The organism is Frankia sp. AvcI1, from assembly GCF_001420875.1.
Classification (GTDB): Bacteria; Actinomycetota; Actinomycetes; order Frankiales; family Frankiaceae; genus Frankia; species Frankia alni.
In genome coordinates, this window is record NZ_LJFZ01000026.1 from 1 (window position 1) to 113,462 (window position 113,462).

The 113,462-nt window shown below is 72.8% G+C and carries 78 protein-coding genes and 95 pseudogenes; 77 read left to right on the top strand and 96 right to left on the bottom strand.

The genetic code is table 11. The annotated features are described in order from the left end of the window. Positions 1-185, bottom strand: a pseudogene (locus tag UK94_RS22945) (IS256 family transposase); the annotation flags it as partial. Positions 186-339: 154 nt separating this feature from the next. On the opposite strand from UK94_RS22945, the gene UK94_RS22950 reads away from it, so the two are divergent. The 5 genes and pseudogenes from UK94_RS22950 to UK94_RS22970 all read left to right on the top strand — a co-directional run bounded on the left by UK94_RS22950 (position 340) and on the right by UK94_RS22970 (position 4,038). Then, complete coding sequence (locus UK94_RS22950) at positions 340-807, top strand: hypothetical protein (RefSeq protein WP_235489362.1); 468 nt, start codon at positions 340-342, stop codon at positions 805-807. A gap of 74 nt (positions 808-881) precedes the next feature. Beyond that, complete coding sequence (locus UK94_RS22955) at positions 882-1,688, top strand: ABC transporter permease (protein ID WP_235489435.1); 807 nt, start codon at positions 882-884, stop codon at positions 1,686-1,688. 579 nt (positions 1,689-2,267) lie between these two features. Further along, a partial coding sequence (locus UK94_RS22965) for an undecaprenyl-diphosphate phosphatase (protein ID WP_235489364.1) occupies positions 2,268-3,170 on the top strand: 903 nt, incomplete at its 3' end. Between the two features lies 1 nt (position 3,171). After that, a pseudogene (locus UK94_RS62705) lies at positions 3,172-3,299 on the top strand (undecaprenyl-diphosphatase); the annotation flags it as partial. Positions 3,300-3,369: 70 nt separating this feature from the next. Beyond that, positions 3,370-4,038: a DedA family protein gene (locus UK94_RS22970; RefSeq protein ID WP_011604816.1), complete on the top strand. Its 669-nt coding sequence runs from the start codon at positions 3,370-3,372 to the stop codon at positions 4,036-4,038. Between the two features lie 84 nt (positions 4,039-4,122). On the opposite strand, the gene UK94_RS22975 is transcribed toward UK94_RS22970, so the two are convergent. After that, entirely contained in the window at positions 4,123-4,509 is a 387-nt protein-coding gene (locus tag UK94_RS22975) for a DUF4158 domain-containing protein (RefSeq protein ID WP_063845326.1), read from the bottom strand. Positions 4,510-4,692: 183 nt separating this feature from the next. On the opposite strand from UK94_RS22975, the gene UK94_RS22980 reads away from it, so the two are divergent. The 5 genes from UK94_RS22980 to UK94_RS23005 all read left to right on the top strand — a co-directional run bounded on the left by UK94_RS22980 (position 4,693) and on the right by UK94_RS23005 (position 8,955). Then, a complete protein-coding gene (locus UK94_RS22980; RefSeq protein ID WP_231861023.1) occupies positions 4,693-5,142 on the top strand; it encodes a hypothetical protein in 450 nt (149 codons plus the stop codon). Further along, positions 5,139-5,846 (top strand): uridine kinase, encoded by a 708-nt coding sequence (locus UK94_RS22985; protein ID WP_011604813.1) that lies wholly within the window; start codon positions 5,139-5,141, stop codon positions 5,844-5,846. The genes UK94_RS22980 and UK94_RS22985 overlap by 4 nt, the downstream gene beginning before the upstream one ends. 279 nt (positions 5,847-6,125) lie before the next feature. Next, a partial coding sequence (locus tag UK94_RS62710; RefSeq protein WP_235489366.1) for a hypothetical protein occupies positions 6,126-6,377 on the top strand: 252 nt, incomplete at its 3' end. A gap of 1,517 nt (positions 6,378-7,894) precedes the next feature. Next, positions 7,895-8,353: a PadR family transcriptional regulator gene (locus tag UK94_RS23000; RefSeq protein WP_011604809.1), complete on the top strand. Its 459-nt coding sequence runs from the start codon at positions 7,895-7,897 to the stop codon at positions 8,351-8,353. Between the two features lie 2 nt (positions 8,354-8,355). Then, positions 8,356-8,955, top strand: a complete 600-nt coding sequence (locus UK94_RS23005; protein WP_011604808.1) for a hypothetical protein — start codon at positions 8,356-8,358, stop codon at positions 8,953-8,955. A gap of 470 nt (positions 8,956-9,425) precedes the next feature. Here UK94_RS23005 and UK94_RS23015 read toward each other — a convergent pair whose 3' ends face one another. After that, on the bottom strand, positions 9,426-10,262 hold the full coding sequence (locus UK94_RS23015) for an SDR family oxidoreductase (protein WP_157734400.1): 837 nt from the start codon (positions 10,260-10,262) through the stop codon (positions 9,426-9,428). A gap of 179 nt (positions 10,263-10,441) precedes the next feature. On the opposite strand from UK94_RS23015, the gene UK94_RS62715 reads away from it, so the two are divergent. The 4 genes and pseudogenes from UK94_RS62715 to UK94_RS62730 form a co-directional block, all read left to right on the top strand. After that, positions 10,442-10,853: amidase family protein (locus UK94_RS62715; RefSeq protein WP_268761569.1), on the top strand; the 412-nt coding region annotated here is incomplete at its 3' end. A 1-nt stretch (position 10,854) separates the two neighbouring features. Beyond that, positions 10,855-10,916 (top strand): annotated as a pseudogene (locus tag UK94_RS62720) (amidase family protein); the annotation flags it as partial. Between the two features lies 1 nt (position 10,917). Further along, positions 10,918-11,619: pseudogene (locus UK94_RS62725) on the top strand (amidase family protein); the annotation flags it as partial. Position 11,620: 1 nt separating this feature from the next. Then, positions 11,621-11,893, top strand: a pseudogene (locus tag UK94_RS62730) (amidase family protein); the annotation flags it as partial. Positions 11,894-11,995: 102 nt separating this feature from the next. Here the strand turns inward: UK94_RS62730 and UK94_RS62735 are convergent. Continuing rightward, positions 11,996-12,253 (bottom strand): annotated as a pseudogene (locus UK94_RS62735) (nuclease); the annotation flags it as partial. A gap of 788 nt (positions 12,254-13,041) precedes the next feature. Beyond that, positions 13,042-13,575, bottom strand: a 534-nt coding sequence (locus UK94_RS23030; RefSeq protein WP_235489370.1) for an MOSC domain-containing protein, incomplete at its 5' end; no start/stop codon positions are given. 398 nt (positions 13,576-13,973) lie between these two features. Between UK94_RS23030 and UK94_RS62740 the strand changes: the two genes are divergently transcribed. Both UK94_RS62740 and UK94_RS62745 read left to right on the top strand, forming a co-directional pair. Then, positions 13,974-14,226 (top strand): pyridoxamine 5'-phosphate oxidase family protein (locus tag UK94_RS62740; protein WP_235489438.1); only part of this gene is annotated, 253 nt, incomplete at its 3' end. Between the two features lies 1 nt (position 14,227). Further along, positions 14,228-14,411 (top strand): annotated as a pseudogene (locus UK94_RS62745) (pyridoxamine 5'-phosphate oxidase); the annotation flags it as partial. A gap of 23 nt (positions 14,412-14,434) precedes the next feature. Here UK94_RS62745 and UK94_RS62750 read toward each other — a convergent pair. The 4 pseudogenes from UK94_RS62750 to UK94_RS62765 all read right to left on the bottom strand — a co-directional run. Continuing rightward, positions 14,435-14,986 (bottom strand): annotated as a pseudogene (locus tag UK94_RS62750) (epoxide hydrolase); the annotation flags it as partial. Positions 14,987-15,060: 74 nt separating this feature from the next. Further along, positions 15,061-15,220: pseudogene (locus UK94_RS62755) on the bottom strand (epoxide hydrolase); the annotation flags it as partial. Position 15,221: 1 nt separating this feature from the next. After that, a pseudogene (locus UK94_RS62760) lies at positions 15,222-15,476 on the bottom strand (epoxide hydrolase N-terminal domain-containing protein); the annotation flags it as partial. Between the two features lies 1 nt (position 15,477). Beyond that, a pseudogene (locus UK94_RS62765) lies at positions 15,478-15,670 on the bottom strand (epoxide hydrolase N-terminal domain-containing protein); the annotation flags it as partial. A gap of 145 nt (positions 15,671-15,815) precedes the next feature. Here UK94_RS62765 and UK94_RS74770 point away from each other — a divergent pair. The 4 genes and pseudogenes from UK94_RS74770 to UK94_RS76380 form a co-directional block, all read left to right on the top strand. Next, positions 15,816-15,865 (top strand): annotated as a pseudogene (locus UK94_RS74770) (PadR family transcriptional regulator); the annotation flags it as partial. A gap of 1 nt (position 15,866) precedes the next feature. Then, positions 15,867-16,328, top strand: a pseudogene (locus tag UK94_RS23045) (PadR family transcriptional regulator); the annotation flags it as partial. Then, a partial coding sequence (locus UK94_RS23050; protein WP_235489373.1) for an ABC transporter ATP-binding protein occupies positions 16,325-17,036 on the top strand: 712 nt, incomplete at its 3' end. The pseudogene UK94_RS23045 and the gene UK94_RS23050, both read left to right, overlap by 4 nt. 703 nt (positions 17,037-17,739) lie before the next feature. Continuing rightward, positions 17,740-19,359 (top strand): FtsX-like permease family protein, encoded by a 1,620-nt coding sequence (locus UK94_RS76380; RefSeq protein WP_313949578.1) that lies wholly within the window; start codon positions 17,740-17,742, stop codon positions 19,357-19,359. Between the two features lie 239 nt (positions 19,360-19,598). On the opposite strand, the gene UK94_RS34035 is transcribed toward UK94_RS76380, so the two are convergent. Next, positions 19,599-19,994, bottom strand: coding sequence for a hypothetical protein (locus UK94_RS34035; protein WP_157734401.1), 396 nt, complete (start codon positions 19,992-19,994; stop codon positions 19,599-19,601). 1,813 nt (positions 19,995-21,807) lie between these two features. Between UK94_RS34035 and UK94_RS62770 the strand changes: the two genes are divergently transcribed. From UK94_RS62770 to UK94_RS23075, 3 genes and pseudogenes are all read left to right on the top strand, one after another. Further along, positions 21,808-22,188, top strand: a 381-nt coding sequence (locus UK94_RS62770; protein WP_268761576.1) for a TetR family transcriptional regulator, incomplete at its 3' end; no start/stop codon positions are given. 574 nt (positions 22,189-22,762) lie between these two features. Beyond that, positions 22,763-22,988, top strand: a 226-nt coding sequence (locus UK94_RS62775) for a beta-ketoacyl synthase N-terminal-like domain-containing protein (RefSeq protein ID WP_268761570.1), incomplete at its 3' end; no start/stop codon positions are given. Between the two features lies 1 nt (position 22,989). After that, positions 22,990-23,974: pseudogene (locus tag UK94_RS23075) on the top strand (beta-ketoacyl-[acyl-carrier-protein] synthase family protein); the annotation flags it as partial. A 283-nt stretch (positions 23,975-24,257) separates the two neighbouring features. Here UK94_RS23075 and UK94_RS23080 read toward each other — a convergent pair. The 5 genes and pseudogenes from UK94_RS23080 to UK94_RS62790 all read right to left on the bottom strand — a co-directional run. Beyond that, the gene (locus tag UK94_RS23080; RefSeq protein WP_011604789.1) at positions 24,258-24,767 is read right to left on the bottom strand and encodes a GNAT family N-acetyltransferase; all 510 of its coding nucleotides are present in this window, start codon (positions 24,765-24,767) and stop codon (positions 24,258-24,260) included. A gap of 165 nt (positions 24,768-24,932) precedes the next feature. Then, positions 24,933-25,233, bottom strand: a pseudogene (locus UK94_RS62780) (LysR family transcriptional regulator); the annotation flags it as partial. A gap of 1 nt (position 25,234) precedes the next feature. Then, positions 25,235-25,664 (bottom strand): annotated as a pseudogene (locus UK94_RS62785) (LysR family transcriptional regulator); the annotation flags it as partial. A 1-nt stretch (position 25,665) separates the two neighbouring features. Continuing rightward, positions 25,666-25,713: pseudogene (locus tag UK94_RS74775) on the bottom strand (hypothetical protein); the annotation flags it as partial. A 675-nt stretch (positions 25,714-26,388) separates the two neighbouring features. Continuing rightward, the coding region (locus UK94_RS62790; RefSeq protein WP_235489375.1) for a hypothetical protein at positions 26,389-26,580 on the bottom strand (192 nt) is incomplete at its 5' end. Positions 26,581-26,789: 209 nt separating this feature from the next. On the opposite strand from UK94_RS62790, the gene UK94_RS23100 reads away from it, so the two are divergent. From UK94_RS23100 to UK94_RS62815, 6 genes and pseudogenes are all read left to right on the top strand, one after another. Beyond that, entirely contained in the window at positions 26,790-27,437 is a 648-nt protein-coding gene (locus UK94_RS23100; protein WP_083866808.1) for an alpha/beta hydrolase, read from the top strand. 2,622 nt (positions 27,438-30,059) lie between these two features. Next, positions 30,060-30,151: pseudogene (locus UK94_RS62795) on the top strand (short-chain dehydrogenase/reductase); the annotation flags it as partial. Between the two features lies 1 nt (position 30,152). Further along, on the top strand, positions 30,153-30,335 hold a 183-nt coding region (locus UK94_RS62800), incomplete at its 3' end, for an SDR family NAD(P)-dependent oxidoreductase (protein WP_235489377.1). A gap of 1 nt (position 30,336) precedes the next feature. Continuing rightward, positions 30,337-30,680 (top strand): annotated as a pseudogene (locus UK94_RS62805) (SDR family NAD(P)-dependent oxidoreductase); the annotation flags it as partial. Position 30,681: 1 nt separating this feature from the next. Beyond that, positions 30,682-30,771, top strand: a pseudogene (locus UK94_RS62810) (short-chain dehydrogenase/reductase); the annotation flags it as partial. A 1-nt stretch (position 30,772) separates the two neighbouring features. Beyond that, positions 30,773-30,905 (top strand): annotated as a pseudogene (locus UK94_RS62815) (hypothetical protein); the annotation flags it as partial. Between the two features lie 611 nt (positions 30,906-31,516). On the opposite strand, the pseudogene UK94_RS62820 reads toward UK94_RS62815, so the two are convergent. From UK94_RS62820 to UK94_RS62840, 5 genes and pseudogenes are all read right to left on the bottom strand, one after another. Then, a pseudogene (locus UK94_RS62820) lies at positions 31,517-31,644 on the bottom strand (class I SAM-dependent methyltransferase); the annotation flags it as partial. 1 nt (position 31,645) lies between these two features. Beyond that, positions 31,646-31,845, bottom strand: a pseudogene (locus UK94_RS62825) (class I SAM-dependent methyltransferase); the annotation flags it as partial. A 70-nt stretch (positions 31,846-31,915) separates the two neighbouring features. Continuing rightward, complete coding sequence (locus tag UK94_RS62830) at positions 31,916-32,218, bottom strand: hypothetical protein (protein ID WP_256789547.1); 303 nt, start codon at positions 32,216-32,218, stop codon at positions 31,916-31,918. A 62-nt stretch (positions 32,219-32,280) separates the two neighbouring features. Next, positions 32,281-32,484: pseudogene (locus UK94_RS62835) on the bottom strand (transcriptional regulator); the annotation flags it as partial. A gap of 102 nt (positions 32,485-32,586) precedes the next feature. Continuing rightward, positions 32,587-32,883: pseudogene (locus tag UK94_RS62840) on the bottom strand (helix-turn-helix transcriptional regulator); the annotation flags it as partial. A gap of 102 nt (positions 32,884-32,985) precedes the next feature. On the opposite strand from UK94_RS62840, the gene UK94_RS62845 reads away from it, so the two are divergent. From UK94_RS62845 to UK94_RS62865, 6 genes and pseudogenes are all read left to right on the top strand, one after another. Beyond that, positions 32,986-33,411, top strand: a 426-nt coding sequence (locus UK94_RS62845; protein ID WP_235489381.1) for an SDR family NAD(P)-dependent oxidoreductase, incomplete at its 3' end; no start/stop codon positions are given. A gap of 10 nt (positions 33,412-33,421) precedes the next feature. Beyond that, on the top strand, positions 33,422-33,622 hold a 201-nt coding region (locus tag UK94_RS62850; protein ID WP_235489446.1), incomplete at both ends, for an SDR family NAD(P)-dependent oxidoreductase. 134 nt (positions 33,623-33,756) lie between these two features. Continuing rightward, positions 33,757-33,996: a hypothetical protein gene (locus UK94_RS23135; protein ID WP_235489383.1), complete on the top strand. Its 240-nt coding sequence runs from the start codon at positions 33,757-33,759 to the stop codon at positions 33,994-33,996. A 383-nt stretch (positions 33,997-34,379) separates the two neighbouring features. Then, on the top strand, positions 34,380-34,653 hold a 274-nt coding region (locus tag UK94_RS62855; protein WP_235489449.1), incomplete at its 3' end, for a class I SAM-dependent methyltransferase. A 1-nt stretch (position 34,654) separates the two neighbouring features. Next, positions 34,655-34,865: pseudogene (locus tag UK94_RS62860) on the top strand (methyltransferase domain-containing protein); the annotation flags it as partial. 1 nt (position 34,866) lies between these two features. Further along, positions 34,867-35,231: pseudogene (locus UK94_RS62865) on the top strand (SAM-dependent methyltransferase); the annotation flags it as partial. A 291-nt stretch (positions 35,232-35,522) separates the two neighbouring features. On the opposite strand, the gene UK94_RS23150 reads toward UK94_RS62865, so the two are convergent. Further along, the gene (locus UK94_RS23150) at positions 35,523-35,951 is read right to left on the bottom strand and encodes a hypothetical protein (protein WP_235489386.1); all 429 of its coding nucleotides are present in this window, start codon (positions 35,949-35,951) and stop codon (positions 35,523-35,525) included. Between the two features lie 224 nt (positions 35,952-36,175). After that, on the bottom strand, positions 36,176-36,934 hold the full coding sequence (locus UK94_RS23155; protein WP_308203116.1) for a DUF692 family protein: 759 nt from the start codon (positions 36,932-36,934) through the stop codon (positions 36,176-36,178). On the opposite strand from UK94_RS23155, the pseudogene UK94_RS62870 reads away from it, so the two are divergent. The 3 genes and pseudogenes from UK94_RS62870 to UK94_RS23170 form a co-directional block, all read left to right on the top strand. Further along, positions 36,899-37,097, top strand: a pseudogene (locus UK94_RS62870) (RNA polymerase subunit sigma); the annotation flags it as partial. The gene UK94_RS23155 and the pseudogene UK94_RS62870 sit on opposite strands and share 36 nt — an antisense overlap. Before the next feature lies 1 nt (position 37,098). Then, positions 37,099-37,482: pseudogene (locus UK94_RS23160) on the top strand (sigma-70 family RNA polymerase sigma factor); the annotation flags it as partial. Positions 37,483-38,535: 1,053 nt separating this feature from the next. Then, positions 38,536-39,237: a hypothetical protein gene (locus UK94_RS23170; RefSeq protein WP_055751492.1), complete on the top strand. Its 702-nt coding sequence runs from the start codon at positions 38,536-38,538 to the stop codon at positions 39,235-39,237. Positions 39,238-39,812: 575 nt separating this feature from the next. Here the strand turns inward: UK94_RS23170 and UK94_RS74780 are convergent. The 12 genes and pseudogenes from UK94_RS74780 to UK94_RS23210 all read right to left on the bottom strand — a co-directional run. Further along, positions 39,813-39,910, bottom strand: a pseudogene (locus UK94_RS74780) (hypothetical protein); the annotation flags it as partial. 1 nt (position 39,911) lies between these two features. Continuing rightward, positions 39,912-39,960: pseudogene (locus UK94_RS62875) on the bottom strand (hypothetical protein); the annotation flags it as partial. A gap of 1 nt (position 39,961) precedes the next feature. Then, positions 39,962-40,934: pseudogene (locus tag UK94_RS23180) on the bottom strand (cation diffusion facilitator family transporter); the annotation flags it as partial. Between the two features lie 98 nt (positions 40,935-41,032). Continuing rightward, positions 41,033-41,314 (bottom strand): annotated as a pseudogene (locus UK94_RS23185) (metalloregulator ArsR/SmtB family transcription factor); the annotation flags it as partial. Between the two features lie 244 nt (positions 41,315-41,558). Continuing rightward, on the bottom strand, positions 41,559-42,422 hold an 864-nt coding region (locus UK94_RS23190), incomplete at its 5' end, for a ribose-phosphate pyrophosphokinase (RefSeq protein WP_235489389.1). 1 nt (position 42,423) lies between these two features. Beyond that, positions 42,424-42,500, bottom strand: a pseudogene (locus UK94_RS62885) (hypothetical protein); the annotation flags it as partial. Positions 42,501-42,715: 215 nt separating this feature from the next. Next, positions 42,716-42,846: pseudogene (locus UK94_RS74785) on the bottom strand (ABC transporter permease); the annotation flags it as partial. 1 nt (position 42,847) lies between these two features. Further along, a pseudogene (locus UK94_RS62890) lies at positions 42,848-43,436 on the bottom strand (ABC transporter permease); the annotation flags it as partial. 1 nt (position 43,437) lies between these two features. Then, positions 43,438-44,071 (bottom strand): annotated as a pseudogene (locus tag UK94_RS62895) (hypothetical protein); the annotation flags it as partial. Continuing rightward, on the bottom strand, positions 43,998-44,516 hold a 519-nt coding region (locus UK94_RS62900), incomplete at its 5' end, for a DUF4162 domain-containing protein (RefSeq protein WP_235489391.1). The gene UK94_RS62900 and the pseudogene UK94_RS62895, both read right to left, overlap by 74 nt. Position 44,517: 1 nt before the next feature. Further along, a pseudogene (locus UK94_RS62905) lies at positions 44,518-44,980 on the bottom strand (ATP-binding cassette domain-containing protein); the annotation flags it as partial. 812 nt (positions 44,981-45,792) lie between these two features. Next, positions 45,793-46,362 (bottom strand): TetR/AcrR family transcriptional regulator, encoded by a 570-nt coding sequence (locus UK94_RS23210; protein WP_011604760.1) that lies wholly within the window; start codon positions 46,360-46,362, stop codon positions 45,793-45,795. Between the two features lie 208 nt (positions 46,363-46,570). Between UK94_RS23210 and UK94_RS62910 the strand changes: the two are divergent. Further along, positions 46,571-46,653 (top strand): annotated as a pseudogene (locus UK94_RS62910) (NmrA family transcriptional regulator); the annotation flags it as partial. Between the two features lie 10 nt (positions 46,654-46,663). Next, on the top strand, positions 46,664-47,455 hold a 792-nt coding region (locus UK94_RS23215; RefSeq protein ID WP_235489393.1), incomplete at its 5' end, for an NmrA family NAD(P)-binding protein. 403 nt (positions 47,456-47,858) lie between these two features. On the opposite strand, the pseudogene UK94_RS23220 reads toward UK94_RS23215, so the two are convergent. Both UK94_RS23220 and UK94_RS23225 read right to left on the bottom strand, forming a co-directional pair. Beyond that, a pseudogene (locus tag UK94_RS23220) lies at positions 47,859-48,776 on the bottom strand (class I SAM-dependent methyltransferase); the annotation flags it as partial. A gap of 129 nt (positions 48,777-48,905) precedes the next feature. Next, the gene (locus tag UK94_RS23225) at positions 48,906-49,091 is read right to left on the bottom strand and encodes a hypothetical protein (RefSeq protein WP_055751499.1); all 186 of its coding nucleotides are present in this window, start codon (positions 49,089-49,091) and stop codon (positions 48,906-48,908) included. Between the two features lie 200 nt (positions 49,092-49,291). Here UK94_RS23225 and UK94_RS62915 point away from each other — a divergent pair. From UK94_RS62915 to UK94_RS62930, 4 pseudogenes are all read left to right on the top strand, one after another. Continuing rightward, a pseudogene (locus tag UK94_RS62915) lies at positions 49,292-49,492 on the top strand (hypothetical protein); the annotation flags it as partial. A 22-nt stretch (positions 49,493-49,514) separates the two neighbouring features. After that, positions 49,515-50,072 (top strand): annotated as a pseudogene (locus tag UK94_RS62920) (MFS transporter); the annotation flags it as partial. 1 nt (position 50,073) lies between these two features. Continuing rightward, a pseudogene (locus UK94_RS62925) lies at positions 50,074-50,351 on the top strand (MFS transporter); the annotation flags it as partial. A gap of 1 nt (position 50,352) precedes the next feature. Beyond that, positions 50,353-50,905: pseudogene (locus tag UK94_RS62930) on the top strand (MFS transporter); the annotation flags it as partial. A 241-nt stretch (positions 50,906-51,146) separates the two neighbouring features. Here the strand turns inward: UK94_RS62930 and UK94_RS76385 are convergent. Beyond that, a pseudogene (locus UK94_RS76385) lies at positions 51,147-52,136 on the bottom strand (WS/DGAT domain-containing protein); the annotation flags it as partial. A 1,037-nt stretch (positions 52,137-53,173) separates the two neighbouring features. Here UK94_RS76385 and UK94_RS62940 point away from each other — a divergent pair. Both UK94_RS62940 and UK94_RS23245 read left to right on the top strand, forming a co-directional pair. Further along, positions 53,174-53,538 (top strand): annotated as a pseudogene (locus tag UK94_RS62940) (MarR family transcriptional regulator); the annotation flags it as partial. Positions 53,539-53,660: 122 nt separating this feature from the next. Next, complete coding sequence (locus UK94_RS23245) at positions 53,661-54,482, top strand: SDR family NAD(P)-dependent oxidoreductase (RefSeq protein WP_055751503.1); 822 nt, start codon at positions 53,661-53,663, stop codon at positions 54,480-54,482. 226 nt (positions 54,483-54,708) lie between these two features. Here the strand turns inward: UK94_RS23245 and UK94_RS74790 are convergent. Continuing rightward, a pseudogene (locus UK94_RS74790) lies at positions 54,709-54,957 on the bottom strand (helix-turn-helix domain-containing protein); the annotation flags it as partial. Positions 54,958-55,058: 101 nt separating this feature from the next. Here UK94_RS74790 and UK94_RS23255 point away from each other — a divergent pair. The 3 genes and pseudogenes from UK94_RS23255 to UK94_RS62950 form a co-directional block, all read left to right on the top strand. After that, positions 55,059-56,471 (top strand): DHA2 family efflux MFS transporter permease subunit, encoded by a 1,413-nt coding sequence (locus tag UK94_RS23255; RefSeq protein ID WP_055751505.1) that lies wholly within the window; start codon positions 55,059-55,061, stop codon positions 56,469-56,471. Between the two features lie 99 nt (positions 56,472-56,570). After that, on the top strand, positions 56,571-57,866 hold a 1,296-nt coding region (lpdA, locus tag UK94_RS23260), incomplete at its 3' end, for a dihydrolipoyl dehydrogenase (RefSeq protein ID WP_268761578.1). 1 nt (position 57,867) lies between these two features. Continuing rightward, a pseudogene (locus UK94_RS62950) lies at positions 57,868-57,953 on the top strand (hypothetical protein); the annotation flags it as partial. Between the two features lie 13 nt (positions 57,954-57,966). Here the strand turns inward: UK94_RS62950 and UK94_RS34050 are convergent. The 3 genes and pseudogenes from UK94_RS34050 to UK94_RS74800 all read right to left on the bottom strand — a co-directional run. Next, positions 57,967-58,173: a hypothetical protein gene (locus UK94_RS34050; RefSeq protein ID WP_041939367.1), complete on the bottom strand. Its 207-nt coding sequence runs from the start codon at positions 58,171-58,173 to the stop codon at positions 57,967-57,969. Between the two features lie 225 nt (positions 58,174-58,398). Continuing rightward, positions 58,399-58,538 (bottom strand): annotated as a pseudogene (locus UK94_RS74795) (DNA-binding protein); the annotation flags it as partial. A gap of 1 nt (position 58,539) precedes the next feature. Beyond that, positions 58,540-58,977 (bottom strand): annotated as a pseudogene (locus tag UK94_RS74800) (OB-fold domain-containing protein); the annotation flags it as partial. Between the two features lie 982 nt (positions 58,978-59,959). On the opposite strand from UK94_RS74800, the gene UK94_RS23275 reads away from it, so the two are divergent. Further along, the gene (locus tag UK94_RS23275; protein WP_095212939.1) at positions 59,960-60,838 is read left to right on the top strand and encodes an NAD(P)-dependent oxidoreductase; all 879 of its coding nucleotides are present in this window, start codon (positions 59,960-59,962) and stop codon (positions 60,836-60,838) included. Between the two features lie 145 nt (positions 60,839-60,983). On the opposite strand, the gene UK94_RS23280 is transcribed toward UK94_RS23275, so the two are convergent. Next, positions 60,984-61,550 carry a shikimate kinase gene (locus tag UK94_RS23280; protein WP_011604741.1) on the bottom strand — a complete coding sequence of 189 codons (567 nt, stop codon included), beginning with the start codon at positions 61,548-61,550 and terminating at the stop codon, positions 60,984-60,986. Between the two features lie 344 nt (positions 61,551-61,894). Here UK94_RS23280 and UK94_RS23285 point away from each other — a divergent pair, with 344 nt between their 5' ends. Continuing rightward, positions 61,895-62,254, top strand: coding sequence for a hypothetical protein (locus tag UK94_RS23285; protein ID WP_055751509.1), 360 nt, complete (start codon positions 61,895-61,897; stop codon positions 62,252-62,254). A 375-nt stretch (positions 62,255-62,629) separates the two neighbouring features. Here UK94_RS23285 and UK94_RS23295 read toward each other — a convergent pair whose 3' ends face one another. From UK94_RS23295 to UK94_RS62965, 3 genes and pseudogenes are all read right to left on the bottom strand, one after another. Further along, on the bottom strand, positions 62,630-63,718 hold the full coding sequence (locus tag UK94_RS23295; protein ID WP_235489396.1) for a LysR family transcriptional regulator: 1,089 nt from the start codon (positions 63,716-63,718) through the stop codon (positions 62,630-62,632). Between the two features lie 557 nt (positions 63,719-64,275). Continuing rightward, positions 64,276-64,851, bottom strand: a 576-nt coding sequence (locus UK94_RS62960; protein ID WP_235489398.1) for a CoA transferase, incomplete at its 5' end; no start/stop codon positions are given. Position 64,852: 1 nt separating this feature from the next. After that, positions 64,853-65,439 (bottom strand): annotated as a pseudogene (locus UK94_RS62965) (CoA transferase); the annotation flags it as partial. A gap of 410 nt (positions 65,440-65,849) precedes the next feature. On the opposite strand from UK94_RS62965, the gene UK94_RS23310 reads away from it, so the two are divergent. After that, positions 65,850-66,251: a PPOX class F420-dependent oxidoreductase gene (locus UK94_RS23310; RefSeq protein ID WP_055751510.1), complete on the top strand. Its 402-nt coding sequence runs from the start codon at positions 65,850-65,852 to the stop codon at positions 66,249-66,251. A 21-nt stretch (positions 66,252-66,272) separates the two neighbouring features. Here the strand turns inward: UK94_RS23310 and UK94_RS23315 are convergent, their stop codons facing one another. The 4 genes from UK94_RS23315 to UK94_RS23330 all read right to left on the bottom strand — a co-directional run. After that, positions 66,273-66,521, bottom strand: coding sequence for a hypothetical protein (locus tag UK94_RS23315; RefSeq protein WP_011604734.1), 249 nt, complete (start codon positions 66,519-66,521; stop codon positions 66,273-66,275). A 163-nt stretch (positions 66,522-66,684) separates the two neighbouring features. Further along, positions 66,685-67,350, bottom strand: a complete 666-nt coding sequence (locus UK94_RS23320) for a hypothetical protein (RefSeq protein ID WP_011604733.1) — start codon at positions 67,348-67,350, stop codon at positions 66,685-66,687. Positions 67,351-67,575: 225 nt separating this feature from the next. Then, positions 67,576-68,397: MFS transporter (locus tag UK94_RS62970; RefSeq protein ID WP_235489400.1), on the bottom strand; the 822-nt coding region annotated here is incomplete at its 5' end. Between the two features lie 903 nt (positions 68,398-69,300). After that, positions 69,301-69,693, bottom strand: a 393-nt coding sequence (locus UK94_RS23330; RefSeq protein ID WP_235489402.1) for a MarR family transcriptional regulator, incomplete at its 5' end; no start/stop codon positions are given. A gap of 268 nt (positions 69,694-69,961) precedes the next feature. Between UK94_RS23330 and UK94_RS23335 the strand changes: the two genes are divergently transcribed. The 5 genes and pseudogenes from UK94_RS23335 to UK94_RS62985 form a co-directional block, all read left to right on the top strand. Continuing rightward, positions 69,962-71,812 (top strand): GGDEF domain-containing protein, encoded by a 1,851-nt coding sequence (locus UK94_RS23335; RefSeq protein WP_055751511.1) that lies wholly within the window; start codon positions 69,962-69,964, stop codon positions 71,810-71,812. Between the two features lie 108 nt (positions 71,813-71,920). Further along, the gene (locus tag UK94_RS23340; protein WP_011604729.1) at positions 71,921-72,781 is read left to right on the top strand and encodes a class II glutamine amidotransferase; all 861 of its coding nucleotides are present in this window, start codon (positions 71,921-71,923) and stop codon (positions 72,779-72,781) included. 178 nt (positions 72,782-72,959) lie between these two features. Then, positions 72,960-73,753: CoA transferase (locus UK94_RS62975; RefSeq protein ID WP_235489405.1), on the top strand; the 794-nt coding region annotated here is incomplete at its 3' end. Between the two features lies 1 nt (position 73,754). Further along, a pseudogene (locus tag UK94_RS62980) lies at positions 73,755-74,907 on the top strand (CoA transferase); the annotation flags it as partial. 1 nt (position 74,908) lies between these two features. Then, positions 74,909-75,512, top strand: a pseudogene (locus UK94_RS62985) (CoA transferase); the annotation flags it as partial. Between the two features lie 87 nt (positions 75,513-75,599). Here UK94_RS62985 and UK94_RS74805 read toward each other — a convergent pair. From UK94_RS74805 to UK94_RS74810, 3 pseudogenes are all read right to left on the bottom strand, one after another. Then, a pseudogene (locus tag UK94_RS74805) lies at positions 75,600-75,853 on the bottom strand (inositol phosphorylceramide synthase); the annotation flags it as partial. A gap of 1 nt (position 75,854) precedes the next feature. Continuing rightward, positions 75,855-76,079: pseudogene (locus UK94_RS62990) on the bottom strand (phosphatase PAP2 family protein); the annotation flags it as partial. Between the two features lies 1 nt (position 76,080). Then, positions 76,081-76,544, bottom strand: a pseudogene (locus UK94_RS74810) (phosphatase PAP2 family protein); the annotation flags it as partial. Between the two features lie 313 nt (positions 76,545-76,857). Here UK94_RS74810 and UK94_RS23355 point away from each other — a divergent pair. Beyond that, positions 76,858-77,613, top strand: coding sequence for an alpha/beta fold hydrolase (locus UK94_RS23355; protein ID WP_055751513.1), 756 nt, complete (start codon positions 76,858-76,860; stop codon positions 77,611-77,613). A gap of 22 nt (positions 77,614-77,635) precedes the next feature. Here the strand turns inward: UK94_RS23355 and UK94_RS23360 are convergent, their stop codons facing one another. From UK94_RS23360 to UK94_RS23390, 11 genes and pseudogenes are all read right to left on the bottom strand, one after another. Beyond that, a complete protein-coding gene (locus UK94_RS23360; protein WP_011604725.1) occupies positions 77,636-78,346 on the bottom strand; it encodes an HAD family phosphatase in 711 nt (236 codons plus the stop codon). A gap of 113 nt (positions 78,347-78,459) precedes the next feature. Continuing rightward, positions 78,460-79,014: pseudogene (locus UK94_RS63000) on the bottom strand (lipase); the annotation flags it as partial. Positions 79,015-80,316: 1,302 nt separating this feature from the next. Further along, a pseudogene (locus tag UK94_RS63005) lies at positions 80,317-80,431 on the bottom strand (branched-chain amino acid ABC transporter substrate-binding protein); the annotation flags it as partial. A 1-nt stretch (position 80,432) separates the two neighbouring features. After that, positions 80,433-80,481, bottom strand: a pseudogene (locus UK94_RS63010) (hypothetical protein); the annotation flags it as partial. Position 80,482: 1 nt separating this feature from the next. Next, positions 80,483-80,936, bottom strand: a pseudogene (locus UK94_RS63015) (ABC transporter substrate-binding protein); the annotation flags it as partial. Between the two features lies 1 nt (position 80,937). Then, a pseudogene (locus UK94_RS76390) lies at positions 80,938-81,687 on the bottom strand (ABC transporter substrate-binding protein); the annotation flags it as partial. A 474-nt stretch (positions 81,688-82,161) separates the two neighbouring features. Next, the coding region (locus tag UK94_RS74815) for a hypothetical protein (protein WP_268761579.1) at positions 82,162-82,231 on the bottom strand (70 nt) is incomplete at its 5' end. Between the two features lies 1 nt (position 82,232). Beyond that, positions 82,233-82,789, bottom strand: a pseudogene (locus UK94_RS63025) (alpha-hydroxy-acid oxidizing protein); the annotation flags it as partial. 1 nt (position 82,790) lies between these two features. Then, positions 82,791-82,931, bottom strand: a pseudogene (locus UK94_RS63030) (alpha-hydroxy-acid oxidizing enzyme); the annotation flags it as partial. Between the two features lies 1 nt (position 82,932). After that, positions 82,933-83,340, bottom strand: a pseudogene (locus UK94_RS63035) (alpha-hydroxy-acid oxidizing protein); the annotation flags it as partial. 1,294 nt (positions 83,341-84,634) lie between these two features. Then, positions 84,635-85,462, bottom strand: a complete 828-nt coding sequence (locus tag UK94_RS23390; protein ID WP_055751518.1) for a hypothetical protein — start codon at positions 85,460-85,462, stop codon at positions 84,635-84,637. Between the two features lie 149 nt (positions 85,463-85,611). On the opposite strand from UK94_RS23390, the gene UK94_RS23395 reads away from it, so the two are divergent. Further along, on the top strand, positions 85,612-86,175 hold the full coding sequence (locus UK94_RS23395; protein WP_011604715.1) for a YceI family protein: 564 nt from the start codon (positions 85,612-85,614) through the stop codon (positions 86,173-86,175). A gap of 175 nt (positions 86,176-86,350) precedes the next feature. Here the strand turns inward: UK94_RS23395 and UK94_RS23400 are convergent. The 8 genes and pseudogenes from UK94_RS23400 to UK94_RS34065 all read right to left on the bottom strand — a co-directional run. Continuing rightward, positions 86,351-86,674 (bottom strand): annotated as a pseudogene (locus UK94_RS23400) (helix-turn-helix domain-containing protein); the annotation flags it as partial. Positions 86,675-86,727: 53 nt separating this feature from the next. Then, the coding region (gene mftC, locus UK94_RS23405) for a mycofactocin radical SAM maturase (RefSeq protein WP_235489407.1) at positions 86,728-87,898 on the bottom strand (1,171 nt) is incomplete at its 5' end. A gap of 1 nt (position 87,899) precedes the next feature. Then, positions 87,900-88,002, bottom strand: a pseudogene (locus UK94_RS63040) (hypothetical protein); the annotation flags it as partial. Continuing rightward, positions 87,999-88,316 carry a mycofactocin biosynthesis chaperone MftB gene (gene mftB / locus UK94_RS23410; protein WP_011604712.1) on the bottom strand — a complete coding sequence of 106 codons (318 nt, stop codon included), beginning with the start codon at positions 88,314-88,316 and terminating at the stop codon, positions 87,999-88,001. The pseudogene UK94_RS63040 and the gene mftB, both read right to left, overlap by 4 nt. Positions 88,317-88,324: 8 nt before the next feature. Beyond that, entirely contained in the window at positions 88,325-88,435 is a 111-nt protein-coding gene (gene mftA / locus UK94_RS23415; protein WP_041940585.1) for a mycofactocin precursor MftA, read from the bottom strand. A 146-nt stretch (positions 88,436-88,581) separates the two neighbouring features. Beyond that, positions 88,582-89,419 (bottom strand): LLM class flavin-dependent oxidoreductase (locus UK94_RS34060; protein WP_235489409.1); only part of this gene is annotated, 838 nt, incomplete at its 5' end. Positions 89,420-89,458: 39 nt separating this feature from the next. After that, positions 89,459-89,580, bottom strand: a pseudogene (locus UK94_RS63050) (LLM class flavin-dependent oxidoreductase); the annotation flags it as partial. A 2-nt stretch (positions 89,581-89,582) separates the two neighbouring features. Further along, positions 89,583-89,962, bottom strand: a pseudogene (locus UK94_RS34065) (ATP-binding cassette domain-containing protein); the annotation flags it as partial. 305 nt (positions 89,963-90,267) lie between these two features. On the opposite strand from UK94_RS34065, the gene UK94_RS23430 reads away from it, so the two are divergent. Next, entirely contained in the window at positions 90,268-90,948 is a 681-nt protein-coding gene (locus UK94_RS23430; RefSeq protein WP_055751522.1) for a TetR/AcrR family transcriptional regulator, read from the top strand. A 49-nt stretch (positions 90,949-90,997) separates the two neighbouring features. Here UK94_RS23430 and UK94_RS74820 read toward each other — a convergent pair. The 7 genes and pseudogenes from UK94_RS74820 to UK94_RS23445 all read right to left on the bottom strand — a co-directional run. Continuing rightward, positions 90,998-91,061, bottom strand: a 64-nt coding sequence (locus tag UK94_RS74820) for a hypothetical protein (protein ID WP_268761580.1), incomplete at its 5' end; no start/stop codon positions are given. A gap of 1 nt (position 91,062) precedes the next feature. Further along, positions 91,063-91,604 (bottom strand): annotated as a pseudogene (locus UK94_RS63055) (3-keto-5-aminohexanoate cleavage protein); the annotation flags it as partial. Between the two features lies 1 nt (position 91,605). Continuing rightward, a pseudogene (locus tag UK94_RS63060) lies at positions 91,606-91,738 on the bottom strand (hypothetical protein); the annotation flags it as partial. A 1-nt stretch (position 91,739) separates the two neighbouring features. Beyond that, positions 91,740-91,897, bottom strand: a pseudogene (locus UK94_RS63065) (hypothetical protein); the annotation flags it as partial. A gap of 97 nt (positions 91,898-91,994) precedes the next feature. Then, on the bottom strand, positions 91,995-92,306 hold a 312-nt coding region (locus UK94_RS63070; RefSeq protein ID WP_235489411.1), incomplete at its 5' end, for an undecaprenyl diphosphate synthase family protein. Between the two features lies 1 nt (position 92,307). Next, positions 92,308-92,771: pseudogene (locus tag UK94_RS63075) on the bottom strand (undecaprenyl diphosphate synthase family protein); the annotation flags it as partial. Between the two features lie 374 nt (positions 92,772-93,145). Continuing rightward, positions 93,146-93,656 (bottom strand): annotated as a pseudogene (locus tag UK94_RS23445) (helix-turn-helix domain-containing protein); the annotation flags it as partial. 191 nt (positions 93,657-93,847) lie between these two features. Here UK94_RS23445 and UK94_RS63080 point away from each other — a divergent pair. After that, positions 93,848-94,193 (top strand): helix-turn-helix domain-containing protein (locus UK94_RS63080; protein WP_235489412.1); only part of this gene is annotated, 346 nt, incomplete at its 3' end. Between the two features lie 395 nt (positions 94,194-94,588). Here the strand turns inward: UK94_RS63080 and UK94_RS63085 are convergent. The 10 genes and pseudogenes from UK94_RS63085 to UK94_RS63135 form a co-directional block, all read right to left on the bottom strand. Then, on the bottom strand, positions 94,589-95,076 hold a 488-nt coding region (locus tag UK94_RS63085; RefSeq protein ID WP_268761575.1), incomplete at its 5' end, for an acyl-CoA dehydrogenase family protein. 1 nt (position 95,077) lies between these two features. Then, positions 95,078-95,409 (bottom strand): annotated as a pseudogene (locus UK94_RS63090) (acyl-CoA dehydrogenase family protein); the annotation flags it as partial. Between the two features lie 38 nt (positions 95,410-95,447). Next, positions 95,448-95,556: pseudogene (locus tag UK94_RS74825) on the bottom strand (hypothetical protein); the annotation flags it as partial. A gap of 1 nt (position 95,557) precedes the next feature. Then, positions 95,558-95,695: pseudogene (locus UK94_RS63100) on the bottom strand (acyl-CoA dehydrogenase); the annotation flags it as partial. A gap of 1 nt (position 95,696) precedes the next feature. Beyond that, positions 95,697-95,917, bottom strand: a pseudogene (locus UK94_RS63105) (acyl-CoA dehydrogenase); the annotation flags it as partial. Between the two features lie 73 nt (positions 95,918-95,990). Beyond that, positions 95,991-96,295 (bottom strand): SDR family oxidoreductase (locus UK94_RS63110; protein WP_235489416.1); only part of this gene is annotated, 305 nt, incomplete at its 5' end. Between the two features lies 1 nt (position 96,296). Further along, positions 96,297-96,403: pseudogene (locus UK94_RS63115) on the bottom strand (short-chain dehydrogenase); the annotation flags it as partial. Between the two features lies 1 nt (position 96,404). Then, positions 96,405-96,752 (bottom strand): annotated as a pseudogene (locus UK94_RS63120) (SDR family NAD(P)-dependent oxidoreductase); the annotation flags it as partial. 281 nt (positions 96,753-97,033) lie between these two features. Then, positions 97,034-97,406: pseudogene (locus tag UK94_RS63130) on the bottom strand (phosphotransferase family protein); the annotation flags it as partial. Position 97,407: 1 nt separating this feature from the next. Then, positions 97,408-97,939, bottom strand: a pseudogene (locus UK94_RS63135) (phosphotransferase); the annotation flags it as partial. Positions 97,940-97,995: 56 nt separating this feature from the next. Between UK94_RS63135 and UK94_RS63145 the strand changes: the two are divergent. Beyond that, positions 97,996-98,088 (top strand): annotated as a pseudogene (locus UK94_RS63145) (TetR/AcrR family transcriptional regulator); the annotation flags it as partial. A gap of 1 nt (position 98,089) precedes the next feature. After that, a pseudogene (locus UK94_RS63150) lies at positions 98,090-98,290 on the top strand (TetR/AcrR family transcriptional regulator); the annotation flags it as partial. A 336-nt stretch (positions 98,291-98,626) separates the two neighbouring features. Here UK94_RS63150 and UK94_RS23475 read toward each other — a convergent pair. Next, the gene (locus UK94_RS23475; RefSeq protein WP_055751530.1) at positions 98,627-100,075 is read right to left on the bottom strand and encodes a TetR family transcriptional regulator; all 1,449 of its coding nucleotides are present in this window, start codon (positions 100,073-100,075) and stop codon (positions 98,627-98,629) included. 506 nt (positions 100,076-100,581) lie between these two features. On the opposite strand from UK94_RS23475, the gene UK94_RS23480 reads away from it, so the two are divergent. From UK94_RS23480 to UK94_RS63170, 5 genes and pseudogenes are all read left to right on the top strand, one after another. After that, positions 100,582-101,454 (top strand): Gfo/Idh/MocA family oxidoreductase (locus UK94_RS23480; protein ID WP_235489419.1); only part of this gene is annotated, 873 nt, incomplete at its 3' end. Positions 101,455-101,499: 45 nt separating this feature from the next. Continuing rightward, a pseudogene (locus UK94_RS63165) lies at positions 101,500-101,664 on the top strand (gfo/Idh/MocA family oxidoreductase); the annotation flags it as partial. Between the two features lie 88 nt (positions 101,665-101,752). Further along, positions 101,753-102,049: a hypothetical protein gene (locus UK94_RS23485; RefSeq protein WP_011604696.1), complete on the top strand. Its 297-nt coding sequence runs from the start codon at positions 101,753-101,755 to the stop codon at positions 102,047-102,049. A gap of 359 nt (positions 102,050-102,408) precedes the next feature. After that, positions 102,409-103,184, top strand: a 776-nt coding sequence (locus UK94_RS23490; RefSeq protein ID WP_313949577.1) for an ABC transporter substrate-binding protein, incomplete at its 3' end; no start/stop codon positions are given. A 1-nt stretch (position 103,185) separates the two neighbouring features. Then, positions 103,186-103,518 (top strand): annotated as a pseudogene (locus UK94_RS63170) (ABC transporter substrate-binding protein); the annotation flags it as partial. Positions 103,519-103,543: 25 nt separating this feature from the next. Here the strand turns inward: UK94_RS63170 and UK94_RS23495 are convergent. From UK94_RS23495 to UK94_RS76395, 6 genes and pseudogenes are all read right to left on the bottom strand, one after another. Further along, positions 103,544-105,010: a fatty acid--CoA ligase family protein gene (locus tag UK94_RS23495; RefSeq protein WP_011604694.1), complete on the bottom strand. Its 1,467-nt coding sequence runs from the start codon at positions 105,008-105,010 to the stop codon at positions 103,544-103,546. Continuing rightward, a partial coding sequence (locus UK94_RS63175; RefSeq protein ID WP_235489465.1) for an aldehyde dehydrogenase family protein occupies positions 105,003-105,159 on the bottom strand: 157 nt, incomplete at its 5' end. The genes UK94_RS63175 and UK94_RS23495, both read right to left, overlap by 8 nt. Position 105,160: 1 nt before the next feature. Further along, positions 105,161-105,225 (bottom strand): annotated as a pseudogene (locus tag UK94_RS63180) (hypothetical protein); the annotation flags it as partial. Position 105,226: 1 nt separating this feature from the next. Then, a pseudogene (locus tag UK94_RS23500) lies at positions 105,227-106,463 on the bottom strand (aldehyde dehydrogenase family protein); the annotation flags it as partial. A 128-nt stretch (positions 106,464-106,591) separates the two neighbouring features. Then, a partial coding sequence (locus tag UK94_RS63185) for an SDR family oxidoreductase (RefSeq protein ID WP_235489421.1) occupies positions 106,592-106,965 on the bottom strand: 374 nt, incomplete at its 5' end. 1 nt (position 106,966) lies between these two features. After that, positions 106,967-107,686 (bottom strand): annotated as a pseudogene (locus UK94_RS76395) (SDR family NAD(P)-dependent oxidoreductase); the annotation flags it as partial. Between the two features lie 23 nt (positions 107,687-107,709). Here UK94_RS76395 and UK94_RS63195 point away from each other — a divergent pair. From UK94_RS63195 to UK94_RS63220, 9 genes and pseudogenes are all read left to right on the top strand, one after another. Further along, a partial coding sequence (locus tag UK94_RS63195) for a TetR/AcrR family transcriptional regulator (RefSeq protein WP_235489424.1) occupies positions 107,710-108,382 on the top strand: 673 nt, incomplete at its 3' end. A 128-nt stretch (positions 108,383-108,510) separates the two neighbouring features. Then, positions 108,511-108,994, top strand: a 484-nt coding sequence (locus UK94_RS63200; RefSeq protein WP_235489466.1) for a TetR/AcrR family transcriptional regulator, incomplete at its 3' end; no start/stop codon positions are given. A gap of 665 nt (positions 108,995-109,659) precedes the next feature. Continuing rightward, the coding region (locus tag UK94_RS23515) for an AzlC family ABC transporter permease (RefSeq protein WP_235489429.1) at positions 109,660-110,193 on the top strand (534 nt) is incomplete at its 3' end. A 170-nt stretch (positions 110,194-110,363) separates the two neighbouring features. After that, a pseudogene (locus tag UK94_RS74830) lies at positions 110,364-110,424 on the top strand (AzlD domain-containing protein); the annotation flags it as partial. Between the two features lies 1 nt (position 110,425). Then, positions 110,426-110,617 (top strand): annotated as a pseudogene (locus UK94_RS63205) (AzlD domain-containing protein); the annotation flags it as partial. Between the two features lies 1 nt (position 110,618). Further along, positions 110,619-110,687: pseudogene (locus UK94_RS74835) on the top strand (AzlD domain-containing protein); the annotation flags it as partial. Positions 110,688-110,973: 286 nt separating this feature from the next. Next, a pseudogene (locus tag UK94_RS63210) lies at positions 110,974-111,085 on the top strand (dihydrofolate reductase); the annotation flags it as partial. Position 111,086: 1 nt separating this feature from the next. Beyond that, positions 111,087-111,308 (top strand): annotated as a pseudogene (locus tag UK94_RS63215) (dihydrofolate reductase); the annotation flags it as partial. A 1-nt stretch (position 111,309) separates the two neighbouring features. Further along, positions 111,310-111,540, top strand: a pseudogene (locus UK94_RS63220) (dihydrofolate reductase family protein); the annotation flags it as partial. 323 nt (positions 111,541-111,863) lie between these two features. Here UK94_RS63220 and UK94_RS23530 read toward each other — a convergent pair. Further along, positions 111,864-112,484 (bottom strand): annotated as a pseudogene (locus UK94_RS23530) (glycosyltransferase); the annotation flags it as partial. Positions 112,485-113,462: the final 978 nt, after the last annotated feature.

The window sequence follows — 113,462 nt, forward strand, 5'->3', positions numbered from 1 at the left end:
ACCTGCAAGGCCCGCTCGAGGACAGCTTTCGTCATCTGGTTCAACAGGCCATCGACACCGTCGATCGGTGTTCCGGTCGCTTTCGCGTCCTTCAACAACGTGTCGATCGCCTCCGGCGCGAAAGCCTCGGTGATCCTCTTCGCTGCCGCTTCGTCTTTTGTCCGAAGCGTCGTGCTCTGTGTCATTCGGTGTACCTTTCCGACCTACCCGATCAAGGTAGATCGATCCTGGTCCACCTCTGGCTTACACAGTCGTCATGACACGCCCCTGCTGCGCGACCCACGGCTGCTCGTTCTCGACGAGCCGGCCAACGGCCTGGACCCCGCCGGCATCCGGGACATGCGTGCCCTGGTCACAAGGCTCGCCGCCGGGGGGCTGACCGTGCTGCTGAGCAGCCACAACATGGACGAGGTCGAGGAGATCTGCGACAACGTCACCATCATGCGCACCGGCCGGGTGGTCTACCACGGCTCGATCGACCAGTTGCGCGCCCAGGCCCCGGACCCGTCCCACCGGCTGGTGACCAGCGACGACGCCCAGGCACTGCGCCTGGCCGCCGACCATCCGGCCGTGGCCGTGGCCGTCTCCGGCCACCCGGACGGCGGCCTGGCACTGCGCGCCCAGCCGGCCGACGCCGACGCCTACGTCCTCGCGCTCGGCCAGGCCGGCGTGGCGGTCCGGGCCCTGCACCTGGAGATCGCGCCGCTGGAGTCGCTGTTCTTCATGCTCACCGAAACCGACCCGACGGCCGGACGTGACGTGCCCGCCCAAACCCCGCCGGATGCCCTCGCCGGAGTGACCTCGTGACCACCCCAGCCACCACCGCGACAGCCCCGGTGCCNCCCGCGGCAGTCCACCCCCGGCCGGTCGGCCGGGGCCGGGTGATCACCGCCTTCCGGTGGGAGATCATCAAACTCGCCGCCCAGGCCCGCACCCGGGCCACCCTCGCCGTCTGCCTGCTCGCCCCCTTCGTGTTCGTGGTACTCCTCGACCGCCAGGACCGCCTGCCGAAGGACACCCTCTACGGCCGGTGGGTGCACGCCAGCGGCTTCGCGACGCCGCTGCTCATCCTCGGCTTCGCCGCCCAATGGGTGTTCCCGCTGCTCACCAGCCTCGTCGCCGGCGACATCTTCGCCAGCGAGGACCAGCACGGCACCTGGAAGACGATCCTCACCCGTTCCCACAGCCGCACCCAGATCTTCTGGGCCAAGTCCCTGGCCGCGGCCACCTTCGCCACCGCCGTCCTCACCGTCCTCGCACTGAGCTGCCTGACCGCCGGCGTGCTCCTCGTCGGACACCAGCCACTGGAAAGCCTGTCCGGCACCCTGCTGCCCCCGGGCCGCACCGCCGGGCTGGTCCTCGCCGCCTGGGCCACCGCCCTGCCACCCCTGCTCGGCTTCACCGCCCTCGGGATCATGCTGTCGGTGCTCACCCGCAGCAGCCCCGCCGGAATCGTCGGACCGATCATCCTCGGCCTGCTCATGCAGCTCTACGCCTTCCTCAACGGCGCCGACACCATCCGCCACCTGCTGCTCGTCACCCCCTTCGACGCCTGGCACGGCCTGTTCGCCGCGCACCCGTACTACGGACCGCTGCGCGACGGCACGTTCGTCAGCGTCGGCTACCTCGTCATCTGTCTGGCCGTCGCCTACACGGCGCTGCGCCGCCGCGACATCACCGGAGGCTGACCCGCATGCGCCTGCACCGCCTCGCCTCCGGCCGACTGCTCCGCGCGGCCGTCGCCGCCAGCGCCGCCACCGCGCTGACCGCCGCCCTCGCCGGCTGCGCCACCGACGTCACCCGACCGCGCGTCGAAGGCTCCCTCGGCCCCGTCTTCGCCAACCTCTACGTCCAACANCAGACCCTGCTCGGCCACCCCGGGCTCACCCCGACCGCCATCGCCGCCAGACCCACCTGCCACCGCAGCACCCCCGGATCCCACGACAAAGGCGCCGGCAGCGACTGGATCTNCCAGGTCGGCTGGACCGACGGCACCGGCAAGACCCAGAGCGGCAAGTTCGAACTCCAGGTCCGTTCCAACGGCTGCTACCAGGCCGGCGGCCCCAGCAAGATCGTCGGACCAATCATGATCCGGAGCGTCGCCGGCAAACAGGNCATCAACCCGGTGTTCGAGTTCGACGGCTGCTTCGACACCACCTGAACCCCACCCGAGACGGGAATCCCGCGCGGAACGGCNCCCGTCCGAGCGTGCTTGTGACAACCGAGTGGCCGGCGGGCGAGCCACTTCGACGAGCGGAGACACGGTCGTGCATGAACTGACGTACCTGCAAGCGGGCGTCATCGGACTCCTCCAAGGAATCACCGAACTGTTCCCGGTCTCCAGCCTGGGCCACTCGGTGCTGATACCGGCGCTGATCGGCGGTTCCTGGCAGCACCTGGTGACCGAAAACGCCTCCGGCAACAGCGAGGGCTCGCCCTACCTGACGTTCGTCGTCGGGCTGCACGTTGCCACCGCCGTCGCCCTGCTGGTTTTTTTCCGGTCCGACTGGGCCCGCGTCATCCGGGCCTTCCTCACCACGCTGCGCACACGGCGCATCGAGACCTCGGCGCAACGGCTCGCCTGGCTGATCGTGGCCGCGACCGTCCCCGTCGGAATAATCGGCCTGGCGTTGGAACACACCTTCCGCACCCTGTTCGCCAAACCGCTGGCCGCCGCACTGTTCCTGACCGCCAACGGAATGATCCTGCTCGCCGGAGAACGGCTGCGCCGCCGCAGCGAACAACGCGCCGGCACACACCAGGCCAGCGCCAGGGCCGAGCCGGCAACCATCCCGCTCACCGTTCCCGCCCCAGCCACCGTCCCCACGCAGACCACCAGCGCGCCGGGCGGCCGGGCGACAGCCCGCCACACGACCGCACCCCGCGGTGGCCTCGTGGTGTCCGAGCACCGCAGCCTCGACACGCTCGCCTACCGGGAAGCCGGCGTGATCGGCCTGTTCCAGACCCTGGCGCTGCTCGCCGGCATCTCCCGCTCCGGCATCACCATGGTCGCCGGCCTGCTACGTGGCCTCGACCACGAAGACGCCGCCCGCTTCTCCTTCCTGCTCGCCACCCCCGTCATCCTCGCCGCCGGCCTGCTCAAGCTCCCCGCCCTGGCCGGCCCCGCCGGCGACGGCATCCGCGGCCAGGTCATCCTCGGCGCGCTGATCNCCGGCATCGCCGCCTACCTGTCCATCCGCTTCCTGGTCCGCTACTTCGAGACCCGCACCCTGACCCCCTTCGCGATCTACTGCCTGCTGACGGGCGCGCTGTGCACCGTACGTTTCGCCATCGCCTAGCTCATGCCGACCGCAGAGCCGGGGCCCGGTTCCAGCGGTCGGTTTCCCTCACCCCATCGGTCCGGTCTCGATGAACACGCCTACGGCGGCCGGTGGTGGGGTGCTGCACCACCTGCTCGTCCTGCACGGACCGACGGCCTATGCCCTGGTCGGGGTTCTCGCGTTCGCCGAGGCCGCGGTCTTCGTCGGGTTCGTGCTGCCCGGCGAGACCGCCGTCATCCTGGGAGGGGTCCTGGCGAGCCAGCAGGCGGTCAGCCTGACCGGCATGGCCGCCGTCGTGGTCGTCGCCGCGATCAGCGGCGACTCCGTGGGCTACGAGATCGGCCGGCACTTCGGCGAACGGCTCCTGAACCTCCCACTCCTACGCGACCGCCGCCCAGACCTCGACCGGGCTCTCGCCTACCTGCGGGCCCACGGCGGGCGAGCGGTGTTCCTCGGACGGTTCACCGCGTTCCTGCGCGCGGTCACGCCGGGACTGGCGGGCCTGTCCCACCTGCCCTACCGGCGATTCCTCGCCTTCAACGCCGCCGGCGGCCTGCTCTGGGGTGTCGGGTTCACCCTGCTCGGCTACGCCGCCGGCGCCTCCTACGCCAGCATCGAGAAGGCCGCCGGATGGGCCTCCACCGGCCTCCTCGTCCTCATCCTCGCCGTCGCGGTCGGCCTGCACCTCCACCGCCGACACCGCCACGTCACCAACCCCGACCCGCCCATCCCCCCCACACCCCCGCCGGACCGGTAAGCGGCCCGGCCACGCACCACCTTCCTTCCCTCGCCGCCATCCAGACATTCACCGCCTTCCGTACAGCCGGGACAGCAATTGCAGTCACTCGGGTTCCTCGCCAGAGTGCATCGAGCTGGTGGGATGCCGGACCGGGGCCGCTGTCGTGTCGGCGGGGCGCCGGGTGCGGTGCGGGCCGTGCGGTCTGCTCGCGGAGGGCGGCGAGCTCGGGCAGGAGGGATCGGCCACGCCGAGCTGCTCGGCCATGAAGTCCAGCACCGCGGTCGGGACGTCGAGCGGGTCTTCCAGGAACATCCCCACCCAGCGGACCGTGACGAGGTGGAGACTGAACCCGAGCTTCATGTGCTCGCCACGGTGACGCTCGACCAGCGCCCGATCCTCGTCATCGACGAAGAACACACGCTCCAGGTCAGCCCGCGAGGGCGCTCCCGCGTACCGGCCGTACGCCGCCGCCTCGTCATCCGTTGTCACGCTTGTCGGTCCCCCGTCGTCGCCGTAGCAAGTCACTCACTGTCCGACATCGTGATCTCAGCCTGGTTGCGTCGCCCACCGTGGCCGTCCCTGCGACACCCGCGACCCGGTCGCTCCCTACACTGGATGGGCTAGAACGCCGTGCCCGACCTGCCTGCCCTGCCTGCCGCGAGGGAGCTGCCGATGGCCACCGGAGTACTGATCGCCGAGAGCCTGCGCGTGGGAACGGTCCTGGACGACCTGCCGCTGCTCGTGCGGAAGATCCAACGATCGGCGTCGGGAAACGCCACCGCCGACCAGCCGCCCGTCTGGACGCTGATCTCCTTCGACGTCGCGGACGCTCAGGCCGAGGCTCTGTCCGCGCGGCTGAGCGAGGTTCTGGACGAGTCCGGGTGGTACGTGGACCTGCACACCGCCGAGGAGAGCCTCATCGCGTTCCCCGGTCGCGTCTTCCGCTACCCGCGCGGTGACCCCGCAGGGCCGCACCGAAGCCGAGGAGCACGGCCGCGCCCTGGGCATACCCGACTCCCAACTCGACTGGCCGACCTGACTGCGATGCGTGTGGGCTCGCACGGCGACAGCGACGGCGAGCGCGCAGTCCCGCCGATCCGTCACCACGGTCGAACGTCGTGATCACCGCGCCCGGTCCGCCGCCGCTGCGCGGCCACGTCGTGAGCCGCCTGGCCGACCTGCTGGTGACCTCGGCCCCCGACCGGGTACTACGCGTCGCGATCGACGGACCGGACGCCGCGGGCAAGACGACGTTGGCCGACGAACTCGCCGACGCGGTCACCCGCCGGGGCCGACCCGTCGTGCGCGCCGGTGTCGACGGCTTCCACCAGCCCACCCACGTGCGTCGGCGACGAGGATCGATGTCGGCCGAGGGATACTTCCTCGACGCGTTCGACTACCCCGCCCTGCGGCGCCTGCTGCTCGACCCGCTCGGGCCGACCGGTGACCGTCGCTACCGCGACGCCTGCTTCGACCACCGCGGCGACACCCCACTGGACCGGCCGGTCCAGCGGGCGGCCGACGACGCCGTGCTGGTCGTCGACGGTGTGTTCCTCCTGCGCGCGCAACTGCGCGACTGCTGGGATCTCGGCCTGTTCCTCCAGATCAGCCCGGCCGAGTCGCTGCGCCGCGCGCTGCGACGCGACGTCACGCTGTTCGGCTCGGACGCCGCCGTCCGGACGCGTTACGCGGCGCGCTACCTGCCGGCGCAGGAGCTCTACCACGCCCAGGCCGCACCCCGGGACCACGCCGACGTACTGATCGACAACGAGCGCCCGGACCACCCCGTCGTGCTGCGCTGGCCTGTTGCGCGCCGGCCCGCCTGAACCGCGCCGGGGCGCGCGCGGAACGCATCGCCCCGTGCTTCTCCGATCCACATTGTTCGCCCCGTTCCGCGCGAGAGTCCGCGGGAAATGTACCGGTTCCTACGCCGGTTTCCCTGTTTCCGTGTTTGCGCTGCGTGCACAGGACGGATAACACGCAGACGAGTGCCTGGGAACGCCGCCGTCGAGCCGACGACGTCTACCATTCGGGGCCGTCGCGCCGGGCGGTCGTGCGCGGGTTCGAAGGGGCCGACAATGTCCGTGACACGTGGGCGTGCACCGATGGTGATCGCCGCTGCCGTGGCGGGTGTCTGCGGCCTGCTCTCGGCCCCGGCTGCGCTGGCCGCGACCACCGCGGCCACACCGGCGACCGCGGCGACCCGGCCGCCGGTGCAGGTCACCGACCTCGGCCTGCCCGCCGGGGCCTTCCTGCGCTCCAACGCCACCGTCGTCAACGACCAGGGCGTCGTGGCCGGCGGCGGGCCCGACCCGGCCTATGGCTACCACGGATTCATCTGGCGCCAGGGGACGGTGNAGGCCATCGGCGGCACGGCGAACGCCATCAACGGCTCCGGGACCGTCACGGGCACCATCGTGCAGCATTACGACACCACCGCGCACCGGGACGGAACGGGCCTGCCCTACCTGGGGGGCCGGCCCGAGCTGGGGGGATATCGCAGCGGCGCCGACGACATCAACGCCGCGGGAACCATCGTCGGATTCAGCACCGTGAACGACGGTGTGCGCGGCGGAGGAGCCGTCTGGTTCGGCAATTCCGCGGTGAACGTCGGGACACTCGGCGGCACGCAGAGCTCCGCCGCCGGGATCAACGATCGCAACCAGGTGGTCGGGTCGAGCACCCTCGCCAACGGGGACACCCACGCGTTTCTCTGGAGCAGGGGCCGGCTGACCGATCTCGGCACGCTGGGCGGCCGTAACAGCCACGCCGTCGACATCAACAACGCCGGCCAGGTGATCGGCACCAGCGACACCGCCGGCGGCGCCTCACACGCGTTCCTGTGGGACCACGGGCGGCTGATCGACCTCGGCACGGCCCGCCGCGACACGACCAGCACGGCCATCGCGATCAACGACCGCGGTGAGGTCCTCGTGAGCAGCAGCGACGGCACCGCCACCCACGGCTTCCTCTGGCGCGGCGGACGACGCGGGGACCTGGGTGGCCTGGGCGGCCNTGACACCGTGCCGGCGGCGTTGAACAGCCGCGGTGAGGTCGCCGGCAAGGCCACGCTGCCCGACGGGCGCACTCACGCGTTCCGCTGGTCCGAGGGCTCGATCCTCGACCTCAGCGGCGCGGACGTGGCCGAGAGCGAGGCCTACGACCTCAACACCACCGGGCTCGTCGTGGGCGGCGCCGACGTGCCCGACAGCACCCACCACCACGCGATCATCTGGCGGATCGGCCGGCCCTGAGCGCCCCGACCGCNGGGCTTCCTCTGCCCTGGGCCCTCAGCGTCTCCCACCCGCCCCGGCGGACGGGAACCGGTTTCCCCTGCTCCTGCCCTGCGGCGACCACGCCGCGTCGCGTGCCTGCGACCATGACCCTGTGACGACCCCGGACATGTCTGATCCCGCCACGAGGAAGGCCACGGCAGCGGCGTGGCGCGCCATCGCGAGCCGATCACGGCGCGAGGCCGTTCAGCTCGCGGGACGNGGCCGGCGTCACCCGGACCAGACGGTCGCCGAGGCCGCCGACGGATGGGCACGGATGATCCTTCGCCCGGTCTGGTGGAACCGCGTTCCCGCCTGGACGCTCACCGCGTTCGGGCTGGTGCTCGCCGCGGGCGCCGTCCTGCTGTCCGATCCGGTCCTGGCGGTCGGCGCCTTCGTCGTCCTCGCCTGCGGCTGCCTTGGATGGCTCACGCACCGCGCCGCCTCGCGCATCCTCGCCGCCTCGGCGGACACCGCCGCGTAGGGCTGCGTCCGGGCATGCGGGTGGTGGGTCGGCCCGGCACGTCCAGGTCGCCGCAGCGCGGTGCCTGTTCGCGGCGCCACTACTAGACAATGCAAGGTACCCGGCTTAGTCTGGACGCATGGCGCCGACGCATGATCCTCAGCTGCTCAAGGGCGTCCTGTCGCTGCTGCTGCTGCGGCTGCTCGCCGAGCGGGAGTCCTACGGCTACGAGGTCGTCCAGCGGCTGCGCGAGCTCGGGCTGACCGACATCGGCGAGGGCAGCGTCTATCCGGCGCTGGCCCGCCTGGAACGTGAGGGTCGGCTCCACGGGCGGCTGGTCGCCTCCCGCTCCGGGCCGGCCCGCAAGTACTACCGGCCGACTCCGGCCGGATCCCAGGCGTTGGCGCAGGGCACCGCAAGCTGGTTGTCGCTGGCCGCGGTGGTCCACCCCGTGCTGGTCCGCAGCCTCCCCGATCCGCCCAGCGCCACCCCGCCCGAGTCGCCGGCCACCCCACCGACCGCCATCCCGCCCGAGGCCGCCCCGCCCACCGGCACCCCGCCCACCGGCGCCTCGCCCACCGTTACGGAGGACACCTGACGATGGCCACCTCGCCGAGCACCCTCGACCGGCTGCGGATCGAACGCACCGTGTGGACGATGAACACCCGGCTGCAGGACCTGCCGCGCCGCTCCCGGACCGCCCTGCGCCGGGAGCTGCGCGCCGACCTGCATGCCGCGGCCGCGGACGTCGGCGCCCGCCAGGCCGTGCGCCAGCTCGGGGACCTGCGTGTCCTCGCCGCCGGCTACCTCGCCGCCGAGTACGGCGAGCTGGCGCGCCGCCCGTCCTGGACTGCGGCCGCCGTCACGATCTTCGTCGTCGAGGGCGTCATGATGCTGGTCGACTATGTCGCCAGGACCGCCTTCGACGCCGGGATCACCGCGACGCCCGACGCCACCGGCACCTTCCGCTGGGCGGGGGTCCCCTACCTGACCAGCGACGCCACCTTCACCTACCAGCACGGATCCCACACCTCGGTCGGTGGGGCGTGGACGCCGCTGGTCTACGTGCTCATGCTCGGCGGGGCCTTCGTCGCCGGGCGCATGTGGCGGCTGCTGTTCGCCCGCCAGCGCCCCGGCACGCCCCTGTCCGTCGAGGCCCCACCCGCCGTCCACGGGGACGGAAACGGCGGCCGGGTCTGACGTCCGAACCCCTATACGCGGCTCGAGTTCGTTCCCCGCGGGCAGGGGGCTGGCGGCGCGCCGGGCGGTCCGCGCAGAATCAGTGCAGACGCGAAAGCAAACCCAGGACCAGGGCGTCGAACGGGCGTTCGACACGATGGGGGTGCGTGTGCTGTNCTGGTGGCTGTGGAGCAGGACGTACGGTGGCGCATCGACGTCGCCTGGGACGGCGAGCATCGCTACATCGCCGACGAGCTCGGCTGGCGGCTGACCGACGATCCGCACGAGGCGCGCACCTGGCCGACCCGGCCGCAGGCCGTGCGCGAGGCGACCGCGTTCGCACGGGCTCGCGCCTGGCGCATCGAATACGGCGGCGCCGCCATCGCACCGGTGCCGGCGATCTGGGGGCCGGACACGACGCAGGGGGAACCGCCCGCGCGGTCCTCCCCGTCGTAACTGTCGCACTCCAGGGGTCGAGGTCGTGGGAAACGTCAGTCCGAGCGGCGGAAACCGCCCTCGGTGTTGATGGTCTGCCCGGTGATCCAGGCGGCGTCGTCGGTCGCGAGCCAGGCGACGAGGCGGGCGGGGTCGTCCGGGGTGCCCCAGCGTTGCCGGGGGAATCGGCGGCGGACGGCGGCGTAGAGCTCGGGTGCGGCGTAGCCGGTGTCCACGGGCCCCGGATTGACCGCGTTGACGGTGATGGCCTGGTCGGCGAGATGGTCCGCGAGGGTGCGCGTGATGGACGCGAGGGCCCCCTTGCTGGCTGCGTAGGCGACCTCGTCGCGCATCGGTCCGAGGTCCTGCCCCGAGGTCATGACGATGATCCGTCCGCCTCGCCGGCCGTCGTGCTGCGCGGCGAAGGCCTGCGCCAGCAGAATGGTCGAGCGGGTGTTGACGGCCCAGTGGGCGTCGAGCATGGCGGCGTCCAGGGTGCCCAGCGGACCGTCACCGCCGCTGCGAGCGTGGTTGCACACGAGGATGTCGAGGTGCCCGACGGCGTCGCGGGCACTGTTGACCACCTGTTCGGGTGCTTCGGCAACGGCGAGGTCGAGCTCCAGGTGGTGGACGGCCGCCTGGCCGTCGCCGCGGGCGGCGGCCACACCGTCGATGACCGCCTGGGGCCCGCCGGGATCGGCCCCCCAGGGCTGGTCCCGGTCGTGCGGCGTGTAGTGGTGCAGGAACAGTGTCGCGCCCAGGGCGGCGAGGCGTCGGGCGGTGGCGTATCCGATGCCCGCACGTCGGCTGACGCCGGTGACCAGCGCCGCCCTGCCGCGCAGCGGCAGCGCTTCGTGGCGGGGCTGGACCGGGTCGGGTTCGACGAGAGACATGATCGTCATTCTCGGTGCCGGGATGGTTACGCGCCACGGATCGGCGCGCGGGTGGCGCGGCGTCGCCTACTTCCCTCGGGATGGGAAGAAACTCCGTCACAACCGGGGGGAATTTGCCTGACCCTGTTGCGCGCCTCGGCATTTCCTGACCTATTTCAGGGGCCGATAGCGTCAGAATCATGGAATGGAGTTTTCAGTCGGCCGAAAGGCTCGCGGCCGCACTGCGTGCCGGTGACGTGACTTCGGCGGAGCTGACCGACGAGGCGATCGCCCGTATCGAACGGGACGACAAGGTGATCAACGCGATCTGCGTGCCGGACTTCGACCGCGCGCGGGACGCCGCGCGCGGCGCCGACCAGGCGCGCGCCCGCGGCGAGGACCGGCCGCTGCTCGGCATCCCGGTGACGGTCAAGGAGTCCTACAACATCGCCGGACTGCCCACGACCTGGGGCATGCCGCAGCACGCGAACTACCTGCCGGCCCAGGACGCGGTACAGGTGTCGCGGCTCAAGGCCGCGGGCGCGGTGGTGCTCGGCAAGACCAACGTCCCGGTGGGGCTGCAGGACATCCAGAGCTTCAACGAGATCTACGNCACCACCAACAACCCGTGGGATCACGGTCGCACGCCGGGCGGCTCCTCCGGTGGGTCGGCGGNGGCCCTGGCGTGCGGGTTCGGCGCGCTGTCCATCGGCTCCGACCTCGCCGGCTCGCTGCGTACCCCCGCCCATTTCTGCGGCGTCTACGCACACAAGCCGACACTCGGGCTGGCGGCAACCCGCGGCATGGTCGCGCCTGGCGCGCCGGCACTGCCGACCGACCTCGACCTCGCCGTCGTCGGTCCGATGGCGCGCACCGCCCGCGACCTCGCCCTCCTGCTCGACGTCATGGCCGGACCGGACCCGCTGACGGGCGGCGTGGCGCACACCGTGGCGCTGCCGCCCGCGCGCCACGAGCGCCTCGCCGACTTCCGGGTCCTGGTCCTCGACGAGCACCCGCTGCTGGCGACCGGGTCCGCCGTGCGGGCGGGCGTGCACCGGGTGGCCGACGCGCTCGTCGACGCAGGAGCCCGCGTCGAACGGCACACGGCGCTGCTGCCCGATCTGACCGACGCCGCGACGCTCTACACGCAGTTGCTGTTCTCGGGTTCCGTCGCGCGTTTTCCCGTCGAGGCGTACGAGCAGCTGCGGACCCGCGCCGCCGGGCTGAGCGCGGACGACCGCAGTCTCGACGCGACGCGGCTGCGCGCCATGGTGTTCAGCCACCGCGACTGGATCGAGGCGAACAACCGTCGCGAGCTCCACCGCCACGGCTGGCGGCAGCTGTTCGCCGAGTTCGACGCCGTGGTGTGTCCGATCACNCCGACTCCCGCGTTCGGCCACGACCACAACCCCGATCCCCTGGAACGCCGGATCGACGTCGACGGCGTCGAGTACCCGTACTTCGACCAGCTCGTCCTGGCCGGCCTGGCCACCATGGCGGGCCTGCCGGCCACCGCGATACCCGCGGGTCGGTCCCCCGTGGGCCTGCCGGTGGGAGTGCAGCTCATCGGCCCGATGTTCGAGGACCGCACCCCGCTGCGGCTGGCCGAACTGCTCGAGCAGAGGATCGGCGGCTTCCAGGCACCGACGTAGGGCGTACGTCGGGCGTACCGGCGGGAACACCCGCCACGGCCCCCTTCCGGTGGGTGTCCGGTCCCCGCCCCACCTCCGCCGTCCGCGACGTCACGGCAGCGGTCAGGCCTCGAGGAAGACGATGTCCTCCGGGGGGACGGTCAGGGTGACCTTCTCCTGCCCGCTGGCGGGATCGGTGCGCACCCGGACCAGGGTGTCCAGGGCGGTGGCGTGACCCGCCGGAACGGTGAACAGCCGGTCGTCGCCGGCAGCGAGGAAATCCGCGAAACCGGCCAGATCCACCCCGCCGGTCTCATCCAGGGTCAGGTACTCCGCCAGCCGGCGGAACAGCTTCGGCAGGATGACCAGATCATCGGTGAGNTGCGCGCGGGAGGTGACGGTGAACCCGGACGTGGTGGCGTCGAGTTTCCAGAGGCCGCTCGCCGCGGCGCGCACCGCGGTGGTGGTCGCGGCGAGATCGGCGCGCAGGTCGACGTACAGCTTCGAATAGAACGTCGGATACACCCAGCCGGCGGCCAGCAGCCGGTGGTTGACCGACCGGTGCAGCCCGTCGACGTCGAGGAACACCGCCGCGCCGTCGGTCTGCCCCGCCGGCGGCGCGCCGGCGAAGGCCATCGCCACGGCGCGGCCGTACTTGTCGGCGAACCGGGTCAGGATGTACCCGTCGGTCTGGGTGGGGGTGGCGGCGGTGACGGTGCCGCGGGCGTCGCGGGTGACCTCGGTGAACCCCAGTTCGTGCAGCAGGGCGTCGCCGGCGCCGCGACCGAACTCGGCACGCTGATGCCATTCCCGGCCGTGCGGCGGGGNGTAGTGCGTCTCCAGCGCGTCGATGGCNTCCAGGCGAAGCTGCACCCCACCCGCCCGGTTGGCCTTCACCGTGATGCCCGCCCGGCGGAACGCCTGNGAGTTGTGCGGGTAGAAGCGGACCGAGTCGCCGTCCGGGGAGGCGCCCACCACCCGGAAGGTTCCGGTGATCAAAGTCAGAGGCATGGACCACACATTCCCCTGCGGCCCAGGCGGAATGCGGATCGTCACCGTGAATGTCCGATGANCCCTTGCCGCCGTGCGCGATTGTTCGCCGTCACGGGCGTCACCGCCGCAGCCGTCACGCTTGGCGCTGGCGGGGCGGGGCTGACCGACGTCGGGCGTCAGGAACGGCGGCGGCGCGGCGGAGCCGTGCGCTCGCGGGCCCAGTCGTACCAGGACGCCGGCAGGTCGGGGGCGCCCAGCACCGCCGTGGCCAGCGCCGCATCGTGCCCATGGTAGGCGCGGGCGAGCGCGCTGACCCCGACCGCCGTCGGCGCACCCGGCGTGACGTCGATGGCGTCGCCGGCGCCCAGCTCTCCCTCGGTGAGCACCCGCAGGTAGATCCCCGGCCGCCCGGCGGCGGCGAACCGCCGCGGCAGGCTGCGATCGGCGAAGCGGATCCCGAGTTTGAAGCACGGGATGCGCGGCTGGGCGACCTGCAGCCGCGCCGACCCGATCGACCACACCTCGCCGACGACGACCCCGGCCGCGTCCAGCCCGGCGATGGTCAGGTTCTCCCCGAACGCCCCCACCGGCACGTCGCGGCCCAACTCCCCCGCCCACCAGGCGAGATCCTCCAGGGTGTAGGCGTAGACGGCCTTGTCCGGACCACCGTGGTTGACCAGGTCGGCCTGCCGGTCGCCGTCGAGATTGTGNCGGCGCACCGCGATCCGCCCGGCCACCGGCTCCTTCCAGATCGCCGTCATCACCTCGCCGCCGTCGCCGCCGGTGCCGCGGGGGACGGCGCGGGGTAGACCCACGTTGACCGACACCACCCGTGGGCCTCGCACCCCACCGATCGGGCCGTGCGCACCACTCATCCCAGCCTCCCGACCCCGCCCCCCGCGGAACTTTCCACCAGGGCGTTTCTACGTCGCCGCAGGCACCGGCACATCCCGCCCGCCGTCGCCACCCGCACCCCGCACCCCGCGACCTGCAAGCGACACCGGTCACCCCGGGCAGAGCTATACGGTGGAAATCGTTACCACAAGGACGGACAGTGACGAGGCCGCACGGTCGGATCCGGGCCATCGCGACGAAGGGCGAACAAGCCGTGACCAGCTTCGAGGACGCCGCCGCCCTCAGCCGCGCCGAGAGCGGCCTCGCCGTCATCTCGACGCTGCGCGACGACGGCGGCATCCAGGCATCCGTCGTCAACATCGCCTTCATGCGCCATCCGCTGACCGACATCGAGGTCGTCGCGTTCGTGACGTACGGCGCGGTCAAGCTCGCCCACCTGCGGGCCCGCCCGCAGGCCAGCGCCACCGTGCGCTCGGGGTGGCGGTGGGCCACCGTCGAGGGCGTCGNCGAGATCATCGGCCCGGACGACCCCCGCCCGGGGGTCGACGCGGTGCGGCTGCGGCTGCTGCTGCGCGAGGTCTTCCTCGCCGCCGGCGGCACCCACGACGACTGGCACACCTACGACCGGGTGATGGCCGAACAGCGCCGCACCGCGGTGTTCCTCACCCCCACCCGCATCTACGGCCCCTGACCCGCACGAGCCCACAGGGTCGGTCAGGGCCTGCGGTTGTGGAAGGTGCGGCGCAGGTCGCCGATCCAGGCGTCGGGGTTCTCCCAGGGGATGAAGTGGCCGCCGTGGTCGTGGGCGTTGACGTTGACGTGGTTGAACCAGGCGGCCTGCGGGCCGGTGGTGAACGCCTGGACGCGCTCGTCGGCGGTGTGGATGCCCGGCGGGTTCTCGTAGGTGACGAAGGTGAGGCCGACCGGGGCCTGCACGACGGGGGTGCGGTCGTGGGCGGGGGTCCAGGGGTAGCGGTTGGCGTTGGCGTAGTACCGCATCGACGTGGCGATGGAGTTGTTCACCCAGTAGATCGTGGCGTGGGTGAGCAGGTCGTCCCTGGTGAAGACGGACTCGACGTCGCCGCCGTTGTCGCTCCAGGCGTTCCAGCGTTCCAGCAGCCAGGCGAGCAGTCCGGCGGGTGAGTCGGCGAGGCCGTGGGCCAGGGTGGCGCCGTCGAGCATGTGCACCGCGAGGTGGGACGCCGAGCGTCGGTCCATCTCGATGATCCGGGCGCGGACGTCGGCGGGCTGGTCGTCGGTGAGGGGNCGGTTGCGGGCGAGGTCCCAGGCGCGGGGGCCGGTGAAGAAGTCCAGTGGCAGCCCGGAGCCGATGTGGATGNCGTACAGGTGGTCGGCGTACTTGTGGCCGAGCTGGCTTGCGACGATCCCGCCGATGTCGCAGCCCCCGGCGGCGTACTTCTCGTAGCCCAGGGTCTCGGTCATCAGGGTGTGCCAGAGGTCGGCGACCTTCCAGAAGTTGACGTCGGGAAAGCCGGTGAGNGGGCCGGGGAAACCGAAGCCGGGCAGGGACGGCACGATCACGTCGAACGCGTCGGCGGGGTCGGCGCCGAACGCGGCCGGGTCGGCGAGCGGGTCGATCACCTTCGACCAGTGCCAGAACGTCCACGGCCAGCCGTGGGTGAGGATCAACGGAATCGGGCGGGGGCCGCGGCCGGCCCTGCGCAGGAAGTGCACCGGGACACCGGTAACGCTGACCTGGTAGTGCTCGTAGGCGTTGATGGCGGTTTCGGCCTTGNGCCAGTCGTAGCCGTCGCGCCAGTAGGCGACCAGCTCACGCAGATAGCTGGCCGGGACGCCGTAGGACCAGTCCTCGTTCCCCTCGTCCACCGGCGCACGGGTCAGTGTGAGACGGACGCGCAGGTCGTCGAGGACCTCGTCGGACACCTGAACCGGGGCGGGCTCCAGGGGGAAGGCGTGCGGGGATGCCATGGCGTGATTGTCCTACCGGGCAGCGGGAAGCGGTGCCGTCGGCACGTCGGAGGGCCCGGTGGCGAGCCGGTGGACGTCGATCGGGTCGGTCCTCTATTGACCCCGGGTATACACCCGATGTAGACACGGGGGTGTGACGGTCCCCATGGCCCTGCTGGGCCTGCTCGAGCGAGAGCCGAGCCACGGCTATGACCTNAAACGCGACTACGACGCCTACTTCGGCCGGGGCAAGCCGCTGCCGTTCGGCCAGGTCTACGCCACCCTCGGCCGGCTGGCCCGCGACGGCAAGGTCCTCGTCGGCGAGGCCGAACCCGGCGCCGGGCCCGACCGCAAGCGCTACGTCATCACCGAGCAGGGCGTCAGCGAGGTCGAGGCGTGGCTGCACGAACCGGTCGAACCCGAACCGCACCTGCAGACGGTGCTGTTCGTCAAGGTCGTGCTGGCCCTGATGTCGGGACGCTCCGCCGCGGGCTACCTGGACCGCCAACGCGCCGCCCACCTGCAGCGAATGCGCGAGCTGACCGCGCGCAAACGCACCGGCGGCCTCGTCGACGCGCTGCTGGCCGACCACGGCCTGTTCCACCTGGAGGCGGACCTGCGCTGGATCGAGCTGACCACCGCCCGCCTAGACGCGCTCGCCGCGGTAGTACGCCCATGACCGCTGCGAACGCTGGAACCGCTGCGAACGCTGGAACCGCCGGTCGGGGGCGGTCCGAGGCGGCCGGCCCGCTGCTCGAGGCGCGGGAGGTGACGTTGGCGTTCGGGCCGACGCCGGCGCTGCGCGGCGCGAGTGTCACCGTGTGCGCCGGGGAGATCCTGGCCGTCATGGGGCCCAGCGGCTCGGGCAAGTCGACGCTGCTGCACTGCCTGGCCGGCATCCTGACCCCCGACAGCGGCGCGATCCTGTTCGACGGGCGGCGGGTGGACACGATGCGCGAGAACGCCCGCAGCGCGCTGCGCCGCGACCGCTTCGGGTTCGTGTTCCAGTTCGGCCAGCTCGTCGGCGAGCTCAGCGCCGAGGAGAACGTCGCGCTGCCCCTGCTGCTGCGCGCCATCCCCCGCGCCGAGGCGCTGGCCCGCGCCCGGAGCTGGTTCACCCGGCTCGACCTCGACGACACCCGGACCCGACGCTGCGGTGAGCTCTCCGGCGGGCAGGCGCAACGCGTCGCCCTGGCCCGCGCCCTGGTCGCCCGCCCCGAGATCCTGTTCGCCGACGAGCCGACGGGCGCGCTGGACTCGCTGACCGGCGAGCACGTCATGGACCTGCTGGTCGCCGCCGCCCGCGAGCAGGGCACGACCGTCGTCCTCGTCACCCACGAGCCGCGGGTGGCCGCCTACGCCGACCGCGAGATCATCGTCCGCGACGNCAGGGTCACCTCGTCGACGCCCGCGCCGGTGGCGTCGTGATCCGGCTCGGTCTGCGCCTGGCCCTGCGCGGCGGCCGGGAGACGGCCGGGCGCCTCGTGCTCATCGCCGCCGCCGTCGCCCTCGGCGTCGCCCTGCTGCTGGCCACCCTCGCCGGGATCAACGCCGTCAACGCCCAGAACGCCCGCTACTCCTGGCTCGCCACCGGCACCCCCAGCGCCACCGGCACCGGCACCGGCACCGCGGCGAACGCGGCGACACCGTCGGCCGGCCGTGCGGCGGATCCGCTGTGGTGGCTGCTCAGCGTCGACGCATTCCACGGCCGGCAGATCGGCCGGATCGACCTCGCCCCCACCGGTCCGCACGCACCGCTGCCCCCGGGCCTGTCCCGCCTNCCCGGCCCGGGCCAGTTCTACGCCTCCCCGGCGCTGGCCACCCTGCTGCGCACCACCCCGCCCGCGCAACTCGCCGCCCGCTACCCGGGACGGCAGGTCGGCACCCTCGGCCCCGCGGCGCTGCCGGCCCCGGACTCGCTGATCATCGTCGTCGGTCGCCGCGCCGACCAGCTCGCGCGGACACCACAGGCCGCCCGGGTCACCGCGATCGCCACCACCCCGCCCAGTGCCTGCAGCGGGCAGTGCCTCGACGTCGGCATCAACGCCCGCGGCATCGACCTCGTCCTGTCCGTCGTCACCGCCGCCCTGCTGTTCCCGGTGCTGATCTTCATCGGGACCGCGACCCGGCTGTCCGCGGCCCGCCGCGAGCAGCGCTTCGCCGCCCTGCGCCTGATCGGCGCGACCCCGCGGCAGATCGCGGTGATCGCCGCGGTCGAGTCGAGTGTCGCGGCCGTCGGCGGCGTCGCCGCCGGATTCGCACTGTTCGTCCTGCTGCGCCCGGCGCTGGCACCGATCCCCTTCACCGGGGAACCGTTCTTCCCCGGCGACCTGTCGCTGAACCTGCCCGACGTCGTGCTGGTCGCGCTCGGCGTGCCGATCGCCGCCGCGGCGGCGGCCCGCCTGGCACTGCGCCGGGTGACCCGCTCCCCGCTCGGCGTCACCCGGCAGACGACCGCCCGCCCGCCACGCGCATGGCGGATCCTGCCGCTGCTGGCGGGCCTGGGGGAACTGGCCTGGTTCGTCCACGCCGGCCAGCCCGCCGGCACCGCCGGGCAGGTCCGGGCCTACCTGTCCGGGATCCTGCTGACCATGATCGGGCTGATCGTCGTCGGGCCGTGGCTGACCCTCGCCGGGGCCCGCCTGGTGGCCCGGCGCACCCGGCGACCCGCCGCGCTCATCGCCGGGCGCCGCCTGGCCGACAACCCGCAGGCAGGCTTCCGCGCCGTCGCCGGTCTCGCCCTGGCCCTGTTCGTCACCAGCGTCGCCGTCGGAATCATCACCACGATCAACGCCTACGGCACCACCGGCACGCGCGACCACGCCGCCGCGCGTGGCCCGGCGCAACGCCACACCCTCATCGACCGCTTCACCACCTACACCCCCGCAGGACCGCAGGACATCGCCTCGATCCCGGCCTCCCTGCTGGGCGATCTGCGCCGGGTCCCCGGCGTGCGCGGCGTGACCGTGATCCATCGGCCTCCCGGCGCGGGGCGCGTCGACCCGCTGATCGGCGTCGTCTCCTGCGCCGAGCTGTCCGGCACCCCGGCGCTCGGCCGCTGCGCGGCCGGATCGGACCCGGCCACCACCGCCACCCTCAGCACCGACTTCGAGGCCAGGTTCGGCGACCACGCCGGGACGGTCGGGCCGGCGGCCCTGTCCCCCGACGGTCTGCGCCACCTTCCGGTCCAGTCCCTCGCCGTGGACACCGACGGGCCGGCGGCGGTCGAGCGGGCCCGCACCGTGCTCGACCTCGCCTACCTCTCCTACCCGTCGGTCACCATCGCCGAGGACCTCGACCGCGGCCTGCGGCTGACCACCGCCTACCGGCAGCTGGCGAACGTCGTGATCCTCACCAGCCTGCCGATCGCCGGGTGCAGCCTCGCCGTCAGCGTGGTGGCCGGGCTCAACGACCGCCGACGGCCCTTCAGCCTGCTGCGGCTCGCCGGCGCGCCCCTGGGGATGCTGCGCCGCGTCATCGTGTTGGAAAGCGCGCTGCCGCTGCTGGTCCTCACCGTCGTGTCGATCGCCACCGGATTCCTCGCCGCGGGCCTGTTCCTGCGTTCCCAGCTGCACGAGACACTTCAGCCACCCGGGGGCGAGTACTACCTCATCGTCGCCGCCGGCCTGCTCGCCGCGCTCGCGGTCCTCGCCTCGACCCTCCCGCTGCTGCGCCGCATCACCGGACCCGCCGCCGCCCGCAGCGACTGACCGGCCACGCAAGCGGCCGGACCTGCAAGCGTCTGACCGGCCACGCACCCGCCGCTTCGCCGCGCTCCGACACGGTAGATCGTCTGCCTCTGCGGCTGGCTGTTGCCGGTCGCGGGTGTCAGGCGTCGTGAGCGGGTCAGCGCTGAGGCGCCAGGGCTGTGACCCGCGAGGAACCGTCGCGGGTCACAGCCTTCCGATGCGTTTCNCAGTGACACCTCAATGAGATTCGCTTTCCAGGGTCAGCCGAAATTCTTCGGCAGCGGGAGAGGTCGCAAGGGAAGTAGTGGATTGTCTATCGTTCCATATCCGGACGAGATTGACCTCCCGGCTACAACGCTGTACGCGTTTACCACCTCCAGGGACTTTCCCACCCGAGGCCAAGGGAGTTTCGTGACCCTCGACACCGCGGTCTGGATACTGTCTAGCGCGACATGAATCAGGTCGGCGTAATCGTCGGCGTGCTCGGGGTGAGAGATAAGTCCCAGATCCACACACGGAATGACTTCAGCGCCTTCCTGAATCGCAAGATCGATACCGGAAGTCGAGATCAGCGAAATTCCATGCGGCAGGTTCTCGGACAAATTGTCGATAAGAAATTCCGTGGCCGTTCTGGCTAGATCGAGAGAGTTGGTCACATCACACACCCATTTTGCACCGAATGATAGACACTGCCACTATCCGATGTCAGGGTAACAGATATCGACATCCGCCGACCAGGAAAAGCGAGCTTCGCAGGTAGGGAGCCGTGCGGGAAGTAGGGATAGTGTGCATTCTTCCCATCCAACACCCTCTTCCCCCCGTACACCGAGATTTTATAGAAACCCGGTTCGCGCGAGACCGGGGTCATGGCTCCGGTCCAAACAAAGGTTCCCTGGGCCGTCTCGCCGAGACGAATGACTCCCGAGTCTCCGGGGAACGACGGGTTATTCTTGCAGCTTGGCGTGGAAACGGGAACGATGGCGGATGCTGTGCCAGCGGACCCGACAAGAGTCGCGGCTAGCGTCAGAAAAAGCGCCGCCAAGGATACTGCAAGCCTTTTCACACGCACAGACCTTTCTACTGGGAAGGTGTTGGCTACCCCTAGCCAAGAGGTCCATGGCGGAACAGGTCAATCCATGTGGCACAAACCCTCGTCAATTTCGTACCGCGGGGGTTTCGGGCGGTTGTGTAGTTGAAAGTGGAACGATCGCCTGATGGGCGAGAAAATCTCACCNTCCGCTCAAGGCTTTGAGATCGACTAGGTCGTCGGCCTGGNCGCCCACCGAACCCAGGGGGCCCGATTCAGGCCGAACTCGTCACCGAGTGTGTCTAACCCGCCCCCTNCCCCTGTTCAGGGGAGGAGCCGCGAAACTGCGGCTTCACCCGCCTCGCNCAGACAACCGAATGACGCCGAATATCATGCAGTCCGCTGACGTTCAACAGAACACAAGGCGTTATGTATACCTAACGGTAGATATCGAGCCGGCAAGTGAATATATAATCACTCGGTGTGACGAAGTGGCGGCGCGCGAAGGGACAACATTCCTCAACCCCAGGCACCACGAGAGAGCGCCTACCTTCTCCCCGCAAGCAGGATCAGCCCGATGGGGATCTACTCAGGCTCTACGCGGCCTCGCGAGCACTGCGGCGGTCGGCAACCCAGTGCCGGACCTGCCCCGGGTGCGGATGCGGACGCCGGCGGCCGGACGGCACCTGCCCGGCTGCCCNCACGAACTGGTTCACACGTCGCCCTCATCGTCATCCGGCGCATCGGGGTCGCGCAGCTCGCGGATCNCTCCCTGCGCGAGGTCCGGCAGGACGAAGCTGTAGGTGCCATACATTCCGAGGTGCCGGTTGACGAACGGCGACAGCCTGGCCATGTCCTCCTCGCGCACCGGGTAGGCCTCGGCTTTGGGATGTCGGTAAGGAACGTGGCACCAGGTGCAAACGGCGACGATCTCGCTGGCCTGCGGTGACGCGGCAGCTCATCGCGTTCCTCACCCTCGGCGGCCGTAACCGGGCGGACTACGGACGCGCCCAGCGCCTGCTCATCGATCTCGTTCGAGCTTCGAGCCCACTCAGCTCGTGCGCTCCAAGAGGCGGTCGGTCCAGATGTTCGCGAGGCTCTCCTCGTGGTCGAGGCTCAGGCCCGGCGCCATCGTCTGGGGGGCGCGGGCCAGCGGGGAGGCGATGATGTGGTCGAACCATGCCCTGAGCTGCGAGAGCGGTCCCCGGTTGTACTGGGGCATCCCGATCACCAGGGAGGTCGCGTCGGNGGCTTCCACGCTGGTGTCGATGCGCACAGTCCTCNTATCGCTCCCCTCCTATGCGGGGAACTTCCCCCACATAGGAGGCTACCGCGAAGTGGGGAAGATCGTCCGTTTAGGTTAGGATGAACGCATGACGACTGGCAGCNGCAGCCCGAGCAAGCCGCTGNGGGCCGACGCGGAACGCAACCGGTCCGCCATCCTGGCTGCCGCGGCGCGGCTGCTGGCCAAGAACGGCTTGTCGGTGTCACTGGACGACGTGGCCGCAGCGGCCGGAGTCGGAAGCGCGACTCTCTACCGGCGCTTCAGCAGCAGAGACGAGCTCGCGTCGGACGTCCTCGGGCAACAGATGGCCGAGTACGTCGCCCGGACCGAAGCAGAACTGGCCCGGTCCCAGGACGACCCGTGGGGGGCCCTGACGTCGTACACCCACTTCGTGGTGGAACGCCAGATCGCCGATCGCGCCTTCGCCGAGGTCCTCTCCTCGCCCGGGCTGGGCACCGCCGCGTTTCGAGAAGACCTCGATCGGACCTACCGAGACTTGCAGGCCATCGTTCAGAACGCACTGGACGCCAAGGTTGTGNGACCGGACATGCACTGCAGCGACCTGCTCATGCTCTTCCGCTCGGTCAACGGCCTCATCGCAGCTGACGCCGAAACGGCTACAGAGGCGTGGCCACGGCTCGTGGCCACCTTCCTCGCGGCCTGGAGGAGCGACGGTCCTCCGCTGCCGCCGGTGTCCGCGGTTTGGGAGCGGACAGAGGCCTGACCCGGATCTTTCCTCAACGTCATCCATATCGACACCACCGACACCTCACCCAGGGCCGAACTCGCCGTCGCCCTGTTCGCCCACATGGAGCGGGTCTTCGCGCGTGAACGGGCCGCGCACGCCCGCGCCGTCCTACGCGGACCAGCGCTCACCCGCCCCGGGACACAGCGTGCACGACACGGACCGGCAGCACCAACCGCCGCGAAGGACCCCGCCGACGCCGGTGCTCACCGGCGTCATTGTCGGAAAGCCACAACGACAGGCCTCCGACCTCGGCAGCGTCAGTGCTGGGCGCGGCGCGGCGCGGCTGCGAAGGTGAACCCGACAACGGAGCGAGACCTTGACACGGCCGTCCCGCTCCACCACGCGGCGAAAGGGAGACAGGGCGGTGCACGAGAAGATCGTGGTCACGGGGATCGGCGCGATGACCCCGCTCGGAGGTGACCTCGACGCCACGTGGAGCGGGCTGCTTGCGGGCCGCTCCGGCGTCACTGTCCTCGAGGACGACTGGGCGGCGGACCTGCCCGTCCGCCTCGCCGCCCGGCTTCCCGTCGACCCGGGGGCGTCACTGCCCCGCAAGGAAAGCCGCCGCCTCGACCGCTGCGAGCAGATGGNGATCGTCACCGCCCGCGAGGCGTGGGCGCAGGCCGGCCGGCCCGACGTCGACCCGCAGCGCCTCGCCGTCGTCATCGGCACGGGCTACGGCGGGGTGGCCTCCACCCTCAGCCAGCACCGCATCGTCGAGGCCGGCAACGCCCGCAAGATGTCCCCCCACGCGATCATCATGCTGATGGCCAACGGGCCGGCCGCCTGGGTCAGCATCGACCTCGGCGCCCGCGCCGGCGCCCGCACCCCGGTCAGCGCCTGCGCCTCAGGCGCCGAGGCGATCGCCGTCGGCATGGAGATGATCCAGCACGACCTCGCCGACGTCGTCGTCGCCGGCGGCGTCGAGGCCGCCGTCGACAACCTGCCGTTGGCCGCGTTCGCGCAGATGAGGGCGCTGTCGACCCGCCACGACGATCCCGCGGCCGCCTCCCGCCCCTTCGACGCCGACCGCGACGGCTTCGTCCTCGGTGAGGGCGCCGGCATCGTCGTCCTCGAACGGGCCTCCTTCGCCGCCGCCCGCGGCGCCCGGGTGCACGCCGTCGCCGCCGGCGCCGCGGTCAACTCCGACGCCCTCGACATCGTCACCGCCGACCCCGCCGGACAGTCCCGCGCCATCAGCACCGCCCTGGCCCGCGCGGGCGTCGTGCCCACCGACATCGGCCTCGTGCACGCCCACGCCACCTCCACCCCGGTCGGCGACCCGCTGGAGGCCGAGGCGATCGCCGAGACCATCGGCACCCACCCGGCGGTCACCGCGACGAAGTCGATGACCGGTCACACCCTCGGCGCCGCCGGCGCCATCGGGGCGATCGCGGCGATCTGCGCCCTGCGCGACGGCGCGATCCCCCCCGTGCGCAACCTCGACCGCCTCGATCCGGCGATCAAACTCGACGTGGTCACCGGCACCGCCCGCCACGACACCGTCCACGCCGCCGTCGCCAACGCGTTCGGCTTCGGCGGCCACAACGCCACCCTCGTCTTCACCGCCGCCTGACCCGCACCGCCGTCCGACCCGCACTGCCGCGTGACCCGCACTGCCGCGTGACCCAGCACCGCCGAACGACCATCGGGGCCGGCCGCGCCACGACGCCGCCCCCGCCCCCGCCGTCCGTCCCACCGGTCACGGTGCCGACGGGTCCGTTGCGGCGTGCCGTGCGCCTTCCCTGCCCCCGATCCCGCGCACCGCACGCCGCGACCCGCCGCACAGCTCCAGGGCGTTGCGCGAACGCGGCCCGCGCCGGCCGCCGAGCCTTGCTTCGGCCGCCGTGACGGGACCGCTATGACGCGACCGAGCGCACCATCTGCACGATGGCCACTGCATCGGCCGTCCGGGATACCCGTCCGCTCGGAACGAAGCCGACCCGACGGTAGAGGCGCAGCGCCCGGTCGTTGTCAGCCCCGGTCCACAGCTGCAGCCGAGTGAACCCGTGACTGCCGGCCTGGTCCACGAGATAGCCGATCAGCAGCTCTCCGACTCGTCGCCCCCAGTGCTCGGGGTGGACGAAGACCATCGAGATATGGCACAGCCCGGTCAGTCTCGGCCCCCGCCCGTCCTGATCGCGGCCCGGCTCGGCCAGCAGCATGCCGAGAACCTTCGTGTCGGCGCCGGCGATGACCAGAAGTGCATCGGGGGCGGTGAGTTTCGCCCGCACCCTGATGATCCGCTGAGCGTCGGGAGGTCGTCCACGGGCACCATTGGCCCGGCGCCAGACGTCCAGCGCAGCGGGAAAATCGTCGGCGCGGGCGAGACGCACCACCACCGGGGCCGGTTCCAGCACAGGTTCCATGGGCTCAGGATCACCGCTCCCCCGGATGGAATTGCGCGCCAGCTTTACCCACTACCGAGTTCACCGTCAGACCGCAGCCTCGGGGCTCGTTCTGGATCAGACAGCGCCGGCCGCCTCACCGCCCGGGACTGGCTGCGCTGGCGGCTCGCACGAGGGCTGCGAGGNCCGGCGACGTGCTGTGGGCGGGCCAGGCGAGCAGCAGGGTGACGGGCTGGGCGTCTGTCACCGGCACACAGGCGAGATCGTGGCGTAGTGGTGTGGTCACGAACCGCGGGACCATGGCAACCGTCTGGCCTAGCGCGACGAGTTGCAGCAGTTCGGTGAGGCTGCGCGCCTCGGGGCCGGTGGTCGGCCCACGCTGCCCGTGGACGTTCTCGTCGCGGAGATCGGCCGTGCGCAGGCTCGCTCGGGCGGCGAGTGGGTGCGAGGCGGGGAGCACGGCCATCAGAGGTTCGGTCAGCAGCGGNTCGGTGTCGAGCCCGCTGAGGTCCTCGGCCGGGCTGTACAGCAGGGCGGCGTCGGCGAGTCCGTCGCGCAGCAGCCGGACGCGGTCGGTATGGAAGATCACCCGCACCGGCAGTGAGCACGGCTCGCGGTCGCAGGCGGTGAGGATCGCCGACAGCAGGCCCGCGTCCCCGCCTGCCTTCATCGCCAGGATCAGGTGCGGGTCACCGGCGTCCGCCCGCCGGGTACGCCGGACCGCGGCATCCACCGCGTCCAGAGCGTGGCGCGCCTCGCGGGCCAGCACCTGCCCGGCCGAGGTCAGCGTCACCGCCCGGCTGTTGCGCTCGAACAGGACGACACCCAGGCGGCGCTCCAGCTTCTGGATTGACTTCGACAGCGCCGGCTGGGCGATGCCAAGCCGGGCGGCGGCCCGGCTGAAATGCAGCTCGTCGGNCACCGCCAGGAAGTGCACCAGTTCGCGGGTCTCCAGCGGTCGATCCATGCCGGCAGATTATCGATCGTGACTCGGCGGGTCTTGGACGCGCACCGCCAACGATGGTGACGTGAAGGCCATCGCACGTCCTTTCCGTCCGCAGTGAGAAAGGTGCGCATTCGACATGGAACCGATCGAGATGGAACCGACCGAGCCGACGGCGGGCCTACGTGAAGTCCTGGAGCTTTATCGCGGCGCGGCAATCAGGCAGGCCGCCGATGACATGCGGGGCCTCTACGCGGCCGACGCGATCCATGAGTTTCCGTTCACCCCGCCCGGCGTGCCGTCCCGGCTCACGGGCCGGGACGAGATCGTGGGCTGGATAGCCACGGGCTGGCGCACTCTCCCGCTGCGGTACGAGCGGTACCGCACCATCGCCAGCCACGACACCGGNGACCCTCAGACGATCATCGTNGAGCAGGAGGCCCTCGGGAGGAACACGTCCAGCGGTCGGGCGTTCGCGCTGCCCAACATCGTCGTCCTCACCGTCCGCGATGGGCAGATCGCCCACCTGCGCGACTACGTCGACGTCCTGGCTGCGGCGGACGCCGCCGGGCGCGCCGCCACCGCCCTGGGCTGACGGCTGGGGCGGGTGTGGACGTCGACGGTCGGGTTCGTCTGGCGCCACGACTCGGTCCTGGACCCCGACGGCGTCGGATCGCGGCGCGGTGCCGCTGGGTGCGGTCACGGTCGTCGGCGAAGGTCGCGCGCGGGACTGTCCCTGGCACGGTTGAGGGCGGCTGTCTCCTGGCGGGTGATCTCGATGGAGGCTTCCAGGTGCCGGGTGAGGAAACGCAGCTCCTGGGTGGAGTAGGTGGCGTGGAGCCGGTCGAAGGCGGCCCCGATGCTGAGATAGACATTCTCGCGAGCGGCCAGNCCGGCGAGGTCCACTGTGACAACGACCTTGCGNCCGTCCCGCGGGTCTGCCTGCCTGCGGGCAAGCCGGTGGTCCTCGAGGCGGTTGATGACGCCGGTGACGNCTCCCGAGGTCACGGCCAGCCGCGCCATCAGGGAGCCCGCGGTCTGCGGCCCGTCGTGCAGCAGGATGCTCAGCGCCTTCATATCGGTTACCCCGAGGCCCCCACCTGATCGACCGTCGCGGGCGCGGCGCGAGCGGACCCTACCCTGACGCGGTCACGACCGCCGTGGACGTCGGCGACCTCCTCGCCGTGCTCGACGCGACCGGCGCCCGCCGGATCCTGGGCGTCAGCTCCGGCGCGATCATCGCCGCGAGGGCTGCCCTGGCCCGCCCTGAGATCATCGAACGCCTGGCCCTGTTCGAGCCGCCCCTCTCCCTCGACGGCTCGATGCGCCTGGACCTCGCCCCGCGGATGGACGCCGCGGTCGCCGCGGGTGACCTCGCGACCGCGATGGGGCTCGGCATGAAGATCTCGCAGATGGGCCCGCCGTGGATGTTCGGCCCGCCGGTCCCGATCCTCGCGGCGTTCTCCCGCCGCATGCTCACCTCCGCACAGAGACGTGCGCAGGCCGAAGCACTCCCGGTGGACTTCGCCATCGTTCGCGAAAACGCCGACCGCATCGCGGACTTCGCCGCGATCACCACACCCGTACTGCTCATCAACGGCACCGCCACCCGGCCGTTCCTACGCACGGCCGCGACCGGCCTCGCCTCGATCATCCCCGGTGCGACGCACGTCGAGGGGTCCGAGGAAGAACCGCGCAGGATTGAACGGTTAGGGCGGCTCGGTCGTCGGCGGCCGCAGGGTCGATGATCTGTGTGTGCCGGTGGAGTTCCTCCGCTGACCTCACGGCCGTCAGNCGCCGCGACCCACGTCCCAGCGGCAAGCGGCAGCTCGGGTCAGGTTGGCGCGCCCACAGTTACGTTCGTTTTCGTTTCAGAAGTCGCGTTTCGCCCTGTTACCCGCCGTGGACGTTTTCGTACCATCCGTGGGAGGCTCGTGCCCGGGGTGGGTTCCGGTGCGGCCGCGGAGGTTCAGGGGGTGTTGGGTTGGGCTGGCTCCGGCGGCCCGTCTGGCGCGACGACAGCCAGACCGACGAGTCCCTCGTGATGGACGGCCCGGCGGGGCGCGAGGGNGAACCGCTCGTTTTCCTGCGGGTGATGCTGGCCCTCGGCTGGGTGCTCGGGACGGCCGCAATGATGTACGGCGCGCTGGTCTTGGACACCTGGGCCGCACCCGGCGAACCGACGGTCCGAACTCTGGGGTCCGGAATCGCTCGGATCCTGCAATGGGCCGCCGGCCTGGCGGCCGGCGCGCCCTTGGCCGCGCTGCTGCTGGCCTGGTGGGGCCAGGACCGGCAGGCCGCGCGACGGTGGACGGTGGCGTTGGCCGTCGGGCTGCTGACGGCCGGCCTGATCCTCGCCTACCGGCAGACCTATCTGCACCGACTGCACCAGTGCGTGGCGGAGACCCGGGCAGCCGGGGGACAGGCAAGCGACACATCCTGCGTCGAGAATGCCGACGTGGCCTGCCGGCACCAAGAAACGATCTTCTCCCCGCGGTGCCCGTTCGCGCGGCCGTAGAGGGGTCCGAGGGAGAACCGCGCAGGATTGAACGGTTAGGGCGGCTCGGTCGTCGGCGGCCGCAGGGTCGATGTTCTGTGTGTGCCGGTGGAGTTCCTCGCAGATGAGCAGGTTGCGGCGTACGGGCGGTTCGATGGTGAGCCTGTGCGGGCTGAGCTGGAGCGGTTCTTCTTCTTGGATGACGCCGACCGGGAGCTCGTGGGCCGGCACCGGGGCGAGCACTCGCGGCTGGGGTTCGCCGTTCAGCTCGGGACGGTGNGTTTCCTGGGGACGTTCCTGAGCGATCCGCTGGAGGTGCCGTGGGTGGTGGTGGACTACCTCGCGGGCCAGCTGGACGTTGCGGACTCGTCGGTGGTGAAGCGGTACACCGAGCGGCTGCCGACGCAGCATGAGCATGCCCGGGAGATCCGGTCGGTCTACGGCTACCGAGACTTCACCGACCCGCAGGCAGCCGCGGAGCTGCAGGCGTTCCTGGCGANCCGGGCGTGGACGCAGGCAGAGGGCCCGGTGGCNCTGTTCGGCCAGGCCACCGCGTGGCTGCGCCGTAGCCGGGTGCTCTTGCCGGGAGTGAGTGTTCTGGCTCGTCTGGTGGTCTCCGTGCGCAGCGAGGCCACCGACCGGGTGCACCAGGAGCTCGCCGTCGCGGCTGAGCAGGCCGACCGGCAGCTGGCCGGACGGCTGCGGAATCTCCTCGAGGTGGCGCCGGGTGCCCGGGTGAGCGAGCTGGAGCGGCTGCGGCGGGGGCCGACGCGGACGTCGGGCCCGGGCTTGGAGCGGGCGTTGGCCCGGGCCGCCGAGGTCATCGTGGTGGGCGCCGGCGAGGTGGACGTGTCGGGAGTGCCGGCGAACCGGCTGGCGATGCTGGCCCGCTACGGCCTGGCGGCCAAGGCGCCGCTGCTGCGTGAGCTCGCCGAGCCGCGGCGTACCGCGACCCTGCTGGCGACGGTGCGCGGTCTGGAAGCGGCGGCGGTCGACGACGCCCTGGATCTGTTCGACGTGCTGATGGCGACCCGGCTGCTCAACCCGGCGCGCCGCGCCGCGCAGCAGGAACGGCTCGCCGTCCTGCCGAAGCTGGAGAAGGCGTCGGTCACCCTCGCCGGCGCGGCATCCGCGCTGCTGGGCCTGCTGGCCGGCACGGACGGCGAGGCGCTCGACGTCGCCGCAGCCTGGGCGGTCGTGGAGCAGGTCGCGCCGCGGGAACGGGTGCTGGAGGCCGCCGCGCTGGTCGAGGAGCTGGTGCCCGACGACGCCAGCCTGGAGACGGTGATGCGCGCCGAGCTGGCCCGCCGCTATGGCACGGTCCGCCCTTTCCTCCCCCTGCTCGCCGAGGCGCTGCCGCTGGCAGCGACCGGAGACGGCCAGCCGGTCCTGGACGCGGTCCGCCGACTGCCGAATCTGGTCGGCCGACGTCGGATCCGCCGTGGATAGTCGGGTCCTTCGGTGATGTCGAAGGCGTCGATGTCGAAGGCGTCGAGAATGCCGGATGACCAACCCCGTGACCGAGCCCGCGGACAACCCCATCGGCGCGCTTGCGGTCGACCCGCAGGCGACGGCGCAGCGGCTCGCCACGCTGCCGTCGGTCGCGGGTGTGCAGGTCGCCGGCATTGTCGACGGTGCGCTGAGCGTCGGCGCGGCGGGAGTGTCCGACGTGGAGACCGGGGAACCGGTGCACGCCGGCACCCGTTTCCGGATCGGCTCGATCACCAAGCTGGTCACGGCCGACCTTCTGGTGCGCTGCTCTCACATAANTCGTGGCTATCACGACAGGTCTTGGACACGACCTGGAATCCCGGCGAAGGATGGGGCGTCGGCGGGGNGATCCCGAATGGAAGTCGACAGAGGAGTCGAAGAGATGACTGAGAACGGCAAGGTCTGGCTGGTTACTGGCGCGAGCAGCGGTTTCGGGCGGGCGATCGCTGAGGCGGCGGTCACCGCCGGCGACACNGTGATCGGCACGGCCCGACGAACCGAGGCGCTGGCCGACCTGCTTGCCGCGTACCCCGACAGGGTGGAGGCGATCAGTCTGGACGTCACCGACGGCGGCCGGATCGACGCGGTGACCGCCGACGTTCTGGCCCGCTACGGCCGAGTGGACGTGCTGGTGAACAACGCCGGGCGCACGCAGGTCNGGGCGTTCGAGGAGACCACAGACCGGGAGCTTCGCGACCTGTTCGAGCTACACGTGTTCGGTCCGGCGCGGCTGACCCGGGCGCTCCTGCCGCAGATGCGGGAGCGGGGCAGCGGTTCGGTCGTGAACATCAGCAGTTTCGGTGGACAGCTGTCTTTCGCCGGGTTCTCCGCGTACAGCGCGACCAAGGCGGCGCTGGAGCAACTGTCGGAGGGCCTGGCCGACGAGGTGGCGCCGTTCGGTATCAAGGTGCTGATCGTGGAGCCCGGCGCTTTCCGCACCAACCTGTTCGGCCAGGGCGCGGCCTACTTCTCTGAGGAGCACCCGGCATACGCGGAGAAAGTCNGTGCCACCCGCAAGCTGGTACAGGATGGCGACGGCACCCAGCCGGGGGACCCGGCCAAGGCCGCAAGGGCGATCCGGCTGGCCTTGGATGNCGAGAACACCCCGCTGCGACTCGCTCTCGGCGGTGACGCGGTGGACTTCCTCGTTGGGCACCTGGACTCGGTACGAGCTGAGCTCGCCGCCTGGGAGACGGTCTCCCGGGGGACGGACTTCGACACGCCGTGACAGTCCCGTGCAGCGCAAGNCAGAAGATCCCGCAATCCGTGCCATTCGGGCAGGTCGGCCCGCCGTCCTGAGAGCCCGTCTCCCCGCCACCGTCCAGGAGCACTCCTCCAAAGACCATGGTGATCAGTCGTNCCGCCGCAGCCTCGCCTGGTTCCTGGCAAGGCGCCGTGATCTGGGCGCACGGAGACACCCACGACGATCATGACCGCGGCACGCCCAACCGCATGCGTTGGCGCATGCGCGTCCTGCGCCGGGCCGACAAGGTGGTCTCTCTGCGGCGGCGGCCGAGCCCGATCTGTCAGCCGGCCGGGGTGATCGGCTTCTGCCAGATCAGGAGGTAACGCCAGAACAGCAGTCGTCGCACGCGCACGCCAGGCAGCACGGCGGCGGCCTGGCGGGCGGCCTCTCGGGTGGTCAGNGGCGGATTCATGACCACGGGCATGCTTGCGTGCGCGGGGTCCTTCGCGAAGGAGCTCCCCCGTCCCAGCAGCCTGTTCGCGAAGAACACCACGCCCAGCAGGCGGTGTCCGAGCGCCGCGACGATCTCGANGGGCAGTTCGTGGCGCAGGTCCCTCCGGGGCAGGACNACGGCGGCAAGGACCCCACCGGGNCGCAGGGCGGCCGCGAGCACCCCGAGCGCCTCCGGCAACGGCATGTGGTGCAGCGCGCTGATCGAGAAGATCGCGTCGTAGTCCTTGCCTGGCAGCGGGTCGGCCAGCACATCGGCGAGCACGCAGTGNACGTTGCGCGGGGTGCCTCGCCTCGCCTGCTCGATCATCTCGGCGGAGCGGTCGACGGCGTCGACCTGCTCACTGCGCTGGGCGAGCCGGGCCGCGAACGCCCCGGCGCCACAGCCGACATCCAGCACCCGTCGGCCTGGCTGCGGCAGTTGGCGCAGCAGCAGCCGGTGGTAGTAGGCGTTGTGACTCCAGTCGAACACGGCCGTACGCTATCCAGCTGTACGTAGGCGCGGGCGCTGACCCCACCCGTTCCCGGCCCGGCATCGGCGTTCACGCGCCTCCCGAGCGGCCGTCGCCCATCGTTGCGCTCCCGCGCGGCTGTTCCCTGTCCTCTGCAGGAGCCAGGGTCCGGGTGCCGAGGACGGCGAGCAGGGCGAGACGTTCGGCGTCGGGCGAGCCGGGCTCGGCCGTGTGGACCAGGATGCGCAGGTCACTGCCCGCGACGCTGAGCACGTCGCAGTCCAGCGTCACGGCGCCCACCCGCGGATGATCGACGGTCTTGCGCCCCGCCTCGGCCCGGCCCACCGCAGCGGAATCCCACAGCTGCGCGAACCGGTCACTGCGCGCGCGCAGCTGGCGACCAGGCGACGCAGCCGCTGGTCCGCCGGATACCGGCGCGCCGCCGCCCGCAACGNGCAGACCTGCGAGACCTCGAGGTCGTCCTGGGACTGCGGGCTGTGGCGCACGCGGCTGGGCGCGCCGAGGAAGGTGCGCCACACCGCGTTGCGCTCGCTGCCGCGGCGCTGCCCCATCAACCCCGTGTACAGCGGGTTGGCCAGCAGCAGCGTCCACGCCGCGTCGCTGACCGCCACCGGCGTCCCGGACAGCCGGTCCAGCATCCGCTGCACCCCCGGGGTGATGTAGGCGGGCACCGAGCCCCGCCCCGGGGGCACGAGCCCGGCGAGGCGGAACAGATGCTCACGCTCGGCCGCGGACACGCNCAACGCCCGCCCCAACGCCTCGACGACCTGGTCCGACGGATTGGTCGCCCGGCCCTGCTCAAGCCGGCTGACATAGTCGACCGAGATCCCGGCCAGCAGGGCGAGCTCCTCGCGGCGCAGCCCGGGCGCGCGCCGATGGCCGCCGACGGGCAGCCCGGCCGCCTGCGGGGAGACCCGGTCGCGCCAGCGCCGCACCGTGCGCCCGAACTCGCTGCGCCCGAGCTGTGGGCGCTCGGCCTGCCGGTGCTGGGCCTGCCGGTGCTGGAACTCCGGATGCTGGGACTCCGGACGCGCCATGACGCCACTGTGCACCGCACCCCGGTGGATCGTCCTGGTACCGNCAGTCCCAGGACGATCGGACGCCTGGCTGACCGCCGCGCCGGCCCGCACCCTGAGGGCATGACCACCACCCTGATCACCGGAGCGAACAAGGGTCTCGGCTTCGAGACCGCCCGTCGCCTGCTCGCCGCGGGCCACACCGTCTACCTGGCAAGCCGGGACGCCGAACGGGGACGCCTCGCCGCCGAGCGGCTGGGCGCGCGGATGGTCCAGCTCGACGTCACCGACGACGCCTCCGTGCAGGCCGCGGCGAGCGTCGTCGTCGCAGACGGAGGGCTCGACGTGCTGGTCAACAACGCCGGCATCGCGCCGAGCGGGGACCCCGGCGCCGCGGACGTCACCGCCGAGGTGATGCGCGCGGCGTTCGAGACGAACGTCGTCGGCGCGGTGCGCGTCACCCACGCGTTTCTGCCCCTGCTGGCCCGGTCCGCCGCCCCGGTCGTGGTCAACGTCAGCAGCGGCCTGGCCTCGCTGACCGCGGTCACCNCCCCGGGCNCCCCCAGGTACGCCTACCCGGGCGTCGCCTACCCCGCCTCGAAGGCCGCCCTCAACATGATCACCGTGCAGTACGCGAAGGCGTTCCCAACCATGCGGATCAACGCCGTGGAACCCGGCTTCACCAGGACCGACCTCAACGCCAACACCGGCACCCAGACCGTCGAACAGGGCGCCGAGATCATCGTCCGCCTGGCGCTGGNCGGCACCGACGGCCCCACCGGCGCCTACGTCGACGCCGACGGCCCCCTGCCCTGGTGAGCCCCGAGCCGCCTGCGTGTTCCCATGGAGAGGCTTCCTCGACCCCAGAATGTAGAGCTCCTCGAGGAGACCGGAGTGCACGCCGCGCTGCTGCCCACACCTGCCATGGTCGTCGTGCGGGCCTATCACCACGACTGGCCAGCCACGCTCGGCCTGTCCTACGTGACGATCGTCGACGGCTCGACACCTTTGCGCGGTGAGCCGGGGCAACCCGTCCGATGGCAGGCGCTGGCCGAGGAGTGGACCAGCTATGTCGCCGACGACCCGGCCCGGATCCGACGGTACGCAGAACGGCTGGGCCGGCAGATCGAGTAGCCGCCGAGACCGCCGCGTCGACGAGCCCGGCTCCGGGAGACCGGTGCCGTCGACGAGGAGTGCCCGGCGGATGACTACGTCGAGTTCGGGATCGGAGAGTCCGGATTCGGATCCAGGGTCGGGGTCGGGGTCGGGGTCGCGACATTGCGGAGGGCGGCGTCGGCGAGCCGTCCCGGTGCGAAGACCGCCGCCGCCACGCGCAGCTGCGGGGTCAGCGCATCTCTGATGCCTTCCTGCACTCCGCTCAGCGGACCGNCAGCGTCGCAGCCGGCGACCAACGATCCCGGTCCACGATGACGGCCGCCGAAACCTTCCCCTCGCTCCCCGAACTCCTGTTCAGCCAGGGTCGGGGGGCCACTTGGCGCTCTGGCAGAGTGGGCGCCATGGTCACCGAGCTCCGCGTCGACGCGTCGAACGCCACCCAGCTCGCCAGCTGGGACGGCAGCGGAGGCGCTTTCTGGGTCGCCCACGCCGACCGCTTCGATGAGGGGGTCGCGGCCTACCGTGATCGGTTTCTGGCCGCGGCCGCGATCGACGAGACGGCAGCCGTGCTCGATGTCGGGTGCGGCAGTGGACGGACGACCCTGGACGCCGCCCGCCGCGCCACCGCCGGATCAGTCCTGGGTGTGGACCTGTCCGCACAGATGCTCGAGCTGGNCCGTCGACGCGCCGAACGCGAGCACGTCACGAACGTGACCTTCGAGCAGGCCGACGCACAGATCCACCCCTTTCCCGCCGAAGCCTTCGACGTTGCCGTCAGCCGGCACGGGGTGATGTTCTTTGGCGATCCCGTCGCCGCCTTCACCAACCTCGCGCGCGCCCTGCGCCCCGCCGGGCGCATCGTCCTGCTGACCTGGCAGCCCTTCGAGNGCAACGAGTGGCTCCAGGCCTTCTTCACCTGCCTGGCCGCCGGCCGGGATATACCCGTCCCACCGTCGGACGCGCCGAGCCCGTTCGCCTTCAGCGACCCCGACCGGATCCGGTCGCTGCTGAACACTGCCGGGTTCTGCGACGTCCGGGTGGAGGGCCTCACCGAGCCCATGTACTTCGGTCCCGATCCCGACGACGCCTTCCGGTTCGTCTCCGCCCAGCACTCCGGACTGGTACGCGACCTCGACCCCGACATCAAGAGCCGCGCGCTCGACGAACTGCGAACCAACCTGGCCGAGCACCACACCGCACGAGGCGTCCTGTACGACTCGGCAGCCTGGCTCATCCAGGCCCACCGAGACTGAGCGTGACCGCTGGCCGNGACTGCTACGTACACCTGACAGCGTCCAGTTTGNCAGCGTCCAGCNCTAGCCGCAGACTGGCCAACTATCGCGGCTTTTGGCCATCTACTGGCCAACGTCACAGCGAGTGGTCATCCGTTCGCGATCCCTACACACCTGTCGGGCAACTCAACGGGTATCCCGTCCACCATCCTGACGGACTACCGCCCGCCAACGGCTGTACGAATCCTGCTCGCCCCCAGACACCGAAGTCCGACTGTCGGGTTGCGCGCGGACCTGCTGGCCACCACCGCCTCAGCGTGGGGCACCCAGGATGAGGGTGCCCAGGCCGGGTGCGCGCACCGCGAGCAGCGTGCCCCCGGCCGCACGGTCGACCAGCACCGCCAGGCGGCGCCGCACGCAGCGGGCCCGGAGCACCTCGACCCGGGCGCCCTCGGACAGCTCGTCGCGGTTCGCCTGCCCGAAGGCGACACCGTCGGCGTAGGCGCCGGCGGGGGGCCGCCCGGCGGCCCAGGCCTGGAACCGGACGCCGAACTCGGGTTCGGCCGCGAGCGTCGGCCACCGGCGTGCGACCCCGGCCCGGCGCTTGTCGACCAGCGCCCGCCGGGTCGCCTCCATTGCCCCCGGGTCGAAACCCGCCGGATCGGCACCGCCGGCGACCAGCGCCGCGACCAGCGCGCTCTGCCCCACCGCCAGCCGTGCCCGCGCCGCGTCAGGATCCACCGGCGCCGTCCCCACCGCCGCCTCCGTCGGACCCGCCACCATCGGACCCGCCACCGAAGCCGAAGTCGCCCCCTCCGGACCCTCCGCTCTCGCCGTAGCCCCAGCTCCCCCCGTCATGCCACCGGCCGACGGAGCTGCCGCCGACGCGCCTCACCACGAAGTCGAGCAACCCTCTCAGCGCAGCAGTGCGCCGACGACCACCACCAGAACCACCAGCACGATCTTCACTGCGGTTGCCATGGCAGCTGCCTCTCTGCGTGCGCCGCGGCGGGCTGGACACGGTCGCACTCGGCGTGGAACTCGGCGGCCGGCGGATAGCGGCCGTCACGTTCGAGAAGGTAGGCGGCCCGCCCCGGCGGACATCGCCGGACAGCGTCCGCCAGCAACTCCAGCTGCGGCGCCCCGACCGGGTGCAGATGGGTGTCGTGGTAGCGGCCCTCGTGCATCGACCCGCCGGCGACGTGCAGGTAGGCGACCCGCTCCCAGGGCAGCCGGTCGAAGGCGGCGACCGGGTCGAGGCCGTGGTTGACCGCGTCGCCGTGGAGGTTCGCGACGTCGACGAGCAGCAGCGCGCCCGTCCGCTCGGCCAGCTCGGCCAGAAAATCGGCGGGGGCCAGCTCGCCGTCCGGCCAGCGCAGCAACGCGGCCGGGTTCTCCAGCGCCAGCGGGACCGGCAGCTGCGCACAGGCGATCCTGACGTTGGCCACCAGCACGTCGAGCGCGTCGCGGGTATTGCGCCGGCGGTAGCGTGCCGCCCTGTCCGACCAATCCGCCGCGCCGGCAGCTGCGAACCCCCTCAGGACCCACCGACGCCGGGCCGTCCGCCGAGTTGCCCGGCGGGCCCGGCGCCCGGCAGGTCGTGATCCCGGCGCGTCCACCGGACGCGCGGGGGCCGGGGGCGGGGCAGCCCTGGCAGGAGCCGCAGGCGGCCGGAAGGCGGGCAGGGCATGGGAACCAAGGACGGCCGGGCGCGGGCGTTGCACGCCGTGCGCGGCGGGCAGGACGTCCCCAGGGGCGTTCCCCCGGCACCGACACTCGAGGCGCTGCTCATCGGGGTCGCGCGAGGCGACCGGGACGGGTTCGCGGCCCTCTACGACCGGCTCGCCCCCCTGGTGTTCGGCCTGGCCCGCCGGGTCCTGCGCGATCNCGCCCAGGCCGAGGAGGTCGCGCAGGAGGTCTTCGTCGCGGTGTGGCGTGACGCCTGCCGATTCGACCCGGACCGGGGCAGCGTCACCGGCTGGGTATCGACAATGACCCACCGCCGCGCCGTCGACCGGGTCCGATCCGTCGAGGCCGAGAAGGCCCGCGAGCACCGGGCGGCCGGAATGTACGCCGCCCGCGCCCACGACCAGGTCGCCGAGCAGGTGGAACTGCACCTCGAACACGAGCGGGTCCGCGGGTGCCTCGACAGCCTCACGCCCCGCCAGCGGGAGTCGATCACCCTCGCCTACTACTCGGGTTTCACCTACCGTGAGGTCGCCGAGCTGCTCACCGTGCCGGTCGGGACGGTCAAGACCCGCATGCGCGACGGNCTCAGCCGGCTGTCGGACTGCCTGGGGATGGACTCATGAACACCGCCGACGCGCACACTCTGACCGCCGCCTACGCCCTCGACGCCCTCGATGCCGCCGACCGGTCGGCCGCCGAGGAGCACATTGCCGCCTGCCCGGCGTGCGCCGCCGAGGCGGACCGGCTCTCCCGCGCCGCGGCGAACCTCGCCCAACTGACGGCCGAGGCACCGCCGCCGGCCCTGCGCGACGCCGTCCTCGACGCGATCTCGGTGACCCGCCAACGCCCCCCCGCCGTGCCGCCGGCGCCACCCCCCGCGGCGCCACCCCCCGCGGATCCGCCGACGACCCGCCATCCCACCCAGCTCTCGACCCGGCGTGCGGGCCACCACGGCGACCGCGCATCCCGCGCATCCCGCCCGTCCCCTGCGGCCCGCGCGATCGCCGCGGTGGCTGCGGCCGCGGTCGTCGCCTGCGGTGTGCTCGGGGGCGTCGCCCTCGACGAGCGCCACCAGCTCAGCGCCGCCCGAGCCCAGACCGAGCAGGCCCGGAGGCTGGCCGCCGCCGCCCTCGTCGCCACCGACGCCGCGTCCCTGCACGGCGGGGGGACNCTGCGCACCGCAAGCGTCGGACACATCGCCGTGGTGTCCGCCCGGGGACTGCCCACGCTGCCCGCCGGCCGGACCTACCAGCTCTGGTTGATCTCGGCGGCGGGACCCCGCTCGGCCGGCTTCGTGGACGGCCGGGCGGGTGCGGGGATCTGGCAGCTCGACGACGTCCGCGGTGCCCGGTCCCTCGCGCTCACCGTCGAACCATCCGGCGGCTCACCCGTGCCGACGACACCGCCCGTCGGCACGACGCCGTTGCCCAGCTGACCGTCCCGGCCCCGGCTCATGCGCCACCCGCCACCGCGACCGCGACCGCGATGCCGGCCAGGAAACTGCAATGCCGGCCAGGAAACTACGACGCCGGCCGAAAACTGCGACGCCGGCTCGGAAAACCGAGGTGGGGACCAATCCGCGGGGCGCAACGGTCCGAACTCCTGGTGTCAGCTCACCACGACCTCGGGAGATCTCATGCGCCGTCCTCGCCTCGCCGCCGCCACCGCCAGCGCGTTCCTCGCCGGCCCGCTCCTGCTCGGCCTCGCCGCCTGCGGCGACAGCGGCGACAGCAACGGCGGCAGTGGTGGCAGCGCCGCAGCCGCAGCCCCGGCAGCCCCGGCAACCCCGGCGGCCAGCGCGTCGCCCGCCCCGCAGGCCGCGATTGCCGCACTCACCGGCAGCGACACCGCCGTCGCGGTGGACCCGGCCGTCCTGACCGCACTGAAGTCGCTCGGTGTCGCGGTCGCCCCGACCGGCACCGGAAAACTCACCCAGCAGTACGGGCCGACCCTCGACTTCCCGATCACCGGCGGCGCAGTGAAGATCTTCGACCGGACGCAGGTCACCCCATACGTCCAGGGACACATCGAGCATCAGGGCAGCGGATTGCGGTTCTCCGCCGGGACGAAGACCCTGACCGTGCAGAACTTCACCGTCGACCCGGGCACCTCCATGCTCAACGCCGAGGTTGTCGAGATGGGTAACGCCAAGGTCCCGCTGTTCTACCTCGACGGCACCAACCTGAAGATCAGCAAGGACAGCGCGGGCCGCGCCAAGCTCGACGGAACCCAGGTGCAGCTGACCGACACCGCCGCGGGCGCCCTGAACAAGACCTTCGGCGTCACCGCCTTCACCGACCGCATGCCCATCGGCATCGCGCACATCACCGCCGACTGAGCCGACTGGCTACGTAATAGTGTCAGGGCAGGGAATGGTGCGCAGGCGATCCTCGCATCCTTCGATGCGGACTGCGGCGGGTGTGGTCTGCATGCTGCTGGTGGCGGCGTGCGCCGGTGGTGAGGGATGGGCCGAACATTCCGCGCCTGCCGCCAGCAGTTCCCGCACCTGTGGCCAGGCGATACCGGTGGGGTTCCGAACGCCACCCTCGACGCGATCGGCGTCTGCTACATGGAGCTCCCGAGGCCGGCCTGCACGGGGCCGTCGCCTTCATCGTGCGCAAGGGAAGTGAAGATCACCAGGGAGGATGCCGTCGGCGTCGATGGCGGCCGCCGCGGCCTGCACGGAGGCGTCGTCGGTGACGTCGAGCTGGACCGGCCGCGAGTGAGTGCCGGGCTGTTCGTGGTCGGTGAAGCGGGCCTGCGCACCGGAGACGTGGACGTAGGCGTCGAGGAACCCGGTCCAGGCATGCACCTCGAACAGCAGCTCGGGCAGGTCGATCCGCGGGCGTGGCCGGTAACGGCAGCCGATCAGTCGCGGCCGGCCCCGGACATCCTCGGCTCGCCGGCCGCCGNGCGGTCACGGGCGATGCCGCACGGGTCGTCGTGCGGGGGGGTGCACGGCTCGCACTCGGACTCGATCGTCACGTGGGTGATGGCGTACCGCTCCGCGANCATCGCCTTGATCCCGTCGGACACCGCCCGCGCCTGCGCCAGGCTGGGANGACCATCCTGCACGCCGTCGAGATGGCCGAGTTCCAGGTGCACCGAGGCGGCGAAGACCCGGTCGGACAGGCTCCACACATGCAGGTCGTGCACGTCGAGGACATGGGTGTCGCGCAGGATGTCCGCGCGCACCGCTGCGACGTCCAGGCTCTCCGGCGTCGCCTCCAGCAGCACCCGCGACGCGCTGACCAGCAGCTTCATCCCCTGCCCGGCGATCAACACGGCGATCAGCAGGGAGACCAGCGGGTCCAGCCAGTTCCAGCCGCCGACCAGCCAGATCACCAGACCGGACGCGGCGACCGCCACCGACACCGCCGCGTCTCCGGCCAGGTGCAGCACGGCGGCGCGGGTGTTCAGATCGGCGTCGCGTTCGTGGACGGCCAGGGCGCTGGCCGCGTTGACGACCGCCGCGACGAGCGCGACGGCGACGACCACCGGGCCGTCAACCGAGCCGTGCGCGCCGAGGCGGCGCAGCGACTCGACGGCCAGCAGCGCCGTCACCACCAGCACCGCCGCGGCGTTCGCCTGCGCGGCGAGCACCGGCCAGCGCACCCCGCCGAACGTGCGCCGCGCCGACGGCGGACGCTGCGACAACGTCAGCGCCACCAGCGCGAGGACCACCCCGGCGGTGTCGGTCAGGTTGTGCCCGGCGTCGGCGAGCAGGCCGACGGACCCCGCGGCGAACCCGGCCACCGCCTGCCCGACGACGATCGCCAGGTTCAGCCCGGCCGCCAGCCACAACCGGCGCCGCTGCCGCGCGCTCCCCCGCCCCGCCGCCACCCCGTGACTGTGCCCGTGACCATGGGCGTGCACGTGGCCGTTCCCAGGCGGGTGGCCGAGAGGGTGATCGTGGCCGGGGTCGTGCGCAGACCGAGCCCCGTGCGCCTGGCTGGCGTCGTGGGCATGGTCCGTGTCGTGACCGACGTGACCGACGTGCGGCTCGTGGTCGTGGCCGTGGTCGGGCGTGGTCATGACTCACCCACCCCCGCCAGGGAGGACCCGGCCGGTGCCACCGCAGCCCCTGCGACGACGGCGTCGCCGGCGGGGTGCACGTGCTCGGTGTCGACGGNGAGGACGACGTCGAGCAGGTCACCGAGCGCGTGGCGGAGCTTGTCGTCGGCGAGTTCGTAACGCTGGCGGCGACCCTCCGGGGTCGCGACGACCAGCCCGCAGCCACGCAGGCAGGCGAGATGGTTGGACAGGTTGGTGCGGCCCACGCCGAGGATCTCCGCCAGCTCCGACGGGTACGCCCCGCCGGCCCGCAGCACCAGCAGCAGCCGCGCCCGCGTCGGATCGGACAGCGCGTGACCGAACCGGGCGAGCACCTCAGCCTGCGACGCGACCTTGACCATGCTTCAACGGTACAGCGGACGCTGACATCAGCCAATCCTGACCTGTTCCCCGCCGCGCCGCGGGCCACAGGTCCCGCCCGTTACCGCCGTCCTACCCTTCCGCCCCGGCCCGGTCCCCTGCCCCAGCCCGGCCCGGCCCCCTGCCCGGCCCTGGTCCCTCCCCTGCCCGGCCTGGCCCGCTGCTTATCCAGAGGCCTCCGTGTCCGTTTCGTCCCTCTGGATAAGCAGGGGGTGCCGAGAGGGGTCAGGCGTCGAACAGGGCGCTGACGGACTCGCCGTTGTGGATGCGGCGGATCGCCTCGGCCAGCGGCGGGGCGACCGTGAGTACTTCTAGCTTCGGCACCCGGTCGTCCAGCGGGATCGGCACCGTGTTCGTGCAGACGATCTCCACGACGTCCGGCTGGTCGGAGATCCGCTTGAGCGCCCCGGCGGAGAACAGCCCGTGCGTGCACGCCACCCGCACCGAGCGCACGTCGAGTTCCCGCAGCCGTTCGAGCAGCTCCAGCACCGTGCTGCCCTTGGCGATCTCGTCGTCGAGGACGATGACGTCCCGGCCGGCCACATCCCCGATGACGGTCGAGATGCTCACCCGGTCGTCGGCGAAACGCTGCTTGGCCCCGGCCGCGACCCGTACCCCGAGCATCCGCGCGAACGCCGCCGCCTCCTTGGCGTTACCCAGGTCCGGCGACACCACCGTCGTGTTCGACAGGTCGTGGCGGCGGAAGTGCTTGGCGAGCTCCCGCAGCGCGTGCAGATGGTCCACCGGCACGCTGAAGAAGCCGTGCACCTGCGGGGAGTGCAGCGTCATCGCCAGCACCCGGCTCGCCCCGGCGGCCACGAGCAGGTCCGCGACGAGCCGCCCGCCGATCGAGATCCGCGGCGCGTCCTTCTTGTCGGAACGCGCGTAGGCGTAGTGCGGCAGGACCACCGTCGTGCGCGCCGCCGACGCCCCGCGCGCCGCGTCCAGCATCAGCAGCAGCTCGACGAGGTTCTCCTGGACCGGGGTGACCAGCGGCTGGATGAGGAACACGTCGCGCTCCCGGCAGTTCGCCGGCAGCTGCACCTCCAGGCAGTCGTTCGCGAACCGCTGGACCCGCACCCGGTGCAGNGGCACGTCGAGGTGCGCGCAGATCTCCTCGGCGAGGATGGGATGGGCACTGCCGCTGAAGACGGCGATGTCTCGCACGAACCGCTCCCTGTTCTCTTTTCCCTGACCGGCCGGCGACGGCGCCCGGCCGGCCGGCGTCGGTCGTCGCTGGCCTGGGCGCCGCCGCGATGGCCGACGCCCGGTCGATCGCTCCGGATGCTACCGACCGCGGCGCGCCGACGGCGGCCTCGGACGCCGGGCTCACGCCGGGCGCGAGCTCAGGCCGGGCACGGGACTCACGCCGGGCGCCGAGCTCAGGCCGCGCGCAGGGCATCGCGCAGCGCCACCCGCGTCCCCGACCGCTTCACCGCGTTGCCGTACACCCGACCGGCCAGCCAGACCAGCACCGCGATCCACGCCAGGCTCAACGCCAACGCGACCAGCANCTGCCAGACCGCCACACTGCCGATCCCGATCACCATCGGCATCAGGATCGGCGCGAACAGCGGGACGATCGCCAGGGTCAGGATCAACCCGCTGTCGGGCGACGACGGCAGCACCGAGATGCCCAGCACGTACGGGATGAGGATCATGGCGATCATCGGGGCGGTCACCCCGCCGGCGTCCTCCTGACGCGACACCAGCGCCCCGGCGGCGGCGAACATCAGCGCGTACATCGCGAACCCGACGAGGTACCACAGCAGCGCCAGCGCCACCGATCCCACGGCGACCCCCGCCGGGATGTCGAGTCCCCCGGTGGCCAGCCCCAGCCCCACCCCGACCGCGCCGATCAGCGCGAGCTGGCCGAGGGCCACCACGCCGATCCCCAGCACCTTGCCCGCCATGAGCTGCCACGGGCGCAGGACGGCCAGCAGCAGCTCCACCACCCGGCTCGTCTTCTCCTCGATCACGCTCTGCGCCACCACCGGGCCGAAGATCAGCAACGAGACGTAGATCAGCCCACCGGCGAGCAGCCCGAGCACCAGCCGCGCGCCGTCCCGCTCGGGCCGCGGGCGCAGCGCGGTGACGGCGACCNCCGCCGTCGCGACCGCCCGGCCCACTGTCGCCGGATCCCCGCCGAGGGCGGAGATCTGCCCCTCCAACGCCGCCTGCCGGGCCGCGACGGTCAGCACGGACGTCAGCGAGTCGCCGAGCTCGGAGTCCACCACCACCCGGTAGCCACCGCCCGTCCCCGCGCCGCCATCCGTCCCCGCGCCGCCATCCGTCCCTGCAGCGCCATCTGTCCCTACAGCGCCGCCCGCCGTCGGCGGCGCCACCAGCACGAGGGCGTCGACGTCTCCGTCGAGCACCGCCTGCCGCCCGGCCGCGGCGTCGGCGTAGGTGCGCACCGCGACGTCGACGTCGAGCGAACGCGCCGCCGCCACGATCGCCGCCGCCTGCGTGCCGTCCGCCGCCGTCACCGCCACCCGCCGCGGGGACGAACCACCCACGGAGCTGGTCACCAGCACGCTCGCGGCGATCGCGACGACGAACAGCGCCGTGGTGATCTGGAACGCCCGCGAGCGCACCCGCGTGCGGACCTCCCGGCCGGCGACCAGGCGCAGCACCCGCCACGCCGCCAGCTCACCGTCCGCCTCAGCCATCGCCATCGCCGACCCCATCGCCAACACCAACACCAACGCCGGTGTCGGCGCCAAGGTCGGCGCCATCGCCAACACCAACGCCGGTGTCGGCGCCAAGGTCGGCGCCGACACCGGCGCCGACCACGTCACGGAACAGCTCCGCCAGCGACGGCCGACGGGGATGGAACTCGCGCACCGGACCGCTCGCCAGCGCCGCACGCAGCACCGCCTGGTCGTCGGCGCCCGGCGCGAGCTCGAGCACCGTGCGAGACCCGTCCCGCCCACGCACCCGCACCCCGGCCAGCCCGTCCGCCCAGCCCGTCGGCGCGTCCGGGGCGTCCACGACGAGCCGCCCGCCGCCGGTGGCCCGCAGCTCGTCGACCGGTCCGCAGGCGACCATCCGGCCCGCCCGCACGATCCCGACCCGATCGCACAGCCGCTCGACGAGGTCGAGCTGATGGCTGGAGAACACCACCGGCACCGCGGCGGCGCGCCGCTCCCGCAGCACCTCGCTCATCACGTCGACCGCGACNGGGTCCAACCCGGAGAACGGCTCGTCGAGCACCAGGGCCACCGGATCGTGCACGAGCGCCGCGGCGAGCTGGACCCGCTGCTGGTTGCCGAGACTGAGCTTCTGCACCTCGTCGTCGCGCCGCGCGGCCACCCCGAGCCGCTCGGTCCACTGCGTCACCGCCCGGCGCGCGGCCGCCGGCCCCAGGCCGTGGAGCTGGGCGAGGTAGTGCAACTGCTCGGCGACCTTCATCTTCGGATAGAGCCCGCGCTCCTCGGGCATGTAGCCGATCCGCCGACGGGTACGCAGGGTCAGCGGCGCACCGTCGTAGCGGACCTGACCCGCGTCGGCCGTGACCACCCCGAGGATGATCCGCATCGCGGTCGTCTTGCCGGCACCGTTGCTGCCGACGAACCCGAACAGCTCACCGGCCCGCACCTCGAACGACATCGCGTTCAGCGCCACCACGTCGCCGTAGCGCTTGGNCACGCCGTCNACCTCCAACGCTCCGCCGNCCATCCCACCCCCCTCCCGCGATCCCGCGCCTGGACCTCCACCGGGGACCACTCGGACGATCATCCTCCCAGCAGTCTGGTCGGCATGTCCGCCCGCACCCCCGATCCGTTGCCGGAGGGGTCTGCTGGTTGGTGGTCAGGTGCTTCTGGTGGTGGGTGTTGTTCATGATCAATTTTGGTCGACCGACTTCGTCAACGCCGTTGATTATCTTGTTCGACGCTGATCCGCACNCAAGGACCACCGGGACAGTCCCTACCGGTACCCCGCGCCGAAGGGTCAGCTAGTCGATTGCGGTGTTTCTGCGGCACGATTCTGGTGCCGGTGGGTGGCGATAACCAGCAGCAGGAAGCCGGCGAGCCACAGGATGNCGCCGGCCGTGGTGCAGGTGCGAGTGGCGGCGGAGAAGCCGGCCAGGCGCGGAATCGTGTACAGGGGCACGGCGCTGTAGTACAGCAGCATGACCCAGCCGCGCGTGCGAATCGGCGCCAACCATGTACGCAGGCGGCGAGGCACATGGTTGGTGGCCANGGCCAGTCCCGCGGGCAGCAGGGTGAGGGAGAACGTCGCCAGGCCGATCCACTGCCACACCATGCCGCGAGGACTCCTCTGCTGGGACGCCGTGCTCGTACGGTGGTCCGGGATGCGAGCCACAGCGACGATTGTCCCCGACTGCGGCCCTGGCGACCTATTTTCAGGCCTGGGCACCGCGGCCGTCCGCCGACGATTCGGTGCAACCATCTGATGTTCTGCTGGCCACTCCCCCGGCCGGTGCCGTGCGCCGTCAGCTCGGCGGGGCGAGCAGTCCCGCCAGGGTGAGGTCGACGAGTCGGCCGGCCTGCTCGGCGGACATCTGCTCGGCGATCCAGGCGGCGGCGTTCATCAGGGCGAAGATGTCGGCGCCCGTCGCCTCGCGGCGCAGCACGCCGGCCTCGCGTGCCCGCGCGATGAGCCGGTCACCGATGCCGGTCATCTCGACGCACGCCTGGTGCAGCTCGGAGGCCTCGTCGTCGACGCCCTCGGCGAGCACGGCGGCGAGCCCCTGGTAGGCCGCGGCATGCGCGATGACGGCGTGCACCCACGCGGTGAGCGCCGCGGCGGCACCGGGCTGGTCGAGCAGGTCCGCCCCGCGCGCGAACAGGGCGTCGTTGCGGTGGCGCAGCAGCGCGCCGAGCAGTGCGCGCCGGTTGGGGAAGTGCGCGTAGAGCGTGCCGATCGCCACGCCGGCGCGGCGGGCGACGCCCTCCAGCGAGGCGTTCGTGCCCTGGGCGCGGAACACCGCGTCGGCCTCGGCCAGCAGCCGCTCGCGGTTGCGCCGTGCGTCGGCGCGCGGCCGCCGCCCGGACTCGGTCATCCGCCCTCCCCGACCATCCACCTCGAACGACCATCCACCTCGAACGAGCGTCGGACCTCGAACGAGCGTCGGACCTCGAACAAAACATCCACCTCGAGCGACCATCCGATCTCGGTGGGCCAGCCGCCCCGACGGAACTTGAGGCCGCCTCAGAATATTATTCATGAGGCAGCCTCAGATTAACGGACGAGACCTTCGGGAGACACGGATGATCCTGGTAACCGGTGCGACCGGCTCCATCGGACGACCCCTCGTGCACCAGCTTCGGCAGGACGGGGCGGCGGTGCGGGCNCTGGTCCGNGACGAGGCGAAGGGTCGCGCGCTGGGTTGCGAGTTCCTCGTCGGCGACTTCGACGACCCGGCGTCGATCGTCGCCGCTCTGGCCGGGGTCGACCGCCTGTTCCTCAACGGCGCGGGGGCGCAGCCGGCCGGCGGGGAGCAGCCGATGGTCCGCCAGCAGAAGTCGATCATCGATGCGGCGGTCGCCGCCGGCGTCGAACGGGTGGTGAAGGTGTCGGTCTGGCAGGCCCGCGAGGGCGAACGGCTCGCCGGGGGCGCCCACTGGCAGATCGAGCAGCACCTCAAGGCGTCGGGGCTGGGCTGGTCGATCCTGCAGCCCAACGGCTTCATGCAGAACTTCATCACCGGGCAGGGCTCCTTCACCGCCGACGGGAACCTCGTCGGCGCCTACGGCGACGCCGCGGTCTCCTACATCGACTGCGCGGACATCGCCGCCTGCGCCGCCGCGCTGCTGACCGGCCGAGCCGGCGACGGCGAGACCTTCCTGCTCTCCGGGCCCGAGGCCCTGACCTATGCGCAGATCGCCGAGAAACTCTCCGTCGCGCTGGGCCGGACCGTGCGCTACGTGAACCTGACCGTCGACGAACTGATCGCCGCGCTGACCGCCCAGGGGCTGCCACCCCAGTTCGCCGAGGACGTCGCCGTCCTCACCCAGGGGCTGGCCGGCGGCATCGCCGCGCCGACGACCACGGCGGTGCGCGACCTCACCGGCCACTCCCCCCGCACCTTCGACGAGTTCCTGGCCGCCCACCACGGGGCGCTGACCGCCCTCGCCTCAGCGTCGCGCCGCTGACCGGCCTCGCCGGTGCTCCGTCTGGCTGACCCGCAGAATCCCGGCCAGACAGGGGCCAGATCATGCCGAGGGCTCGGTACGGTCTTCGGGCCCAGAAGCGTCTCGAAGCCTCGGCACGATTCCGTTGCCGGCCGATGACAGAGGGTACGGTCGACGGGTGGGCTCGGCGATGGGCCNCCAGAGTGCCCGCGAGGGTCGTCAACGGTGTTGATTATCTTGGTTGGCGACCTGGCCGCGACCGCAATGNGGCCCGCGGGAATCCCATTCTGTGACTCCTGGACCGATCAGCCGGGGCGGCCCGCGGAGCTCATGCGGGGGGCGGGACGCGGTCGGCCACGAGGATGCGGCCGTTGCGCAGCGAGCGGCGGTGCTGGATCGGGGTGCCGAGGTCCTGGGCGAGGGNGAGCAGGGAGTCGTCCCGGGTGACCACGAAGCCGCGGACGCCGACGGCGCGGCGCAGCGCCGCCGGTGTCCACACCGAGCGGTTCGGCTCGCGGGTCATCGGATTCGCCTGCCTGGACAGGGCGCTGAGCAGGCGCGCCGCCCCTCGGCCGAGCGGCGCCGAGGGTGCCGGGGTGTGGTAGTGCACGATCAGCCGGCTGCCCGCGGCGGAGCGGTCGCCGACGATCCGCAGGGTGCGGGCGACCTCGCCGCGGGTGAGGTAGGGGACGACGCCCTCCCAGATCCAGATCGTCGGGACCGACCGGCGGTGGCCCGCGGCGGCCAGCGCCGCGGCGAGGTCGTCCCGGCTGAAGTCCACGGGCACGAAAAACGGCGGCGTCCCCGCCGGCGCCAGCTCCCCGGCCCGCTCGCGTTTGTCGCGCTGCGACGCCGGATGGTCGACCTCGAACACCGGCGTGGCGGCGAGCTCCGCCATCCGCCACGCCCGCCCGTCCAGCCCCGCCCCCAGGATCACGACCTGCGCCGCGCCAGCGGGCACCGGGTCGGCCGCGCCGACCACGCCGAGGTCCACGCCGGGGGCCGCATCAGAGGCGGGTAACGCCTGGCGCACGGCGTCGTCGATCGCGACGGTGCGCGGCGCCATCACCTCGCCACAGGCGCGCACCATCTCGAAGGTCAGCCGCGGCCCCCAGCCCGCCGGCGTGGCCCCGGACCGCACCTCCTCGACGATGCCCCGCTCGGCGGCGAGCAGGAACGCCATCGCCGTCGGATCGTCGAACCGGCCGGGGGCGAGCCGCTCGTGGGCGACGGCCCGTCCCTGGCAGACCATCACCGCCGTGCGGCTGGCGCCGCCCGTGCCGCCCATCGGCCGATGGCCTCTCCCCCGCGGCCGTCCCGCGGCAGAGCCCCGTGCCCTCATCGCGCACCTCCCTCGCCCTCCCCCGCCGTCCGCGGCCCACCCCGCCGGGCGGCCCGCGCATCGACGACGCGGGAGTTCCGGCCCTCATCGTCGCAGCTTGCACGACCCGCCGGCCCGGTCAGGGTCCCTTCACACCACCTCGGGCGGCCCGTCCCGCTCACCGCCCGCCGCGGGCCCGCGGCCGTCGGGCTGCAGATGGCGGCGGTGGTCTCCGCCGGCCAGCACGAAGATTCCACTGGCCACGGCGAGGACGATGGCGACGATCCGCCCGGCGGTGTCGTCGAAGATCCCACCGATGGCATCGAAGATCTGCACGACCGCGGTGCTTCTCGACGGCGATGATCACTAGACGGCGGTGCCTTCCCGACCGCGGTGCCTGGTCGGCGCAGCGTGGGATATCGGCGGCGGAAGCGGGCAGAGAGCCGAAGGCCAACGTCATCCGCGGGGCCGGCAGGGGCGGTCGGAACCGGCGGCGGCGGACGGCGCGCACGCAACCGCGACGGTGTGGAGGTGGCATGCCCGGCAAGGACAGCGGCGGGTTGGGGACGATCCGCACGGCGATTCCGGCCCGACTCGACCGTCTTCCCTGGGCCCGGTTCCACTGGATGATCGTCATCGGGCTGGGAACGGTGTGGATCCTCGACGGGCTCGAGGTGACGATGGTGGGCGCGGTGGGTTCGCGGCTCACCGAATCGGGCAGCGGAATCTCGCTGTCCNCCTCCGACATCGGCACCGCGNCCGCGATCTACGTGCTCGGCAGCTGCCTGGGCGCCTTGTTCTTCGGTCAGCTCACCGACCGTTTCGGCCGGAAGAAGCTGTTCCTGCTGACCCTGGGCGTCTACATCGTGGCGACGACGGCGACGGCGTTCTCGTGGGCGCCGTGGTTCTTCTTCCTGACCCGGTTCCTCACCGGCGCCGGAATCGGCGGTGAATACGCGGCCATCAACTCGGCGGTCGACGAGCTGATCCCGGCGCGGGTGCGGGGACGGGTCGACCTGCTCATCAACGGCTCCTACTGGCTGGGTTCCGCGGCGGGCTCGGCGCTGACCGTGTTCTTCCTGTCCGAGCGCCTCTTCCCGACCGACATCGGCTGGCGGCTCAGCTTCGGCCTCGGCGCGGTGCTCGGACTGGTCATCCTCGTCGTGCGCCGGCACGTGCCGGAAAGCCCGCGCTGGCTGTTCATCCACGGCCACGCCGACGACGCCGAACGGATCGTCGGCGACATCGAACACACCGTCGAGGCCGAGACGGGCACCCGGCTCGCCAGCCCGGACAGGCAGATCACCGTCCGCCAGCNCACGGTCATCCCGCTGCGGACGATCGCCTCGACGGCGTTTCGCACCTATCCCCGCCGCGCGGTACTGGGACTGGCGCTGTTCGTCGGCCAGGCCTTTCTCTACAACGCGTTCACCTTCGACCTGGGCACGATGCTGACGACGTTCTACGGGGTGAGCTCGTCGGCGGTGCCGGTGTTCCTCGTCGTCTACGCCCTGGGCAACTGCGCCGGCCCGCTGCTGCTCGGCCGGCTGTTCGACACCGTCGGACGCAAACCGATGATCGCGGCGACCTATCTGGNCGCGGCCGCGCTGGCGGTGCTGCTCGCCGTGCTGTTCGCCGGCGGCGCGCTGACCGCGTGGACGTTCCTGCTGCTGGTGGCGGTCACGTTCTTCTTCGCCTCGGCGGGGGCGAGTTCGGCGTACCTGACGGTCAGCGAGATCTTCCCGATGGAGACCCGGGCGCTGGCGATCGCGTTCTTCTACGCCGTGGGCACCGCCGTCGGCGGCATCACCGGCCCGCTGCTGTTCGGTCACCTCATCGACACCGGCCGCACCGGGCCGGTGATGGTCGGTTTCCTCGTCGGCGCGGCGGTGATGGCGGTCGGCGGTGTCGCCGAGCTGCTGTTCGGCGTGGACGCGGCCGGCCGTTCCCTGGAGGACATCGCCGCTCCGCTCACCGCCGCCCCCGACGCCGCCGACGCCGACGTCGACGCCGCGGCCGGTGAGAAGGGTGAGAAGGGTGAGAACGGCGGCGAGCCGTACCCCGACGAGCCGACCCGTGCCGGCGGCGCGGACCGGTCCGGGCTGCCGGGCGCGGCCCTGGCACCTCCCGGGAGGGCCGGGTCCGCGTAGCGGCCCGGGCGCGTCGGCCGCCGTCGGCCGTCGCGCCGCCCTCGCTTCCAGGGGCGGGCATGTGCCGACACGCCGCGCACGCCCGCCCCAGGAAGCGCCCGCATCCCGGCGGCGGGGATGCGGGCCACACACACCAGACCTACCGGGCCCGCGGCCCCGCGTCGCGCTGAACCGGCACCCGCACGCCGCCGGGCGGCGTCGATCGGCCAAGCTCGGTGAGCTCCGCCAGCCACAACTGGGNGAGACGCTCGTGGTTCGGCACACTGTCGCTGGCCGCGAACGTGATCCCGATGCGGTCCCCAAGACCGAACAGCGCCACCGACAGGTGCTGGCGTCCGACGAGCAGCGGCCCCGTGCCGATCAGGTCGGTGACCGTGCGTCCGGCGACGGCCAGCGGCCCGCGGATCGTGCGGGCGTTGGTCGCCACCATGGCCAGCTCCCGGGTGCGACCCCCGAAGCTCGCCGCATACGACAGCATGCGGGGGGTGGCCCGCGCCGCCACGGCGGGGAAGTGGTGATGCTCCACCACGCCCATCCCGCCCTCCTTGAGTCGACGGGTCACCTTGGCGATACGGGCCAGCCGCCGGGCCGGCTCCGGTTCTCCGCACGGCAGCGCGATCCGCACTCCCGAGGTGTAGTTCGACAGCACGTTCTGGTCGGCGGCGATGCGGATGCTGACGGGCATCAGCGCGTGGACGGGCCGGGAGTCCTCCCGCCACTCCGGCAGCGACCACGATCGCACCGCCCCGGCGAGGGCGGCCAGGTAAACGTCGTTGACCGAGGCGTCGTGCCGGCGGGCGACGTCCCGCATCGGCCCGAGCTCGGTGGTGATCCAGGTGTGGCGCGCCGGACCCACCGGCTGACCGCCCCAGGCGTCCAGGACGCGCGTCGGCGACAGGCAGCTCAGACCCCGGCTGACGAAACGCAGGTAGTCGCCGGCCTGCGGACGGGGAATCGACGCGGGCAGTCCCAGGTCGGGCTCGTCCTCGCCACCGAACAGCAGGTGCAGCGACCGGTAGAGGGCCGCGCCGTCCTGGGCGATGTGGCTGGTCCGGTAGACGACCACGGCGCCCGCGGTCCCCCGCTCGCACAGCAGATAGAGCATCCACGGCTGGGCGCTGGTGTCGACGGGACGCCTGGCGATCGCGTCGATGGCGGCACGGATGCGCCGGTCACCGATCGCGTCGCCGCCGAGCAGGCCGGCGACCTCCGCGGCACTCGGCAGCTCCATGGCGACGACGCNCTCGTCGACCTTCATCTCCGGGTCGCTGACCCAGTGGGTCTCGTGCACCGTGGAGCGGCGGTCGGCCGGGCGGACCGTGACCGTCTCCAACCGGTCGGTCAGCATCCGCGCCCGTGGTGCCCGCAGCCGTTCGGCGACGTGGGCCCGNAGGTCCGTCAGCTCCACCGGCCCGTCGAGGAACAGCACCGCGCCGACATCCTGGTATTCACCGGGATTGAGCCGGTGGAAGGCGAGATAGGCGCGGTCCCCCGCGGTCAGCGGGTGGGCGAACGCCCGGTTGTAGCCGGTCTTCGAGACCGTGTCGAGGAGGGTCATCAGGCGCGCCCCCAGCCCGTCACCGGGCATTGGGTGCAGGCCTTGACAACGCGATCAACAATGTTAGCAGATCGACGCACGGATGCGTCGTGGATACCTGTACCCATGTACCTGTTTATCCGCGGNCCGATCAGCCCATCCAGCCTTGTGTCGTACGTCTCCACACGGATGGGCAGGATGGGCGAGAACGATCCCGCCGGAGGGCACGACCAGCACGATAAATGCAGGTGGGCGCGGGTGCGGAACGGTACCGACACCGGGCCGGGACATCAACACGAATGGGCTACGGTGCTACCGCGACCGGGGTTACACGAATTCCCTCGATAGACGCGTGCCCATTCCTGGCCGGTGCGATCGGGGGATACCCGGACCCTTGCGAGGTGGCCGTCGTGAAGATGCGTCGCGATGGTGCGTGGCCATGGTGCGTCGTGCGGATGCGCCGTGAGAGGCGCCGTGAGAGGCGCCGTGCGGATGCACAGTGAGAGGCGCCGTGCGGATGCGCCGTGAGAAGGCGAGGTGGGACGAGCCACCCTCGCGGTGCCGGTAGCGTGGCGGGATGGACGCAGCCCCGGCGACCCCCTCCGGGCACGACGAGGCCGGCGACTCGCCGTTGGCCCGCCTCGAGGTGGCGCTGTCGGCCCTGGTGCGCTGGAGCGAGAGCAGGCACATCCGGCTGCAGGTGACGCGGCGGTCCGGCTGCGAGCTGTCCNCCAGCGAGCTGCGGCTGCTGGAGCACTTCGACGCCGCCGGGCCCATGCGGGTCTCGGACATCGCCTCGTGCCTGCACATCGACATCTCCACCGTCTCGCTCCAGCTGCGCGCGCTGCGCCGCGACCACCTGGTGGAGCGGCTCGCCGACGCGCAGGACCGCCGGGTGGCCGTGATCATCATCACCGCGAAGGGGCGCGAGGTGGTGCGCCGAGTACGACTGGCCCGCCGCGACCTGCTCGGCGAGGTCTTCGCCCAGACCGGGACGGTCGACCTCGACCAGGCGGCGCGGGTCCTGCTGCAGGTCCAGACCCACATGCGCCAGGGCGTGATCGACGGTCCCGGCGGCGGGTCGTCCCCGGCCTGACCTGCGCGTCGTCCACGGTTGCGCGGTCCGATGACCGGCACGGTTGCACGACGTCGGGCCGGGATGCTTTTATTCATCAAAATTGCTGGGAAGGCGATGGGCGCAGCCGGAGAGGGGACGCGATGAGGACGATGGTGATCACCGGCGGAACCGACGGCATCGGTCGGGCCCTGGCGGACGTCCATCTCCACCGTGGCCACGCCGTGCTCGTCGTGGGCCAGAGCGCCGAGAAGGGTCAGCGGTTCCTCGACGCCGCACGCGAGCTCGGCGCCGGCGACCGGGCCCACTTCGTGCGGGCGGATCTGAGTCTGATCAGCGAGAACACCCGGCTGCTCGAGGAGATCGGTCGGGTCTTCCCCGCTGTCGACGTCCTGGTGCTGGGTGCGCGCTACCACCGGTCGGTGCGCACGGAGACGCCCGAGGGCCTGGAAAGCAATTTCGCGCTGTTCTACCTGAGCCGCTTCCTGCTCAGCCACGGGCTGGCGGCGTCGCAGGAACGCGCCGAGACACCGATCGTCCTCAACGTCGCGGGGCCGGGGGGAACGGGACCGGTCCAGTGGGACGACCTGCAGCTGCGCCGGCACTACCTCGGAACGGGGGCACTGGGCCACGGCGGTCGGCTCAACGACCTGCTGGGCGCCGGATTCGCCACCGTGCACCCGGACAACCGGATCAGGTACATCCTGTTCCATCCGGGCGTCGTGTCGACCAGCTTCGCCGGGGAGTACGACCGGGTCACCGCCGCGCAGGTCGCCGGGCTGAAGGTGTCCGGCAAGTCGGTGGCCCAGAGCATCGACCAGATTTTGCCCTGCCTCGACCGTCCCCCGGCCGAGCCCCTGAGCGCCTTCGTGGAGGGCAGGCGCCTCGACGTGGACACCCCGTACTTCGACCGCGACGACGCGGCCCGCCTCCACCAGATCACCGAGAAGCTGCTCAGCGCCTGATCCACCCGCGCACACGGCGGCGACCCACTCATCCGAGCTCGTCGCGCAGCTCCCAGACGAAGCGCTCCAACCCGGCGACGAAGGCCTCGGCCTCGGGCGCCGACCAGCCGACCAGGCGGCGGCCGAGNAGCTCGGCGAGACGCCGGCGCAGCAGGCCGACCACCTCCTCGCCGTCCTCGGTGAGGCTGAGCAGGGTGCCGCGCGCGTCCGGGTCGGGACTGCGCCNCAGCAGGCCCCCGGCCTCCAGCCGGCTGGCATACCTGCTGGTACCCGACCGGTCCAGGCCGATCTCCCGACCGAGCTGCACCGCGTTCGCCGGGCCCATCCTGGCCAGTCCGCTGAGCAGCGGATACGACGAGATGTCGAGCCCGCGGCCGATCCCGGCGACGAGGTCGGCATACAACCCGAGCCTCGTCCGCCGCTGGAGCAGCTCACCGAGGGCTGCCTCGAGGCGTTCTCCGCGTTCCGTCTCCACTCGCCCAGGTTAGCGTGCAAGTCGCACGGGAATCGGCTAGCCTCCCCTCGAAGCGTGCGATTTGCACGCCCGAACGTGCAGACACGTCGCGGGGAGTCGCCATGGTCCAGCAGGCCAGCCCGCCGCTGGTGACGGCGGAGCCGGGGAAGGCCGACAGTCGCCTGGTCGCCGCACTGCTGCTCGGCGCCGTGCTGCCGCTGCTCGACAGCACCATCGTCAACGTCGCCCTCGATCGCCTCGCCACCGCCTTCGACGTGTCGGTCACGACCATCGGCTGGGTGGTGACGGGCTACGCGATGGCCGCCGCCGTCGCCATCCCCGGCACCGGCTGGGCCGTGCGCCGCTGCGGCGGACGCCAGGTCTGGATGGCCGCGCTCGCCGTGTTCCTGGCCGGCTCGGCCCTGTGCGCGCTCGCCTGGGACGCCGGGAGCCTCATCGCCTTCCGGGTGGTCCAGGGATTCGGGGCGGGTATGTCCATGCCGATCCTGCAGACGATCCTGGTCGGGACCGTCGGGGTGGCCGGGGCACGCCGGGCCATGGCCACCATCGGCATCCCCGCCGTGGTCGCGCCGGTCCTCGGCCCACTGGTCGGCGGCCTCGTCGTCGACCATGCGAGCTGGCGGTGGATCTTCGTCGTCAACATCCCCGTCTGCCTGGCCGCGCTGGTGCTTGCCAGGACCCATCTCCCCCGCACCCCACCGCAGGGCGGGGGCACGCTCGACGTGACGGGCCTGCTGCTGCTCGCCCCGGCGCTGGCCGGCATCGTCCTCGGCCTGTCGCGCGCCGGTAACACCGCCGGTGCGGACGACGCGACGGTCGTCGTGCCCCTGGCCGCCGGCGCGGCGCTGCTTGGCCTGTTCGGATGGCACGCGGCGCGCCATCCCGACACCGCCGCCCTCGATCCGCGGCTGCTGCGCCGGCGGGCGTTCGTCGCGGCCGGTGCGCTGACGCTGCTCGCCGGGCTGTACTTCTACGGCGCGCTGGTTCTGCTGCCGCTGTTCTACCTCCAGGTCGTCGGCTACTCCCCACTCGCCACCGGCGCGGTGCTCGCCCTGCAGGGAGTCGGCGCGTTCGCCGCCCGTTCCGCCAGCGGGCGACTGACCTCGCGGCTGGGCACCCGGACGGTGGTGCTGGCCGGGCTCGCCCTGGCCGCCGCCGGCACCCTTCCCTTCGGCGTCACCGACGGGCCGGCCGACGCAGGACTGCTCGCGGCCGGCCTGCTCGTGCGCGGCGCGGGAATCGGCATCGTCACGGTCCTCACCCTCGCAGCGGCCTACCACGGCCTGAGCCGCCACGAGATCGGCCACGCCAGCGGGGCGAGCCGGATCCTGCTCCAGCTCGGCGGCGCTCTCGGCGTCGCCGGAGTCACGACGCTCCTCGCCGGCCAGCTCGGCTCCCCCGGGGCGCCGACCCACGTCGCCTTCGCGCACACGTTCCGGCTGCTGATCGCCAGCATCCTGGTCGGGCTGCTGCCCGCCCTCGCGCTTCCCGGACGAGCCGCCGAGGATGGCTGACCCGGGCGGCCGACGGGTGTGACCGAACGCCGGGTGGGCGGGAATCCGGGGGCCGGCCGGCATCGTTACGCTGCCCTTGTGAGCGAACATTTCGACGTAGTGGTGCTCGGTGCGGGTCCGGGCGGGTATGTGGCCGCGATCCGGGCCGCCCAGCTCGGTCTGACCACGGCCGTGGTCGAGGAGCGGTACTGGGGCGGGGTGTGCCTGAACGTGGGCTGCATCCCGTCGAAGGCGCTGCTGCGCAACGCCGAGCTCGTGCACACCCTCACCCACGAGGCCAAGACGTTCGGCATCTCCGTCGACGGATCGATCACGGTCGACTACGGCGCGGCGTTCCAACGCAGCCGGAAGGTCGCGGACGGCCGGGTCAAGGGCGTCCACTTCCTGATGAAGAAGAACAACATCACCGAGTACTCCGGGCGCGGCACGTTCGTCGACGACCACACCCTGTCGGTCACCGGCGCGGACGGCGCGACCAGCACGGTGACCTTCGACCACGTCATCATCGCCGCCGGCGCCACGCCGCGACTGCTGCCGGGCACATCGCTGTCCGAGCGGGTGGTCACCTACGAGCAGCAGATCCTCAGCTCCGAACTGCCGCGCAGCATCGTCATCGCGGGCGCCGGGGCGATCGGCGTCGAGTTCGGCTATGTGCTGCGCAACTACGGCGTCGACGTCACGATCGTCGAGTTCCTCGACCGGGTGGTGCCGCTGGAGGACGCCGAGGTCTCCGCCGAACTCGCCAAGCACTACAAGAAGGCCGGCATCACGAACCTGACCTCGACCCGGGTCGACTCGATCGACGACTCCGGCGACACGGTGAAGGTCACCGTGACCGGCTCCGACGGCGTGTCGAAGGTGCTGGAGACGGAGAAGGTGCTCCAGGCGATCGGCTTCGGGCCGAACGTCACCGGCTACGGGCTGGAGAACACCGGCGTGGCGCTGACCGAGCGCGGCGCCATCGACGTCGACGGCTACTGCCGCACCAACGTCCCGCACATCTTCGCCATCGGCGACGTGACGGCCAAGCTCATGCTCGCCCACGCCGCCGAGGCCATGGGCATCATCGCCGCGGAGACGATCGGCGACGCCGAGACCTACCCGCTGGACTACGTGATGATCCCGCGGGCGACGTACTGCCAGCCGCAGGTCGCCAGCTTCGGCTACACCGAGGCACAGGCCCGCGACGCCGGCTACGACGTGAAGGTCGCGAAGTTCCCGTTCTCGGCCAACGGCAAGGCGCACGGCCTCGGCGAGACCGCCGGCTTCGTGAAGATCCTCAGCGACGCGAAGTACGGCGAGCTGCTCGGCGCGCACCTCATCGGCCCGGACGTCACCGAGCTGCTGCCCGAGCTCACCCTCGCCCAGCGCTGGGACCTCACCGTCGCCGAGNTCNCCCGCAACGTCCACGCCCACCCGACGCTCGGCGAATCGGTCAAGGAGGCGCTGCACGGCCTCGCCGGCCACATGATCAACTTCTGATCCGGCCGGTCCCTCAGCGCAGCGGTGGCGGCGGCTCGGCGGAGACGCCGACCGCCTCAACGCGATCACCCTCGTCGACGCGCGTCACCTGCGCGCCGACGGCATCACCGCGAACGCCCTGTCCCCCGGCTTCTGCTCCACCGACCTCAACGGCCACACCGGCCACGACACCGCCGACGAGGGCGGCGCCCGCATCGCCGCCCAGGTGCTCGCCCGCCACGAGGAAGGTTCAGGCCTGTTCCTGAGCGAGAAGGGTGGCACCTGTCCCTGGTGACCGCGTGGACCGCTCGCCGTCAGGGGAGAGGCCCTGGTGCCGCGTCCCGCCGAGCGCGGCATGCCGGCTGTCCAGAGGGCATCGGTGTCCGATTTATCCCTCCGGATAGGCGACAGCGGCCGACGCGGGCCTTCCGCACTCCGCCAACTTGATCACAGGAAGATGCTCGGACTAACGAGCCCCGGTGGCCGCCGGTCGGCGCGGGCGGAAGAGGACGGTGGGGGTGTCCGCGCCGGGGCGGGCGTGGAAGGCCGCACGGACGGGTTGGCCGACCTTCGCCTCCCCCGGCGCAACCCCGTCGAGCCGGCCGGNCAGCCGGATCCCCTCGTCCAGGGTGACCAGCGCGAGGACGTACGGCGGGCGGCCGGCGAAGGCGGGCACGCTGGGATGGCGGATGACGAGGTAGCTCTCGACGACGCCGGTGCCGGCCGCCGGCGCGAAGTCGGTCGGCCCCGCGCAGTGCCGGCAGCGTTCCGGGCGCGGTGGCAGCCAGCTCCGGCAGTCGAGGCAGCGGGACAGCACGAACCGGTCCTCGCGCAGCGCGGCCCACAACGGGCCGGTGCCGTCCTCCTCGTCCTCATTCTCGGATGGTGGCCCGGGCGATACCGCGCGATCCCCTTCACCCGCCGCGTCCCCGCGTTCGGCGTCCTCACCCGACGTGACTGGCGTGCCTTCCGCTGCTGCCGGTGCCGTCCCGGCCGCGGCCTCCCCGGAACGGTCTGCCACCGCCGGCAGAACCGCGGCCCGCACATCCCCGTCGAGGTCCGCCCCGGTGGCAGGGTGGGCGGTCCTGGCAGGCGCGCCGCTGTCCCCCGCGTCCGGGCGGTCCGNGGCCTCCCGGGGTTCCGCCCGGTCCGCTGGCGGCGGCGATTGCGCGTTCCACGAATCCGCACTCGGCGTGACCACACTCGGCGAATCCACCCTGGGTGCGGCCACGGTCAGCGAGGCCGCGGTCGGCGGGTCCGCGCTCGGTAGGGCCCCGATCGGCGGGTCCGCGTTCGGTGGCGCCGCGTTCGGTGGCGCCGCGTTCGGTGGGGCTGCCGGCGACCCGCCGCGGGTGTCGGCGGTCGCGGGGGGTGGGGCGGGTGTGGGAGACGGCGGGGTCGTGGTTCGGGTCGAAGGGATGATCCTGACCGACGGGACTCTGGTGGACGGGTGGATGGCGGGCGGAGAGCCGGCCGAGGACGGGTCCGGCGGGCGGGCGACCGGGCGAAGGACGCGCACATGGGGTTGACCGCTGATCATCTGCTCCGCACCGCCGTTCTCACGATCCTCCGACTGTCGCCGGCGCCGTCGGGGCCCATCCCCGCCGGTGACGAGCGTCGCCGCGGGCTCGCCGCCCCTGCCGGCGGCCAACGCCCGACCACGCCCACCACACCATGGTGGTTCATCCGATGGAGCTACGCCTCAAACACGGACTCCCCGTGCGAATCCGATCGGGCAGGCACGCGGGCGTGCCGCAAGAAGGGCCCGCCGGTGGCGGGCAGGTCGACCCGGTCGACCGTCTATCCTGGATCACAGATCCTGGACCGCGGCTTTCGGTTCATGGCTTTCGGTTCACGGCTTTCGGGTCACAGCTTGCGGTTCACACAACGTGGATCAGGGTGTTCGAGTCACGATTTCGGATCGTATTGCGTCGCCGACGTCACGTGCGTCAGGGCCCGGGTTGCCGGCAGGACGCCGGGTACACCGCCCGGGTGGCGCCGCGAAGGGGGATGCCGGGGTGGTGGCGGTGGCGATTGTGAGCCCCGGCGCGATGGGCTCCGCGCTGGGGCGCGGCTACGCCGAAGGCGGCGCCCGGGTCCTGGCCTGCGTCGCGGGCCGCTCGCAGCGGACCCGCGCGCTCGCGGACGGGCTGGATCTCGTCGACTCTCTCGACGCGGCGGTCAAGGCGGCGGACGTCGTGCTGTCGGTGGTGCCGCCGGGCGAGGCCCTCGCCGTGGCCGGCGCGATCCGCCGGTCGGCCGCCGCGGCGGGGGTGACCCCGCTGGTCGCCGACCTCAACGCGGTCTCCCCGGCGACGCTCGCGCGGGTGGGGCAGGCCCTGGGCGGGCTGGACCTCGTCGACGGGTCGATTTCCGGGCCGCCGCCGCGGGCCGCCTCCACGCGGGCGCGCACCCGGCTGTACCTGAGTGGTCCGCGGGCCGGTGAGATCGCCGCGCTGGCCCATCCTCGGCTCGAACCGCGCGTCCTGGCGGGTCCCGTGGGTGCCGCGAGCGCGCTGAAGATGAGCACGGCGAGCCTCTACAAGGGACTCGCCGCCCTCTTCCTGCAGGCGACCGCGGCGGCGCAGCGGGCCGGGGTGCTCGACGCGATGCTCGACGACGTGGCGCCGACGTTCCCGGCCCAGGTCGCCGAGCTCGGATCGTGGCTCGCGCTGTCGGCGAGCAAGGCGGACCGCTACGTCACCGAGATGCGGGAGATCGCCGCGACCCAGGCCGCCGCGGGCCTGCCGTCGGAGCTGTTCGAGGCGATGGCCGTGGTGTGGGAGCGGGTCGCGGGCTCGCCGCTCGGTGCGCTGAGCCCGGAGCAGGCCGCCGGCGTGACGGACGCCGCCGCGGTGATCCGCGCCCTCGGCCTGCCCGCCGCCGGGTTCCCGCCCGAGACCTGAGAACCGAACCCGAACGCGAACCGAGCCCGACCCCGAACCGAGACCGAGACCGGCTGGCTGTCCCACCCCGGCGCCCGGACCCGCAACCCGCGCGGTGGGTGCGGGCACGACGTGCACAGCCGGCGCCGCGTCCGCGCGTCGGAGTTCAGCCGGCGCCGACGAGGCGGGCGAGCTCGGCAGCGATCTCGTGCGGTTCGCGGCCGTCGGTGTCCACGACGTGCCCGACGCGGCGGTAGACGTCGTCGCGGGCGGCGAACATCTCGTTCAGGGTGCTCAGCAGGTCGCCGTCGAGCCAGGGCCGGCCCTGGCCGCGGCCGACCCGGCGAGCCAGGGTCCGCGGGGTCGCCCGCAGGTAGACGACGCGGCCGGCGTCGACGATGCGGCCCAGGTCGTCGGGGTTGTCGGCGATGCTGGCCGCGACCCCGGCGACATACGGCGCCGGGGTGTCGAGCAGGGCGTGAAGCTGGCGCGACTCCTGGTCGTGCAGGGCCGCGCGGCCCAGGTCGGCCAGGGCGGGCGCGTCGAGTCCGGTCCGCTGCTGGAGCAGGGCGTCGTTGTCCAGGTAGGGCCGGCCGAGCCGGGCCGCGAGCGCCCGGCCCACCGTCGACTTGCCCGATCCCATCAGCCCGACGAGGAAGATCCGCTCGCTGCCGTCGCCGCCGGCGGCGGCGCTCCGCTCGGCAGCCGGTACGGACCGGGATGACGACGACATGGGACCCGTGTACCCACCCGCGGAAGCGGGTGAACACGGCACGAGGGCATCGACCGCGCTAAGTGGCCGGGGCGGGGCGAGACCGGCCGGGACGGGGCGTCACCCGCTGAGACGCGGCCAGGACAACCACAAAGGGGTGACCGGCGATTCCTTATGGCTCGTTTTTCCGTATTACATTGTGCCGCCGACGCCCATTCGGGACGCTTCCGATTGTGGTGTCTGATGCCCGGAGCTGGGCGCAGACATTCTCATTCAACGTCGGCTTGGCGCTGGCCGAACCGGCTGCGGTAGCGTCCCTCTCGCGCCCTCAGNGCGTTCGGATAATGACCGGAAGGATCACAAGAATGAGCCAGCAGGACCAGCAGCAGCAGCGCCAGCAGGTGGAGCAGCAGCTGCGCCAGAACTGGCGGCAGATCCGCTACCGCATCCTTGACCAGTTCGGTCAGGTCAGCACGGCGGATCTCGACGCCGCGACCGACATCGAGGACCTCGTCGCGCGCATTGCCGACAAGACGCACCACAGCGAGCGCTACGTCGAGAACCGCCTGCGCGAGCTGGCGGGCGTCGGTGGCGGCCAGGGCGGAATCGGCGGCCAGGGCGGAATCGGCGGCTCCGGCGAGCGCTTCGGCGGCGGCCAGCAGGGTAACCAGGGCAACCTCGGAAACCAGGGGAACCAGGGCCAGCCGTTCGGTGCCCAGCAGTAATCTGGTAACTCGGTCCGACCAGTCCTGGCGCGCCGTTCAGTAACCGGTGCGTCGCGCAGCTTTCCTTTCGCTACTCGGCGCGCATGCTCAGCGCGCGCCGAGTAGCGATCTGAGCTCCAGCAGATCGTCGATCAGCTTGGCCGTCTCCGCGTTCCGGGGAAGCCGGCGGAGTTCTTCCAGCATCGCGTCGGTCTGCGCCATGCTGGGAATATCGTCAACGGACGCGGCTATCGCCACGATTTCGGCGTCGGGACAAGCTCCTGTCTGCATGCCTCAGAGTTGCACACGGGCATTCACTCAAAATTAACTCAGGATTCCTCCGCGTTAAATCTTCCACCGATCCCGGCACGGGGAGTGAGGGTCCGGCCCGTGATGTCACGGTCCGTGGCGCCCAGCTGACCCCGTGAGCCACGCGTGGTCGGCGGCGGGAAGCCAGTGGCGGCCGGGAGCGTACTCGAGCCAGCGACGGCGGGCGGCGGTCTCGGCGAAGGCGCGCAGCAGGCTGCGCCCCGCGGCGCACGGCTCGCCCCGCCACAGCAGCGACCACGCGTACAGCGGGGTCGGCTCCACCAGCCGCACCCCCCGCAGGCCGGCGTCGGCGGGCAGCACCATCTCCGCGGGCAGCACGCAGACGTAGCGGGGGTCCGCGCGCGGACGCTCCAGCAGCGGTTCGAGGCCGAGGTTGACCGCGGCCGCCTCGGCCGCGATCCCGAACCTGCCGGCGAAGCGGCGCAGGAAGTCGAGCCGGTCGAGGGCCGCGGGACACCACAGCACGCTGCTGCGCAGATCCGCGGGACGCACCCGCGCGCCGCCGGCCAGCGGATGGGCGGGGTGCAGGACCACGTCGAGAGGCTCCAGGCGGACGAGCCGGTGGGCGAAAGCCGGTGCGAACTCCCCGCCGGCACCCGCATCCACTCCGGGGGCATCCTCCCCGGGGGCGTCCTCCCCGGGGGCATGGTCGGTGAGGGCGTCGTCGGTGAAGGCATGGTCGGTGAAGGCATGGTCGGCGGTCGCGTGCACGCGCCCGAAGCCGAGGTCGATGGATCCGCGGGTCAGCGCGTCGACGGCCGTGGGCAGGTCGCGGCTGGCGCCGAGTTCCACGCCGAGCGCCGGGGCGTCGTCGAGGACTGCCCGCAGGGTGCGCATCGGACCGTAGAGGTGGCCCCACACGTCGACGCGCAGCGGACGGATCTCCGTTCTGGCCGCGGCGACAGCACGGTCCGCGGCCCGCAGCGCCGCCCGGCCCGGCTCCAGGAACCGCCGGCCCGCGTCGGTCAGCTCCACCGCGTGCCCGGACCGGTGGAACAGCGAGACGCCGAGCGCGTCCTCCAGCCGGGCGATCCGCTTGGACAGCGCCTGCTGGGTGAGGAACAGCCGCCGGGCGGCCCGGCCGAAGTGCAGCTCCTCGGCCGCCGCCACGAAGGCCCGCGCCTGGCCCAGGTCGAGATCCACGGCCTCCACCATGGCCGACCACCATCGGTTGTCAAGGCGGACGGACGGCTGTTGGTCGACGACGGCGCCCGGGCGGCATGCTGGCCGGCATGGATGATGCACGCGCGGTCGTGGTCCGCTATGTGGAGGCCGTCCGCGACGGCGACGCCGCGGTGATCCGTGACAGCTTCGCCGCGGACGCCGTCTGGCACTACCCGGGCAGCCTGCCGATCTCGGGTGAGTGGNGGGGACGCGACCGCATCGTCGACGACTTCCTCGGTGGGATGGGCAGCCGGTTGCAGCCCGGCGCGCCGCTGCACATCGAGCTGACCGACGTCCTCGCCGAGGGCCCGCGGGTCGTGGCCACCTGGATCTCCCGCGGCACCGCTGCCGGCGGCGCGCCGTACGACAACCGGTGCCTGGGCATCTTCGAGGTCCGCGACGGCCGCATCGTCTCCGTCCGGGAGTACGCCGACACCGACCACGTGGCCCGCGTCCTGTTCGCCTGACCGCCGGACGCCGGACCGCCGGACCGCCGGACGCCACGCCCGCCCCGTCCGGGCGCGGTCACCCGACCGGGCAGCGGGGACTCAGCCGAAGGCGCCCTGGGCGCGGTAGTCGTCGACGGTGGCGGCGTCGAGGCCGAGGCCGCGCAGCACCTCGGCGGTGTCGGCCCCGAGTTCGGGGGCGCGGCTGCGGGCGCGGGCGGGTTCGCCGTCGAACTGGTAGGGCGGGGCGACGACCCGAAACGGCGTGCCGTCCTCGGCGGTCAGCTCGGAAAGGTAGCCGTTCTCCCGGACCTGCACGTGGTCGTGAACCTCGGCGGGCGTCAGCGCGGGCGCCCACACCCCGGAGAACCCGGCCAGGGTCTCGCGCCACTCGTCGAGGGTGCGTTCGGCGAAGATGCCGTCGAGCACCTCGACGCAGGCCCGGTTGTGGGTGAAGCGGGCGGCGGCGTCGAGGAACCGCGGGTCGGCGACGAGCTCGGGACGGTCGAGGACCAGGCACAGCTCGTCCCAGAACCGGTCGGCCTGCAGGCAGACCAGGTTGATCCAGCGTCCGTCCTTGGTCCGGTAGTAGTTGGCGATCGGGTTTCCCGGGGCGCGGCGGTCGGCCCGCGGCACCTCGCCGGAGAACGGCGCGGCGGCGATGTCCGCGCCCAGCGCNCACATGCCGGTGTTGAGCAGGGAGACGTCGACGACGGCGGTCTCGCCCGTCCGCTCCCGGCGGTAGAGGGCCATCGCGACGGCGCCGGCGATGGTGTTGCTGCCCTGCAGGTCGTAGAAGGCGGCCGGCTGGGCGACCGGTTCGTCGTCACCGGCGCCGGTGAGCTTGTGCAGGGTCCCCGAGCTGCACCAGGCCGCCGCCGAGTCGTAGCCGCCGGTGTTGACCATCGGGCCGCGGCTGCCCCAGCCGCTGCCGCGCACGTAGACCAGCCGGGGGTTCACCGCCCGCAGGTCGTCGACGTCGATGCCGAGGCGGGCGCGTAACGCCGGCAGGTAGCTGGTGAGGAACACGTCGGCGTCGGCGACGAGGCGCAGCAGCACCTCCCGGCCGGCGGGGGTGGTCAGGTCGAGGGTGACGCTGCGCTTGCCGTGGTTGGGGATCTCCAGGAACGGGTTGGGACCGCTGTCGTCCTGGTTGAGCAGGTTGCGCAGCAGGCGCTGCGGGTCGCCGGTGGGCGGTTCGACCTTGACGACGTCGGCACCGAGATCGGCGAGGATCGCGCCCGCGGCCGGCACGAACGTCCACCCNGCGATCTCGACGACGCTCACGCCCTCGAACGGTCTGCTCATCGTCCGCTCCTCCTCGCTGCGCACCCGCTGCCCGCACTCCCCCAGCCCGTGAACCTAGTAGGAACAGTTAGCCATGTCAGCCAGATCACTTTCCTGACGGCGAGCAATCAGCCGGTTACCTCTGCTGGCCGTGATGGAGCACGACGGGAATTTCAAGATCATTAACGTCGCCCGCCATTTCGTCAACAGCGTTGATTATCTTGGAGACAGGCCGGGACTCCGAGTGTTGACCTCACCACGGGTTCAGCTTCTAGGGTCGATCACGGACGGGCCCGCCCGTGGTCGCCGCCGCCCGTCCGCCGCGGCCGCGCCCGGTCACGGCCCGCCGTCGCTCCCGGACAGACCGGGACTCGCCAGAGNGAGCCCTTGTGGTCTTCACCCCGGCCGAACTCGACTACCTGCACTCCCAGCGCCTGGGCCGGCTCGCCACGCTCGCCCCGGACGGGACGTTGCAGAACAGCCCGGTCGCCCACGCCGTCGACGACGCGACCGGAGTGATCAGTATCTACGGCTACGACCTCGGCAACAGCCGCAAGTTCCACAACATCGCCGCGAACGGCCAGGTGGCGTACGTCGTCGACGACATCGCCTCGCTGGAGCCGTGGACGGTGCGCGGCCTGGAGATCCGCGGGACCGCCGAGGCCCTGACCGGCTGGGATCCCCCGGCCGCGCACCTGAGCCCCGAGGTCATCCGCGTGCACCCGCGCCGGATCATCAGCTGGAACCTCGGCGTCGACGGTCGAGAGGGCTCGCGGCGCACGGTGGCGTGAGTGGTGGCGTGAGNGGTCGCGCTATCGGCGCGGTTCGTCCCGGTGCCGGCCCCCGTCCTGGTCCGCGTCGGCGCGCGGCGGGGTGTCGGTGACCGCCGCGGCGGGTTCCGGGCGGTCCTCGACGCCGGCGTCCACGCGTTCCCGCTCGGTGCGGGCGGCGAGCACGTCGTCGTCCAGCGGTCCGCGGACGCCGCCGTGGCGCGCCTGGTCGCGCCAGCCGGCGGAGACGCGGCTCGCGGTGTCGCTCGGTCGGCGGCTGTCGGTCGACATCGGCGTCTTCCTCTCGTTGCGGCGGATGACGGCCATCCGCGTCGATGACGGACGCCTCCCCGCCCCGCCGCCGGCAAAACTCCCCGCCCCCCCGCGGGCGTCCCCGGCCGTCCGTGGCGCCGGTCCGCGGTCGCCGGTCGCCCCGGCCGGCTCGGCCGGCGAGTTACTCGGCGACGAGGCGTTCGATGTCCGCGGGCCGCCACACCCCGGCGGCGCCGGGCCGGGCGGCGAGGTAGGCGGCGATCCGGGCCGGCGACCAGCCGTGCGCCTCGCGCAGGCCGCCGGCGAGCATGGCCAGGTAGCCGGCCGACGGCACGGTGGGGCGCACGTCGGCCAGCGACCATGGCGCGGTGAACGTCAGGACGGGAACGCCGCCGCGATGGCCGACGAGCACCAGCGTCTCGTAGCGGCCCGGACCGACCCGGGCCCGGCCGGTGCGCAGCACGGCGGCCAGGTCGAGGTCGACGTCGGGGGCGCGGTGCATCTCCTGGGCGGCGACGTCGGCGAACTGGCCCGCGGTGAGCAGGTAGGCCCGGCCGGCAACCTCCCCGCGGGCAGCCGGGTCGTAGAAGGCGATCCCACCCGTCCAGATCTGTGACTCCAGCGCGAAGTACACGTCACCGGGCAGCATGACCGGGACCGCCAACCTCGGCGGGCGCGGATCGCGGCAGCCCGGATGACGGTGGTCGCTGCCCGGCGGGCAGCCGCCGGCGAGGTAGTACGTCAGCCGGGCCATGCGCATGTTGGAGCCGTAGCTTGCATACCAGACCAGCTCGGGCCCGACCGACCGGGCCGGGTCCGTCCGCCCGGCGGGCGCCGGTCCGCTCATCGGGCCGCCCCGCAGCCCGCCGGCGCGCCCGCGGCGGCCCCGCGGGCGACCGTCGGCCTCCCGCGGGCGTCGCCCTGCCGGGGCCGGCGGCGCGCACCGGGCCCGCAACGACGCTCTCGCACCGTCACAGTATGGGAAGCCCGGGGGGCGGTAATCGGGTGTTTGTGACGTATGTCAGCACCCAGCGCGACCGCCCACGGCGGCCGACGCCGAGCGGGCGGGCGGTCAGGACACGCTGACCAGCGGAGCCGCCTCGTCAGCGGCGGCCGGGTTGACGAGGACGATGTTGCTCTGGGCGTGACGCCACAGTTCCCGGCTGGCACTTTCGTCCAGCAGCCCGCCGCCGCGGGTGGGGGCGCCGAGGACGATCGTGCGCGCGGCGCTCGCCCGGGCGTGCTCGGCCAGCAGCCGCCCCACCGCTGCGTGGTCGGCGGCGTGGAGCAGGACGTGCCCGGCCACCGGCACCCCCTGTGCCCGCAGCCGGTCGAGGTGGCGGCGCACCCCGGCGTGCGCGGCCGCGACAGGGTCGACGTCGGCCGCCGCGTCCGCGGTCACCGCCGCCTCCTGGACGTGGACCACGTCCACCGTCGCGCCGTGGATGCCGGCGAGGCGGCCGGCGGCGGCCGTCACCAGGTCGGCGACGGCCGACCCGTCGACGGCGGCCACGATCGTCCGCCGCGCCGGACCGGCCACCGGCTCGACCTCCTCCAGCCGCAGGGAGGCCGGCGGCGCGGCGGCGGTGACCTCCACCGCCTGCCCGGCCTCGGCGCGGGCCAGCAGGTCGTGGGCGGTGGCGAGCACGGCGATCCCCAGCGCGACCACGCCGGCGGCGAGGTAGAACGGCACGTGGACGTTGAACGCGTCGACGAGCTTGCCGGCGGCGTAGGGGGCGAGACCTCCGCCGATGAAGCGGACGAAGCCGTACGCGGAGGAGGCGATCGACCGCTCGACGGGGGCGACGCTCATGACCGCCTGGGTGGTGACGGTGTTGTTCACGCCGATGAAAACACCGGTGACGATGACCGCGGGAATCAGCACCGCCCGGTGNGTCGTCCAGATCGCGATCACTGCGATCACCGCGGCGAACAGGGCGAGGTTGCCGTAGAGCGTGCGGGCGAGGCCCAGGCGGGCCTGCAGCCACGGCGCGCCNGCCACGGCGAACACGGCGACGAGGACGCCCCAGCCGGTGAAGACCAGCCCGAGCTGGATGGCGCTCAGATGCATCGGGAACGGCGCGTACCCGAGCAGGGTGAAGAAGCCCCAGTTGTAGCAGAGCGCGGTCAACGACAGGGTGAGCAGCCCGCGGTGGCGCAGCGCGGCCAACGGCTCGCGCAGGCCGGTGCGGCGCGCCGGTAGCGGCATCGGCTCGACGAGCACGATCGTGGCCAGCAGCGCGACCGCCATGAGCACCGCCACGCCGTAGAACGGGCCCCGCCAGCTCACCTCGCCGAGCACGCCGCCGAGCAGCGGACCGCAGGCGATGCCGACCCCGAGCGCCGTCTCGTACAGCACGATCGCCCCGGCGAACCCGCCGCTGGCCGACGCCACGATCACCGCCAGCGAGGTCGCGATGAACAGGGCGTTGCCGACCCCCCAGCCGGCCCGGAACCCGACGATGCCGTTGATGCTCGACGCGGAGCCGGCGAGCGCGCTGAACACGACGATGACGGCGAGGCCGACGATCAGCGTCCGCTTCGCGCCGATCCGGCTGGAGATCCAGCCGACCAGCAGCATCGCCACGGCCGTGATCACCAGGTAGCTGGTGAACAGCAGCGTCACCTGGCTCGGCGAGGCGTGGAGCTGGTTGGAGATCGCGGGCAGCACCGGATCGACCAGCCCGATTCCCATGAACGACACCACACAGGCGAAGGCCACCGCGAACACGGCCTTCGGCTGACGGAACGGACTGGCGGTCTGCGCGTGCGCGGACGCACTCATGCGGCGGCTCCCCTACTCACCTGCCGGTGTTGCCCGACGTGCCGGTGTTGTCTGCTGTGCCGGTGTTTCCTGCTGTGCCGGTGTCCGCTCGCCCGAGGCCAGGTCGACCAGGGCGTCGACGGCGGGCAGCGCAGCGCTCAGCGCCGCCCGCTCCTGCGGGCTGAGCTCGGCGAGCAGCCCGGCAACCCGTTCGACCCGCTTCGCGCGCCGGGCGGCCAGCGTGGCTCGGCCCGCCTCGGTGAGGTGGACGCGCACCACCCGGCCGTCGGTCGGGTCGGTGGCCCGGGCCACCAGGCCGGCGTCGGCCAGCCGGGTGACGAGCTGGGTCATCGCCGGCTGGGTGACGCCCTCCCGGGCGGCGAGGTCGGTCAGCCGGTGCGGCCCGAGGCGCTCCAGGGTCGACAGNGTGACCACGGCGCCGAACGACAGGTCGCTGGGCTGGGCAAGCTGGCGCACCACCCGGGCGAGACGTTCGAGGGCCGAACCAACCCGCAGCGCGAGCTCCGGNCCGTCCGTCCCAGCCACGCGATCTATCACTTCTTTATATTAAGCACTTATCTTTTGTCCTCGCCAGTGCCGGCATCGGCCGCTGACCGGCGATTCCACCCGGTGCCATCGGGTAGGTCCCTCGGTAAACCGTCGGGGGGGCGGAGGGAGGTCGGCCTGGGCCGTCATGGATGTGACCGACTGCGTGCTGGACCGGCTGGAGATCGGCCTGGTCGCCACCGCCGCGTCCGGCGGGCGGATCAGTTACGTCAACGACACCGCCTGCCGGATCCTCGGCCGCGACCGGGGTGCGCTCGTGGGCTCGCCGTTGACGGCCTACCTGCCGCCCGGCGACGCGGACCGGCTGTCGGCCTACCAGTCCCGCGCGCTCGCCCGGCTGACGGCGGTGCGCCCCGGCCGCGGGCCGGCGCTCGCCGAGGCCGGGAAACTCGCCGAGGCCGGGGAAGCTGTGGAGCAGCCGCTGGCCGTCCGCCTGACCCGGCCGGACGGGTCACCGGCGCCGGTGTTGATCGTCTCCACGGCCGTCGTCACCGACGACGGGGTGCAGGTCGTCAGCCGGGTGCAGGACATCACCGAGCGGGAACAGGCCAACCGGTATCTGCGGCTCGTGCTGGACCACAGCCCGGTGTCGATGCTGCTGATCGACCAGTCGGGCCGCTCGGTGTTCGGGCTGGGCAGGCACACGGCCGAGGAGGCCGCGGGACTTGCCGCCGCCGAGTCGGCGTCGGTGTTCGAGGTGTTCGCCGATCATCCGCAGGCGATGGACATGCTGCGCCGAGGTCTCGCCGGTGAGTCCGGCGCGCGGATCGTCGGCGCGTTCGGCCGCTACCTCGACCTGCACGTGATGCCGATCCGCGACGCCCAGGGCCAGGTCAGCCTGGCCGCGGCCATCACGATCGACATCACCGAGCGGGAGAGCGCCCGCGCCGCGCAGGCCCACCTCGCCGACCTGGCCCGCCAGGCCCTGGTCACCCTCGAGCCGGCCGTGCTGTGGCGCCGGGCGACGGCGGTGCTCGCCGAGCATCTCGGAGCGACGGCGACCCTGCACGAGGTCGACGGGGACACCGGCGCGCTGGGCCTGGTGGCCGTCGCCGGGCCGTCGGTGTCGCGATCCACGGCTGCCGCGGTCGCCCAGCAGGCCCTGCGCCGACCCGCGGGGTCACGGTCGGCCACCGACGGCGGCGAGTCGGCGACCGCCGGCGGCGAGGTGGACCCGTGCCCGGACGGCTGGTTCGCTCTCGCCGAGCCGATCGGTCTGCGCGGCGAACCTTCGGCGGTCGTCGCCGTCCAGCGCCCCCCGGGCGCCGCCGGGCCCCCGTACACCTCCCCCGGGACCGTCCTGCCGGCGGGGGTCGGGGCCTTCACCGACTCCGAACGCAGCTTCGTGGCGGCGGTGGCAGGCGTGCTCGGCGCGGCCGCGGCCCGCTTCGCCGCCGAGCGGGAGATCCGCTACCGCTCGCAGCACGACATGCTCACCGGCCTGCCGAACCGGGCCTCGCTGCTGGAGCGGCTGCGCAGCAGCCTGGCCGCGGACCACCGGGCGGGGGCCGGCGAGGGCCGGGCGGGCGCGGGGCGCACCGGCGTCGTGTTCGTCGACCTGGACAGCTTCAAGTCGGTCAACGACACCTACGGGCATCTGGCCGGCGACGTGCTCCTGCGCACGGTCGCCGGCCGACTGCGCGCCGCGGTGCGACCGTGTGACGTGGTCGCCCGCCTCGCCGGCGACGAGTTCGCCGTGCTCTGCACGCAGGTCGAGTCGGTCGAGACCGTCGAGCGGGTCGCCGCGCGGATCCTCGCCGGCCTGGCCGAACCGGTGACGATCGACGCCACCACGGTGACCGTCACCGCCAGCGCCGGCGTCGCGGTCTCCGGGCCCGGCCTCACCGACCCCGACCGCCTGCTCAACGCCTCGGACATCGCGATGTACGCCGCCAAGCGCGCCGGCGCCGGGCGCTGCGTCGTCCACCAGGACTGGATGCGCCTGAGCACGGGTCCGACACCCGCGACACCCGGGTAGGACGACGACGCGAGAACGGTCGACGCGAGAACGGTCGACGCGAGAACGGATCGGGCAGGCGGCGGTCCGGACCGGGCAGGGAGACGGAACGAGGAAGGGTGTACGCCGATGTGCCGACTTTTCGGGCTGACCGGGGCCCCGCGACGGACCCGGGCCACGTTCTGGCTGCTCGACGCCCCCGACAGCCTCGACGAGCAGAGCCACCGCAACCCGGACGGCACGGGCCTGGGCTACTTCGACGCCGACGGCCGGGCGGAGCTGTTCCGCCAGCCGATCGCCGCCTGGGAGGACCGCCAGTTCGCCGCGCGGGCGCGCCAGGCGCAGTCGACGACGTTCGTCGCCCACGTCCGCCACGCCTCCACCGGCGGGCTCGCGCCGCGCAACACCCACCCGTTCCGCCAGGACGGCCGGCTCTTCGCGCACAACGGGGTGATCGAGGGCCTCGACGTCCTACAGGCGCAGCTGGGCACCGCGATGGCGCAGGTGGCCGGCGACACCGACTCCGAACGCCTCTTCGCCCTGATCACCCGGGAGATCCACGCCGCCGGCGGCGACGTCGGGCGCGGGATCGCCGCCGCGGTCCGCTGGGTGGCCGCCAACCTGCCGCTCTACAGCATCAACCTGCTGCTGATCACGCCCGACGACCTGTGGGCGCTGCGGTACCCGGAGACCAACCGCCTGTTCCTGCTGGACCGGCCCGCCGGCGGCCAGCCGTTGCGGCACAGCGACGCCGCGGGAGCAACGCGGGTGCACGCCGACGAGCTGGCGAGCGCGCCCGCCGTCATCGTGGCGAGCGAACCCATGGACGACCATCCCGACTGGCGCCCGCTGCCCCCCGGCGACCTCGTCCACGTCGGCGCCGGCGGGCAGGTCACCTCGGTGACCGTCCTGCCCGATCCCCCGGCACACCCGCTCACCCTCGCCGATCTGCGCCCCGAGGCGGCGACCTCGCAGCAACAGCCCCACTGAACCCCTCGACCCGAACCCCGGTTTGGTGATCCTGATGTTTCCCTGCGGAACCGCACGCCGCTCCCGCATCGCACCGCATCGCACCGCGCACAGGACGAGATAGTTCTCCTCGCTGACCTAGTGCACTAGGATCCCCATCACAAGGTGCCGAGTGATCNCGGGGACGAGGGAGTACGGCGTGACGGAGATCACTTCCGATGGAGGGCCGGCCGGACCTGCGGGTCAGGCGCCGCTGGCGGGGCTGCGCGTCGTCGATCTGTCGGGCAGCCTGCCCGGGGCGCTGGCGACGCTGTTCCTCGCCGACGCCGGGGCCGACGTCGTGCTGGTCGAACCGCCCGGCGGCAGCGCGCTGCGCCGGCGGGTCGACTGGCCGGTCCTCGGCCGCGGCCGGCGCAGCGTCGTGGTGGACCTGCGCGCCGACGGCGGCCGCGACGAGCTCGACGCCCTGCTCGCCGACGCCGACGTCCTGGTCACCACGTACCGGCCGGCGACGCTCGCGGCGCTGCGGCTGACCGCGGCCGACCTCGCCGCCGACCACCCGCGGCTGGTCAGCGCGTCGATCACCGGCTTCGGGCCGGGCGGGCCGTGGCGCGACCTGCCCGGCTACGAGGGCCTGGTGCTGGCCAAGCTCGGCGTCTTCCACGTCAAGGAGGCGATCACGGCGCGGCGCGGGCCGGCCTACGTGTCGGTGCCCTTCGCCTCCTGGGGCGCGGCGCACACCGCCGTGCACGGCATCCTCGCCGCGCTGCTCGAACGCGACGCCAGCGGGCTGGGCCAGCAGGTCGCCGCCGACCTCGCCCGCGGCGTCGGCGCCCTGGACACCTGGAACTTCTACACCGAGATCGTCGGCATCCGCTGGCCCGACGCGTTCACCGTCGTCAAAGCGTTCAACGCCGCCGGAGAGGTCCAGGGGCCGCTGGTGTACCCGCTGCTGACCGCACCGACGAAGGACGGCACCTGGCTGCAGTTCGCNCAGGTCGAGCCGCGGCTGTTCGTCGCGCTGATGCGGGAGTTAGGCCTGGCGGAGGTGTTCACCGACCCGAAGTGGGCCGGTGTCCCCGCCCTGCCGACACAGGAACTGCGCACCGAGCTGTGGGAGCTGATGATCGAACGGGTCGGGCAGCGGACCCTCGCGGAATGGGAGGAGGTCTTCGCCGCCAACGGCGACATCTCCGCCGAGCCGTTCCGCCGCGGCGCCGACGCACTGGTCCACCCGCAGCTCGTCCACGAGGGCCGGCGCGTCACCGTCACCGACCCCGAGCTCGGCCCGGTCGTGCAGCCCTCCACCCTCGTCCACGCCGACGGCCACCCGCTGCGCGAGCTCGCGCCCGCACCCCGCCTCGGCCAGCCGGCGCCCGCCACAGCTCCGGGGGCCGCCGCCGCCCCGTCGACCGCCTCTCCCTCGACCGCCGCTGCTGCGTCGCCGGCTCTCGACTCGTCGGCGGCCACCACGGCGGCCACCACGGCGGCGGCGGGCGGTGCGGGCGGGCAGCCGCTCGCGGGGATCACCGTGCTGGACTTCGGGCTGATGTTCGCCGGGCCGTTCGCCGCGACCCTGCTCGCCGACCTCGGCGCCCGCGTCATCAAAATCGAGACGCTGGAGGGTGACACGATCCGCCGGGTCGCCGGCTTCCCCGAGTCCGGCGGCGCGAAGGTCATGCAGGGCAAGGAGAGCCTGTGCGTCGACCTGGCCACCGACGAGGGCCGCGCGATCGTCCACGACCTCGTGCGGCGGGCCGACGTGGTGCTGCAGGCGTTCCGGGCGGGCGCCGCCGAACGCGCCGGCATCGACGCGGCGACGCTGCGCGCCCTCAACCCCGACCTCGTCTACGTCAACGCCCCCGGCTACGGCACCGACGGCCCCTACGGCCACCGCCCGGCGTACGCCCCGGCGATCGGCGCGGCCAGCGGGCTGGCACTCACCGACGCCCCCGGTGTGCGCAGCGCGGTGACCACCGTGGGGCAGAAGAAGACCGGCGCGGTGCGCTGCTTCGCCGCCGCGGCCGCCGTGCCCGTGCAGGCCGACGGCATCGCCGCCCTCGGCGCCGCCTCCGCGATCCTGCTGGGCCTGGTCGCCCGCCGCCGGGGCCGGGCCACGGGCGCGCTGACGACGACGATGCTCGCGANCGCCACCCACGCCATCCTCGACCAGGTCGTCGACTATCCCGGCAGGCCGGCGCCGCGGGAGGTCGACGACGACGCCTGGGGGCTGTCCGCCCTGTACCGGATCTATCCGGCCGCGTCCGGCTGGGTGTTCCTCGCCGCCCCCGCGGACAAGGAGTGGCCGCGCCTGGCCGCGGTGCTCGCCGCCCACGCCGACCTCGACGCCGATCTCGGCGCCGACCCGAGGTTCGCGACCGCCGCGGGCCGGGTCGAGCACGACGCGGCCCTCGCCGACGTGCTGGCGAAGGCGTTCGGCACCCGGCCGGCCGCCGACTGGGAACGCGACCTCACCGCGGCCGGCGTGGGCTGTGTCGAGGTCGCCGAGCGCTCCCAGCAGACGATCATCCAGGTGGAGCCGGCCGCGGCGGAGGAGTACTGCGTGACCGTGCACAGCGACGTGTTCGACGAGCACCTGCGCCCCGGTCCCGCCACCCGCTTCTCCCGCTCCGCGACGAGCCCGAAGGGTTTCGCCTACGCCGGCGCGCACACCGACGCCATCCTCACCGAACTCGGCCACGACGCGGCCGCCATCGCCGACCTGCGCGAGCGCGGCATCGTCGGCGGCTGACCACCCGTCACGCCTCCCGCCCCACCGGCCTCCCGCCCCACCGGCTGGCCCCACCGGCTGGCAGCGCCGCCGGTCAGGCCAGCCGGGCTACCGGGGCAGGGGCGACGGGTCGCAGCCCGCGGCCGGCACGTCGCGGCGCGCGGCCCCGGCGGCGGCTGACGGGACCGTGACCAGGGCGGGGACGGCCTGCGGGCGTCCCCGCCCGGACTCGGCGCCGCCGCGGCGGGCGCGGATGCCCTCGCGCAGCCGGCGCAGCGCGCGGGTCAGGGCCCGGCCGACCACCTCGGCCAGCACCAGCAGCACGACCGCGACGATGCCGTCGGCCCAGAAGTGGTTCGCGGNGACGACGACGACGAGGGTCGTCACGATCGGATGCACGACGATCAGCCAACGCCAGCGGCTCGGGCTGATCCGGATGACCTCGTAGGCGATGAGGAACGCCCAGCCCACGTGCACCGAGGGCAGCGCCGAGAGCTGCGCGGCGACCCCGCCGCCGAACTCGCCGTACACCGACTGGCCGAGCAGCACCGCCTCGTCGACGAAGCCGACCGACGTCAGCATCCGCGGNGGCGCCACCGGCAGGAACATGTGGAACAGGAGCGACGAGCCGGTGAACAGCACGATCGTCGTGCGCACCGACGGGTAGGCGCGGCGGTGGCGGGCGAACACCCACACCAGGAAGAGGTTCATCGCCGGGAAGTGCACCCAGGAGTAGAAGTCGTTCGCGGCCCGCAGCAGGGTCTCGTGGCGCAGCATGAACCGTTCGAGCGTGACCTCGCTCGGCAGGTGCAGCCACTGCTCGGCCCGCCAGATCCACTCGGCGTGTTCGATCCCACCGGCGACGCGGGTCACCCCGAGGATGCGGGCGACCTGCCACAGCGTGAACAGGCCGAGGATGATGCCGGCCTCCCGGGACGCGGCGGCGACCAGCTCGACGCCGCGCCGCGGCCACCACCGGTGCACCACCCGGGCCACCACGGCCAGCGCCAGCAGCGCCCCCGCCCCGACCGCGGCCTGCTGCCACAGCGGCATCGGCGCCCCCGTTCTCGTCCCGTCGTCCTGCGTTCGTCGTGCGTCGTCCTGCGTTCGTCGTGCGTCGTCCTGCGTTCGTCGTGCGTTCGTCGTGCGAGGTGCGGCCAGCCACGGCGGCCAGCCCGGTCGGCGATGCGGCCGCCCCGGCCGTCACGTTACGACCCGTTCGCGCCGGATGCCGCCACCGGCCCGCCCACGCCGCGGAACCCGCCGATGCCGACGACGGGCGCGCGCCGCACCTCTTGACGCGATCGTCAGATCATCTAACGTCTTCTCACGTTTGACCGAGATAGACGAATGCGGGAGGTCTGTGATGGCGGAGGTCGGCATCGTGCTCGTGCACGGCGGTCAGCACGCCGGGGACTGTTGGGAACCCACCGTCGCCGAGATCGGGTTACAGGCGCCGGGTACGCCGGTCCTCGCCGTCGACCTGCCCGGCCGGCGCTCGGTGCCCGCGGACCTGGCCACGGTCACCGTCGACGACTGGGTGACGAGCACGATCGCGCAGATCGACGCCGCCGGCATCGGCGAGTTCGTCATCGTCGGCCATTCGATGGCCGGCCTGACCGTGCCCGGCGTCGTCGCGCGGCTGGGGCCGACGCGCGTGCGCCGGATGATCCTGCTGGGCGCCGCCGTACCGCCGCAGGGCCGATCGATCGTCGACACGGTGCCCGGCATCCTGGGCTGGGTCGCCCGCCGCAAGGCCGCGACCGGCCGCCCCGCCGCGCCGATGCCCCGCCTGCTGGCGCGCTACTCGTTCTGCAACGGCATGACCCGCGAGCAGCGGGCGTTCAGCCTGTCCCGGCTCTACGGCGAGTCCACCGCGGTGACGATCGAACCCACCGACCGCACCGGCCTCGACCGCTCCGTGCCCCGCACCTGGCTGCTGACCCTGCGCGACCGCGCCCAGACGCCGGCCACCCAGCGCCGCTCCATCGAGGCGTTGGGCGGCGTCGACGAGATCGTCGACCTCGACACCGGCCACAACGCCATGATCAGCCACCCCGCCGAGCTGGCCCGCCTCCTCCTCGACCGCGCCGGCCACCCCCTCGCCCACCCCACCGCCTGACTGCGGCTGTCCGAGCCCGACGTCATCCTTCCCGGGGAGTCCGACGGTCGACCAGGGCGGCGAGCCACGCCGGGGTGACGTCGGCGAGGCTCGGCACGACGGCGTCGGCGGGGACGTCCGGCGGCCGTGGCGTCGAGGGGACGAGGACGGTCACGCAGCCCGCGGCCAGGCCCGCCGTCGCGCCCGAGGCGCTGTCCTCCAGCACGACGCAGCGCGCCGGCGGCGCGGCGAGCAGCCGGCTGGCCCGCAGGTACGGCTCGGGATCCGGCTTGCCGTGCACCACCTCGTCCCCGGCGACCGACACCTGGAAGCGGGCCGCGCCCACCGCGCCGAGCACGTGGTCCATGAGCACCCGGGCCGACGACGACACCAGCGCCAGCGGCACGCCCTGCGCCGCGAGCGCGTCGAGCAGGTCGACGGCCCCGGGCCGGGCCACGATCGCCCCCGGCGCGGCGAACAGCTCGACGATGCGACCCATGACGAACCGCGCCGCCTCGTCGAAGCGCGAACCGTCCACCCCGAGCAGCGACAGCATGAGGTGCAGCGCGGTGTCCGGGCCGCGGCCCATGAGCGCCGCCTTGATCTCGGGGGTGAACACGCCGCCGAGGTGGGCGGCGAGGTCCTCCTGCGCCCGCGTCCACAGCCGCTCGGTGTCGACGAGCAGGCCGTCCATGTCGAACAGCACCGCGGCCGGCGTCCGCGCTCCACCCGACTCCGCGACGGCAGACGTCATGGGTGGAGCCTGGCACACCCGGCGGCCCCCGCGGGCCTCGATCGCTCCCCCGGCGTGGCCGGCGCAGGTCCCGCCCAGGCGCCGCCGATCCACGGCCCGTCGCAGGCGCGAGCTCAGCGCGGGCCACCGGGCGTCAGGAACCAGCGAACGACGGCCGCGGTGCCGGCCCGGTTGGAGCCCAGATGGTCGACGCCCGCGCCGAGGTCGACGATCGGGGCGTCGACGCCGTGCCCGCGCAGCGCCGCGGCACAGTGCTCGCTGTTCGCCCGGGGCACCTGGGTGTCGGCGCCGCCGGCGTAGAGCCGCACCGGCGCGGGCAGCGGCTGTGGCAGCGACCGCAGGCCCGGCGGCGCGGAGCAGGTCGCGTCGGCCACCGCCAGCGCCGCCGCGAACCGACCCCGCGGATGGCGCAGCAGCTCGGCGCCGCGCGGGGTGAGCAGGGCGTCGATGCTCGCCGGCAGGCCGGCGACGAACTGCTGGCCGGAGTGCTCGCCGTCGAACAGCGCCTCGACCGACGGGTCGCGGAAGACCTCCGCGGGCGCGTCGTACAGGTGGTGCAGCCGGTTGAACGCGACGAGCAGGTAGGCGGTGTAGCCGACGCCGTAGGGCTGTTCGACCCGGCCGGCCAGCAGGGCGGGCAGCTCCACCGAGCGGAAGTCGTAGGCGCCNCTGACCGGCGCCAGCGCGCCGAGGCGCAGCGACGCCTCGGCGCCGGCCTGCAGCGCCGCGCCGAGGCCGGTCGCCGCCGAGGCGCCCTGGGAGAACCCCGTCACCAGGACCCGCGGGTCGACCGTGCGCCCCTGCGCGGCGAGGAACGCCCGGGTGGCGCGCAGCAGGTCGAGCGACGCCGACACCTCGGAGGGCACGTCCATCCACGGATGCGGACCGGGCCCGACGCCGAGGCCGAGGTAGTCGGGGGCGGCCGCGGCGAAACCGGCCGCGGCGTAGGTGAGGGCCGGGGCCTGGCCCCAGCCGTCGGCGGCCAGGTCCGTCGCCGTCGACGGGGCGTCGACGCGGGCGATCTCGGTACCGTGGGTGTAGGAGACGACACGCAGCCGGCGGTCGTCGGTGGCGGGCAGGGCCAGCAAGCCGCTGGCGGTGGTTGCCTGCCCGCGCGGGTCGATCGTGCGGTAGACGAGCCGGTAGGTGACCACGCCGGCGCGCACGACCGCCGGGTCCGCGTCGAATCCGCTCGCGGTCAGCACCGCCCGCACCCGCGCCACGGACAGGACGTCCAGCCGCTCGGACGAGACCACCCCGCCGCGGTCCGAAGGTCCCGCAGTCGGCAACGGCAACCGCAACGGCGATGTCGCGCCGGACGATGCGACGACAGTGGGAGACGCCGCGACGGAAGCCGCGATGGCCCGAGACGCGGTCCCGGCAGACGCGGTCCCGGCAGACGCGGTGGCGCCGGCAGACGCGGTGGCGGGAGCTGCGGCGCTACCAAGGGCGCCGGTGGCCGTCAGCGCGAGGGCGGCGAACGCGGCGGCGGCCGCCCGCCGGTTCCTCGGGAAGCGCCCGGACGGGATGATCGTTTCGTGACGGAGGTGTCTGTCGTGAGGACGTAGCGCCATGTCGATCACGCTAGGGAGCCCGGCGCCCCGCCCCCATCCGGCCAGCGGCCGACCGTGGCGGGGGCCTGCCCCCGTCCGTTTCCTGGGGATGCCCTCACGTGTCGTCTCGAACCCGGCAGGCCGTCACCGAGCCACTGGCCGGCGACGGCCCGCCGGCGAGGTCGGTTCTGCGGTGCGCTGCGCGCGGTCTGGGACGGTGAAACGTCCGCGCCGCACCGCAGCGCAACGCGTGCATCGCAACCCGGCAGGGCGCGCGGTCGGCGCGGCGGCGCGGCGGAGGCGGCGGCGGCGCGGCGGTATCGCTACGGCGGATCTGTCCGGCGGGGGGCGGCGGCGCCCCCCGCCGGACCGGGGCGGCCCGCGCGACGGCCGGGGCCGGGCCGCCGCGCGGAGCCGTCAGAGGGTCGGGCCGAGCGCCTTGCCGCACAGGTTGTCCTGCGCGACGGAGAAGGCGCTGCCCGACGGGTTGACCTGCATCAGCGCGAAGCAGGTCGGCGGGCGACCCCGGGTCNCACCGATGTTGGTCGGTTGGATGAGGCCGCCGGCGTCGTAGCGGGTCAGNGTGCGCATCCCGGCGACGAAGGACTGCCGGGTGGGGCAGGGTCCCGCGGCCTGCAACCCGCGCAGGAGCAGGTCGGTGTCGATGTAGCCGATCAGGCCGAACTCCTGCTCGGGGTCGTCCGTCTGCGGCGAGTAGCGCGCCATCACGTCGAGGTAGTGCGCCACCGGGACGCCCCCGGCCTCGAACGGCCGGTAGAACACCGGGACGTACACCCCGGCCAGGTCGGGGCCGTGGCGGCGCAGCAGGCTGTGGTCGTAGCCGCTCATCGACAGCACCACCTTCGGGCTCCCCCCGACGTCGCGGACCGCGCGCAGCACCGGCGGCAGGGCCGTGGGGGTGAGCATCGTGACGATGGTGTCCGCGCCGGAGTCGACGATCTGGCGGGCGACGTCGCTCACGCTGTCCGCGCCGGGGGTGTAGGCGTGGCTGCCGGCAACCTGCACGCCGAGCGCCTNCAGGCTCTGCCCGACCCGCAGGGTCGCGCCGGAGACCCCCGCGGACATCGCGCTGTACAGCAGGAAGGCGGACGTGCCGCCGCGGTCATGGACGAAGCGGCCGTAGGTGTCGATCGGCGCGCCGAGGGTGTTGGAGAACGAGAACATGTTGCCGTACCGCGCCCAGACGTCCTCGGCGGCGAGGCCCACCGTGGGGATTCCCCGGTCGGCGAGGTACTTCGCGCTGCCGGTGGCGGCGACGGTGAACTCCAGCAGGCCGAACGCGCCGCGCTGGTCGACCAGCTCCCGGGCACCGTTGAGGTTCCCCTGGGCGGTGCCGGCGTCGTCACGCCAGTCGTAGACGACCTTCCGCCCGTTGATCCCGCCGGCGGCGTTGATCTCGCCGAGGCGGGCGTCCACACCGGCCCGCAGCCCTGGAAACGCGCCGGCGAGCAGGCCCGAGTCGGGGTAGAGCAGGCCGACCCGGACCTCGTCGGGCGTCACCCCCGGCGCCGCCCTGCCCCCGGTGCAGGACGCCGCCGAGGAGGTCGTCCCCGAGCACCCGGTCCCGACGACCAGCCCCAGCAGGACCGTCGACATTCCCAGTATCGCCGGCAACCTCGGCTTCACCGGAACTCTCGGTCTCGCCGGAGCTCGCACTTTCGCAGGCCTGCCCAGTTTCGCAGGCCTGCCCAGTTTCGCAGGCCTGCTCTGTTTCGCAGGCCTGCTCTGTTTCGCAGGCCTGCTCAGTTTCACGGCACAGCGACGCATTCGAAGGTGACCCCCATGCTGACGCGGCGCACCGCCACCACGAACGGCTCCGCAAAACGGTTCGGAATCATTCAGCCAGAATGGTCACTACGGTCGGGCGGCTTCGGCGCGGAACCGTCGTCGGTGCGCGCCGCCGCCGAGGGGCCGTCCGATCCGGAGCGGAGAAGACGACCACCGAAAGCATTGACCTGTCCAGACTGCCCGGCACGTCTCGGTCGGGCCGCCGCCGGCCGGAACCGAATGCGGTTTCCGGTCGGTGAAACGACAGTACTAAGCCATCCAGCACCTGGGGTCACATTGCGATGACGACACGGCATGGCACGATGGTGCACGGCACCGGGCCCCCGAAGCAATATGCAAGAGAAACGCGGTTCGGGGTGCAACAAGAAGTTGCACCCCGAACCGCGTCACCGGTAATCCGTTTCCAGTTTGTATCCGGATGGTTTCTCTACCCATCCGGTCGACCGTGGACAGTTAGACTTTCCGGTCGATCGCGAAGCCGGCCGGGACGAGGATGTCCTCTGGCGACAGTTCGTGCAGTGACNCATGGCCGAGCCCCAGCAGCGTCTCGCTCACGCCCTGCCGGAGGATCTCCAGCACGTTCGTCACCCCCCGCTCGCCGCCGGCAGCCATGCCGAACAGGGCGGCGCGGCCGATCAGCACCGCACGCGCGCCGAGCGCGAGCGCCTTGACGACGTCGCTGCCGCGGCGGATCCCGCCGTCGAGCAGCACCTCCACCTGGTCACCCACCGCGTCGACGACGCCGGGCAGGCAGCGGATCGACGCCGGGGTGGAGTCGAGGTTGTTACCGCCGTGGTTCGACACCGAGATCGCGCTCGCGCCGACGTCCACCGCGCGGCGGGCGTCGTCCGGCCGGGTGATCCCCTTGATCATGAAGGGGCCGCCCCACTGCTCGCGCAGCCAGGCCAGGTCCGACCAGGTGGGCGGGGGCGTGCCGATCCACTGACCGTAGGCACCGAAGAAGGTCGGCGGAGTGGCCTCACGCGGGCCGAGGTTGGGCACACCGAGGTCGGGCAGCGAGCGGCTGCGCAGCCAGCGGGCGAGATAGCCCGGGCGCAGGGCGACCTGCGGGGCGTAGCGGNCCATCGCCCTGAGGTCGAGCTTCTCCGGGATGAACGGGCTGCCCCAGTCCCGCCGCGAGTCGAACACCCAGTCCAGCGTCACGATCAGGCCCTTGGCGCCCGCCGACCGGGCGCGCTCGGCACGGGCGAGAATCTCCTCGCNCGACCCCACCCAGTAGGTCTGGAACAGCAGCTTGTCGTTGACCGCGCCGACCTCCTCGACCGGCTTGGAGGCGAACGAGGACAGGCCCATCGCCGTGCCCGCGCCGGCGGCAGCCCGGGCGACGGCGACCTCGCCGTCGGGATGGACCGCCTGCACCCCGGTCGGCGAGATGAGCACCGGGAAGCTGATCTGCTGCCCCATCACCGTCGTCGACAGGTCGCGGGTCGCCGGCAGGTCGGCGACGCGGGGCCGGATCTTGAGCTCACCGAACGCGTCGACGTTGTCGTTCATCGTCACGCCGGCCTCGGTCCCGGCGACGAGCGCCTGGTACACCCCCCGCGGCAGCCGCTTACGCGCCCTGCGCTGGGCCTCGGCAACCGTTTCGAACCATGTCCTTGTGCTGGCCATCGCACTCCCACCNCGTCGTGTCCGCCCNCCGCCGACCGGCGAGACGGGCCCCGGATGCCTCGCCCGGCCGGGCAGCCGCGGGTGTCGGGACATCGGACGGCAGGGTCGGGCACGATTTGGCACCGAGTGCCACTATAGCGATGCCGGTGACGGTACGCACCGGTCGACCGGACGGGACAATCCGAGGTGTGCGCCGGCCGTTCGCCCACGAGTTCGTCCTGGTCCTGGCGCCCGGCGGCGACGAGCGNGCGCCCGGCGCCGCGATCACGGCGGCGCTGTGCGGGCACTGGGACCATCCCCCACCGTGCCCGCTGGCCTCCCACCACACCGCGATCGCGAACGAGCACGGGACGCTGCGGCTGCGCACCCTGTTCGCCACCGAACCGGACCGGGCCGACGAGGTCCGCGCCCGCATGACGACCGCCCTGGCCGCCGGTCACCTGCCCGTGGCTCACCCGCCCGGCGAGCCCGCCGCCGCGACACCGCGCACGCGGTGGCGGCTCGTGACAGGCCGGCCGAGCGAGGTCCGCCCGGACGAGGCCGAGCATGCCCGGCGCCTCGTGGCCGGCTGACCGCCGCGGACCGAACCAGCCGAGGGCGCTACGAACGAGGGCGCTACGACATTCTTCGTCCCCCTCTGCAGTCGTTCGCGCACGGAATCGTGCCGAGGGATAGACACGCTTTTCGGCCTGAAAACCGTGCCCAAGCCTCGGCATGATGTGGCCGTGTTCTGGCCGCGTTCTGGCCGGGGCGGCGGCCGGGAGCNCCGGCGGNAGTGGTCGCGCGCAGCAGGCGGAGTCGGTGGACGGCTCCCAGGCCGCGTCGCCGACGGCGATCAGACAGCTCGTCTGCGCCACCCGATCCGGATCCCGTCGGGGCGAGGACGTGGGCACACGCGGTGGTCCCGGCGCTCGGGATCGTCAGGGACGTCGGGCTGACGTCCGACGGCGCGGCGCGGTTGCGTGGAATCCGCATGACCGTGTCACGTGCTCGCGGCGGCGGCGATCGCGCAGCGTGCTGGCGGCTGGTGGGTGTTCGGCGCCGGTCCCCCGCACACCGCAGCAACCACCCTGCCTGCCGTCGCCCTCAGTGACTAGGCGACCGAGGCTCGGCCCGGGCGCCGAACGGTCGCGCCGGCGCGGGGGCCGGGAGGCGGTTCCGCGGAACCGTAAGATCACCAGAGTTGGTTCGGGCTGAAGCAGTTTCGCACCTCACCAATCACGCACAGTGGCTAGAGTGCGAGGGCTGCGGNCCGCGGGGCAGGCGGGCTGCGGGGCAGGCGCGGCGGGGATCGTCAGGTGGAGGCGTGGCGGCGCGCCTGGCGGAACAGGTCGACGACGGCATCGACCGACCCGACGTCGGTCCAGGTGCGGGCGGCACCGAAGGAGGCGTTCCAGAAGCCGGTGGGAAGGCTCGGCGGCGGCAGCGGCGGGCCGACGTAGGCGTAGGGCGCCGCGAACGCCTCGTCGCCCGGCGACAGGCCGTAGTTGATCTGCCCGGCGCGGATCGCGAGGTCGAAGTGCTCCGGCCACAGCGTGGGCGGGCTCGGCGCGTCGGCGGCGATCTCGACCGACCAGCGGCGCAGCGCGGCGGCGCCCAGGGCGAACCAGTCGGCGAGGAGGCGGGCGGCGTCGGGGTCGATGTCCAGCGGCTCGTCGGGGTGGCAGGGGGTGGCCAGCCGGTAGACCGCCGCCGGGCCGCCCGGTTCGACGCCGGCCAGGTGCGCCGCCTCCCGCAGCGTCGTCAGCGGACTCCGCGCCGTCTCGGCGTCCCCGTCGCGCACGACCAGGTCGGTGCCGGCCACGGCCACGGTGCGCCCGGCGGGACCGAACGCAGGCGTGGCGAACCCGCCGGGGGTGACGGCCAGGCCGATGCGGCCGGTGGCCCGGTAACGCGCCGCCGCGAGGACATGCTCGGCGACGGCGTGCAGCGCGCGGCGGGTCCGGGCGAGTCCGTCGGGCTCGGCGCTGGGATTCGTTGCAGGACCAGGACCAGAACCACGAGCAGGACCAGGACCGGAGGTAGAGCCGGAACCACGAGCAGGACCAGGACCGGAGGTAGAGCCGGTACCACGAGCAGGGGCGGGAGCGGGCGGCGGCAGGGGCCCGGGTTCGGTGCTCATGCCGCCGACCCTCTCGCGGGTCGGCGCCGGGCGCCAGGGCGGCTCGAGCCCGGCCCCCCGGTGACTTGCATTTCGTTAGCCACTATCGTTTCGTACGCCCACCGTTGCAGCCGCAACGGTGTTCCGGCCCGACCGCCCCTGGAGGTCCCGTGACCGCCCCCTCGTCCGAGCTCGCACCGCTGCCGCTCGTCCCCGGTACCTGGACGCTCGACACGGCCCACTCCAGTGTCACCTTCCAGATCCGCCACCTCGGCGTCACCAACGTCCGCGGCCGGTTCGACACGTTCTCGGCGACCCTCGCCGTCGGCGAGTCGCTCCAGTCGGTCGCCGTCGACGCCTCGATCGACCTGGCGTCGATCAACACCAACCAGGCCGACCGGGACGCGCACCTGCGTTCCACCGACTTCTTCGACCTGGCCGCGCACCCGGCGATGACCTTCGTCTCGACCTCGATCTCCGGTAGCGGCGAGGAGTACGAGCTCACCGGCGACCTGAGCATCAACGGCGTCACCAAGCCGGTCACGTTCGCGGTGGAGTTCTACGGCGTCGACACCCACCCGGCCGACGGCCGCGTCCGCTCCGGGTTCTCGGCGACCGGCGAGATCAAGCGCAGTGACTACGGCATCAACTTCAACATGCCGCTCGGTGCCGGCAAGCTCGCCCTGGCCGACAAGGTGAAGATCGAGCTCGACCTGCAGTTCATCGCTCCCTGACCCACCCGCAAAGCCACGCTGCACAGCACCACAGCACCACAAGCCCCAGCACGCCACGGCACCGGGGCCGGCCGGGACGTCCCCGGTCCGCCCCGGCGTTCGCATGCCCGGACCCGGCGTTCGCATGCCCGGACGTCGTGGCTCAGCCGCAACCGGAGGCCGCCCGCGGGTCGGNGTGGACGAGATGCTCCTGCGCCCACAGTTCCAGGGCGTGCAGCGCCGGGCGCAGCGCCTCGCCGCAGGAGGTCAGCCGATAGCGGGTGGCCAGCGGCGGGCCGTCGAGGACCTCGCGCTCCACCAGCCCGGCCTGGGACAGCTCGGCCAGGCGCCCGGACAGCATCCGCTCGCTCACCCCGGGCACCAGCTTCGCGATCTCGGAGAAGCGGGCCGGCCCGGCCAGCAGCGTGCCGATGATCAGCCCGCTCCACCGCTTGCCCAGCAGGGCGAAGACCGGGGTGAGCGCCTGGCAGCTCACCGCGTCCGGCGGCATCGGGACCATGCGGTCATGCTAACGAGCCCGGCGCCGACGACCACCCGTTCGGTTGACACCCGTCAACGCGCGGCTCCGGCAGCGGGCAGGCCGGCGGCGGCCGGGTCGAAGCCGGCGAGGGGATCCTCCTGGCAGGCGCTGACCGGCGGCAGCGCCGGGGACAGCACGCTCGGCGCGCGGCCGATCGTCACCGGCACCGGCCCGCTGCCGCCGCGGCGCCCGGCGGCCCGCACGACCGTGCGGGAGTGGTCGACCGACGGCTTCGGCGGGGCGGTGTCCCCTCGGGCGAGCAGCGCGTCGACGCCGTGGCCGACCACGCACTCCGGGTCGGGGCCGTCGAGCGGCAGGCCGGTGAAGAACTTCGCCGCCATGCAGCCGCCCTGGCAGGCGTCGAAGTGCCCGCAGGACGCGCACGCCCCGGCGGACTGCGGCTCGCGCAGCGCCGCGAACAGCTCCGAGGTCCGCCACACCCCGGTGAAGCCGCCGGCGTCGCGCACGTTGCCGGCGAGGAACTCGTCGTGGATGGCGAACGGGCAGGCGTAGACGTCGCCGACCGGGTCGATCAGGCACACCACCCGGCCGGCTCCGCAGAGGTTCAGCCCCGGCAGCGCCTGGCCGTAGGCGGACAGGTGGAAGAAGGAGTCGCCGGTCAGGACGTTCTCGCCGGCGGCGACGAGCCAGTCGTAGAGTTCACGCTGCTGGGCGGCGGTCGGGTGCAGCTCGTCCCACACGTCGGCGCCGCGCCCGGACGGACGCAGCCGGGTCAGCCGCAGCTGGGCGCCGTAGCGGTCCGCCAGCGCGGCGAAGGCGTCGAGCTGGCCGACGTTCGCCCGGGTGACGACGACGGACAGCTTGAACCCGCGGAAGCCCGCCTCGGCCAGGTTCGCCATCGCGCGCACGGCGGTGTCGTACGAGCCGGCGCCGCGCACCGCGTCGTTGATCTCGGCGGTCGCACCGTCGAGGGAGATCTGCACGTCGACGTAGTCGCTGGCGGCGAGCCGGGTGGCGACCTCGGGGGTGATCCGCACGCCGTTGGTGGAGAACTTCACGCCGACGTGGTGGGCGGTGGCGTAGTCGACCAGCTCCCAGAAGTCGGCGCGCACGGTCGGTTCACCGCCGCCGATGTTGACGTAGAAGACCTGCATGCGTTCGAGCTCGTCGATGACCGCGCGGCACTCTGCGGTCGTCAGCTCGCGGGGGTCACGCCGTCCGGAGCTGGACAGGCAGTGCCGGNAGGCCAGGTTGCAGGCGTAGGTGAGCTCCCACGTCAGACAGATGGGAGCGGCGAGTCCGCGGGCGAAGTGGTCGACGAGACGCGCCGGGGCGGCGGAGGTCACGGGGTGCTCCCCTCGACGATCATGGAGGACGCGGCGAGGGTCGCCAGCGCCCGCTGGTAGCGGCCGAGATCCGCGGCGGGCAGCCCGACGGCGTCCGCCGCGGCCCGCGCGCTGGCATGCGCCGGCAGGGCCTCCACCAGCGCCAGCAGCCCGGGTTCCTTGAGGAACGACAGCTTGCGGGTGCCGAAGTGGTAGAGCAGCGCCCCGAACGACTCCGGCCGCACGGACACCTGGGGATGCAGCCGCCAGGCCCGGTCCAGGTCGAACGCGGCGGCGGCCGGCGGGAGGCCGGCCGCGCCGCGCTCGTCCGTCACGTCGGCGCTCAGTAGACGCCGCACATGCCGTCGATGGAGACCTCCTCGACGAGGAGGTCCGCCACGACCGGCTCCGCGGACGCCTCGACGGCCTGGTCGACCTGCACTGACTCCTCCATGAGCACTCCCCATCGCTAGAGCTGACCGGGTCCGGAACCGGTGTCGCGTGGTCCCGCCGCGCAGACGACTGTAATGGCACCGAGTGCCAAAGGGAAGATGTCGGACCAGAACGGGCAGGTCGGCCCGGGTCGAGGTGGGGGGACGGTCAGGCCGGTGGGGGGCGCCAGCCGAGGGCCGGGGCGACGGTGTGCGCCACGTCGTGGAGGACCTGCTCGTAGTCGCGGCGGTCGAACTCGTACGGCAGCTCCACCCGCAGCTCGGTCACCTCCCCCACCGCCGCGTCGGCCCGCAGCCCGTCGAGGATCCGCTGCGCGTCGCCGACGAGGTCGGGGGCGAACAGGGTCCGTCGCTCGCCGTGCGGGCGCAGGGTGCGCTCGTGGCGGGCGGCGGCGTACACCCGGTAACACTCCCGGGTGGCGCGGTCGGCGCTGTCGAAGGGCACGACGACCCGGCCGAGGGCCACCCGCGCCGGCCGGTCGGCGCCGATCAGGCGGCGGTACTCACGGATGAGGGTCCGCTGCGCGGTCACGAAGTCGTCCGTCCCCTCACCGGACACGATGTTTCCCGAGAGCAGGTTCAGGCCGTTCTCGCCGGTCCAGCGCACCGAGCGCAGGCTGCCCCCGCCGTACCAGAGCCGGTCGGCGAGGCCGGGTGCGTGCGGCTGCAGACGGGGACGCTGGCCGTTGCCCGGGGACTGGATGACGGTGTCGGCGTCGCCGAGACGGCCGCCGAGCAGGTTGTCGCGCAGCCGGGCGATGCGCCCGTAGGACAGGTCGAAACCACGCCAGTCGCCGTCGAAGACGAGGTCGGCGAGCAGCTCGGCGTGCGGCGGGGTACCGGCGCTGAGTCCCACCTGTAGCCGCCCGCCGGACAGCACGTCGGCGAGGGAGAGATCCTCGGCCAGCCGGAACGGGCTTTCGTACCCGATCGGGATGACCGCGGTGCCGAGCTGGATCCGCCGGGTCCGCTGGCCGGCGGCCGCGNGGAACACCGCCGCCGAGGACACCCCGTGCTCGAGGTGNCGCTGGCGGATCCAGGCGCCGTCGAAGCCGAGCCGTTCGGCGAACTCGAACAGCCGCAGGGTGTCCTCCAGGCCCGCGCGGGGGTCGTCGTCGGGATAGTTGCCCGGCGTGAGGAACGACAGCCCCGGGCGATCGCGACCCGCTGACGCTGCCCGCCGGAGAGCTCCGGGGGGCGGCGGTGCAGCGTCGCGGCCGGCAGCGCGACCCGGTCGAGCAGCGCGCGGGCGCGAGCCAGGCGCGAGGCCCGGTCGCCGACGCGGAACACCCGCAGCGGCTCGGTGATCACCTCGGCGACGGAGAACCGCGGGTTCAGCGAGGCGTAGGGGTTCTGGTAGATCAGCTGTGCCCGGCGGCGCAGGGCGCGCAGGCGGGCGCCGCGGGCGGCGGTGACGTCCTCGCTGTCGAGACGATCCGCCCGGCACTCGGCTCGGCCAGGCGCAGCACGAGCCGGGCCGTGGTCGACTTGCCCGACCCCGACTCGCCGACCAGGGCGACGATCTCGCCGGGGTGGACGTCGAGGTCGACGCCGCGCACCGCCTCGACCGCGCCGCCGCGCGCGGTACGACACCCGCAGCCCACGCAGGGCCAACAGGCCCGCCACGGCCCGGCCCGCCACCGCCGAGTCCGCCACCGCCGGGTCCGCCACCGCCGCGGCCGCGCAGGCCGGTGCGGATCGGCGCAGGCAGGGCGGGCCGGTGGATCGAGGGCGTCGCGGCGTCGGTGCCGTGGCGGCGGCGGGCCGCGGCCCGTCCTGGCCCGCGGACCGACTTGTTACCGTCGCTGCCTACGAGACGCGGAGGTGAACACGGATGAGCCGGCCCCAGCGAGGCGCCGAGACACAGCCGCCGGCCCGCACGGCCCGTGAGGTGGTCGAGGCCAAGGAACAGGCGATGCTGGCCGCCTCCCGGGCCGTCGTCGAGCTGTTCGTCGAGCGCGGCACGAACGACTTCACCATCCGGGAGCTCGCCGCGCACGCCGGCGTCTCGGAGCGGTCCTTCTACCGCTACTTCCCCCGCAAGGAGGACGTCGTGCGGCCCTTCCTGACCGCGGGGGCCGCGCGGATCGCCACCGAGCTGACCGAGCGGCCACCCGGCGAGCCGCTGCAGACCTCGCTGGCGGTCATCTGGGCCGCCTCCTGGGCGGCCACCCACGTCGAGCAGCTCCGGCAGCTTTACCGGGTGCTGCGCACCTCCGAAGGCTTCCGGGCCCAGTGGTTCCAGATCATGGCCGACAGCGAGCGGCTGTGGGCGGACGCCATCGCGGCGCGGCTGGGCCTCGAACCGCGCTCCCACCAGGCCGCGTTGGCCGCCGCGGTGGTCTCGGCGGCCGCCCGGCTGTCGACCGTGGACTACGGCGAGGCGGGCCACGGCGAGAGTCCCGCCGAGCTGTTCGCCACCGCCCTGGCGATGGTGGGTCCCAGGCTGTTCACCGCCCCCGGCTCACCGCCTCCGGCCCCGGTCCGGGAGAGCACGGACGCGGGGAGGGCCTGACAGGGACGGCGGACAGGGACGGGGGATGACAGGGACGGGAGATGAGAGGTCAGGCCGCCGCGGCCCGGATGCCCCGCAGGACGGCCTTCGCCTCGGCGCCGGTCGCCACCGGCNGGCCGACCTCGGCCGCCAGCGCGGCCGCGGCCTCGACGGTCTCCCGGTTGGTCATCGGGTTGAGCCCGGCCATGTCCTCGATGCCGACCCGGAGATGGCCGCCGCGTTCCAGGGCGTAGCGGGCCAGCTCGGACTCGAGCAGCACACCGCCCTGGATGCTGACCACCCACGGCAGGGTGGAGCCCGCCATCATCGACAGGTACATGTCGAGGGACTGTCTGGTGGGGGGCAGGCCGAAACCCGCGGTCGGCGCCCCGTTGATCAGGTACTGGCCGCCGAAGTACAGCTTGATGACGGAGCCGGCCGGGAACATGCCCCTGGCCTCGTAGGCGAGGGTCCAGCGCAGGTTGCTCGGGTCGTAGATCCCGATGCTCAGCGCGGCGCCGGTGCGACGGGCGAACGCGACGACCTCGTGCGCGGCCGCGTAGTCGGCGCCGCCCTGCCGGTGGCGCGACGGCAGCCCGTCCTCGTCGAGCACGGCGAACTGCGTCAGCCCCGGGTCCAGCGCCGCCATGGTGAGCAGGCCGGCGTGGGCCAGCGCCNGCAGGTGGGCGTTCTTCTCGGCCATGACCTGCTCGCCGCGCAGGTAGTCGTTGTAGAGGCAGGCGTGCGGGAAGGTCGCGAGCACCTCGCGCTGGATGCGCAGGACCTGGGCGACGGCCTCGTCGCGGGTCAGNCGGAAGTTGTGGTGATGGTGGATGACGCCGGCCCCGGCGGCCAGGGACTGCCGGGCCTCGTCGATGAGCTCCTCGGTGGTCTGCAGCTGCCGGCCGTCGCGCAGGGGGGAGATCGCCGCCTCGAGGACGACCGGAGCCGGATGGGACGTGGGAGTCATGGCCACTCTCCTTCAGTTCACGAAGGATGGTGACGCTAGCAGCCCATGGCAGTTTCTGCCATACGTGCCGCCCGGTGCCCGGCCGGCGGGCGGCTGCTCAGGCGCCGTGGCGCCGGCCGCGGGCGGCGAAGCTGCGCAGGGCGCGCAGGAAGTCGATCTCGCGGAACGCGGGCCAGTAGGCCTCGCAGAAGTACAGCTCCGAGTAGGCGCTCTGCCAGAGCAGGAAGTTCGACATCCGCTGCTCGCCGGAGGTCCGGATCACCAGGTCCGGGTCGGGTTGCCCGGCGGTGTAGAGGTGGCGGGCGATGTCGTCCATCCTCAGCGAGGCGGCGGCGTCGGCGAGGGAGTCGCCGGCCTCGGCGCGTTCGTACAGGTGCTCGCGCAGCGCCTCGATGACCTCCTGCCGCCCNCCGTAGCTGACGGCGAGGGTGACGTGGAACCCGGTCGTGACGGTGCGGGTCGTCTCGACGGCGTCCTTGAGCACCCGCGCGGTGCTGTCGGGCAGCGCGTCGAGCATGCCGGCGAGGTGGACCTGCCAGCGGGCGTCGGGCCGGGCGAGCCGGTCGCTGACGACCTGCTCGATGACCTGCATGAGGAAGGCGACCTCGGCGTCGCCGCGGCGCTGGAGGTTCTCGGTCGAGCAGACGAACACGGTGACGTGGCGGATGCCGACGGCCTCGCACCAGGACAGCACGTCCTCGGCGTGCTCGGCGCCGTAGCGGTGGCCCAGGCTGGGGTTGGCCAGGCCCATCTCGCGGGCCCAGCGGCGGTTGCCGTCCATGACCAGGCCGACGTGGGCCGGCAGCGGGCCGGCCATGACCTGCCGGCGCAGCCGCCGGCTGTAGAGCGCGTAGAGAAGAGGACCCGGCGTCATGTGTACTCCCCTACGGTCGACGTCCGCGCGCGGCGCGGCTCGACTCCCGGCCGGTACCGACCGGGATGGTGACGATNCCCGCCCAACGTGACCATCGTCCGGGGCGGGTTCGCGACCAGGGGGGATCAGCCCAGCCCCCGGTCAGCCCAGCCAGCCGGTCAGCCCGGCGCCGCGTCAGCCCGGCGTGCCGGTCAGCCCGGCGGCCTCGGGCGACGGCGGGAGGAACCGGCGGACGACGTCGTCCACCACCGCGGCGTAGGGCCGGTCCAGCCGCCCGCGCGCCCGCATCTCCAGGTAGCGCACGACGACGGCGTGGATGGCCAGCGCGTCCCACTCCGGCTGCGCGGCGGGCAGGCTGCCGTCGGTGCGCCCGNCTGCGAGGACCTCCGCGAGGATGCCCCGGTGCTCGGCGTAGATGTCCTCCAGGGCGTCGGCGATGCCGACGACGAGACCGACCTCCGGGGTCATGAACGTCCGCCCGTCCCGGCTGGCGCGTTCGTCCCAGCCGATCGCGAGCAGCTCCTCGATCCACGCCACGGCGGCGGCCCGGGCGTCGCCGGCCTCGCGCACCACCGCCCGCAGGCTGTCGCGCACCCCGGCGGCGGCCTCCCGCTGCATGGTCAGGACCAGCGCGTCCTTGGACGGGAAGTGCCGGTAGAAGGTGCGCCTGTTCACCCCGGCGCCGCGCAGGATGTCCTCCAGCGGCGTCGCCGCGCGCCCCTCCCGGCCGATCAGCCGGTGGGCGGCACGGATGATCGCGCGACGCTCCCGCTCGGCGCGGTCCGGGTCGTCGGCGGCAAGCCGGAGCACCGCCTCAGCCACTGGGGCCCATCCCGCCGGCACACCCCTTCGCGCTCGTCCTGACCGGTTGCCCGCACCGGCCACCGCACGACGGCGTCGACGGGTCGGCGGCGCANCCCGCTCCGGTCGGATGATACGGGAGACNGGATTCGCCGATCGCCGACCAGGCGCCGCACGGCGCACCCGGCCGCGTGGCCGAGCAGGTCACGTGTGTGAGCAACCTCTGACGCGTCCGTCACCGTTGCGTCGGCCCGCTCTCCTACACTGGGCTGACCATGGGCGACTCCACCTCCGCGGAGATCGTCGACGAGGGCGCGGCCCCCGACGACGATCCCCGGGACCTGCAGGTCGAGCCGGCCGGCACCGAGACCGCGGCCGGCCGGTTGGGCTGGCGCGCGGCGCGCACCCGCAACGCGATCCTCGACGCCTCCAAGAAGCTGTTCCTGGAGCGCGGGTACGCCGGCACCCGCATCAACAACATCACCGACGCCTGCGGCATCTCCCGCGCCGGTTTCTACACCTACTTCCGCGACAAGCGGGAGATCTTCGACACCCTGGGCCAGGCCACCTTCCGTGAGCTGCTCCAGGTCATCGCCGAGTGGGAGACGATCCCGCGGCCCTNCACCCGGGCCGACGCCGTGGCCTGGGTGTGGAAGTACTTCGCGTTCATGGACCAGCACGGCGCGTTCATCCTGTCGGCGCAGTCCGNCCCGGCCGACGAGAGCGTCGGCGCGGCGAGCAACAAGATGCAGATGCGGGTGGCCTGGCTGCTCGGGGTGCACCTGCGGGGTCGCCAGCGCACCCCGACCGACGCGCCCGAGGCGCTGGGCCTGGCGGTGCAGTCGATGATGGACCGCACCTGGTACCACTGCCACGCCCAGCACCTGCCGGTCGACGACGCCGACGTCGTCAACACCATCGGCGGGTTCATCACCGCGGTGCTCGAGGCCTGAGCCCCGGCGCCGTCACACTCCCGACACCGTCACACCCCCGGCGCCGTCACACCCCCGGCGCCGTCACACCCCCGACGGCGCCGCCGGCGGCCCCGCGGGCACCGACGGGACGGTGGCGACGCGGTCGCCGTACTTCTCCCGCACGGCGGCGAGGCGGCGGCCGAGGAACTCCTCGGGCCACGCCGGGTCGTCGGCCTCGTAGTGCCGCAGCAGCTGGCGGGCCAGGTTGACCTTGTGCGCCTCGGTGGGCCCGTCGGCGAGGCCGAGGGCGAGTCCGGTGGTGAACATGTCGACCAGCGGCAGCTGCTCGGTGATGCCGAGCCCGCCGTGGACCTGGATCGCCCGCAGCACGATCGACTGGATGACCTTCGGGGTGAGCACCTTCAGGGCCGCGATCTCGGTGCGGGCGGCGTGCTCTCCCTGCGTGTCGATGAGCCAGGCGGCGTGCAGCACGGCGAGGCGGAACGGCATCAGCTCGGTGTAGGAGTCGGCGACGAACCCCTGCACGAACTGCTTGTCGGCCAGCGAGCTGCCCTGGGTGAACCGGCTGCNCGCCCGCTGCCCCATCATGTCGATCGCCCGCTGGGCGACGCCGATCGCGCGCATGGCGTGGTGCAGCCGGCCGCCGGCCAGCCGGGACTGGGCCACCTCGAAGCCGCGCCCCTCCTGGCCGAGCAGCGCGTCCGCCGGCACCCGCACCCCCTCGTAGCGCACGAGGGAGTGGCCCGGCTCGTGGCGGTGCGCGCCGTAGACGTGGTGGCTGTCCTCGATCACCACGCCCGGGGTGTCGCGCGGGACGAGGAAGGTCGACGCGCCGTGGTGCACGGGGACGTCGGGATTGGTGATCGCGACGATGATGAGGAACGAGGCCACGGCGGCGTTGGNCGACCAGTACTTGCGGCCGTCGATCACCCACTCGTCNCCCTCGCGACGCGCCCGGGTGGTGAACACCCGCGGGTCGGCGCCGCCCTGCGGCTCCGTCATGGAGAAGCAGGAGAAGATCTCCCCGGCCAGCAGGGGCGCCAGGTAGCNCTCCTTCTGCTCCGGGGTGCCGAAGCGGGCGATGATCTCGGCGTTGCCGGTGTCGGGCGCCTGGGTGCCGAACACGATCGGCCCCCAGTCGGTGCGGCCGAGGATCTCGTTGAGCAGGGTCAGCTTCACCGCGCCGAANCCCTGCCCGCCGAGCTCCGGGCCCAGATGCGGCGCCCACAGGCCCTCGTCACGCACCCGCTGCTTGAGTGGGTCGACGATCTTCCGCCGTTCGTCGTCGAGGGGCAGGTACTCGCAGCCCGGGAACAGCACGTCGAGCGGGGCCACCTCGTCGCGCACGAACGCGCGGACCCACGCCAGCTTGGCCTCGAACTCGGCATCGGTCGAGAAGTCCCACGCCATGGCTATCGTCCTCCCAGCATTCGCGTTTCCTGCCGGCACCCGTGNCGGCGGCGGCTTCGGCGACGGTGGCGGCTCACGGGATGCCGCCGTCGACCCGCAGGGTCGCGCCGGAGGTGTAGCTGGACGCATCCGAGATCAGGTACAGCGCGGAGCCGACGATCTCGGGCGGGTCGCCGGCGCGCTGCAGCGCGTGCGACTTCGCCGCCTCGGCGACGGCGTCGAGGTCCCAGTGCCGGCTGACGTCGGTGTAGAACGGGCCGGACATGAGGGTGTTGACGCGCACGTGCGGACCGAGGGCGAGCGCGAGGCCCTCGGTGAGCGCGTTGAGGCCGGCCTTGGCCGCGGCGTAGGGCAGGATCGCCGGCGTCGGGCGGATGGNGCCGGTGGAGCTGACGTTGACGATGCAGCCGCGGCCCGCGGCCACCATCCGCTCCCCCACCAGCACCGACAACCGGAACGGACCCTTGAGGTTCAGGTTGACGACCGNGTCGAACAGCTTCTCGTTGACGTCGCCGAGGGTGTCGTACAGCGGCGACATCCCGGCGTTGTTGATCAGCGCGTCGACCTTGCCGAAGCGCTCGTAGGCGGCGTCGACGAGGCCGGGCAGCTCGTCCCAGCGCCCGACGTGCACCGCGTAGGGCAGGGCCTTGCGGCCGGTCTCGGCCTCGATCTCGGCGGCGGTGGCCGTGCAGGAGTCGAGGTCGCGGCTGGCGACGACGACGTCGGCCCCGCAGCGCGCCGCGCCGAAGGCGATCTCCCGACCGAGCCCGCGGCTGCCGCCGGTGACGAGCACGACGCGGTCGGTCAGGTCGAACAGGGTGTCGGCGTATCCCATGGTCAGNCTCTCCGGGCCGGCAGCGAGCGGGCGAGGTCGGCGGCGGTGGCCAGCAGTTGCAGCACCAGCGGCCCGAACGTCTCGACCTTGGGGTCGACCGTCCCGCCGCCGGTGAAGGCCGCATAGCTCTTTTCCAGCACCACGCCGAGCTTCCAGTTGGCCAGCACCAGGTAGTAGTCGATGTCCGCGGTCGAGCGTCCGCTCACCCGCTCATAGTGCTCCAGCAGCTCGGCCCGGCGCGGCATGCCGGAAACGTCGAGGTAGAAGCCCTCGGTGCGGGNCTCGTCGCCGTCCCAGCCGAGCAGCGCCCAGCCGAGGTCGAGCAGCGGGTCGCCGACCGTGGTCATCTCCCAGTCGATGATGGCGGCGAGCCGGGCCGGGGCGCCGTGCTGGAACATCACGTTGGCGAACTGGTAGTCGCCGTGCATGATCCCCGGTTCGAAGGTGGCCGGCCGGTTCGCCCGCAGCCAGGCCGCCGCCTCGTCGAGGCCGGGCAGCTCGCGGAAGCGGTAGGCGCCGAGGAACGTCAGCCAGCGGTCGACCTGGCGGTCGTGGAAGTTCTCCGGGCGGCCGAACCCCTCCAGCCCGCGGGCCCGCCAGTCGACCCGGGACAGCTTCGCGATGCCGTCGACGAGCTCGAACGCCAGCCCGCGGNGGGCGGCCGGGTCGGTGTCGAACGGGGCCGGCCAGGTCGCGGTCGGACTCCAGCCGTCGATGGCCCGCATGACGTAGAACGGCATTCCCAGCACGTCGCCGGTGGGGTCGCCGGCGACGAGCTCGGCGTGCGGCACGTCCGTCCCGCGCAGCGCGCGCAGCAGCCGCAGCTCCCGGCGCAGCCCGTCGACGCGAGACGCGCTCGCCGCCGCCGGGGGCATCCGCAGCACCGTGCGCTCGCCGCCCCGGGTCAGCGAGTACAGCTCGTTCTGCGAACCGCCGGTGAGCCGTTCGATGACGGGCAGCTCGCCCGCCCCGGGCACCTGCTCGGCGTCGAGCCAGCGGGCCAGCCGGGCAGCGTCGAGCGCCACGCCCTGCCTGGCTGGCTCAGTCGGGTTTCCCATCCGGACCTCCTCGTCGACGGGAGCGGGACGCTGCGCAGAATAGCATTCTGGTCCCCTCAGAACCAGATTCTGCGACATGGCCGGATCCGGCCCCGCTCCGCCCGCGGCGCACGGCACACTGGCAACCATGGAGTCGACCCGACTGGAGTGGGACGGAGCGCCCGCGTCCGTGCGCGCCGCCGTCNATCGGGCCCTGCGCCGCCACCAGCGCGACGCCCTCGACGAGCTCGAGCAGATCCTCGACGCCGCCCTGCGGGTGGCGGTGCGGGTCGCGCCGGNGGAGCCGCGGGTGAGCGACATCGTCGCCGAAGCCGGCACCTCCAACCAGACCTTCTACCGCTACTTCGCCGGCAAGGGCGAGCTGCTGCACGCCGTGATGGAGCGCGGCGTCCTACGGGTCCGCTCCTACCTGACCCACCAGATGGCCAAGGAGGCCAGCCCCGCCGACCAGGTCGCCGCCTGGGTGCAGGGGCTGCTGACNCAGCTCACCCTTCCCGAGATCGCCACCCAGAGCATTGCGATCAGNCGGCTCACATTGCGTTCGGGCGGCCCCGAACCGGGGCGGTCCACCCTCGACAACCAGCTCGGCGAGCTGCTGGTCACGCCCCTGGCCGCGGCCGGGCGCCCCCACCCGGAGCTGGACGCACGGGCGATCCTGGACGTGGTGCTCGGCGCGCTCGAGCGCCACGTCGCCACCGGCACGGGACCCGACACCGTGGAACGCGACCATCTCGTCACGTTCTGCACGGCCGTCGCCGGGCCGGCCTGACCCCGCCGCCCGCCCGGCGAGGCGGGTCGCTCAGCGGGGCGAGTCGCTCAGCGGGGCGAGTCGGCGGCGGGCAGGGGGGCGCGGGCGCCGAGCAGACCCCCGACGAGCAGGAGCGCGAGCGAGCGGTGGACGTCGTCGCGGTCGAGCACCGGATGGCGCTGCCAGGCGTGGTAGGGAAACTCGCCGAGCAGCACCCACAGCACGATGGCGGCCGCCGACGGGTCCAGCGACCGTCCCGGCGCCCACCGCGCCATCAGCCGCGCGGTGACCGCGTCGAGGTAACCGCGCAGCTGGCGGCTCAGCCGCTGCAGCGGCGCGGTCGGCAGGACCTCGGTCGTCCACACGTGCAGGGTGGGGCCGCGCTGTCGCAGCACGTCCAGCCAGCGGTCGATCCAGGCCAGGATGTCGTCCTCGTCCTCGGCGCGCAGCAGGTCGTCGAGGTGGGTGCAGATGTCGACCGCCGCCTGGTGGGCGAGCGTGGCGAAGACCGCGTACCGGTCCTCCCAGTACTGGTAGAACGTGCCGTGAGCGACGCCGGCCTCGGCGGTGATGTCGTCGACGCTCGTGCCGGCCAGCCCACCGCGCTCGAACGCCTGGTTGGCGGCGGCGAGGATGCGCCGGATCGTCGGTTCGGACCGCCGGGTGACCCGCCGGCGCAGGCCGAGCGGGGCCGTCTCGCGCCACGCGCCGAGCGGATCCGCGCGATCCGGGCAGCTGTCCAGCAGCAGGCCCGGCCAGGGCGGGGGGCCGCCGTCGGCGCCCACGGGACCGGCCGCACCCAGGGGACCGGCGGTGCCCGTGGGACCGGCGGTGCCCGTGGGACCGGCCAGCGGTGGGAACAACGAGGAGTGGATGATCGTCGCGAGCGTGGCGTGCATCGACGATTCGGGCGGCAGGACGCCGGGGCGGCGTGGATCGAGCACCACGTGCGTCCACTGCATGAGACTGATGATCGCGATCGCGAGGACGCGGGTGTCCACCGGACCGGCGCCGGCGAGCGCCAGCCGCGGGCGCATCTCCTCCGCGAGCTCGCGCAGGTACTGCTCGGAGGGGTCCTCCGGCATCAGGGCGTCGTCCGCGACCAGCGGCCAGGCGGCGAAGACGGGCGAGTGCCGGCGAAGGACGTCGTCGAGGCCCTCGAGCCAGGTGCGGAACTCCGCCAGCCCCGCCGGTCCGGGCTCGACGACCCGCTGACGTCGGAAATGGCGGACGAGGTCCCGCCCGAGTTGCTCGTAGAAGAGGGCGAACAGCTCGATCTTGCTCTGGAAGTACTGGTAGAAGGCCGTGTCCGAGCGGCCGGTGGCCTCCGTGATCGCCAGGATGCTGGTGCCGTGGTAGCCGCGCTGGGCGAACAGGTCGCGGGCCGCCGCCACGATCTCCGCACAGGCCCGCTCGCCCTCCGGACCGATCACGGGGCTGACCGGATACGGCTCGCGCCGCCGCGAGGGCAGGACCGGGTCGCGCTCGGGTTCGACCTCCACCCGGCGCCCCCTCACGCGTCCTCACCGTCGCCCGCCGCACCGTCGCCCGCCGCACCGTCGCCCACGGCCCACTCCGGGCATTCCCGCCTGCAAGTCTAGGGCGCCGGTCAGGCAGAAGACCCGCGACCGCCGTCCCACCGCCCCGATCGGGTCGGACCTGCGACCGCGTGCCCGGCTCGCGGGAAACGGTGGGCCGGTGCCGGGAACCCCTTCAGCCCGAAACCCGACGATGATGATCTTGGTGTTCCGCGGAACCGCGCCAGGCCGTCGGACGTGCGCCGGACGTCCCCGACGCCCGTGACCGGGCGGAGCCGANCCGACCGCCGGGCCTGCGTTGCCCCTCGTAGTGCTCCCGCACTAGTGTCTGATGTCTAGCGAATTAGCCTTGATTTTTGGGTAACGCAATGATGCGGCAGGGCGGCCGACGGCCGTCCCCTGGGAGGCGACATGACGGCGCGAGTGGTCCTGACGGCGCGAGTGGTCCTGACGGCGCGGATGGTTGCGACGGCGCGGGTGGTCCGATGACGCTGCGGGTGGGCATCGTGGGGGTCGGCTGGGGGGCGATCGTCCAGGCTCCGGCCTATCGGGCTGCGCAGGGGTACGAGCCGGTGGCCCTGTGCGCACGCACGCCGGAGCGGCTCGGGAAGGTGGCCGCCCGGCTCGGCATCGACGACACCTCGACCGACTGGCGCTCGTTCGTGCGCCGCGACGACCTCGATCTGATCTCGGTCGCCACCCCGACCGCGCTGCACCACGAGATCACCCTCGCCGCGCTGGACGCGGGCAAGGCCGTGCTGTGCGAGAAGCCGCTGGCCGCCGATTCGGCGCAGGCGCGGGAGATGGTCACCGCGGCGCAGGAGTCGGGCCGGCCGACCGGCTGCTGCTTCGAGAACCGCTGGAACCCGGAGTGGCTGGCCATCACCGACCAGGTGCGGGCCGGGCTGCTCGGCACCCCGCACGTGGCCCGGGTCAGCCGCAGTGCCTCCTACTGGCACCCCAGCCGGCCGCTGCAGGCCGCCTGGATGTACGACCGCGCCCAGGGCGGCGGCTACCTCGCCGGCATGCTCGTCCACGACCTGGACTTCGTCTGCTCGCTGCTGGGGCCGCCGGTGGCGGTGTGCGCCGACGTGCGCAGCTCGGTGCCGACGCGGGTGCTGCCCGACGGCGGGGAGCTGGCCGTGACCGCGGACGACACCTCCGCGGTGCTGCTGCGGCTCGCCTCCGGCGCGATCGCGATCCTGAGCGTCTCCACGATCGGCGCGAACGTCGACCACTTCCGCCTCGAGCTGCTGGGCGGGGACGGCACCATCGTCGCCGACGGCAGCCTGCGCCACACCTCCTACCAGGCCGGCCCGGCGAACGTGAAGGGGCTGGCGCCGCTGGCCCCGATCGAGNGCGAGCCCGCCTTCCCGCAGCACCTGCCCGAGGGCCTGNCCGGNCACGGCAGCCGGGCGATGGCGCTGATGCTCGAGGACTGGCTGCCCGCCTTCGACGGCCAGCCCACCCCGGTTCCCACGTTCACCGATGGGCTGCTCAGCCTGGAGATCATCGACGCGGCGCACCGGTCGTCCGAGGGCGCCGGCTGGGTTCCCATCGAGCTCTGACGCAGGGGTTCGAGCTCCGACGCGGGGTTCGAGCTCCGACGCGGGGGTCACAGTCCCCCGCGAGGATCGCAGAAAGGACGGTGTACGCATGACCGACGCAGAATCCAACCCCGCCGCCGTCCCGCAGCGCGAGGACACCGACGACCAGGATCTGCTCACCTACGGCGAGGTGGCGGTACGCCTCGCCGAGGAGGTCAGGGCGCAGGCCGTCCTGGTCACCGAGTTGGAAGGGGCCGAGCCGGTGGACGCCGAGCGCGTCGCGCGCGAGCGCGCCCGGCTCGCGGCGTTGCGCGACGCCCAGGAGCGCAACTCGCGGCGGCCGATCAACGACGAGAACTTCGAGCGTTTCTTCGGCTACCGCGGCACACCCCGCTACGAGTCCTGAGACCGCTCCAGGTTCCCCGGACCGCGCCGCCTTCCCGGCGGCCGGTCCGCGCCCGGTGAGCGGCGCCGACCCCCGCCCGCCGCCGGGCCCGGCGGCCCTCACCGCCTGTAACCCTTCCGCGCACGTACCCCTCGACCCCGGCGTTCCACGGCGCCGGGGCACATCTGTTTCCCTTTCCTGCCGTTCTCTTTCCCGCCGTTCTCCACTCTCTTCCCTGACCGTTCCCACGGGGGTTCACGATGCGTCGCCGTTCCTTGTCGTTATCCAGCGCTGCCGCCGTGNTGGCGTTAGTCGCCGCGGGGGTGAGCGCGTGCTCGTCCCCGGCGGCGTCGTCGGCGGGACCCTGTGACAGCCCGGGCGTGACCTCGTCGGAGGTCAGGCTCGGGCTTCTTTATCCCGACTCCGGGCCGACGGCGGCCTCGCTGGCCGCCACCCGCGCCGGGGTCGACGCCCGCATCGGCCAGGTGAACGCCGCCGGCGGCATCCACGGACGCAAGATCGTCTACGACTGGCGGGACGACCAGGGCGACCCCGGGTCCAACGGCGTCGCCGCGAAGGACCTGGTCGAGCGCCAGCAGGTCTTCGGCGTCCTGGAGTACTCCCTGGCCGCCGACGGCAGCGCCCAGTACCTCGCCGACCACGGCGTCCCGGTCGGCGGGCTGGCCACCGGCGACGTCTGGGCGAAGTACCGCAGCATGTTCTCGTTCTCCTCCACCACCGGCGCCGCGACCGACACCTACGGCACCTTCCTGCGCTCGCAGGGCGGGACGAAGGCCGTCCTGCTGCGGACCGCGCTGTCGGCCGGCGTCGGCAACACCAGCGCCAAGATGACCCAGAGCGCCCAGGCCGCCGGCATCCCCGTCGTCGGCGAGATCGCCTACACCGCGAACGCGGACAGCCCGGCGTCCGTCGCCCGGCGCATCGCCGACAGCGGCGCCGACACCCTGCTGACCGTCATCAACGCCCCCGACCTGCCGGCGGTCCTGACCGCCGTGCGCGCCGCCGGGGTGAACCTGCGCGTGGTCCTGTCGGTCAGCGGCTACGACACCCAGCTCCTGCACGACTCCGGCGGCGCACTGGCCGGCGTGACCATCCCGGTGTTCTACCGCCCGTTCGAGGCCGGCGGCCCGGCGATNGCGAACTACCGCACGTCGATGGCGCGCTACGCCCCGCAGGTCCCCAACCCGCAGCAGGAACTGGCGATGATCGCCTACATCGACACCGACCTGTTCCTGCGCGGGCTGACCGAGGCCGGCGCCTGCCCGACCCGCGAGGGCTTCGTCAACGCCCTCAACGCGGTGCACGACTACGACGCCGGCGGGCTGATCCAGCCGATGGACATCGCCCGCGACCGGGGCAAGCAGACCACCTGCTGGTCGTTCGTGCAGGCGAACCACACCGGTGACGCCTTCAGCGTGGTCCGCGAGAACCTCTGCGGCCACGAGCTGCCCGCCACCACCGGCTCCTGACGCCCGGCCCGTACCCGCCCTCGCGCTACGGCGACGTGCTGGCGGCGGTCTCGGCCGTCGCGGCGTCGTGACGGGCGCGCAGGGCGGGGCGGGTGAGCTTGCCGGCGGCGTTGAGCGGCAGCGCGTCCACGACGTACCAGTAGGCGGGCACCTTGAACCCGGCCAGCCGGTCGCGGACGAACTGGCGCAGCTCGTCGACGGGCGGCGGCCGGTCGGGGTCGGCGGGGACGACGAACGCGGCCAGCGTCTCCCCCAGCCGGGCGTCGGGCACCCCGACGATCCCGGCGTCGGCGATCCCGGGATGTTCGACGAGGGTGTGCTCGATCTCCAGCGGGTAGACGTTCTCCCCGCCGCGCACGATCATGTCGTTGCGCCGGCCGACGAGGTGCAGGTAGCCGTCGTCGTCGAGGAAGCCGAGATCGCCGCTGTGCAGCCAGCCGTCGGCGGCGTGCACGCTCAGGTGCGCCGCGGCGGCGAGCACCTCGCCGACCCCGGCGTCGTCCGGGTCGTCGATGCGCAGCCGCAGCCCGGGCACGGCCCGCCCGACGGTGGCGAGCAGGTCGGGGGCGCCGGCCGCGGCCCGGTCGTGGTCGGCCGGGGTCAGGCAGGTCAGCGGGCTGCCCTCGGTCTGGCCGAACAGGTTGACCAGGCGCACCCCGGGCAGCACCGCCTGCACCCGGCGCAGCGTCTCCGGGCTGATCGGCGACGCACCGTAGATCAGGGTGCGCAGCGGGACCGCGTCGAGCGTCCCCTCCGCCAGCAGCATCTCGATCATCGTCGGGACGAGCTGGCCGTGCGTGGCGCCCTGGTCGGCCAGGCCGGCCCACCACCGGTGGGTGAACCGGGACGTCGGCAGCACGGTCGCGCCGACGGTCACCGCGACGAGCGTGTTGCCGAGCCCGCCGATGTGGTGCAGCGGCGAACCCGTGGCGTAGCGGCTGTCCGGGCCGAGGTCGAGCAGGCCGGACAGCAGCTCGGTGCGCGCGGCGAGCACGTCCTGGGTGACCGGCACCCGCTTGGCCGCGCCCGTCGTCCCCGAGGTGTGCAGGTACAGCGCGACCGGTCCGCGCGGCACCGGCGGGGCCGCGCCCGACGCCCGCAGCGCCGGCACGGGTACCACCCGCGCCCCGGCCAGCGCCGCGGCCTCGGCCGCGACGGCGGCCCAGGCGGGTTCGGTGAGCAGGACGCCGGCGCCGGTGGCGCGCACCGGGCCGGCGAGTTCGGCGGCGGTCAGCCGGGGCCCGAGCGGGGCCACCGGACGGTCGGCCGCCGCCCCGCCGAGCAGGAGCGCCAGCGCGTCGGGGTTGCTGGTGAGCAGCGCCGGCACCGGCGCGCCGGCCAGGCCGCCGAGCCCGGTGAGGAACTCGGCGGCGTGCGTCGCCCGCCCGACGAGCTCGGCGCCGCTGACCGGCCCGCCGGCGTCGAGCACCGCCGGGCGGGCGCTGCCCGCATGCGCCGCGACGACACGCTCCCACCAGCCCCCGTCAGGCACTGACGTAGCCGACGGTCTTGGCCTCCGTGTAGGAGGCGAAGCCCTCCAGGCCGCCCTGCCGCCCCAGGCCGCTCTGCTTGAAGCCCCCGTAGGGGCCGTCGGAGCCGTAGAACATCCCGCCGTTGACGTTGATGCTGCCCGTGCGGATGNGCCGGGCGACGCCCAACCCCCGCTCGACCGACGCCGAGTACACCCCGCCGGACAGGCCGTACGGGNTGTCGTTGGCGATGCGCACCGCGTCGGCCTCACCGTCGAACGGGATCGCGCACACCACCGGCCCGAAGATCTCCTCCCGGGCGACGGTCATCGTGTTGTCCACGTCGGCGAGCAGCGTCGGCTGCACGTAGTAGCCGTGCGGCAGGTGCTCGGGCCGCCCGCCGCCGACGACGACCCGCGCCCCCTGCGCCCGGCCGGCCTCGATGTAGCCGAGGACCCGCTCGCGCTGGCGGGCGTTGATGAGCGGGCCGGCGAGGTTCGCGGGATCGGTCGGGTCGCCGTAGGGCAGGGCGCCGATCACCCCGGCGAGGATCTCCACGCCCTCGGCGTAGCGCTCGCGCGGCAGGAGCACCCGGGTGAGCAGCGCGCAGCCCTGCCCGGAGTGCAGGCAGGCGCCGAACCCGGCCAGCGGCAGGACCGCGGCGAGGTCGGCGTCGTCGAGGATGATCATCGCCGACTTGCCGCCGAGTTCGAGCAGGGTGCGCTTCATCGTCGCCGCCGACTTCTCCACGACGAGGCGGCCGACCCCCGTCGACCCGGTGAACGACACCATGTCGACCCGCGGGTCGACGAGGAGCTGGCCGGCGACGGCGTTGTCCGAGCAGGGCACCACGTTGACCACACCCGGCGGGATGTCGGTCTGCTCGGCGATGAGCCGGCCGATGCGGGTGGCGTTCCACGGCGTGTCCGGCGCGGGCTTGAGCACGACCGTGTTCCCGGTCGCCAGCGCCGGGCCGAGCTTGTTGATCGTGACCTCGAACGGGAAGTTCCACGGCACGATCGCCGCGACCACGCCGACCGGCTCCTGCCAGACGGCCCGGTGGCTGGGGCCCATCAGGTGGGTGTCCGGCAGGGACCGCTCCCAGGGGAAGCTGTCCATCAGCTCCAGCGGGCCGCGCAGCCCGTCGGCCAGCGGCCAGTCGAGCTGGGCGATGCCGGTGACGGCGACGGGCGCGCCGGCCTCGGCGACGAGCTCGGCGCGCAGCTGCTCGCGCTCGCCCTCGAGTGCCTGCTGGAGCTGCGTCAGGCAGCGGCGGCGCAGGTCCCGGTCGGTCGACCAGGCCGACTCGTCAAAGGCCCGGCGCGCCGCGGCGATCGCGGCGTCCAGGTCGACGGCCGCGGCGTCGCTGGTCTGGCCCAGCACCTGTTCGGTGGCCGGGTTGACGTTGTCGTAGACGGCGCCGCCGGTGGCCTCGACCAGCCGGCCGTCGATGAGCATCCGGGCCTCGCCGACCACGGCGGGAGCGGNGGGGGNGGNGGGGGNCGCGCTCGTCATGGGTCCTCCGCAAGTCCTCCGCCTCCACCACGCCGGGGGGCGGTGATCCGATCGGGTGAGCGGGCGGCCGGGCCTGGCCGTCGCCCGTGCTAGCGACGGACGTCCATGCCGGCGTCGACCTTGAGCAGGCTGCCGGTGAAGGAGCGGGCGGCGTCGGAGATGAGGAACAGGATGGCCTGGCTGACGTCGCCGGGCTCGATCATGGGGAGGTCGGGCAGCATCGTCTGCATCGCGTTGACGAGGTTGGGGTTCGCCTCGATCACGCCGAACAGCGCCGGGTTCTCGGTGACCATCGGCGTCGCGCAGTTCGTCGGCGCCACCGCGTTGACCCGGATGCGGTGCGGGGCCAGCCAGTTCGCGTACGAGCGGACCAGTGCGATGACGGCGTTCTTGGCCATCCCGTAGGCGTCGGACCCGCCGCGGCCGTCGGTGAGCGGCAGCAGCGCGGCCATGGAGCTGGTGGNGACGAGGTTGCCGCCCTGGCCGCGCTCGATCAGGTGCCCGATGGCGACCTGGAAGGTGTTCCACACGCCGATCTGCATGATGTCGATACCCAGGCGCAGGGCCTCGTCGGCGTCGCGCTCGTCGCTGTTGCTGAGGATGACCCCGGCGTTGGCGAGGACGGTGTCGATGTGGCCGAAGCGCTCGACCCCGGCGTCGAAGGCGGCCTGCAGCGCGGCCTTGTCGCGCACGTCGGCCTCGGCGGTGAGCATCTGCCCGCCGGCCTTCTCCACCAGCTGGGCCGTCTCGGCCAGGTCCTCGGCGGTGCCCAGCTTGTAGGGCACGGCTTCGAGGTCGCGACAGATGTCGACGCCGACGATGTTCGCCCCCTGCTCGGCGAACGTCACCGCGTGCGAGCGGCCCTGCCCGCGCGCCGCTCCGGTGATGAACACGACCCGGTCGTCCAACAAGCCCATGGATGCTCTTCTCTCGCCTCTGTCTGCCGCGGACCGGTGGCCCGCAGGGGCGGGGTCCGGTCGGACGGCACGGATGGTCCGGCCGGTGGTCCGGCCGGTGGTCCGGCCGGTGGTCCGGCCGGCGGGGCCACACGCTCCCCCCGAGCGCCGGCCGCCTGTGAGCCACCACACTAGTAAGACACCTGTCATATTGGAACCCCGGGGTGGTCCCCGATCGCCGCAGGCCGCCACGGACACCTCTTCACCTGGCGTGATGCCCGTCCGCATACACTCGTTGCGCACGCAACGCGATGCCGGAATCACCGTCCGGGAATCGCTCGTTGCGACGAGGCCCGAGGGAGGCCGGGTTGCCGACGCCCGATCCGCTTCCCACGCCCGGCCCGCGCCAGGACGCCACGGACGCCGGCTCCCCCATCCCCGGGAGGGACACGCTCCCCGCCGAAAGGGTCACGCCCGCTCCTGGCGGGGACGCGTGGCTGCCGCAGCGCCGGCGTGCCCCGTATCCGGCCAGCCAGGCGATCGGCGCGGAGGGCGCCCGCGCCTGCCAGGAGATCATCGCCGCGGCGCGGCGACTGTTCGTCGAACGCGGCTACCACGGCACGAGCGTCCAGGCGGTGGCCGAGGCCACCGGCCGTTCCGACGCCGCCTTCTACCAGTACTTCCGCGGCAAGCTGGAGGTCTTTCGGATCTTCTTCGAGGAGCTCGGCGTCGACCTGGTCGACCACTTCCAGCGGCTGCCGGTGCTCAGCGCGGGACCAGCGGGGTTCGCGGTGTTCCGGGCCTGGCTGGGCGAGCTCGGCGCCGTGCTGCGCCGCCACTCACCGGTGTTCGCCGAATGGCCGCTGTCCACCGCGGAGGCCGCCCTCGTCGACAACGCGTCCGTCGACAACCCGTCCGAGGAGTACCTGCAGGTGCTCGCCGCGAGCCTGCCGTCGCGGCTGGCCCGCGCCGACACCGGCGGGGNGGACACCCGGGTGCTCTCCGTCGCCGTGATCTGCATCGTCGAGTGGACGCACATCGTCTCCGACGCCCGCGGCAGGGTCGCGCGGCACCCCGGCGAGGACGAGGCGCTGCACGACGCCCTCGCGGGCATGATCCACCGCTCGTTCTTCCCCGCTCCCGAACCGGCTCCCCGCTTCTGCGAGCCGACCCCGCGCTCCCCCGGCCCGTCCCCCGCCGGCCTCGTCCCCCGGTCGGATCTCGCCGCGCTGGCCCGCGCCGCCGGCGTCGTCGGTCCCACCGGCACGGCTCGCACCGCCGGCCCGTCATCCGGCGAGGTCCCCGCGCAGCGGGACGCGCCGCTGCCGCCGGGGCTGCGCAGGTCTGTCACCGGTCGGGGGCGCTCCACCGTGGAGACGATCGCCGAGGCGGCGGTCGCGGCCTTCGAGCAGCGCGGGCTCGCCGGCACCAGCGTCAACGACATCATCGCCCGCTCCGGCGTCGCGCACGGAACCTTCTACCGTTACTGGACCGACCGCACGGCCATCTTCACGACGCTGGCGCACCGCGCCGCGGTGCACATCTGCGACCACTTCGACGCGCTGCTCGCCGTGGGCACCGTCGACGAGCTGACCTNCTGGCTCGACGACTGGCTGCGCATCGTCGAGCGGCACGGCACCGTGTTCCACATCTGGACCTGCGAGATCCTGGACAACCCGCCGCTGTGGCCACTGGCCCGCGCGGTGCGCCTCCATCTCGAGGACGTCGTCGCCCGCCTGCCCACCCCCCGGCCCACCGCCACGACGCCCACCAACACGGAGCCCACCAACACGACGCCGACCACCATGACGATCGTGTTGTGGACGGTGCTCACCGAGTTCCCCTACAACGCCTGGCTGCGCCATCCGGTGCTCACCCGCGAACAGGTGCTGCACTGCCTGACCCTGCTCATGGCCCGCGGCGTCCTCGGCCTGCAGGACGCGACGGTCACCAACGGACGGGCGGAATCCNCCCGCTCTGGCTGANCCCCCCTCTCACNCCCGATCTTCCCGCCGCAGGGAATGTATTACTCCATCGGGCAGGGCGTTGTTACGAGGCGTTTACCGATACTTGAGGCGCCGTCCATTGCACGGACACGACGTAGTTGCACTATGTCAACTTCATGCCGCCTCGGCTATTCACACCTTTCCGAAGAACGGGGACCATCTCATGGGCCCGAAAACGGACGGGACGGNGCCGTCGGGCGGCGGGCGAACTTGGGGCGACATCGACATCCCTTGTTGTTGACCGACAGATTCCGCGTGTTCATTATATTCAACATGCGATCGACGTGGAGAACTCTGAATCGGGACTTACTGCGCGGAATAGTGCTGGCCTGCCTGTCGGTGGGCGTCATCGGCATCTCCTACGGCGCAGTCTGCGTCACCTCTGGGTTCCCTATGTGGTTTCCGGTCCTCGCCGCCACGCTCGTACTCGCGGCATCGTCGGAGTTCCTGTTCGTCGGGGTGATCGTCGCTGGCGGCAGCCCTGTAGCCGCGGTCCTGGTCGGCCTGCTGGTCAACGCCAGGCACCTGCCTTACGGGCTGGCGATCCCGCCCCGGGTAATTCAGCCCGGGTGGCGCCGGATTGTGGCCTCTCACCTCATGAACGACGAGAGCGTGGTGCTGTCCCTGGCCCAGCCGGACCTGCCCCGACAGCGCGGCGCCTACTGGGTCTGTGGGGCAGGCATTCTGATCTGCTGGCCAGCCGGGGCGCTTTTCGGAGCGCTGGCCTGGAACGTCATCCACGACACCGACGCGTTCGGGCTGGACGCGATGTTTCCTGCGGTGATCCTGNCCCTCATCCTGCCGGCACTGTACGAACGCGGGATGCTCCGGGCGGTNCTGACCGGGGCGGCGATCACGCTGGCCACGACGCCCTTCCTGCCGTCCGGGTTGCCGGAGCTGCTGGCCCTGTGCGCGGTCTTCCTCAACTCGGCCCCGGAGAAGCAGGAGAGGGCGGTCTGATGCCCTACCGACCCGCGGTGCTCGTCGCGCTGCTGGCCCTGGCGGCCGGCACGTTTCTCTNCCGCTTCACGGGACCGGTGCTGCGGTCCCGGCTGGCCTTCCCGCCGCAGGCCGAACGCCTGCTGAACACGGCGGCAATCGTGCTGCTGGGTGCCCTGGTGGCTTCGTCCGCGCTGGCTACCGGCCACCACATCAACGGTGTCGCCCGGCCGGTATGGGTACTCGTGGGCGGCGTGCTTGCCTACCGAAAGGTNCCCTTTCTGGTGGTCGTGGTCGTCGCCGCGGCCGTCACGGCAGTCCTCCGCCTACTCTCCGTGCCGTAGCCCGTGTCGCACCACTGGTTGCGGTCCAAGCAGAGCCCTCGGACGACGAACCCACGCCGCCGACTCGCATTCCGCGGTCGGAGGACACGGGAGAATTGATCTGCTTGTCAACAACGTCACGGGTACCTCGACGCCTCCGGGCGGTTTCCCGCAACTCGACGACGACGCGTGGCAGCACACGTTCACCATGACGCTCATGCCGACAGTCCGGACCACACGCGCGGCGCTCCGACTTCGCGGCGCGCCGGTCTGTACGCCTGGGACCGACTCACGGAAGGCTGGCGCCATGCGGAAACTGATCTACGGCATGAACCTGACCCTGGACGGCTACATCGCCGCGGCCGGCGACGACCTCGGCTGGAGCGGGCCGCCGAGCGACGAGCTGTTCCAGTGGTGGCNCGGCCACGAGCAGGCGAGTGGCCTGTCGCTGTACGGGCGCAGGCTGTGGGAGGCGATGAGCTCCTACTGGCCGACCGGCGACCAGCAGCCCGACGCCACCCCGGCGGAGATCGAGTTCGCGCGGAACTGGCGCGACACGCCGAAGGTGGTGTTCTCCTCGACGATCGCCAAGGTCGACGGGAACACCCGCCTGGTCACCGGCGACGCGATCGCAGAGATCACNCGGCTCAAGGCCGAGGACGGCGGCCCCATGACCATCGGCGGCGCGACGCTCGCCGGGGCGGCCATGCGCGCCGGACTGATCGACGAGTACGCGATCGTCGCCCATCCGGTCCTGGTGGGCAGCGGCACGCCGTTCTTCACCGCGCTGGACAGCTGGGTGAACCTGAACCTGGTGGAGACGCGGACGTTTCCCGGCGGCGTGGTCCTGACCAGGTACGAGACGAGGCGCTGAGCGCTCCTCNGGGAGTCACGGGCCAGATGTTCGGCGGTGCCGCGCTTTCCCGACCCCCTACTCGCATACGGCCGTCGCGATATTCCGACCGTTCAGCGTGCGCCGAGCGACTGGCCTGCGAGGTGCGGGTGACCCTCGATCGCCGGGCGCGCTGGTTATCGGTCTTCCCAGGGATGCCCTGCGGCGAGGAGTGCGGCGCGCTGCCAGATGAGCAAATATTGACCCCCCCCCCCGGAGAAATTGCCGTTCTGACGGGAACGCTGTGCGTCATGACGCCGGTAGCGCAGGGTGGGAATGTCGAGCAGGATTCCGGTGGCGAGGGNGGAGCCGGCGATGAGGGTTGCGGTGTCCTCGACGCCGCGTAGTGCCGCCCATCCCCCGACGGCGAGGAGCAGAGTGCGGCGCCACATCACCCCGGCCGGGTGCACCGGTGGCAGGGTCTGGTCGGGAAGGGCAGACGCCCACGCGACAGCCAGCGCACCGCGGGCCAGCGGCCCGGCGGGCACGGCCAGCGGCAAGGTGTGCAGGGTGCCGTCGGCGTGCAGGTCACGGGCATGACCGACCGCATAGCCGGCCGCAGGATGCGTGGCGAGCGCGCCGCTGAGGGCGGCGAGCGCGTCGGGTTCGAGCTCGTCGTCGGCGTCGAGGTTCTGGACCAGCGGCGCGGTGCATTCGCCGAGGGCGATGTTGCGGGCGACGCCGGGGCCTTCCCGGGTGCCGTGCGCGCCGATCCGGACGCGGCCGTCAGCCGCCGCTCCACAGGCGGCCAGTGTGTCGAGAACGTCGTCGGACGGCCCGTCGATCTGCACCCGCCACGTCCAGTGCGGATGACGCTGCCGACGCAGCGACTCCCACGCCGCCGGCAGGTAGCCCGCGTACTCGGCGTGAGCCGCGGTGACCACATCGACCCGCATGTTCGCAGTATGTACCGATCCGATCCGCATTCGTGTGGTACATATCCGGAGAAGATCCGCCGGAAGGAGGCACGTGGACGTCGCATCGATCAACGCGCGGCTCGGTCAGGCAGCCTCCACCGACTCCCGTGAGTTGGACCGGGTCTGCGAGGATCTCGCCGCCGAACTGATCGACGCCGGCATCGAACCCCCCTTCNAGATCCCGTCGGCGGACTTCGTCATCGACCCCTGGCTGATCTGCGCCGACCGGTACTGGCGCCGCCGATTCCTGCGCGAGCCCACCGTCGAGGTCGCGGCCCGCTGCGCCCGCTGGCTGTACGACCACACCGAACCGCCGATCCGCCCGAACATCATCGAGAAGTGGTCGCTGGGCTACGCCTTCATCACCAAGGACAGCGTCGAGTNCCGCCACGACCTCACCCTCGCCACCGGCCGCATCNTCGAGACGACCCAGGGCTCGGCCGACATCTGCTACTTCGCCGCGCTCTACCACGCCGGCAAGCTCCGCTCGAACTTCTGGTTCGACGAGCTCCACCNATTCCTCGAATCCGCCCTGCTCGCCGTCGCCGCCGGCCGCCACCGCGACGACCCGCTGTTCACCGGCCTACGCGCCTTCGCCGCGTTCGGCAGCCGCACCATCACCATCAGCCACGCCCTCGACCTCCTCGACACGGCCTGGCGCGCCACCCCACGTTCCCGGGCCGTCGTCGACGTCTGCCTGGGCGCCCTCGCTGCCGCCCCGCGTTTCCCGGAACGGGGCGAGCAGCTACGTCGCCGCGCCACCGANGCCGTCACCGAGTTCCCGGACGACCATCTGTTCCAGTTTCGCCTCGCGTGCGGCCAACGCATGTGCGGCGACTACACCGACGCACTCGACACCATCGACACCGCGCTGCGCCTGCTGCCCGCGATCGGCACCCGGATCAGCCACGAACTTCTTCAGGAGCAGTACCTACGGGAACGCGACGTCATCGAAAAGGGTCTCGATCTCGCCGAACTGGCCGCTGG

Excerpts from the sequence above, each read along its gene's own strand:
- UK94_RS23430 (WP_055751522.1), top strand. The coding sequence starts at position 90,268 with ATGAGCCGGCCCCAGCGAGGCGCCGAGACACAGCCGCCGGCCCGCACG.
- UK94_RS22950 (WP_235489362.1), top strand. The coding sequence starts at position 340 with ATGCGTGCCCTGGTCACAAGGCTCGCCGCCGGGGGGCTGACCGTGCTG.
- mftA (WP_041940585.1), bottom strand. The coding sequence starts at position 88,435 with ATGGAGGAGTCAGTGCAGGTCGACCAGGCCGTCGAGGCGTCCGCGGAG.
- UK94_RS23080 (WP_011604789.1), bottom strand. The coding sequence starts at position 24,767 with ATGGAACCTGTGCTGGAACCGGCCCCGGTGGTGGTGCGTCTCGCCCGC.
- UK94_RS22980 (WP_231861023.1), top strand. The coding sequence starts at position 4,693 with ATGGCCACCGGAGTACTGATCGCCGAGAGCCTGCGCGTGGGAACGGTC.
- UK94_RS23335 (WP_055751511.1), top strand. The coding sequence starts at position 69,962 with ATGGATGTGACCGACTGCGTGCTGGACCGGCTGGAGATCGGCCTGGTC.
- UK94_RS23005 (WP_011604808.1), top strand. The coding sequence starts at position 8,356 with ATGGCCACCTCGCCGAGCACCCTCGACCGGCTGCGGATCGAACGCACC.
- UK94_RS23255 (WP_055751505.1), top strand. The coding sequence starts at position 55,059 with ATGGTCCAGCAGGCCAGCCCGCCGCTGGTGACGGCGGAGCCGGGGAAG.
- UK94_RS23280 (WP_011604741.1), bottom strand. The coding sequence starts at position 61,550 with ATGTCGTCGTCATCCCGGTCCGTACCGGCTGCCGAGCGGAGCGCCGCC.
- UK94_RS23285 (WP_055751509.1), top strand. The coding sequence starts at position 61,895 with ATGAGCCAGCAGGACCAGCAGCAGCAGCGCCAGCAGGTGGAGCAGCAG.
- UK94_RS23320 (WP_011604733.1), bottom strand. The coding sequence starts at position 67,350 with ATGAGCGGACCGGCGCCCGCCGGGCGGACGGACCCGGCCCGGTCGGTC.
- UK94_RS23210 (WP_011604760.1), bottom strand. The coding sequence starts at position 46,362 with ATGACCGAGTCCGGGCGGCGGCCGCGCGCCGACGCACGGCGCAACCGC.
- UK94_RS23015 (WP_157734400.1), bottom strand. The coding sequence starts at position 10,262 with ATGTCTCTCGTCGAACCCGACCCGGTCCAGCCCCGCCACGAAGCGCTG.
- UK94_RS23170 (WP_055751492.1), top strand. The coding sequence starts at position 38,536 with ATGCGCCGTCCTCGCCTCGCCGCCGCCACCGCCAGCGCGTTCCTCGCC.
- UK94_RS23340 (WP_011604729.1), top strand. The coding sequence starts at position 71,921 with ATGTGCCGACTTTTCGGGCTGACCGGGGCCCCGCGACGGACCCGGGCC.
- UK94_RS23295 (WP_235489396.1), bottom strand. The coding sequence starts at position 63,718 with ATGGTGGAGGCCGTGGATCTCGACCTGGGCCAGGCGCGGGCCTTCGTG.
- UK94_RS23355 (WP_055751513.1), top strand. The coding sequence starts at position 76,858 with ATGGCGGAGGTCGGCATCGTGCTCGTGCACGGCGGTCAGCACGCCGGG.
- UK94_RS23245 (WP_055751503.1), top strand. The coding sequence starts at position 53,661 with ATGAGGACGATGGTGATCACCGGCGGAACCGACGGCATCGGTCGGGCC.
- UK94_RS22970 (WP_011604816.1), top strand. The coding sequence starts at position 3,370 with ATGAACACGCCTACGGCGGCCGGTGGTGGGGTGCTGCACCACCTGCTC.
- UK94_RS23390 (WP_055751518.1), bottom strand. The coding sequence starts at position 85,462 with ATGAGCACCGAACCCGGGCCCCTGCCGCCGCCCGCTCCCGCCCCTGCT.
- UK94_RS23485 (WP_011604696.1), top strand. The coding sequence starts at position 101,753 with ATGACCGACGCAGAATCCAACCCCGCCGCCGTCCCGCAGCGCGAGGAC.
- UK94_RS23000 (WP_011604809.1), top strand. The coding sequence starts at position 7,895 with ATGGCGCCGACGCATGATCCTCAGCTGCTCAAGGGCGTCCTGTCGCTG.
- UK94_RS23360 (WP_011604725.1), bottom strand. The coding sequence starts at position 78,346 with ATGACGTCTGCCGTCGCGGAGTCGGGTGGAGCGCGGACGCCGGCCGCG.
- UK94_RS23315 (WP_011604734.1), bottom strand. The coding sequence starts at position 66,521 with ATGTCGACCGACAGCCGCCGACCGAGCGACACCGCGAGCCGCGTCTCC.